Origin of the sequence: Thalassospira sp., from assembly GCF_048059015.1 — a bacterium.
GTDB lineage: Bacteria > Pseudomonadota > Alphaproteobacteria > Rhodospirillales > Thalassospiraceae > Thalassospira.
Map to the genome: position 1 here is coordinate 115,343 of NZ_JBLLNT010000003.1, position 115,343 is coordinate 230,685.

108 protein-coding genes (2 of these 108 running past the window's edge) are annotated in these 115,343 nt (G+C 53.9%); 46 read left to right on the top strand and 62 right to left on the bottom strand.

The features are described 5' to 3' along the window. From ACMZ66_RS04410 to ACMZ66_RS04435, 6 genes are all read right to left on the bottom strand, one after another. Positions 1-365: the start of a PfkB family carbohydrate kinase gene (locus tag ACMZ66_RS04410; RefSeq protein WP_416934805.1), read on the bottom strand. Its footprint begins 595 nt before the window's first position; only the first 365 of its 960 coding nucleotides appear in the window; its start codon is at positions 363-365; its stop codon lies beyond the left edge, outside the window. 136 nt (positions 366-501) lie between these two features. Continuing rightward, the gene (locus tag ACMZ66_RS04415; RefSeq protein ID WP_416934807.1) at positions 502-1,101 is read right to left on the bottom strand and encodes a tyrosine phosphatase family protein; all 600 of its coding nucleotides are present in this window, start codon (positions 1,099-1,101) and stop codon (positions 502-504) included. A gap of 156 nt (positions 1,102-1,257) precedes the next feature. Next, on the bottom strand, positions 1,258-2,229 hold the full coding sequence (gene speB / locus ACMZ66_RS04420) for an agmatinase (protein WP_416934809.1): 972 nt from the start codon (positions 2,227-2,229) through the stop codon (positions 1,258-1,260). Between the two features lie 66 nt (positions 2,230-2,295). Further along, a complete protein-coding gene (locus ACMZ66_RS04425; RefSeq protein WP_416934811.1) occupies positions 2,296-3,801 on the bottom strand; it encodes an aldehyde dehydrogenase in 1,506 nt (501 codons plus the stop codon). A 93-nt stretch (positions 3,802-3,894) separates the two neighbouring features. Next, positions 3,895-4,443 carry a cupin domain-containing protein gene (locus ACMZ66_RS04430; protein ID WP_416934813.1) on the bottom strand — a complete coding sequence of 183 codons (549 nt, stop codon included), beginning with the start codon at positions 4,441-4,443 and terminating at the stop codon, positions 3,895-3,897. 42 nt (positions 4,444-4,485) lie between these two features. Next, positions 4,486-5,868, bottom strand: a complete 1,383-nt coding sequence (locus ACMZ66_RS04435; RefSeq protein ID WP_416934815.1) for a glutamine synthetase family protein — start codon at positions 5,866-5,868, stop codon at positions 4,486-4,488. A gap of 335 nt (positions 5,869-6,203) precedes the next feature. Between ACMZ66_RS04435 and ACMZ66_RS04440 the strand changes: the two genes are divergently transcribed. The 5 genes from ACMZ66_RS04440 (at position 6,204) to ACMZ66_RS04460 (ending at position 10,981) form a co-directional block, all read left to right on the top strand. Continuing rightward, a complete protein-coding gene (locus tag ACMZ66_RS04440) occupies positions 6,204-7,574 on the top strand; it encodes an aspartate aminotransferase family protein (RefSeq protein WP_416934817.1) in 1,371 nt (456 codons plus the stop codon). A gap of 107 nt (positions 7,575-7,681) precedes the next feature. Further along, positions 7,682-9,031: an NAD(P)/FAD-dependent oxidoreductase gene (locus ACMZ66_RS04445; protein ID WP_416934819.1), complete on the top strand. Its 1,350-nt coding sequence runs from the start codon at positions 7,682-7,684 to the stop codon at positions 9,029-9,031. A gap of 131 nt (positions 9,032-9,162) precedes the next feature. Continuing rightward, entirely contained in the window at positions 9,163-9,648 is a 486-nt protein-coding gene (locus ACMZ66_RS04450) for a group III truncated hemoglobin (RefSeq protein WP_416934821.1), read from the top strand. Between the two features lie 126 nt (positions 9,649-9,774). Further along, a complete protein-coding gene (locus tag ACMZ66_RS04455) occupies positions 9,775-10,242 on the top strand; it encodes a MarR family winged helix-turn-helix transcriptional regulator (RefSeq protein ID WP_416934823.1) in 468 nt (155 codons plus the stop codon). Between the two features lie 37 nt (positions 10,243-10,279). Beyond that, entirely contained in the window at positions 10,280-10,981 is a 702-nt protein-coding gene (locus ACMZ66_RS04460; RefSeq protein ID WP_416935624.1) for a cysteine hydrolase, read from the top strand. Between the two features lie 11 nt (positions 10,982-10,992). Here the strand turns inward: ACMZ66_RS04460 and ACMZ66_RS04465 are convergent, their stop codons facing one another. From ACMZ66_RS04465 to betI, 5 genes are all read right to left on the bottom strand, one after another. Next, on the bottom strand, positions 10,993-12,309 hold the full coding sequence (locus ACMZ66_RS04465) for an NAD(P)/FAD-dependent oxidoreductase (RefSeq protein WP_416934825.1): 1,317 nt from the start codon (positions 12,307-12,309) through the stop codon (positions 10,993-10,995). A 226-nt stretch (positions 12,310-12,535) separates the two neighbouring features. Continuing rightward, positions 12,536-14,128, bottom strand: coding sequence for an L-serine ammonia-lyase, iron-sulfur-dependent, subunit alpha (locus ACMZ66_RS04470; protein ID WP_416934827.1), 1,593 nt, complete (start codon positions 14,126-14,128; stop codon positions 12,536-12,538). A gap of 162 nt (positions 14,129-14,290) precedes the next feature. Beyond that, positions 14,291-15,976, bottom strand: coding sequence for a choline dehydrogenase (betA, locus tag ACMZ66_RS04475; protein ID WP_416934829.1), 1,686 nt, complete (start codon positions 15,974-15,976; stop codon positions 14,291-14,293). Between the two features lie 59 nt (positions 15,977-16,035). After that, positions 16,036-17,430, bottom strand: a complete 1,395-nt coding sequence (gene betB, locus ACMZ66_RS04480; protein WP_416934830.1) for a betaine-aldehyde dehydrogenase — start codon at positions 17,428-17,430, stop codon at positions 16,036-16,038. Between the two features lie 129 nt (positions 17,431-17,559). Beyond that, on the bottom strand, positions 17,560-18,150 hold the full coding sequence (betI, locus tag ACMZ66_RS04485) for a choline-responsive transcriptional repressor BetI (RefSeq protein WP_416934832.1): 591 nt from the start codon (positions 18,148-18,150) through the stop codon (positions 17,560-17,562). A gap of 376 nt (positions 18,151-18,526) precedes the next feature. Between betI and ACMZ66_RS04490 the strand changes: the two genes are divergently transcribed. From ACMZ66_RS04490 to choV, 3 genes are all read left to right on the top strand, one after another. Continuing rightward, positions 18,527-19,486 carry a choline ABC transporter substrate-binding protein gene (locus ACMZ66_RS04490; RefSeq protein WP_416934834.1) on the top strand — a complete coding sequence of 320 codons (960 nt, stop codon included), beginning with the start codon at positions 18,527-18,529 and terminating at the stop codon, positions 19,484-19,486. A 122-nt stretch (positions 19,487-19,608) separates the two neighbouring features. Continuing rightward, positions 19,609-20,457, top strand: a complete 849-nt coding sequence (gene choW / locus ACMZ66_RS04495; RefSeq protein WP_416934836.1) for a choline ABC transporter permease subunit — start codon at positions 19,609-19,611, stop codon at positions 20,455-20,457. Positions 20,458-20,459: 2 nt separating this feature from the next. Next, positions 20,460-21,656: a choline ABC transporter ATP-binding protein gene (choV, locus tag ACMZ66_RS04500; protein ID WP_416934838.1), complete on the top strand. Its 1,197-nt coding sequence runs from the start codon at positions 20,460-20,462 to the stop codon at positions 21,654-21,656. A gap of 81 nt (positions 21,657-21,737) precedes the next feature. On the opposite strand, the gene moaD is transcribed toward choV, so the two are convergent. After that, positions 21,738-21,989, bottom strand: coding sequence for a molybdopterin converting factor subunit 1 (gene moaD, locus ACMZ66_RS04505; RefSeq protein ID WP_416934840.1), 252 nt, complete (start codon positions 21,987-21,989; stop codon positions 21,738-21,740). A gap of 87 nt (positions 21,990-22,076) precedes the next feature. Beyond that, complete coding sequence (locus ACMZ66_RS04510; RefSeq protein WP_416934842.1) at positions 22,077-23,021, bottom strand: LysR family transcriptional regulator; 945 nt, start codon at positions 23,019-23,021, stop codon at positions 22,077-22,079. A 174-nt stretch (positions 23,022-23,195) separates the two neighbouring features. Between ACMZ66_RS04510 and ACMZ66_RS04515 the strand changes: the two genes are divergently transcribed. From ACMZ66_RS04515 to ACMZ66_RS04560, 10 genes are all read left to right on the top strand, one after another. Beyond that, positions 23,196-24,068 (top strand): ABC transporter permease, encoded by an 873-nt coding sequence (locus tag ACMZ66_RS04515; RefSeq protein ID WP_416934844.1) that lies wholly within the window; start codon positions 23,196-23,198, stop codon positions 24,066-24,068. A 12-nt stretch (positions 24,069-24,080) separates the two neighbouring features. Further along, entirely contained in the window at positions 24,081-24,899 is an 819-nt protein-coding gene (locus ACMZ66_RS04520) for an ABC transporter permease (RefSeq protein WP_416934847.1), read from the top strand. 123 nt (positions 24,900-25,022) lie between these two features. Further along, positions 25,023-26,177: an ABC transporter substrate-binding protein gene (locus tag ACMZ66_RS04525; RefSeq protein ID WP_416934849.1), complete on the top strand. Its 1,155-nt coding sequence runs from the start codon at positions 25,023-25,025 to the stop codon at positions 26,175-26,177. 106 nt (positions 26,178-26,283) lie between these two features. Then, positions 26,284-27,381, top strand: coding sequence for an ABC transporter ATP-binding protein (locus ACMZ66_RS04530; protein WP_416934851.1), 1,098 nt, complete (start codon positions 26,284-26,286; stop codon positions 27,379-27,381). Positions 27,382-27,416: 35 nt separating this feature from the next. Further along, the gene (locus tag ACMZ66_RS04535) at positions 27,417-28,793 is read left to right on the top strand and encodes an aspartate aminotransferase family protein (RefSeq protein ID WP_416934853.1); all 1,377 of its coding nucleotides are present in this window, start codon (positions 27,417-27,419) and stop codon (positions 28,791-28,793) included. Further along, complete coding sequence (locus ACMZ66_RS04540; protein ID WP_416934855.1) at positions 28,790-29,719, top strand: 3-keto-5-aminohexanoate cleavage protein; 930 nt, start codon at positions 28,790-28,792, stop codon at positions 29,717-29,719. Before ACMZ66_RS04535 ends, ACMZ66_RS04540 begins: the two co-directional genes overlap by 4 nt. 64 nt (positions 29,720-29,783) lie before the next feature. Then, positions 29,784-30,824 (top strand): histone deacetylase family protein, encoded by a 1,041-nt coding sequence (locus ACMZ66_RS04545; protein WP_416934857.1) that lies wholly within the window; start codon positions 29,784-29,786, stop codon positions 30,822-30,824. Positions 30,825-30,848: 24 nt separating this feature from the next. Then, entirely contained in the window at positions 30,849-31,994 is a 1,146-nt protein-coding gene (locus ACMZ66_RS04550; RefSeq protein WP_416934859.1) for an NAD(P)/FAD-dependent oxidoreductase, read from the top strand. 27 nt (positions 31,995-32,021) lie between these two features. After that, the gene (locus tag ACMZ66_RS04555) at positions 32,022-33,308 is read left to right on the top strand and encodes a M20 family metallopeptidase (RefSeq protein WP_416934861.1); all 1,287 of its coding nucleotides are present in this window, start codon (positions 32,022-32,024) and stop codon (positions 33,306-33,308) included. Positions 33,309-33,355: 47 nt separating this feature from the next. Then, positions 33,356-33,703: a RidA family protein gene (locus ACMZ66_RS04560; protein ID WP_416934863.1), complete on the top strand. Its 348-nt coding sequence runs from the start codon at positions 33,356-33,358 to the stop codon at positions 33,701-33,703. Between the two features lie 66 nt (positions 33,704-33,769). Here ACMZ66_RS04560 and ACMZ66_RS04565 read toward each other — a convergent pair whose 3' ends face one another. Continuing rightward, positions 33,770-35,002 carry an alpha/beta fold hydrolase gene (locus ACMZ66_RS04565; protein ID WP_416934865.1) on the bottom strand — a complete coding sequence of 411 codons (1,233 nt, stop codon included), beginning with the start codon at positions 35,000-35,002 and terminating at the stop codon, positions 33,770-33,772. Between the two features lie 100 nt (positions 35,003-35,102). Between ACMZ66_RS04565 and ACMZ66_RS04570 the strand changes: the two genes are divergently transcribed. Next, the gene (locus ACMZ66_RS04570; RefSeq protein WP_416934867.1) at positions 35,103-35,615 is read left to right on the top strand and encodes a GNAT family N-acetyltransferase; all 513 of its coding nucleotides are present in this window, start codon (positions 35,103-35,105) and stop codon (positions 35,613-35,615) included. Between the two features lie 70 nt (positions 35,616-35,685). Here the strand turns inward: ACMZ66_RS04570 and ACMZ66_RS04575 are convergent, their stop codons facing one another. The 3 genes from ACMZ66_RS04575 to ACMZ66_RS04585 all read right to left on the bottom strand — a co-directional run bounded on the left by ACMZ66_RS04575 (position 35,686) and on the right by ACMZ66_RS04585 (position 38,100). Next, complete coding sequence (locus tag ACMZ66_RS04575; RefSeq protein WP_416934869.1) at positions 35,686-36,183, bottom strand: thioesterase family protein; 498 nt, start codon at positions 36,181-36,183, stop codon at positions 35,686-35,688. Next, a complete protein-coding gene (locus ACMZ66_RS04580) occupies positions 36,180-37,121 on the bottom strand; it encodes an ornithine cyclodeaminase family protein (RefSeq protein WP_416934871.1) in 942 nt (313 codons plus the stop codon). The genes ACMZ66_RS04575 and ACMZ66_RS04580 overlap by 4 nt, the downstream gene beginning before the upstream one ends. Before the next feature lie 127 nt (positions 37,122-37,248). Then, positions 37,249-38,100 carry an alpha/beta hydrolase gene (locus ACMZ66_RS04585; protein ID WP_416934873.1) on the bottom strand — a complete coding sequence of 284 codons (852 nt, stop codon included), beginning with the start codon at positions 38,098-38,100 and terminating at the stop codon, positions 37,249-37,251. A 197-nt stretch (positions 38,101-38,297) separates the two neighbouring features. On the opposite strand from ACMZ66_RS04585, the gene ACMZ66_RS04590 reads away from it, so the two are divergent. After that, the gene (locus ACMZ66_RS04590) at positions 38,298-38,789 is read left to right on the top strand and encodes a hypothetical protein (protein WP_416934875.1); all 492 of its coding nucleotides are present in this window, start codon (positions 38,298-38,300) and stop codon (positions 38,787-38,789) included. Positions 38,790-38,823: 34 nt separating this feature from the next. Here ACMZ66_RS04590 and ACMZ66_RS04595 read toward each other — a convergent pair whose 3' ends face one another. The 5 genes from ACMZ66_RS04595 to ACMZ66_RS04615 form a co-directional block, all read right to left on the bottom strand. After that, positions 38,824-39,894: a D-TA family PLP-dependent enzyme gene (locus tag ACMZ66_RS04595; RefSeq protein WP_416934877.1), complete on the bottom strand. Its 1,071-nt coding sequence runs from the start codon at positions 39,892-39,894 to the stop codon at positions 38,824-38,826. Positions 39,895-39,945: 51 nt separating this feature from the next. Beyond that, positions 39,946-41,418 carry a M81 family metallopeptidase gene (locus ACMZ66_RS04600; RefSeq protein ID WP_416934879.1) on the bottom strand — a complete coding sequence of 491 codons (1,473 nt, stop codon included), beginning with the start codon at positions 41,416-41,418 and terminating at the stop codon, positions 39,946-39,948. An 87-nt stretch (positions 41,419-41,505) separates the two neighbouring features. Beyond that, positions 41,506-42,561: a DctP family TRAP transporter solute-binding subunit gene (locus ACMZ66_RS04605; protein WP_416934881.1), complete on the bottom strand. Its 1,056-nt coding sequence runs from the start codon at positions 42,559-42,561 to the stop codon at positions 41,506-41,508. Between the two features lie 99 nt (positions 42,562-42,660). After that, complete coding sequence (locus tag ACMZ66_RS04610) at positions 42,661-43,941, bottom strand: TRAP transporter large permease (RefSeq protein ID WP_416934883.1); 1,281 nt, start codon at positions 43,939-43,941, stop codon at positions 42,661-42,663. Next, the gene (locus tag ACMZ66_RS04615; RefSeq protein ID WP_416934885.1) at positions 43,938-44,459 is read right to left on the bottom strand and encodes a TRAP transporter small permease; all 522 of its coding nucleotides are present in this window, start codon (positions 44,457-44,459) and stop codon (positions 43,938-43,940) included. The genes ACMZ66_RS04610 and ACMZ66_RS04615 overlap by 4 nt, the downstream gene beginning before the upstream one ends. 208 nt (positions 44,460-44,667) lie before the next feature. On the opposite strand from ACMZ66_RS04615, the gene ACMZ66_RS04620 reads away from it, so the two are divergent. From ACMZ66_RS04620 to ACMZ66_RS04630, 3 genes are all read left to right on the top strand, one after another. Beyond that, the gene (locus ACMZ66_RS04620; RefSeq protein ID WP_416934887.1) at positions 44,668-45,057 is read left to right on the top strand and encodes a RidA family protein; all 390 of its coding nucleotides are present in this window, start codon (positions 44,668-44,670) and stop codon (positions 45,055-45,057) included. Positions 45,058-45,124: 67 nt separating this feature from the next. Next, a complete protein-coding gene (locus ACMZ66_RS04625) occupies positions 45,125-46,009 on the top strand; it encodes a MurR/RpiR family transcriptional regulator (protein WP_416934889.1) in 885 nt (294 codons plus the stop codon). A gap of 38 nt (positions 46,010-46,047) precedes the next feature. Further along, positions 46,048-47,001 carry a sugar kinase gene (locus ACMZ66_RS04630; RefSeq protein WP_416934891.1) on the top strand — a complete coding sequence of 318 codons (954 nt, stop codon included), beginning with the start codon at positions 46,048-46,050 and terminating at the stop codon, positions 46,999-47,001. Here the strand turns inward: ACMZ66_RS04630 and ACMZ66_RS04635 are convergent. Both ACMZ66_RS04635 and ACMZ66_RS04640 read right to left on the bottom strand, forming a co-directional pair. After that, positions 46,995-51,431, bottom strand: coding sequence for a translocation/assembly module TamB domain-containing protein (locus ACMZ66_RS04635; protein ID WP_416934893.1), 4,437 nt, complete (start codon positions 51,429-51,431; stop codon positions 46,995-46,997). The genes ACMZ66_RS04630 and ACMZ66_RS04635 overlap by 7 nt on opposite strands. Then, entirely contained in the window at positions 51,428-53,371 is a 1,944-nt protein-coding gene (locus tag ACMZ66_RS04640; protein WP_416934895.1) for an autotransporter assembly complex protein TamA, read from the bottom strand. Before ACMZ66_RS04640 ends, ACMZ66_RS04635 begins: the two co-directional genes overlap by 4 nt. A 340-nt stretch (positions 53,372-53,711) precedes the next feature. Between ACMZ66_RS04640 and ACMZ66_RS04645 the strand changes: the two genes are divergently transcribed. After that, on the top strand, positions 53,712-55,682 hold the full coding sequence (locus ACMZ66_RS04645; protein WP_416934897.1) for a GNAT family N-acetyltransferase: 1,971 nt from the start codon (positions 53,712-53,714) through the stop codon (positions 55,680-55,682). A 40-nt stretch (positions 55,683-55,722) separates the two neighbouring features. Here ACMZ66_RS04645 and ACMZ66_RS04650 read toward each other — a convergent pair whose 3' ends face one another. The 3 genes from ACMZ66_RS04650 to ACMZ66_RS04660 all read right to left on the bottom strand — a co-directional run bounded on the left by ACMZ66_RS04650 (position 55,723) and on the right by ACMZ66_RS04660 (position 57,814). Beyond that, positions 55,723-56,856 (bottom strand): peptidase C39 family protein, encoded by a 1,134-nt coding sequence (locus ACMZ66_RS04650; RefSeq protein ID WP_416934899.1) that lies wholly within the window; start codon positions 56,854-56,856, stop codon positions 55,723-55,725. Positions 56,857-57,015: 159 nt separating this feature from the next. After that, positions 57,016-57,429: a TIGR01244 family sulfur transferase gene (locus ACMZ66_RS04655; protein WP_416934901.1), complete on the bottom strand. Its 414-nt coding sequence runs from the start codon at positions 57,427-57,429 to the stop codon at positions 57,016-57,018. Positions 57,430-57,589: 160 nt separating this feature from the next. Continuing rightward, positions 57,590-57,814, bottom strand: coding sequence for a DUF2892 domain-containing protein (locus tag ACMZ66_RS04660; protein ID WP_416934903.1), 225 nt, complete (start codon positions 57,812-57,814; stop codon positions 57,590-57,592). Positions 57,815-58,013: 199 nt separating this feature from the next. Between ACMZ66_RS04660 and ACMZ66_RS04665 the strand changes: the two genes are divergently transcribed. Both ACMZ66_RS04665 and ACMZ66_RS04670 read left to right on the top strand, forming a co-directional pair. Beyond that, positions 58,014-58,739, top strand: coding sequence for a TenA family protein (locus ACMZ66_RS04665; RefSeq protein WP_416934905.1), 726 nt, complete (start codon positions 58,014-58,016; stop codon positions 58,737-58,739). After that, positions 58,736-59,218 carry a GNAT family N-acetyltransferase gene (locus tag ACMZ66_RS04670; RefSeq protein ID WP_416934907.1) on the top strand — a complete coding sequence of 161 codons (483 nt, stop codon included), beginning with the start codon at positions 58,736-58,738 and terminating at the stop codon, positions 59,216-59,218. The genes ACMZ66_RS04665 and ACMZ66_RS04670 overlap by 4 nt, the downstream gene beginning before the upstream one ends. A gap of 51 nt (positions 59,219-59,269) precedes the next feature. Here ACMZ66_RS04670 and ACMZ66_RS04675 read toward each other — a convergent pair whose 3' ends face one another. The 8 genes from ACMZ66_RS04675 to pcaD all read right to left on the bottom strand — a co-directional run bounded on the left by ACMZ66_RS04675 (position 59,270) and on the right by pcaD (position 66,259). Next, entirely contained in the window at positions 59,270-60,607 is a 1,338-nt protein-coding gene (locus ACMZ66_RS04675) for a 3-carboxy-cis,cis-muconate cycloisomerase (RefSeq protein ID WP_416934909.1), read from the bottom strand. A gap of 147 nt (positions 60,608-60,754) precedes the next feature. Continuing rightward, positions 60,755-61,960 (bottom strand): 3-oxoadipyl-CoA thiolase, encoded by a 1,206-nt coding sequence (pcaF, locus tag ACMZ66_RS04680; protein ID WP_416934911.1) that lies wholly within the window; start codon positions 61,958-61,960, stop codon positions 60,755-60,757. Between the two features lie 23 nt (positions 61,961-61,983). Further along, positions 61,984-62,757, bottom strand: a complete 774-nt coding sequence (locus ACMZ66_RS04685) for a CoA-transferase subunit beta (RefSeq protein ID WP_416934913.1) — start codon at positions 62,755-62,757, stop codon at positions 61,984-61,986. Positions 62,758-62,771: 14 nt separating this feature from the next. Continuing rightward, complete coding sequence (locus tag ACMZ66_RS04690) at positions 62,772-63,626, bottom strand: CoA transferase subunit A (protein WP_416934915.1); 855 nt, start codon at positions 63,624-63,626, stop codon at positions 62,772-62,774. 137 nt (positions 63,627-63,763) lie between these two features. Further along, the gene (gene pcaG / locus ACMZ66_RS04695) at positions 63,764-64,351 is read right to left on the bottom strand and encodes a protocatechuate 3,4-dioxygenase subunit alpha (protein WP_416934917.1); all 588 of its coding nucleotides are present in this window, start codon (positions 64,349-64,351) and stop codon (positions 63,764-63,766) included. Positions 64,352-64,354: 3 nt separating this feature from the next. Then, the gene (pcaH, locus tag ACMZ66_RS04700; protein ID WP_416934919.1) at positions 64,355-65,056 is read right to left on the bottom strand and encodes a protocatechuate 3,4-dioxygenase subunit beta; all 702 of its coding nucleotides are present in this window, start codon (positions 65,054-65,056) and stop codon (positions 64,355-64,357) included. A 5-nt stretch (positions 65,057-65,061) separates the two neighbouring features. After that, positions 65,062-65,466, bottom strand: coding sequence for a 4-carboxymuconolactone decarboxylase (gene pcaC, locus ACMZ66_RS04705; protein WP_008891897.1), 405 nt, complete (start codon positions 65,464-65,466; stop codon positions 65,062-65,064). Then, positions 65,459-66,259, bottom strand: coding sequence for a 3-oxoadipate enol-lactonase (gene pcaD, locus ACMZ66_RS04710; RefSeq protein WP_416934922.1), 801 nt, complete (start codon positions 66,257-66,259; stop codon positions 65,459-65,461). The genes pcaC and pcaD overlap by 8 nt, the downstream gene beginning before the upstream one ends. A 143-nt stretch (positions 66,260-66,402) precedes the next feature. Between pcaD and pcaQ the strand changes: the two genes are divergently transcribed. The 5 genes from pcaQ to ACMZ66_RS04735 all read left to right on the top strand — a co-directional run bounded on the left by pcaQ (position 66,403) and on the right by ACMZ66_RS04735 (position 71,674). Further along, entirely contained in the window at positions 66,403-67,338 is a 936-nt protein-coding gene (gene pcaQ, locus ACMZ66_RS04715; RefSeq protein ID WP_416934924.1) for a pca operon transcription factor PcaQ, read from the top strand. Between the two features lie 235 nt (positions 67,339-67,573). Further along, positions 67,574-68,605 carry a TRAP transporter substrate-binding protein gene (locus ACMZ66_RS04720; RefSeq protein ID WP_416934926.1) on the top strand — a complete coding sequence of 344 codons (1,032 nt, stop codon included), beginning with the start codon at positions 67,574-67,576 and terminating at the stop codon, positions 68,603-68,605. 110 nt (positions 68,606-68,715) lie between these two features. Continuing rightward, positions 68,716-69,213 carry a TRAP transporter small permease gene (locus ACMZ66_RS04725; protein WP_416934928.1) on the top strand — a complete coding sequence of 166 codons (498 nt, stop codon included), beginning with the start codon at positions 68,716-68,718 and terminating at the stop codon, positions 69,211-69,213. Then, complete coding sequence (locus ACMZ66_RS04730; RefSeq protein WP_416934930.1) at positions 69,206-70,597, top strand: TRAP transporter large permease; 1,392 nt, start codon at positions 69,206-69,208, stop codon at positions 70,595-70,597. The genes ACMZ66_RS04725 and ACMZ66_RS04730 overlap by 8 nt, the downstream gene beginning before the upstream one ends. Before the next feature lie 120 nt (positions 70,598-70,717). Next, entirely contained in the window at positions 70,718-71,674 is a 957-nt protein-coding gene (locus tag ACMZ66_RS04735; RefSeq protein ID WP_416934932.1) for a helix-turn-helix domain-containing protein, read from the top strand. On the opposite strand, the gene ACMZ66_RS04740 is transcribed toward ACMZ66_RS04735, so the two are convergent. The 4 genes from ACMZ66_RS04740 to ACMZ66_RS04755 form a co-directional block, all read right to left on the bottom strand. Next, complete coding sequence (locus tag ACMZ66_RS04740; RefSeq protein ID WP_416934934.1) at positions 71,671-72,159, bottom strand: GNAT family N-acetyltransferase; 489 nt, start codon at positions 72,157-72,159, stop codon at positions 71,671-71,673. The two genes, ACMZ66_RS04735 and ACMZ66_RS04740, sit on opposite strands and share 4 nt — an antisense overlap. Positions 72,160-72,172: 13 nt before the next feature. Beyond that, entirely contained in the window at positions 72,173-72,982 is an 810-nt protein-coding gene (locus ACMZ66_RS04745) for an ABC transporter permease (RefSeq protein ID WP_416934936.1), read from the bottom strand. Continuing rightward, positions 72,972-73,745, bottom strand: a complete 774-nt coding sequence (locus ACMZ66_RS04750; protein ID WP_416934938.1) for an ABC transporter ATP-binding protein — start codon at positions 73,743-73,745, stop codon at positions 72,972-72,974. Before ACMZ66_RS04750 ends, ACMZ66_RS04745 begins: the two co-directional genes overlap by 11 nt. Positions 73,746-73,841: 96 nt before the next feature. Continuing rightward, positions 73,842-74,903 (bottom strand): ABC transporter substrate-binding protein, encoded by a 1,062-nt coding sequence (locus ACMZ66_RS04755; protein ID WP_416934940.1) that lies wholly within the window; start codon positions 74,901-74,903, stop codon positions 73,842-73,844. A 370-nt stretch (positions 74,904-75,273) separates the two neighbouring features. Between ACMZ66_RS04755 and ACMZ66_RS04760 the strand changes: the two genes are divergently transcribed. From ACMZ66_RS04760 to ACMZ66_RS04790, 7 genes are all read left to right on the top strand, one after another. After that, a complete protein-coding gene (locus ACMZ66_RS04760) occupies positions 75,274-76,518 on the top strand; it encodes a TIGR03862 family flavoprotein (RefSeq protein ID WP_416934942.1) in 1,245 nt (414 codons plus the stop codon). A gap of 50 nt (positions 76,519-76,568) precedes the next feature. Further along, positions 76,569-78,149 carry an AAA family ATPase gene (locus ACMZ66_RS04765; protein WP_416934944.1) on the top strand — a complete coding sequence of 527 codons (1,581 nt, stop codon included), beginning with the start codon at positions 76,569-76,571 and terminating at the stop codon, positions 78,147-78,149. After that, positions 78,136-78,981 carry an HNH endonuclease gene (locus ACMZ66_RS04770; protein ID WP_416934946.1) on the top strand — a complete coding sequence of 282 codons (846 nt, stop codon included), beginning with the start codon at positions 78,136-78,138 and terminating at the stop codon, positions 78,979-78,981. The genes ACMZ66_RS04765 and ACMZ66_RS04770 overlap by 14 nt, the downstream gene beginning before the upstream one ends. A gap of 71 nt (positions 78,982-79,052) precedes the next feature. Continuing rightward, on the top strand, positions 79,053-79,721 hold the full coding sequence (locus ACMZ66_RS04775) for a class I SAM-dependent DNA methyltransferase (RefSeq protein ID WP_416934948.1): 669 nt from the start codon (positions 79,053-79,055) through the stop codon (positions 79,719-79,721). Positions 79,722-80,082: 361 nt separating this feature from the next. Further along, on the top strand, positions 80,083-81,492 hold the full coding sequence (locus tag ACMZ66_RS04780; RefSeq protein WP_416934950.1) for an MFS transporter: 1,410 nt from the start codon (positions 80,083-80,085) through the stop codon (positions 81,490-81,492). Positions 81,493-81,506: 14 nt separating this feature from the next. Beyond that, complete coding sequence (locus tag ACMZ66_RS04785) at positions 81,507-82,004, top strand: MarR family winged helix-turn-helix transcriptional regulator (RefSeq protein WP_416934952.1); 498 nt, start codon at positions 81,507-81,509, stop codon at positions 82,002-82,004. Continuing rightward, positions 82,001-82,783 carry a siderophore-interacting protein gene (locus ACMZ66_RS04790; RefSeq protein ID WP_416934954.1) on the top strand — a complete coding sequence of 261 codons (783 nt, stop codon included), beginning with the start codon at positions 82,001-82,003 and terminating at the stop codon, positions 82,781-82,783. The genes ACMZ66_RS04785 and ACMZ66_RS04790 overlap by 4 nt, the downstream gene beginning before the upstream one ends. 105 nt (positions 82,784-82,888) lie before the next feature. Here ACMZ66_RS04790 and fdhA read toward each other — a convergent pair whose 3' ends face one another. Next, positions 82,889-84,085 carry a formaldehyde dehydrogenase, glutathione-independent gene (gene fdhA / locus ACMZ66_RS04795; RefSeq protein ID WP_416934956.1) on the bottom strand — a complete coding sequence of 399 codons (1,197 nt, stop codon included), beginning with the start codon at positions 84,083-84,085 and terminating at the stop codon, positions 82,889-82,891. A gap of 291 nt (positions 84,086-84,376) precedes the next feature. Then, complete coding sequence (locus tag ACMZ66_RS04800; protein ID WP_416934958.1) at positions 84,377-84,595, bottom strand: DUF3126 family protein; 219 nt, start codon at positions 84,593-84,595, stop codon at positions 84,377-84,379. Positions 84,596-84,951: 356 nt separating this feature from the next. On the opposite strand from ACMZ66_RS04800, the gene ACMZ66_RS04805 reads away from it, so the two are divergent. Both ACMZ66_RS04805 and hpt read left to right on the top strand, forming a co-directional pair. Continuing rightward, positions 84,952-85,695 carry a glutathione S-transferase gene (locus ACMZ66_RS04805; RefSeq protein WP_416934960.1) on the top strand — a complete coding sequence of 248 codons (744 nt, stop codon included), beginning with the start codon at positions 84,952-84,954 and terminating at the stop codon, positions 85,693-85,695. A gap of 225 nt (positions 85,696-85,920) precedes the next feature. Beyond that, positions 85,921-86,457, top strand: a complete 537-nt coding sequence (hpt, locus tag ACMZ66_RS04810; protein WP_068517343.1) for a hypoxanthine phosphoribosyltransferase — start codon at positions 85,921-85,923, stop codon at positions 86,455-86,457. A gap of 39 nt (positions 86,458-86,496) precedes the next feature. On the opposite strand, the gene ACMZ66_RS04815 is transcribed toward hpt, so the two are convergent. From ACMZ66_RS04815 to ACMZ66_RS04830, 4 genes are all read right to left on the bottom strand, one after another. Further along, positions 86,497-86,988: a phage holin family protein gene (locus ACMZ66_RS04815; protein WP_416934963.1), complete on the bottom strand. Its 492-nt coding sequence runs from the start codon at positions 86,986-86,988 to the stop codon at positions 86,497-86,499. After that, entirely contained in the window at positions 86,985-87,278 is a 294-nt protein-coding gene (locus ACMZ66_RS04820; protein WP_416934965.1) for a DUF883 family protein, read from the bottom strand. Before ACMZ66_RS04820 ends, ACMZ66_RS04815 begins: the two co-directional genes overlap by 4 nt. A gap of 223 nt (positions 87,279-87,501) precedes the next feature. Next, a complete protein-coding gene (gene pobA / locus ACMZ66_RS04825) occupies positions 87,502-88,668 on the bottom strand; it encodes a 4-hydroxybenzoate 3-monooxygenase (RefSeq protein WP_416934967.1) in 1,167 nt (388 codons plus the stop codon). Between the two features lie 224 nt (positions 88,669-88,892). Beyond that, on the bottom strand, positions 88,893-89,735 hold the full coding sequence (locus ACMZ66_RS04830; RefSeq protein ID WP_416934969.1) for a substrate-binding periplasmic protein: 843 nt from the start codon (positions 89,733-89,735) through the stop codon (positions 88,893-88,895). Positions 89,736-90,024: 289 nt separating this feature from the next. On the opposite strand from ACMZ66_RS04830, the gene ACMZ66_RS04835 reads away from it, so the two are divergent. Both ACMZ66_RS04835 and ACMZ66_RS04840 read left to right on the top strand, forming a co-directional pair. Continuing rightward, on the top strand, positions 90,025-90,864 hold the full coding sequence (locus tag ACMZ66_RS04835) for an HAD-IIB family hydrolase (RefSeq protein ID WP_416934971.1): 840 nt from the start codon (positions 90,025-90,027) through the stop codon (positions 90,862-90,864). Beyond that, positions 90,857-92,086 carry a glycosyl transferase gene (locus ACMZ66_RS04840; protein WP_416934973.1) on the top strand — a complete coding sequence of 410 codons (1,230 nt, stop codon included), beginning with the start codon at positions 90,857-90,859 and terminating at the stop codon, positions 92,084-92,086. The genes ACMZ66_RS04835 and ACMZ66_RS04840 overlap by 8 nt, the downstream gene beginning before the upstream one ends. Before the next feature lie 63 nt (positions 92,087-92,149). On the opposite strand, the gene ACMZ66_RS04845 is transcribed toward ACMZ66_RS04840, so the two are convergent. The 6 genes from ACMZ66_RS04845 to ACMZ66_RS04870 all read right to left on the bottom strand — a co-directional run bounded on the left by ACMZ66_RS04845 (position 92,150) and on the right by ACMZ66_RS04870 (position 98,048). Beyond that, entirely contained in the window at positions 92,150-92,644 is a 495-nt protein-coding gene (locus ACMZ66_RS04845) for a hypothetical protein (RefSeq protein WP_416934975.1), read from the bottom strand. Positions 92,645-92,654: 10 nt separating this feature from the next. After that, positions 92,655-93,167, bottom strand: a complete 513-nt coding sequence (locus tag ACMZ66_RS04850) for a hypothetical protein (protein WP_416934977.1) — start codon at positions 93,165-93,167, stop codon at positions 92,655-92,657. Positions 93,168-93,234: 67 nt separating this feature from the next. Beyond that, a complete protein-coding gene (locus ACMZ66_RS04855; RefSeq protein WP_416934979.1) occupies positions 93,235-93,705 on the bottom strand; it encodes a hypothetical protein in 471 nt (156 codons plus the stop codon). Positions 93,706-93,817: 112 nt separating this feature from the next. Beyond that, positions 93,818-95,632, bottom strand: coding sequence for an alpha-amylase family glycosyl hydrolase (locus ACMZ66_RS04860; protein ID WP_416934981.1), 1,815 nt, complete (start codon positions 95,630-95,632; stop codon positions 93,818-93,820). A gap of 141 nt (positions 95,633-95,773) precedes the next feature. Further along, a complete protein-coding gene (locus ACMZ66_RS04865; RefSeq protein ID WP_416934983.1) occupies positions 95,774-96,196 on the bottom strand; it encodes a cupin domain-containing protein in 423 nt (140 codons plus the stop codon). Between the two features lie 124 nt (positions 96,197-96,320). Next, a complete protein-coding gene (locus ACMZ66_RS04870; protein ID WP_416934984.1) occupies positions 96,321-98,048 on the bottom strand; it encodes a thiamine pyrophosphate-requiring protein in 1,728 nt (575 codons plus the stop codon). 160 nt (positions 98,049-98,208) lie between these two features. Between ACMZ66_RS04870 and ACMZ66_RS04875 the strand changes: the two genes are divergently transcribed. Further along, positions 98,209-98,970: an IclR family transcriptional regulator gene (locus tag ACMZ66_RS04875; RefSeq protein ID WP_416934986.1), complete on the top strand. Its 762-nt coding sequence runs from the start codon at positions 98,209-98,211 to the stop codon at positions 98,968-98,970. Here the strand turns inward: ACMZ66_RS04875 and ACMZ66_RS04880 are convergent. Beyond that, positions 98,955-99,971 (bottom strand): AraC family transcriptional regulator, encoded by a 1,017-nt coding sequence (locus ACMZ66_RS04880; protein WP_416934988.1) that lies wholly within the window; start codon positions 99,969-99,971, stop codon positions 98,955-98,957. The genes ACMZ66_RS04875 and ACMZ66_RS04880 overlap by 16 nt on opposite strands. A 191-nt stretch (positions 99,972-100,162) precedes the next feature. On the opposite strand from ACMZ66_RS04880, the gene ACMZ66_RS04885 reads away from it, so the two are divergent. Beyond that, a complete protein-coding gene (locus ACMZ66_RS04885; protein ID WP_416934990.1) occupies positions 100,163-101,296 on the top strand; it encodes an MFS transporter in 1,134 nt (377 codons plus the stop codon). Between the two features lie 205 nt (positions 101,297-101,501). Here the strand turns inward: ACMZ66_RS04885 and araD1 are convergent, their stop codons facing one another. Both araD1 and ACMZ66_RS04895 read right to left on the bottom strand, forming a co-directional pair. Then, positions 101,502-102,491, bottom strand: a complete 990-nt coding sequence (gene araD1 / locus ACMZ66_RS04890) for an AraD1 family protein (RefSeq protein WP_416934992.1) — start codon at positions 102,489-102,491, stop codon at positions 101,502-101,504. 64 nt (positions 102,492-102,555) lie between these two features. After that, positions 102,556-103,329, bottom strand: coding sequence for an SDR family NAD(P)-dependent oxidoreductase (locus ACMZ66_RS04895; RefSeq protein ID WP_416934994.1), 774 nt, complete (start codon positions 103,327-103,329; stop codon positions 102,556-102,558). A 544-nt stretch (positions 103,330-103,873) separates the two neighbouring features. Here ACMZ66_RS04895 and ACMZ66_RS04900 point away from each other — a divergent pair. Continuing rightward, complete coding sequence (locus ACMZ66_RS04900) at positions 103,874-104,620, top strand: FadR/GntR family transcriptional regulator (RefSeq protein ID WP_416934996.1); 747 nt, start codon at positions 103,874-103,876, stop codon at positions 104,618-104,620. A 102-nt stretch (positions 104,621-104,722) separates the two neighbouring features. Here ACMZ66_RS04900 and yjfF read toward each other — a convergent pair whose 3' ends face one another. The 4 genes from yjfF to ACMZ66_RS04920 form a co-directional block, all read right to left on the bottom strand. Beyond that, a complete protein-coding gene (gene yjfF, locus ACMZ66_RS04905) occupies positions 104,723-105,700 on the bottom strand; it encodes a galactofuranose ABC transporter, permease protein YjfF (RefSeq protein WP_416934998.1) in 978 nt (325 codons plus the stop codon). Further along, a complete protein-coding gene (locus ACMZ66_RS04910; protein ID WP_416934999.1) occupies positions 105,690-106,706 on the bottom strand; it encodes an ABC transporter permease in 1,017 nt (338 codons plus the stop codon). The genes yjfF and ACMZ66_RS04910 overlap by 11 nt, the downstream gene beginning before the upstream one ends. A gap of 41 nt (positions 106,707-106,747) precedes the next feature. After that, the gene (locus ACMZ66_RS04915; protein WP_416935001.1) at positions 106,748-108,280 is read right to left on the bottom strand and encodes a sugar ABC transporter ATP-binding protein; all 1,533 of its coding nucleotides are present in this window, start codon (positions 108,278-108,280) and stop codon (positions 106,748-106,750) included. A 147-nt stretch (positions 108,281-108,427) separates the two neighbouring features. After that, the gene (locus tag ACMZ66_RS04920; protein WP_416935003.1) at positions 108,428-109,378 is read right to left on the bottom strand and encodes an ABC transporter substrate-binding protein; all 951 of its coding nucleotides are present in this window, start codon (positions 109,376-109,378) and stop codon (positions 108,428-108,430) included. A 189-nt stretch (positions 109,379-109,567) separates the two neighbouring features. On the opposite strand from ACMZ66_RS04920, the gene ACMZ66_RS04925 reads away from it, so the two are divergent. Further along, on the top strand, positions 109,568-110,590 hold the full coding sequence (locus tag ACMZ66_RS04925) for an aldose epimerase family protein (RefSeq protein ID WP_416935005.1): 1,023 nt from the start codon (positions 109,568-109,570) through the stop codon (positions 110,588-110,590). 53 nt (positions 110,591-110,643) lie between these two features. Here the strand turns inward: ACMZ66_RS04925 and ACMZ66_RS04930 are convergent, their stop codons facing one another. The 4 genes from ACMZ66_RS04930 to ACMZ66_RS04945 form a co-directional block, all read right to left on the bottom strand. Continuing rightward, positions 110,644-112,647: a DUF2207 domain-containing protein gene (locus tag ACMZ66_RS04930; protein ID WP_416935007.1), complete on the bottom strand. Its 2,004-nt coding sequence runs from the start codon at positions 112,645-112,647 to the stop codon at positions 110,644-110,646. 20 nt (positions 112,648-112,667) lie between these two features. Further along, on the bottom strand, positions 112,668-113,237 hold the full coding sequence (locus ACMZ66_RS04935; protein WP_416935008.1) for a LemA family protein: 570 nt from the start codon (positions 113,235-113,237) through the stop codon (positions 112,668-112,670). A gap of 165 nt (positions 113,238-113,402) precedes the next feature. After that, a complete protein-coding gene (locus tag ACMZ66_RS04940; protein ID WP_416935010.1) occupies positions 113,403-114,992 on the bottom strand; it encodes a gamma-glutamyltransferase family protein in 1,590 nt (529 codons plus the stop codon). Between the two features lie 140 nt (positions 114,993-115,132). Next, positions 115,133-115,343, bottom strand: the 3' portion of a protein-coding gene (locus ACMZ66_RS04945; RefSeq protein WP_416935012.1) for a TRAP transporter large permease. 1,115 nt of this gene lie beyond the right edge of the window; the window shows 211 of its 1,326 coding nt (coding positions 1,116-1,326); the start codon falls outside the window, past its right edge; the stop codon is at positions 115,133-115,135.

The following is a 115,343-nucleotide window of genomic DNA, read 5'->3' on the forward strand; positions in this document are numbered from 1 at the left end:
TCAAGATCGGCCGGGCTCAAAAGCATGTCGGCAGAAGGGCTACGATAGAACGAAAACTCACGTTCGCCATCGGCGCGCAAAGACACAAATGCAAGACCAGTCAGCGCTTCTTTGGTCAGAACGATGCCCGATATATCAACATCAGCGTCTTTGAGTGTGTCGACCAGAAAATGGCCGAATGCATCATCGCCCAGTTTACCGATAAAACCGGTTTCAATGCCCAGACGCTGCAGTCCCACTGCCGCATTTCCCGGAGCGCCACCCGCAGCCTTGGCAAAGGCCGGTGCGTCCGCAAGGCCGGTACCAGTAACGGTCGGCACAAAATCGATCAAAAGTTCCCCAAGACATACAGCTTTGGCTGCCATGACGTTTCTCCGTTCGGATCGTCCACCATCAGGCGGACCCGTTTTCAGTATTAGCGATCTGTGGGACGCACGCTTTTAAATCGATTCAATTTGACACGCAAACCAAATAACCGATGGCTTGCGTGTCAGAACCAAATTAAGCGGTTTGCTTGGAGAGTGCACGGCCAAATTCAACTTCACGGCCACGTTCAAGGTTGTTCATCCAGCCATCAAAGCTGTCATCGCGTTCAAGCTGAATGGCGTAGTGACGATGAAGTGCTGCGCTCAGACGCCCTTCTCTGCCCAGTAGTTCATCGGCAATCGCAATCATGACCGAATTTGGCCAGGCAATCGGACGCATTTCGCGAATAGTGGTAAAGATGCTGTCTTCATCACGGTCCGGTTCGCACTGCGCCATCAAGGTGATCATGGCAGCAGTCGAGCGCGACACGCCCATATGACAATGGACAAGCAGATGCCCGTCACGGCGATCCTGATGGCCTTCGCGAAGGGTTTCACCAAAGGCCAGAATGGCTTCGACATCGGCCTTCACCGGCATCGGACGGCCTTCCTTGTCATCAATCACGTCATGGAAACGAAGGATGGTACGTTCATGCGGGGCGTAATCAGCAAAGATGGTCGGATCTTCGCGTTCAGGGTCAAGCACAGACAGGATATGGGAAACGCCCTGGCTGCGATGGGTTGGTAATTCATCAATCCCACAGATGGTCAGGCGTGTGATGGCGATCGGTTTCATTTCATTCTCCTGTCATACATCGTTTCTTTTTGCTTCGGGCAATAAGACCACAGGAAAATGAAAAAACAAGGGCCGACACTCGTAAAAAGTGCCAGCCCAGTATTTTTCGTCGAACTGACACATCATGCAGTGTCAGCGTATCCGACAAGTCAGCGATTACTTCGCGCGGTTTACCGCATGGATGTTCAGCATTTCCCAAGCCATGGTCGCCCCGGCCAGCGACGTGATGTCTGAAACATCAAATGGCGGAGAAACTTCGACCACGTCACTGCCAATCAGATTCACATGACCGGCAAGACCACGCAGGATCGACACCGCCTGATGGCTGGTCAAACCGCCCAGAACCGGCGTACCGGTACCAGGTGCATAGCACGGATCAAGACCATCAATGTCAAAGGTGATATAGGCCGGATTGTTGCCAACCGTTGCCTTGATCTGTTCGACAATGGCGTCAATCGACATGGACTGAACTTCCGGGCCATAGATGATGTTATAGCCGTGCGTCGATTCATTATGGGTACGAATACCGACCTGAATGGATTTCGACGGGTTCACGATGCCCTTCTTGGCGGCATGCCAGAACATGGTGCCGTGATCGATACGATCACCATCATCTTCCCAGGTATCGGAATGCGCATCGAACTGGATCAGGGAAATGCCATCACCATACTTTTCCGCATGCGCCTTTAAGATCGGATAGGTGATGAAGTGATCGCCACCGATTGTCAGCATTTTTGCGCCCGACTGAACGATGTCACGTGCGTGATCTTCGATCATCTCCGGCAGCTTTTCTGGATGGCCCGGATCAATGACCATGTCGCCATAATCAATCACAGCCATTTCGGCAAAGATATCACGGCCAGACGGGAAATGCGGCGCCCATGCAAGGTTGGTCGATGCACGACGCACACCCTGCGGGCCAAGACGCGTCCCCGGACGGCTTGACGTTGCAAGATCATAGGGAATACCGGTAACCGCGACATCAATACCATTGAGATCGCGGGAATATCTGCGGCGCATGAATGACAGCGCACCGGAATACATCGGCTCGCTGGTGTTCTGATGCACAGATTTTGCAGTAAAGGCGTTATCACCGCCCTTGGTGTCAATGACCCCGGTGCTGCTCATTTTAAAACCCTTCTCACTTCCCGTATCAAACCCGGACCGTCTGCCTGTCAGCGGTCGACGGGATCCTTACGCGTCGCCCAGTGCAATCCAGGTCGACTTGACTTCACAATATTTGTCGAGCGCATGCAACGAACGGTCGCGACCGGTACCGGACTGTTTGTAACCACCAAACGGCATGGTGATTGATCCACCGTCCCAGCAATTCACCCAGACAAGACCCGAACGCAGTTTCTTTGCGGTCATATGGGCCTTGTTGATATCGCGCGTCCACACAGCAGCCGCCAGACCATATGGCGTATCATTTGCGGTCTGAACAGCCTCTTTCCAATCCTTGACCGAAATTACCGACAGAACCGGGCCAAAGATTTCTTCCTTGGCGATTGTCATGTCGTTTTTGATGCCATCAAACACGGTCGGTTCGACATAATATCCACCAGACTCGGTACGTGCACGCTTGCCACCGGTGCGCAGAACGCCACCTTCGGCCGAGCCCTTTTCGATATAACCCAGAACACGGTTCATCTGGTTTTCATCGACAATTGCGCCCATCTGGCTTTTCGGATCAAGCGGATCGCCCGGCTGCATTTTCGAACCAGCGGCGATGACCTTTTCGATGAACTCGTCCTTGATGCTTTCTTCAACAATCAAACGCGAACCCGCAGTGCAAACTTCGCCCTGGTTATAGAAGATGCCACCGGCCGCAGCCGCCGCAGCCGCATCCATATCCGGGCAATCGGCCAGAACGATGTTCGGGCTTTTGCCACCACATTCAAGCCATACGCGTTTCATGTTCGACTGACCGGAATACTGCAAGAACAGCTTGCCGACTTCACCCGACCCGGTAAAGGTCACGCAATCCACATCTTCATGCAGGCCAAGCGCCTTGCCCGCCGTCGGACCAAAGCCCGGAACAACGTTCAAAACACCTTCCGGAATACCGGCTTCAACCGCGATTTCCGCAACACGAAGTGCTGTCAGCGGTGATTGTTCGGCTGGCTTAAGGATAATCGAGTTTCCCATCGCCAAGGCCGGTCCAAGCTTCCAGACCGCCATCATAAGCGGGAAGTTCCACGGAACCACTGCCGCAACCACGCCCAGCGGTTCACGGGTGATCATGCCGATTTCATTGGTTCCTGACGGGGAAATCTCGTCATAGATCTTGTCGATCGCCTCGGCGTACCAGCGAATGCATTTGTATGACAGCGGAATATCATCGCGTACGGCAAGCGTGATCGGCTTGCCCATATCAAGGCTTTCCAGAAGTGCTAGTTCCGCCGCGTTCTTTTCCAGAAGATCAGCAAAATGAAGCAGTATCGCCTTGCGCTTTGCCGGGGCTGCTTCCGACCAGCTTCCTTTTTCAAACACCGCACGTGCCGATGCCACAGCGCGATTGACGTCTTCAACGTCACATTCGGCAACTTGTGTCAGGACCGAGCCATCACGCGGGCTGATGCAATCAAATGTCTTGCCCGATGCGGCATCGACATAGGCACCGTTGATGAACGCCTTGTTGCGAATATCAAGGGCGGCGGCCTGGGCGGTCAGTTGTTCAAAATTCAACGGATTGGTCATCGGAAGTCTCCTGACGGATGGCGCGTTGGGGCCTTGTTCAGTTTTGAAATTTCGGTGCCGATATTTTTATCGGCGGATCTTTTGTGCAGGTGATCAGTAGGACGGCGGTGTCGCGGCACTAACGATTTCACATTCACCATCGCCGACATTGCGGAAACGGTGCGGAATTTCCGCATTGAAATAATAGGCATCACCGGGGCCAAGCACCTTGACCCTCTCACCGACCGTTACTTCAAGTTTCCCGCGAATGATGACGCCGGCCTCCTCGCCCTTCTGGACGATCAGATTGTCACCGGTGTCACCACCCGCTGGATAGGTTTCATGGAGCACGCGCAATTTACGATCCTTGCGCGATGCCCCGACAAGACGCATCGACATCGTCCCGTCAGAAAGTTCAACAAGCTCTTCTTTTTTAAAGAAGATTTCTTCACCGTTATCGAGATCGATGGTGAAGAAATCGATCAGGCTCATGGGAATGCCGGCCAAGACCTTGGCAAGGCTGTCAACAGACGGGCTGACCCGGTTCTGTTCAATCGTCGAGATCGTACTGTTTGTAACACCGGCGCGACGCGCCAGTTCACGCTGTGACAGCCCATACATGCTGCGCACCGCTTTCAAACGATCCCCTACCTTTTGCGACATTCCCGTTTATTCCCTATCGAACTTATTCTTGTTTATGTGCGACTAGACCGCATCAAGGTACCAGCGATATTCAAGCTGGGTGACCTCGGCGAAGAATTCGTCATATTCGGCACGGCGGCAGATATCGAAGACCTCGACAAAGCGTTCGCCCAGATATTCCTTGACGATTTCACCATCAACGAAGCGATCAAGTGCGGAAATCATGCTGCGCGGAACGATCCGGCCACCATGCTGCTCGTAACCGTTACCAACAGTGGGTTCACCCGGATCAAGTTTGTTCTTCATGCCGTGATGCATCCCGGCCAGAACGCATGCCAGAACCAGATACGGGTTGGCATCCGCACCAGATACACGATGCTCCACACGGGCGGCCTTCGGGCTGCCTGCCGGAATACGCAACGCAACTGTACGGTTATTCAGACCCCAGTTCGGCGACATCGGCGCATAGGCCTTGTTCTGGAACCGGCGGAACGAGTTCGGGTTGGGCGCAAACACCGCCATGCTTTCAAACATGGCTTCCTGCAATCCACCAATCGCGAAACGCAGATTGTCTGAAACTTCCTCATCCGCCACCGGCGAAAGCACGTTATTGCCATCCGCATCACGCAGCGACACGTGAACATGCAAGCCGTTACCGGCCTGATCGGAATATGGTTTTGCCATAAAGGTCGCGGTCACACCGTGATCCCAAGCAATACCTTTAACGGTACGCTTAAGCTGCATAGCGTGGTCTGCGGCCATCATCGGATCATTGACGTGACCCAGATTGATTTCAAACTGGCCGGGACCAGCTTCGGCAACGATGGTGTCAGCCGGAATGTCCTGACGGTTCAGTTCGGCAACCGCGTCATGCAGGACTTTTTCGAAATCTTCGATCTGCTGCAGACCATAAACCTGAACACCATCAGATGCGATCCCGCCGCCAAGTGGCTGAGGCGGAAGCGGTTCTGCGGTTTTTTCGTTCTGGTCTGCCAGATAGAATTCAAGCTCAAGTGCGACAGTCGGATAAAGACCGTCAGCAGCCATGCGATCAACTACGCCCTGCAGCACATTGCGCGGATCAGCAAAGAATTTTGTACCATCAAGGTTATGCAGGCTCATCATGACCTGCGCCAATGGCAGTTCGCCATACGGCACACGGCACAGCGTTCCCGGGATCGGTTTTGCCAGATTGTCCTGGTCACCGCTCGACCAAAGAAGGCCCGTACCTTCGGGGGTGTCCCCCGTGATATCCACCAGGCACATCGAACCCGGCAGCGTCACACCTTCGGTAAAACTTTTGAGAAACTTTTGTTTGCTGATTCGCTTGCCGCGAAACACGCCATTGACATCGGGAATGAGCAACTCGACAAGTTCAACATCCGGATTTTCTTCAAAGAATCGTTGGGCTTCTGCCCTACTGTCTTCGACGAACGACTTGTTCATCGTCTTATACTCCCAGAAAAGGCCTTTTATTACAGGGTTGATCCCCGACGAACGGGTTTTATCCCTGAAACTCATCGTGCCGTGCCGAAATGCCCCGGTCAAGCCCCTTCGTTCGATATATCGTGCAAATCATGCAGTGCAAAAGAAATCTCCACGCCGATCAACTCGTTACCAACAGGCATCCCACAGCAACCACCAGATAACAAAAAACGAGTTTTCAGGCCGAAAAATTTTGTCGAAAAATCCTCTTGCAAAGGTGTTCAAAAAAACGAACACTAAAAACAGATGTTCAACATATCGCACAAAACAGACAAGCATCGCTGTCAGGAGACGTTATGAATAATTTCGACAAAACCGCCTATTGGCAGGACATTGACCAGGCTCACCACATTCACCCGTTCACCGATACGGCGGATCTGAATAACCGTGGCACCCGGGTTATCACGCGCGCCGAAGGTGTCTTTATCGAAGATTCCAACGGCAAACGTTACCTTGATGGCATGGCCGGTCTGTGGTGTGTGAATGTCGGCTATGGCCGCAAGGAACTTGCAGAAGCTGCTTTAAAGCAGATGCAGGAACTGCCCTATTACAATAACTTCTTCCAGTGCGCGAATACGCCTGCGATCGAGCTTTCCAAAGTTCTCGCGGAAATCACGCCAGAAGGCCTGAACCACGTTTTCTATGCCAATTCCGGCTCAGAGGCGAACGACACAGTTGTTCGTATGGTTCACCAGTATTGGAACCTTAAAGGCAAGCCTGAGCGCACCACCATCATCAGCCGCAAGAACGCCTATCACGGCTCGACCGTTGCCGGTGCGTCGCTTGGCGGGATGTCTGGCATGCATGCACAGGGCGGCGCGCTGGTCCGCGACATCGTTCATATCGATCAGCCTTATTGGTACGGCGAAGGTGGCGATCACACCCCGGAAGAATTCGGCCTGATTGCAGCACGCAAGCTTGAAGAAAAGATCGAAGAACTTGGTGCTGACCGTGTTGGTGCCTTTATTGGTGAACCGATCCAGGGTGCTGGTGGCGTGATCATTCCGCCGTCAACCTACTGGCCGGAAGTCCAGCGTATCTGCAAAAAATACGACATCCTTCTGATTGCCGATGAAGTCATTTGTGGCTTTGGTCGTACCGGCGAATGGTTCGGTTCTGACACGTTTGGCATCAAGCCGGACCTGATGCCAATGGCAAAGGGCATGTCGTCGGGTTACCTTCCGATCTCGGCCGTTATGGTTGGTGATCGCGTAGCCGACGTTCTGATCAATGAGTGCGGTGAGTTTACCCACGGCTTTACCTATTCAGGTCACCCTGCATGTGCGGCTGTGGCGCTTGAAAACATTCGTATCCTGCGCGAAGAAAAAATGGTCGAACGCGTCAAGGATGATATCGGTCCCTATTTCGCCAAAGCGCTTAAAACCCTTGAAGACCACCCGCTGGTCGGTGCGGTTGAAACCGTTGGTCTGATTGCCGGCATGCCGCTGGTTGATGACAAGAAAACGCGCAAAATGTTTGATAAGCCGGGCACGGTTGGCACGATTTGCCGTGATGCCTGTGTTGCCAATGGCGTGATCATGCGCGCCTGTGGTGACCGTATGGTTCTGTCCCCGCCGCTTTGCATCACCAAAGAAGAAATCGACGAGCTGGTCAAACGCGCACGCGCTGCCTTTGACGAGACCGCGAAGAAAATCGGAAAAATGTAATCATCATCTGATTACAGTGCCTTAACGAAATACCCGGCGTGAGATATCATTGCCGGGTATTTTCTTATCCGCCCAATCACCCTGCCCCACGCGCCAGCGAGTTTCCCATGCTTAAACGCATCTACCAGCCTGCGGCCTATCAAACCGATACCATGCCCAAAAGCTTTTGGGTCGCCAGCGCATCGCCCCTGCCCGAGTGTCTGGAAATGCCTGCTGAAGGCACGATCAGGGCCGATGTTGCGATCATTGGCGGCGGTTATTGTGGTCTGTCGGCCGCATTGGAACTGGCCAGGAACGGCGCAGATGTCGCGGTTTTTGATGCCGGGCGCAGTGGCTGGGGCGCATCGGGGCGCAATGGTGGCTTTTGCTGCATGGGTGGCAGTGGCAAGGATTACGGATATCTTGCCAAACGATTTGGCGAAGATGCAGTTCGGCATTTTGCCCGCATTCAACGCGACGCCATTCATCTGGTTGAAAAACGCCTGACGGATTGGAACATCGATGCAGACCGCCATTCTGATGGCGAAGTCATCCTTGCGCATAAGCCAAACCGGATAGCAGAACTTAAACACGAAGCAGCCGAACTGGCCCATTTCACCAAGATCAAGACCGAGCTTTTAAGCCCGGAAGCCCTTGATGAACGCGGCCTTCACGCCAAGGACACCCATGGCGGATTGCATGTTAAAATGGGCTTTGGCCTAAACCCGATGAAATATCTGGTGGGTCTGCATCAACAGTGTGTGGCAGCAGGTGTTCGGATATTTGAACAGGCAAAGATTGATCGCTTGGTCGAAGACGGCGAAGGATACCGCCTTCATGCCGGAAACACGCAGATTTCGGCAGGAAAGATCATCATCGCCACCAACGGCTATAGCGCGGAAAACCTGCCCGATTGGGTTGGTGGCAGATTGATGCCGGTCTTTTCAGGCATCCTTGTCACCCGCCCTCTTAGCGAGGATGAGCTTGCCGAACAAGGCTGGACAAGCGATTTAATGGCCTTTGATAGCCGCATCCTTTTGCACTATTTCCGCAAGCTTCCCGATAACCGGTTCCTGTTTGGCGGGCGTGGCGGCATCACCGCGACCGAGGCCGCCTTTGCCGCGGGCAAACGCGACTTGCTAGATAACTTCAATCGCATGTTCCCGGCATGGCGGGATGTGGAATTCTCCCATCACTGGAATGGTTTGGCGTGCCTGTCACAAAGCTGGCGGCCTTATATCGGACGTGTGCCCGGCCATCATGATGCCTGGACAGCCCTTGCCTGGCATGGCAATGGGGTCGCATTGGCAAGTCAGGGCGGAAAGATGTTGGCCGAACGGATGTTGGGCACGATTGACGATGATGATATCGGATCCGTACTTGGCACCCCTATGGGCAAATTCCCGATGCCAAGCCTGCGTCGCTTGGCGCGATCGGTTGCCTATCGCTATTACGGGCTGCGCGATAATTACGCCTAAGCAGGCCATGTTCGCGCGCTTAAATTCAGCGATCCATTTGCGTCAGCATCAAAAGTGACTTATGTCATGTCGCGCAGTGGCCAGTTGCGCTACTGAACTGGCATTCTGAACGACCTATAGGCACCATCATCATGTCCGACCAACAGCCGACCCTTGCCGAAATCAAGGAACGCCGCGAAATCGCCACCCGCCGTATCAAGGAAGATACCGGGATCGATCAGGACATGATCAAAAACATCGTGCACGGCTTCTATGCAAAGGTCCGCGATGACGATCTGCTGGGACCGGCATTTGATGAAAAGGTCGAGAACTGGGATCATCATCTTGATCGTATGGTGATGTTCTGGTCATCGGTCGCCTTGGCCACCGGCAATTACGACGGCCGCCCGATGCAAAAGCATCTGCCTCTTAAGATAACCCGACATCATTTTGATCGCTGGCTGCAACTGTTTGCCCAGACGCTTTCGGAATATTGCCAAGAACCAGCTGCAAAGCACTTCATGGAACGCGCCCTTCGCATTGCTTCAAGCTTTGAGATCGGGATTGCCGCCCACAATGGCGTATTGCTTGGCAAGGGCGAACGTTATGATCCGGTTTCAAGCTGGGATCCGAAATAAGCTTCGGCTTTAACTCAACAACATTCATAACTCTTCCGGGACATCCCCCCCTGCCCGTCAGAACTGTCACATGAATATAATGTCAACCCAGTTGACATTATATTCATCATCGGGTTTCATGGCCCCATGGAAAACAAACCGAACTCACATACCGAAAAGCTTTACCGCGCCATTCAGCTTACCCGCCCCCTGCTGCGCCATATCTCCGCATATGTAGAGCAGGAACTGGGTGATAGCGGCGTTACAGTTGGGCAGCGTGCCGTCCTTGAAGTTCTTTACACTGACGGCGCGATGACCGCCCCGCAATTAACCCAAAAGCTGGAACTTAAACGTCAGTTTGTCGCCCGTATGTTGGCCGAGGCAACGGATGCGGGGCTGGTAACCCAACAAGCCAACCCTGAACATGCACGTGCCCATTTTCATGTTCTGACCGATGCCGGGCATGGCGCGATCGCACGCATCCGTGATCATGAAATGCAGAAGCTTTTGGAACTTGAAGCGCTGTTTACCGTTGAAGAAATTGAAACCCATTACCGAGTTCAGCAGGTCATGAACCGTTGGTTTGCCGACAGGTTAACCACGCCGAAACCGTGACATAGCACCAATTGCCCCACGAACGGAGAACGTGACGATGTGGTCAGCGATCCTGATTATTGCCGCCGTGATTGCAACCCTTATAGCCTATACAGCTTACGGCCACCATCGCCATTTGGCCGCGAGTACGGGCACATCCATTGATCCGGCATCACGGCCAAATACCGCGCTTCTGATCATTGATTTTCAGGAGGATTTTACTACTGCCTCCGCCAAGCAGGCCTATCCACCTGCCGCGATGGAAAGCACCCTTACGGCAATCAATGCACTGGTCGAAACCGCCAATGAAAATGGCACCCCTGTCATTTCGGTGCGCCAAAAGTTTGATGGCTGGTACATCAATCTTTTGGTCCGGCTTCTGAACGAAGGCCGTGGCGGAGCCTCGTCTGATGGACTTAATCTGGATGCACGGATTGATGGTGATATTGATCATGACATAGTCAAATCACGCGCCGATGCGTTTCACGAGGAAAAACTTGATCGCATTTTGGCCCAGCACGGTGTTGGCAATTTGATTGTCGTCGGGCTGGATGGGGAATATTGCGTGAATGCGACGATTACCGGCGCGCTTAATCGCGGTTATGACGTCTCGTTCAGTGACGCGACCACGCTTACACTGAACTCAGCCAACTGGCAGAAAGTAAAATCCCGCCTCATTGCCGCAGGTGCAAAAGACGGGATTTCGCTAAATCATAAGCCGACCAAGTCAGACAGAGCAAAGGAAAACGAGCCTGCCTGACCGTCGCTAGCCTAAATCTTGTCGCGGATCGAATACCAGAGCATGGCCGCGACCAGAAGCGGGAAGCGCAATGCCTTCCCGCCCGGGAAGACCGGGATCTTAAGGTTCGACATCACGTCAAACCGTTCCATCGTGCCGGCAACTGCGTCGGCCATGATCTGCCCGGCAAGGGTTGCCATGGCAACCCCGTGCCCGGAATAGCCTGACGCGGTAAAGGTATTGTCGTCGATCTTTCTAAAGAACGGCATGCGGTTCATCGTAATCGCCAAGGTCCCGCCCCAGCCATAATCGATCTTGACGTCTTTCAGCTGCGGATAGACTTCAAGCATATGCGGCGAGACAAACGCCTTGATGTCACTTGGGAAGGTGTAGCCATAGGTCTCCCCACCGCCAAACACCATGCGTTTATCTGCACTTAATCGGTAATAGTTGATCACGAATTTGGAATCTGCGACCGCAACATCATCACGGATCAATTCCCGCGCCAGATCATCGCCAAGCGGCTCGGTCGCGATGATGAAATTGTTGATCGGCATGACGCGGCGCGCAACCCGATCATCAAGCGCATCCAGATAACCGTTGCAGCCAAGGATCAGTTTGTTGGCCGTGATGGTTGCGCCATCCTTGGTCTTGACCGTGACCTTGCCCGCCTTGTTTTCATAGCCGGTGACAAACGCATTTTCAAAAATGCGCGCACCTGCCGCACGGGCAGAATTGGCAATCCCCAGGGCAAAGTTCAGCGGATGTATATGCCCCGCCCCCATATCAAGCGATCCGCCATGATAAAAATCAGTACCCAGCATCTCGCGAATTTCGGCACGGTCGACGGACCGGATATCGTTATAGCCATATTCTTCGCGCAGCTTGTCGCAATAGGCATGGGTATCATCGACAAAGCGCGCCCGGTGATCGGCATGTAGGATACCCGGTTTCCAGTCGCACTTGATGTCATGCTTGGCGATCAGGGATTTAACAATGTCCTTGGACTGTTCGGCAATATCCCAAAGCTTTTTGGCATCATCGCGCCCGACCATCTTTTCAAGATCGTCCTGTTCGCGGCGCTGACCCGAACCGACCTGACCGCCATTACGGCCCGATGCGCCCCAACCAACCCGATGCGCTTCAAGCAACACAACGTCAAATCCGCGCTCCGCCAAATGCAGAGCGGATGACAAACCGGTAAAGCCCCCACCGATGACGACAATGTCGCAGGTTTGGTCCCCTTCAAGCTTTGCAAATGGTTCCGTCGCATTGGCAGATGCCGCGTAATAGGACGCGGGATATGCGCCGGCCTTGTCATTGGCGGTCAGCAAATTCGGGGTAAACACGGAGTGCCTCTATTGGTTGTTAATTATGGGCTTATCCTGACCGATCAGGGGCATCTATCAAGGAAAAACCAACGATTTCGCACGGGTTTGACATCATTTCACCGATTATGCCAAAACAGGCAACCCACGGGAAAAAGGATTGCGCAAACCCACGCCCAAAACGCGATAAATGCAAGGCGCTCTGATGGTATTTCCAATCATCAGAACGCATTTTCTCACGGGATTCTTACACGCCCTGCGTCACGGCCTCGACCATACGAAGGGCTGTTTTGGTTGCCGCACAGCCACCACGTGCCGTACAGCGCAAATCAGGATGCATCATCGCACCAATTTTCACGGTCTGATCGACGAGTTCATCATATTGCAGAACCGCGTCAAAGCCCGCCAAAACCGCCATCGCCGATGAAAAGGCATGCGAAACGCCGGCCACATTACGCGCATGGCACGGGATTTCCACATCCCCGCCCACCGGATCACACACAAGACCCAAGGTGTTCATCAAACACATGCTGGCTGCGTCAAAGCATTGCTTGGCCGATCCACCATAAGCCTGGGTCACACCGGCTGCAGCCATGGCGGCCGAGGCGCCGGTCTCGACCGAACAGCCACCACATTCCGCAGCAAAGGTACCGCGCACCGCAAACACCGCCCCGATCAGCGCCATAACCTGAAGCGCATCGGTCGCCCCTTCAATATCAATGCCATGCCGGATCAAACCATATAGCGTTCCGGGCACAACACCGGCACTGCCAGCCGTTGGTGCGGCACACACAAGACCACGGTTGCTGTCGCGTTCCATCGCCGATAATGCACCGGCCATCGCATCTTGCAACACCGGGCCGCCAAGCCCTGCTGGCAGGTTGGCATCACGGACATTGCGCGCGCGCAGGGTCAGAAACCGCATAACATTGTCTTCTGGCTTGGCATCAAACCCTTCGGCCACCACGCGCAGCATCAGCTCGCAACGCTCCCGGAACAGTTCGCGGGTTGCCTCACGCGACAGGCCAAGTCGCTTGGCCTCCAACGCCAATGCCGCATCGGCAATCGATCCGCCTTCCTGCTTGTCAGCAACTTCAATCACCGCTGCCGTGGTTGAAAACAGATCATCGGTCGCACAGACCGGATATTGTGATGCATCGGCAAAACGCACATTATCAATGCCATCACGTGCGCGAAGATCGGATAGCTGCATTGAACTTGGTAACGCCTGCAGGGAAATTTCGATCCGCTCATGCGCCGGATCGACCGATACGCCAAGCAGACTATTGTCGCCTGCTGAAAGCTTGGCCGCAATTTCATCCGCGTTTGCAACAACAGTGGGTCCCCAAACAAACACGGTCGCCGTCTTACCGGTCAGAAACAGCGCTTCTCCATTCATACTGTCGATGTAATACATCCCGCCGCCAACAGAGGCCCCAGTATAAAGATCGGTACGCTTGGTCCCATCCGGTGCAACAACGCTGAGTTCCAGATCAACACGGTTAGGATGGTTGTTGTTTTCAAGCTCGGTCACTTCGACCGCAAATTTGAAGCCCTCACCGCGCTCAACCCGACCAAGGATTTCGCGGTAATCCGCATCGGTCAGCTTTGCGCCCGCCAGTCCAGCAGCAAAATTCTCGTCCGAGCTTTGTGCCTTATAAACCGGGGCAAAAGACCCGCGCGGGTCGAACCGGATCACAGCGTTTTCAAGCACTTCGCCGTTTGCACAGGACAGCTCACGCACAAGCTTTGCCATCATGTAGGGCGCGGCACAGTGCGAACTTGATGGCCCGCGCATAACCGGACCGATAACGGAATTAAGCAGACTGATTTCTTGCATGGCGGCTTTTCTTCTTTTGGCGTGTATGTCGCGGGGATTGCATACAATATTCTCCGATCATCACCTGCCCGTTTGCCAAATGCAATCACCCAAACGAAAAATCCCCGACCCACATAAACCGTGGATCGGGGATTTCTGATTTATTCCAAGCGGGCTGGATTATCAGCGCTGCTTGGTTTCCCATTCGGGATGCACGAAATATGGCGCATTCGATGGTGCCAGGGGCTGACGGCCACGAATGATATCAGCAGCCTTTTCACCGATCATGATCGTCGGTGCATTCAGGTTGCCCGTGGCAATCGACGGCATGATGGAACTATCCACCACGCGAAGGCCTTCGATGCCATGAACGCGGGTGTTTTCATCGACCACAGCCATATCATCACTGCCCATCTTACACGAGCATGACGGGTGATAAGCACTTTCGGCGTGATCAGCGACCCAGGCATTGATCTCATCATCGGTCATGATGTCCTTGCCCGGTGAAATCTCGCGACCACGAAGGTCTGCAAAGGCTTCCTGACCAAAAATCTCGCGGGTCAGGCGAACCGATGCGCGCATTTCTTCCCAGTCTTCCGGGTGGCTCATATAGTTCGGATCAATGATCGGGCGATCTTTCGGATTGGCAGATGCCAAACGTACCGTACCGCGCGATTTGGACCGCATCGGACCGACATGGGCCTGGAAACCATCACCTTCTGCAGCTTTGGAGCCGTTATAATTAATCGCGGCTGGCATGAAGTGATATTGCAGATCTGGGTGCTTGACCCCTGCCTTGGACCGGATGAAACCACCGGCTTCGAAATGGTTTGTCGCACCAAGACCGGTTTTGAACAGATACCATTCAACACCGATCTTAAGCTTGTTCCACCAATCAAGTTTGCTGTTCAAGCTGATCGGCTTGGTGCATTCCATCTGAACATAAAGCTCCAGATGGTCCTGAAGGTTTTCACCAACACCTGGCAGATCATGGACAAGATCAATACCATGTTCGCGAATATGGGCTGCCGGACCAACACCTGAAAGCATCAAAAGCTTTGGCGAGTTGATCGAACCGGCCGAGACAATTACTTCGCGATCCACCACGGCACGTTTGGTTTCGCCCTGATGGGTGAAATCAAGACCAATCGCACGTTTTCCTTCGAAAACAATGCTTTGCGCCAGTGCATTGTGATAGACGGTCAAGTTCGGACGCGTCATTGCCGGGCGCAAATAAGCGCGTGCCGTTGACCAGCGACGGCCCTTATAGACCGTCATATCCATGGTTCCCAAACCTTCCTGGCAATAGCCATTTTGGTCCGGGGTGAATTCGTACCCCGCCTGCTGACCGGCTTTGATCCAAGCTTTGTGCAGGTCGTTCTGGCATTTGCCGGTCGTTACATGCAGCGGCCCATCGCCGCCATGATATTCGTCACCGTCAGTGTCTTCGTTACGCGTATCGGCCTTACGGAAATATGGCAGGCAGCGCGCATAATCCCATTCCTTGAGTGCTTCGTCTTCTTCGGCCCAACGGTTGTAATCAAGTGCATGACCACGAACATAGGCCATGCCATTGATCGAGCTTGATCCGCCATAAACACGACCGCGCGGGGTTTCCATGCGGCGGTTATTCAGGTTGGGCTGCGGCGTCGTCCAATAGGCCCAGTTGTAGGTTTCCGACTGCATCGGATATGACAGCGCGGTTGGCATATGAATACGCCAATCCCACCAATGGTCTTTCGGGCCTGCTTCAACCACAAGCACCTTGACCTCGGCATCCTCGGTCAGGCGGTTGGCCAAAACAGCACCGGCCGAACCGGAACCAACAATCACGTAATCGTATTTTTCAGTCGTCGTTGGGGTCGTCATACATGATCCCTTTAATTTCAATGCTGTGTGGGCAGCCTGTTTCTGATCGGCACAACCAATCAGTAAGGTGCTGCGACATCGCCGGTTTCGACATAAACCGATTTGATGCGGGTGTAATGTTCGATCGCAGCGCGACCGTTTTCACGACCGACACCGGACTTCTTCACACCGCCAAACGGCATTTCAATCGGGGTAATGTTGTAGGTATTGATCCAGCAGGTCCCTGCTTCAAGCTTGGCAACCACGCGATGACCACGCGACAAGTCCTTGGTGAAGACACCTGCGGCCAGACCATATTGAGTATCGTTAGCGCGCTTGATGACGTCTTCTTCGTCACGGAATGTCAGAACCGACATCACCGGGCCAAAGATTTCTTCACGCACGATGGTCATGTCATCACGGCAATCGGCAAAGACGGTCGGCGCAACAAACAGGCCACCTTCCGGCATGCCTTCGGTCACCGCATGACCACCAAGAACGCATTTAGCCCCCTCTTTCTTACCGATTTCGATATAGGACATCACCTGATCGTACTGGGATTTGGTGACGATCGGGCCGACCTGGGTTTCCGGCTTCTCCGGATCGCCCAGAACAAGGTCCTTCGAACGGGCGATCAGTTTTTCGATGAAGGCATCAGCAACGTCTTCATGGACAAACACACGCGTTCCGTTCGAGCAAATCTGACCTGATGAATAGAAGTTCGCCATCTGCGCGCCCGAAACAGCGTTATCAAGATTGGCATCTTCAAACACGATCATCGGCGACTTGCCGCCCAGTTCCATGGTGACCGCCTTCATGCCGCCTGCAGCAGCTGCCGCAACCTTGGCACCCGTGGCAGCCGACCCGGTCAGGGAAACTTTATCAACGTCGTGATGATCAACCAGTGCGGCACCGCATTCGCGCGCGCCCTGCACCACGTTGTAAACACCATCAGGAAGACCTGCTTCCTGCAGCGCTTCGGCAACGGCAATGGCTGAAAGCGGGGTGACTTCGGATGGCTTGTAGACAACCGCATTGCCACATGCCAATGCCGGTGCTGCTTTCCAGCAGGCAATCTGGATTGGATAGTTCCAGGCACCAATAGCCGCACAAACGCCAACCGCTTCGCGGCGGGTATAGGCAAAGTTACCGGCAAGATCGATATGCTCGCCCGCAAGACTTCCTGCGACACCGGCGAAATATTCAAGGCACTCGACACCGGAAATCACATCAACGATTTCTGTTTCCTGAATGGCACGGCCGGTATCACGGGTTTCAACCATGGCCAGTTCATCATTGCGATCACGCAGGATTTGGGCAGCCTTGAACAACACACGCGCACGTTCAGCAGCCGGCGTGTTTTTCCAGATTTCAAAACCGGCACGTGCCGCCTTTACTGCTGCATCAACATCAGCTGCCGTGCTTTCCTTGCCCTTGGCAAGAACGGTGTTGGTCGCCGGGTTCAGCGTTACCATGTCCGCGCCAGAACCGCTGGTTTTCTTGCCGTTGATGAAATTCTGAAATCTGATAAAGGCTCATAGCAAAACTCCTGCAGGCCGCCTCGATACCGGGCGACCATGAACGTGAATATGTGGCGATTGCGTTCAGCGTTCCGGCGAGTTCGCCAGATATAACCGCAAGGTGCTAAGCACCATTTTGCGCGCTGCACTGACATCGGAACGGCCCAGCGAAAGACCGGTACGCACCCAGATGCCGTCAATCATGGCCGCAATTGCAGCCGAAATTTCTTCTGCCCGCTGATCGGTTGTCAGTTGGCGCAGCTCATGGCGCAAATTCGACGCCAGTCGCTGAAAATAGATATTGTTGATACGGCTCAGATCTTCTGAGAACGGCACCTGCGCCCAGAAAGACAGCCACGCCACGGTTACCTGCGGGGTGAACTGTTCTCTGTTAAAGTTCGTGTCGATGATTGCTTCAAGGCGATCCATCGGCGTCTTTGCCTTGGGCATACGGGCCAGATAATCACTGCGCAATTCCTGCATCAGGAAGCGCATGGTCGCTTCAAGCAACGCATTCTTGCCACCGAAATAATGCGAGATGATCCCAGACGACATCCCCGCCGCCTTGGAAATCCGCGCGATTGTTGTATCGGCAAATCCGTGGCGATGAATGGTTTCAATCGTCGCGTCGATTAACTGCCTGCGGCGTACAGGCTGCATACCAACCTTGGGCATCACTCATCCAATTCAGTTGCGTTCCGAGGGGTTTAACGCCACTGCAACAGCATAAGACGCAGTTTTTAACCCTTCGCAATTGACGTATCCCGAATATGCTGTAATTTAATTGAACAATCAATCAATAAAAACACGCCGTCATGAGCGGCGCGTTCCCAAGGGGCTTCTACCTTTGCTGCGCGGCTTTGCGGCTGTTTTTGTGGTTGTTCCGGTCCATGGATTTCGTTCGGGGGAACGGATCGCATGGCTCTGGGCGAGTGTTAGCGACATATTTTGTTGCGTTGATGTTCGTCTGGCCTCCGGAACCGAGACATCTTCCGACTTCCGCTTTGCGGTGGTTGGTAACGTTAGGTTTACACAAGGGAGAACCAGAAACATGACCAAACTTTCCACGTTCGGCCGACTTCTTGGCAGCACCATCATTGCCACCACCCTTCTGGGTGCGGCATCCGCCAAGGCAGCCGACAGCGATGCCTGCAAAACCGTGACTTTCTCTGATGTTGGCTGGACCGACATCACTGCAACCACGGCGACCGCATCGGTAATTCTTGAAGCACTGGGCTATTCTGCACAGACCGAACTTCTGTCGGTCCCGGTTACCTATACCAGCCTTGCCAATGGCGACGTTGACGTATTCCTGGGTAACTGGATGCCGACCATGGCAGCCGATATTCAGCCTTACCTCGACAAGGGTACGGTTGTGACCACCGGTGCCAACCTTGAGGGTGCGAAATACACGCTTGCGGTTTCCAAGAATGCCTTTGATGCAGGTCTGAAAGACTTCGCTGACATTGCCAAATTCAAAGACCAGCTTGATGGCGAAATTTACGGCATCGAGCCGGGCAACGATGGCAACCGTCTTATCCAGGACATGATCGATGGTGATCAGTTCGGCCTGAGCGGCTTTGAACTGGTTGAATTATCCGAACAGGGCATGCTTGCAGAAGTGAAACGCAAATCTGCGCGTGACCAGTTCATCGTGTTCCTTGGTTGGGAACCGCACCCGATGAATGCGAAATACGAAATGGCTTATCTTGATGGTGGCGACGACGTATTTGGCCCGAACTTCGGTGGTGCAACGGTTCACACCAACCTGCGTGCAGGTTACACCGACGATTGCCCGAATGCCGGTAAATTCGTAACCAACCTGAAATTCAGCCTCGCCATGGAAAACGAAATCATGGACGCTATCCTGAACGAAGGTACCGACCCGGCCAAAGCAGCAACCGCATGGCTCAAAGCCAACCCGGATGCAGCTTATGCATGGCTTGACGGCGTTACCACCTTTGACGGTGGCGATGCACAGGCAGCGCTTAAAGGCGCGCTTGGTCTCTAAGCCAACCATGTGATCGGGTATTAGTCCGCATATGTGATCAACCGATACGCCCCACAGTCCCACATCTATGCTGTGCGGGCGTATCGCGTAGTTTAATTCTTTAAACGAACGGAAATTTCCCCATGGAATGGCTCACGGAAACGAAGATTCCGCTGGGACAGTGGATATCGTCCCTTATGGATGCGCTTAACGAACATGCCGATTTCGTTTTCTATACCATTTCGGATGTTCTTGAATTTATTATCGAAAACACCATCGATTTTCTGGTGTGGCTGCCGGCCTTTGTCATTATTGCCGGTTTTGGCGTTCTTGCTGCTGTTCTGCACAAATCCTGGAAACTGACGGCCTTTACGGTTCTGTCCCTGCTGTTGATCGTTAATCTCGGCTATTGGGAAGAAACCATGGAGACGCTGGCCCTTGTGATCTATGCATCGCTATTTTGCATGATCATTGGTGTGCCGCTTGGCGTTGCGTCGGCTCATCGGCCCTGGCTTTATCAGGCGATGCGTCCGGTTCTTGATTTGATGCAGACGATCCCGACCTTTGTTTATCTGATCCCGACCCTGATCCTGTTTGGTCTGGGGGTTGTACCGGGTCTGATTTCAACCGTGATCTTTGCCATCGCCGCACCAATCCGCCTGACCCATCTGGGCATTTCAAGCACACCGAAATCACTGATCGAAGCGGGTAAAAGCTTTGGCTGCACCCCGCGTCAATTGCTGTTCAAGGTCGAACTGCCCTCTGCCATGCCATCCATCATGGCGGGCCTTACCCAGTGCATCATGCTGTCCCTATCGATGGTGGTGATCGCAGCCCTTGTCGGGGCGGATGGCCTTGGTAAACCGGTTGTTCGTGCGCTGAACACCGTGAATGTCGCCCAAGGGTTTGAAGCCGGTCTGGCAATCGTGATCCTGGCCATTGTACTTGATCGCATCTGCCGCCGTGACAACAACGAAACGTCGGGGCACTGATCATGACCAATGCTGTTGAATTCGATAATATTGACGTGATCTTTGGTGATCGTCAGGCAGAGTCACTGGCCCTTCTTGATCAGGGCAAAACCCGCGAAGAAATCGCTGCCATCACCAACAATGTTCTTGGTGTGGCCGATGTGACCTTCAATGTCCCACAGGGCGAGATTTGCGTTCTGATGGGCTTGTCGGGATCGGGTAAATCATCGCTGCTGCGCTGTGTGAACGGTCTGAATACCGTTTCACGCGGATCGCTTCGCGTACGTGATGGCGACTGGATGGCCGATGTCACCAAATGTGACGGCCCTACCCTTCGCAAATTGCGCCGTGAATGTGTGGCGATGGTGTTCCAGCAATTTGGTCTTCTGCCGTGGCGGACCGTTGCCGAGAATGTAGGCTTTGGTCTTGAGCTGCGTGGCATGGGACCAAAGGAACGCCGCGAAATCGTCGAGGAAAAGCTGGCGTTAGTTGGTCTGGATAAATGGGCAAACAAATATGCCCATGAACTTTCAGGCGGCATGCAGCAGCGCGTGGGCCTCGCCCGTGCCTTTGCGACCGATGCGCCGATCCTTCTGATGGATGAGCCATTCTCGGCCCTTGATCCGCTGATCCGTAACCGCCTGCAGGACGAGCTTCTTGATCTTCAGGAAAAGCTCAACAAAACCATCCTGTTTGTCAGCCATGACCTTGATGAAGCCATGAAACTTGGCAACTCCATCGCGATCATGGAAGGCGGTTACGTGGTGCAGCATGGCACACCAGAAGACATCGCCCTTCGCCCGGCGAATGAATATGTCGCAGACTTCGTGGCGCATATGAACCCGGTCAACATCCTGCGCGGTCGTGCGATCATGCATCGTGTTTCGCCCGATGACCGATCCACCACGGGTCAGATCGCGGTCGAGGACGAGAATATCCGCATCTCGCTTGAAGACGGTGTTGTAACGGGTGCGCATAACGGCGAACGCGGCGAGCTCAAGCTGATCAATTACGAAGGTGAGCTTCCCTCGGAACTGGATTCCACCAACAATTCAGTGATCTTCGTCGCACAGGATGATGTGCTGCTTAAAGACCTGATTGAAATGCGTTCCATCACGCAAAACCCGGTCATCCTGACCCGCGAGGGCAAGATTTCCGGAACGCTGGGCCGCAAGGAATTCTTTGACAGCCTTACCCAGACGGCATCGGTTCACGACTGATAATCGCAGACCGGAAATCTATCATCTGATGAATAAAGGGCGCCTTGATTTCAGGGCGCCCTTTTGTATGAAGAATGTGATTTAGCCGCCTGTCACGGGCGGGAACAAGGCAATCTCGCTTGCCTTGGTAACATCAACATCTGGGGTCGCATATTCCTGATCCACCGCCACACGAATGATGGCAGGTTCGGCCAGCGCATCAGCAAAATTTGCTCCACGACCGGGCAACCACGCCAGAAGATCGGCGACGGTTTTGACATGACCCGGCAAATCCACCGTTTCCTCGGCAACACCGATGCGATCCTTCACCCACGAAAAATAGACCAGCTTCATATTCAATCCTGATGGCTTGTGTGTTGTTTCCCGCATGCTTGCGCAAACACTTGATGCGCGCAAGTCCCGATGCCGTGAAGGGCAGTTTTATGGATAAACAAAATACCCGTCCGGGGCATTTTCCAGACGTGCAGTCAAATTATCGATAAAGAAGCGCTCCGCACGGCTAAGCGACATGCGCGGGTTGGTCACCAGATAGATATCAATGGCTGGCGGCGCAATATAGGGCGGCAAACGCCAAAGCTGCCCGCGTTCGGTTGCGTTTTGCACCACATGGATCGGCAACGGCCCGATACCAAGCCCGGCATTGATCAAACGCCGGACTTCTTCAAGATGCGGGCTAACCGCGACCACCTTGCCCTTCATGCCTTCTTGCGCACGAAGAACAGCAACCGGTGCCAATGCGTCAGAGAGCTGGTCGGTTGAAAACGACACGAATGCTTCTGACCGAAGATCTGCCAATGTCAGGTTGTCTTTGCCAAACAAGTGATGGGTCGGCCCGCAGAAAAAGCCGAAATGTTCGCGATACAGCCTGCGATATTCCAATCTCGGATGCTGTTCCTTGACCAGACAAATGCCGAAACTGGCCTGCTGCGATAGCACCTGATCAATCACATGCATCGAGGTCGCGACATTGATCTCATAGGTCACTTCGGGATGGGATCGATTGAAATCAAACAATGCATCATCAAGCGGCGGAAACACCACGTGACTGGCAAGCCACAAATGCAAATGCCCGGTCAATTGGCTTCCGCTATCTGACATCACATCGGACAATCGGCCGATGGCCCCGCAAATTTCGCGGCATTCGTGATACAGCGCCAATCCCTGTTCGGTGACCTCAAACCGGCCACGTTCGCGGTCAATCAGGCGTGCGCCAATCTGATCCTCAAGCCGTTTGAGCGCGTTACTCACACTGGGTTGGCGCAGCAGCAACCGGTTGGCGGCCCCGGTGATGGATCGTTCTTCGACGATGACGGTAAAGGTATGCAGAAGGTTCCAGTCAAACTGGCGCCGCATCAATTCATTCATCGCATCCCCCGGATTTCAACAGCTTGAGACATACCCATAGCCAATGACTATGAGATCTATTCTACTTATCTATTTGTGCTATGTGCAAGTCTGGGGTGGAATAGCGACAAGACAAATTTCAACGGCCAAATAACCGCGCTCGGCATCGCCGGAGCATAATAACGGGAGGCATAAATGGCCGCAGATATCGCAGGGCAACGCAGAGCCCCGTGGATGCTGTTATCGCCATCATTGGCGACAGTCGGATTGTTATTGATCATCCCGATGTTATTCATCGTGGTTTATTCATTCTGGCTGCGCACAGCGACCGGTGCCGATCAGGTTGGCTTCTACCTTGATAACTGGGTCGAAGTCCTTGGCGACCGTTTCTATCGCGATATCCTGTTTCAGACCTTTGCCATTGCCCTTTACACCACCGTGATCTGTGCGCTGGTGGGCTATATCCCGGCCTATTTCGTTGCCAATACACCTATGAAGTCCAAGGCATTTTTGCTGTTGATGTTGATGCTGCCGTTCTGGATCAGCTACATCATCCGCACCATGTCCTGGATCAACATCCTTGGTACATCAGGCGCACTTAACACCGTGTTGCTGTCGATTGGCATCATCGATGAACCGATCCAGATGCTGTATAACCAGACAACCGTGATCTTGGGTCTGGTGCATTATCTACTGCCCTTCATGATCCTCAATGTCTATGTCAGCCTTGATGGCATCGACAAGAACCTGACTGAGGCCGCCCAAAGCCTTGGCTGCACAGGTTGGCAGGCATTTCGCGAAGTCACGTTGCCATTATCACTGCCCGGTCTGGCCGCAGGTTCGCTGCTTTGCTTTGTGCTGGCGGCGGGCACCTATATCACCCCGATTGTTCTGGGCGGGCCGCGTGATGCGATGTTTGCCAATCTGGTGTTCGAAGCCATCGTCACACAGTTGAACTGGCCGCTTGGCTCAGCGCTTTCACTCGTCCTTCTCGCCCTTCTGGGTGCGCTGGTCGTCATCTACACCCGCTATCTCGGCATCGATCAGATCGCCAAGAGCTTCAAATAAGGGAGTGATCAGATGATGTCCGGTTGGTCGATGATCCGAATTGCCACGATCCTTGTTTATCTGTTCCTGTTTGCACCGGTCGCGGTTGTGATCCTGCTGGCATTCAATGCCAATCAGTTTGGCGGCTTCCCAATTGAAGGGTTTTCGCTGCGCTGGTTTGAAGCGCTTTGGAACAATGATGCGATTGTGCGTGCGTTTAAAACTTCACTGCTGCTAGGGCTGTTGACCAGTGCGATTTCAACAACCCTTGGCACGCTGGCCGCTCTTGCGATGGTCAGATACGACTTTCCGGGCAAACGGACCATTTCGACCCTGTTGATTGCCCCGATCCTGATCCCGGAAGTCGTTCTGGCTGTCGCACTCCTGCTGTTTTTGCAGTTCCTGTCTATGCCCAAAAGCTTTGGCCTGCTTTTGATGGGCCATGTTGTCTTTACCCTGCCCTTTGTGGTGCTGGTGGTTCAGGCACGCTTGGTATCGATCCGCCGCGATGTTGAAGAAGCCGCCATGAGCCTGGGCGCAACACCGGTGCAGACATTCTTTGAAGTAACCCTGCCCTTGATGCTGCCTGCGGTCATGGCCGGGATGCTGTTTTCGTTCACGATTTCCTTTGATGACATTACCGGAACCCTGTTCTGGAAACCGGGTGGTGTTGAAACCGTCCCGACCCAGATTTTTGCCATGCTGCGCAATTCCATCAGCCCGGAAATCAACGCCCTTGGGGCTGTGATGGTGATCTTCACCATTGCCCTACCCCTTGTTGCCGCATCCATCGCACGCGTCATGTCGATGCGCAAACTGCGCGCATCAAACAAAACGACCCGGACCGCCTGAAATCAGGCGCAAACCAAGTTTCGAATATCGCGGGCAACCGCCAAGACCAACAACAAGACCAACAGACCAACGACCAAGAACAAAACCGATCAACGGATAAATTGTTTTATCAGGAGGCCTTAAATGGACGATACGAAACGCTATGAACGCCTGCTTAACCGTTACCGCGATGGTGACATCAACCGCCGTACTTTCCTGACTGCATTGGGTGCAGCCGGTGTCGTTGCCGGTGTCACCGGTGGCCCGATGGGCATGCTTGCCAAAAGCGCGCGTGCTGCCACCCCGGAACAGGTTCGCTTTGATGGTTGGGGCGGTGTTGTTTCCGAAGCATTCGAAAAATATGCATTTGCGCCCTATACCAAGAAAACCGGCATCGAAGTCGTATCAGGCACCTTTGGCGGAGCGGACGAATATATTGCCCGCGTCAAAGCTGGTCAGCCCGGTGAGTTTAACCTCGCCCACCTGTCAGGCGTGTTTGACTATGCCCGCTATCATGGTCTGGAACTGACATCGGAACTGAACGAAGCCAACATTCCGAACCTTAAAAACGTCATCCCGACCCTGATTGATCCGCTGCGCAAAATCACTGGCGGGACACTTTCAGCTGTTCCGTATGACTATGGCACCACCGGTATTGCCTATAACCGCAAATATATCAGCGACGATGAAGCCAAGGCCAAAGGTGCCAAGCTGATGGTCGATGAGGCCTATAAAGGCAAGATCGGCGGTTGGGGTGAATGGAAAACCCGCATCTGGTATGGCGCCCTTCAGTCTGATCAGGACCCGAATGCGATTTCCGATATCGATGCGGTTTGGGACATGATCCGTTCGCACCGTGACCTTGCGCTTAAATATTGGAGTTCGGGCGCGGAACTGATGAGCCTTCTGGCAGAAGAAGAGATCTATGTCACCGAAGGTTGGTCTGGCCGCATCAAGGCGCTTCAGGATCAGGGCCATGACATTGGTTATCTTGATCCGACCGGCGGGCTTGGCTGGCAGGAATGTCTGTTTGTTCTGCGCGGCAGCCCGATGGCGGCCTGTGAAGAACTTCTGAACTTCATGCTCGAACCGGAAGTCGCGATTGCCGTTGCCGAAGGTCAGAGCTACCCGCCTGCCCTTGATCCGCAGAAAGTTGCCCTTGGCGACACCATCCCGACCCTGCCGGCGTTTGATCCGAAAGGCACCTTGGCGTCGCTCAGCTTCTTTGATCCGGCCTACTGGAACGAGAACGAAGCAGACTGGTCAAAGACCTTCTCACGTGTGCAGCGCGGCTACTAAGCCCGCCTTGCACACCTGATCCGGTGTCCTTGCCTTCGCACAACCGGCAAGGACACCCCTGCCCTTTATCGATGCAGGCATACTTATTCTGACAGGGTATTTAACAATGGCCGATGCCAACAACGCCGTTGAACTGAGAAATGTCGTTAAACGTTACGGTGAAATCACTGCGGTAAAACGCATGGACCTGACCGTGCCCGACAACAGCTTCGTCACCTTTTTGGGACCATCGGGCTGTGGCAAGACGACGACTTTGCGTATGATCGCGGGGCTTACCGACATTACCGAGGGCGATCTTTTGATCCGCGGCAAACGGGTCAACAGCCTGCCGATCCATAAGCGCAATCTTGGCCTTGTGTTTCAGAACTATGCCCTGTTCCCGCATAAAACGATTTTCGACAACATCGCCTTTGGCCTGAAATACCGCAAGGTGTCCAAGACCGACATTGCGCAAAAGGTCAATCAAGCGCTTGATCTGGTGCAACTGCCCCATGTTGCCGAACGTTATCCCAATCAGCTTTCAGGCGGCCAGCAGCAGCGTATTGCCCTTGCCCGCGCCATTGTGATCGAACCTGATGTGCTGTTGTTGGACGAACCGCTATCAGCCCTTGATGCAAACTTGCGCGAAGAAATGCGCGTTGAGCTTAAACGCATTCAGCGCGAACTGGGCATCGCCACGGTCTTTGTCACCCATGATCAGTCCGAAGCCTTGGCGATGTCTGACAAGCTTGTTGTGATGAACAATGGCATCGTTGAACAGGAAGGCGCACCGCAGGATGTTTATAACAATCCCGCTTCTGCCTTTGTTGCCGACTTCCTGGGCCATTCCAATATCATTCCAGCAAACCTTGGCAGTCCCGATGCCGCCTTTACCAGTGTGAACCTTAATAGTGGTGAGACGCTTCTAACCACGGGCGAACAAGCTGCGAAAGCCAATGGATCAAAGGATGTGCGCGCGGTTGTCCGTGCCGAAAAGATTGATCTGTCTGATCAGAACGGTGCCCAAGACGGCGTAATTGCCATTCCCGGCAAGATCAAAACAGTGGATTATCTGGGTCAGCAGGCCCGTTATTTCGTCGAGGCCAATGGTCGCGACTGGCAGGTAATCAATCCGATTGATGCCCGCCCCCATCAGGAAGGTGCCGATATCTATATGCATATCGCGGCACGTAATTGTGTGTTGTTGCCCGGACATCAGGACTAAGGATCACTGATGCCGGTTCAGGAGAGCCACCATAAATGACGCATGATGCTAAAAACCCGGTCGGTCATAACCGGGAATCCCGTTTATTCTATCAAAGTCGGTCACGCCGCCCGCTGATTGACCACGCCCTTGGCGTCTATATGTGGGACGTCGATGGCAAACGTTATATCGATGCATCCAGCGGCGCGATGGTCAGCAATATCGGCCATAGCGACCCGCGCGTGATTGCCGCGATGAATGCGCAGCTTGAAAAGGCAAGCTTTGCGTATCGCCTGCATTTTGAAAATGACGCGGCTGAAAACCTGGCCTGGCGATTGGCCGAACGCGCACCGGGTGATCTTGAACGGGTGTTCTTTGTTTCGGGCGGCTCTGAAGCGGTTGAAAGCTGCATCAAGCTTGCCCGGCAATATGCATTGGCCAAGGGCGAACCGCAGCGCACCAAGGTTATCTCACGTTTTCCAAGTTATCATGGCTCCACCCTCGGTGCGTTGGCGCTGACCGGCTATACGCCGATGCATGCGCCCTTTGCCCCGATGATGGTTGATCAGCCGAAAATTCCGGCGCCGACCTGTTATCTGGATCGTGATGACCTGACCGATCATGAGCGCGGCATCAAATATGCCAACGTGCTGGAAGCCGAAATCATCAAACAAGGTCCTGAAACCGTTCTTGGTTTCATCATGGAACCGGTTGGCGGGGCCGCAACCGGCGCCCTTGTCGCGCCTGACAGTTACTATGGCCGCATTCGCGAGATTTGCGATCAGTACGGCATCCTATTGATCTATGACGAGGTTATGACAGGCGCCGGTCGTACCGGCAAATATTTTGCCTGCGAACATTGGGGCATTACGCCCGATATCCTTGCCGTTTCCAAAGGCTTGGCTGCGGGGTATGCACCACTTGGTGCGATGATCGCACCTGATCGCATTGTTGGTCCGGTTTTGGACCATGGCGGGTTTATTCATGGCTATACCTATGCCGGGAACCCGTTGGCCTGTGCGGCAGGCAATGCGGTTCTTGATGTGATTGATGAAGACGGCCTGCTTGAAAATGCGGCCAGTGCCGGTGCGGCATTGAAGTCAGAGCTTGCCAAGCTTTCCGATGAATTCACCTTGATCGGTGATGTGCGCGGCAAGGGATTGTTACTCGCCATCGAGCTGGTCAAGGACCGCAAATCGATGGAGCCGCTCGATCCCAAACATATGGCAGCTGCCCGACTGGTTGATATCGCCTATGAGCTTGGCTTGATCATTTACTGGCGGCGTACACGCGGCGGATATCGCGGCGATCACGTGATGGTCTGCCCGCCCATGTCGATCAAGCCAGAACAGTTTGACGATATCCTTGTGCCGCTGCGCACAGCACTGACCGAACTTCAGGACGAACTTGTCATTGCCGGAGCATTCGCATGACCCGGAAAGTTATCATTACCTGCGCCATCACCGGATCGGTTCACACCCCGTCCATGAGCCCGCATTTGCCGATCACGCCCGATGAAATCGCCCGTCAGGCGATTGATGCGGCCAATGCCGGGGCATCGATCCTGCATCTGCATGCCCGCGATCCTAAAACCGGTTTCCCCGCACCTGATCCTGATCTGTTCATGGAATTCCTGTCACGGATCAATGATGCCACCGATGCCGTGATCAATATCTCCACCGGTGGTGGAATGAACATGAATGTCCGCGATCGCATCCGGGCTGCGGCCAATGCAGCACCGGAAATGGCGTCGCTTAACATGGGCACCATGAATTTCGGACTGTTCCCTGCACTCGCCAGCCGATCAGAATGGAAACATGGCTGGGAACCGGAATTCCTTGAAAGCAGCCGGGATTTTGTTTTCAAAAACACATTTTCCGACATCGAAACCATTCTGGCTGATCTCGGTGATGCCAACGGCACACGGTTCGAGTTTGAATGCTATGACGTCGGCCATCTTTACACGCTGTCGCATTTCGTTGAGCGCGGCCTGATCAAAGGACCGCTCTTTATTCAGTTTGTGTTGGGTGTATTGGGCGGTATAGGCGCTGATCCCGATAACCTGCGCCATCTCAAACTCACCGCAGACAAGCTGTTTGGCGATCAATATCAGTTTTCTGTCCTTGGTGCCGGACGCCATCAGATGCCGTTGGCAACGTTATCTGCTGAGCTTGGCGGCAATGTCCGGGTCGGGTTGGAAGATAACCTTTATCTCGCCAAGGGTGAGCTGGCCCCGGACAACGCATCACAGGTGCGCAAAATTCGTGAAATTCTGGATGGGATGGGTCTTGAGATAGCAACACCAGACGAGGCCCGCGTGGCCCTGGGCTTAAAGGGGGCAGATAAGGTCGCCTTCTAGCCCGCACGCAACGAAGACATAAGCCACCACCGTTAGACCACGCATAAAGTGAAAGGCGGCAGCGATGATGCATGCCTATTTCTCAGACGATCAGTTACGCCATCACGGCAAGACATTCATTGTCGCCGGCGAGAAAAAGCCGATCCCCGAAGTCCCCGAACGTGCCGAGATTTTATCAGGCGCGGTCGAACGCCTCGGGCTTGATCTCCATGCACCAATTGATGCCGGGATGGATCCGATCCTTGCCATTCACGATGCGCAATATCTGACATTCTTGCAGACGATCTATCCGGAATGGCAGGCCGCTGGTGGCTCCGAGCTTGTCATCCCCAACATCCATCCATTTGATCGCAATGGCCCCTACCCGCGCCATCATGCGGGCAAAGCCGGTTTTCATCTGGGTGATACATCCTGTCCGGTTTCACCCACCACATGGCATTCGGCCTATGCCAGCGCGCAAACCGCGATCTCGGCCACGCGTCATGTACGTGATGGCGGCGCCAATACCGCCTATGCGCTGTGCCGCCCACCGGGGCATCACGCCAGCAGCAATATCGCGGGCGGGTTTTGTTATCTGAATAACAGCGCGATTGCCGCACAGGAACTGCGTGCGAAATATGATCGCGTGGCAATTTTGGATGTCGATCTGCATCACGGGAATGGCACGCAGCATATTTTCTATGATCGTTCTGATGTCATGACCTTATCAGTCCATGCAGACCCCAGCGATTTTTATCCGTTCTTCTGGGGGCATGCCGAAGAAATTGGCGAGGCTGCCGGGATCGGCTTTAACAAAAACTATCCCATCGCCCTTGGCAGTGGCGATGACGTTTTCCTTGGCGCCCTTGATCGGGCGATGGCCGCCATTGATGAGTTTAATGCGGATGCGGTGGTGATCGCACTGGGCCTTGATGCATCGCGCGATGATCCGTTTGGCGGGCTTACGGTCAGTCCCGATGGATTTGCCCGGATCGGTGAAAAAATTGGCACCCTTTCCTGTCCAACCGTGTTAGTGCAGGAAGGTGGCTATGTCAGTGAAACTCTGGCAGAAAACCTGTATCAGTTTATCAGCGCATTTTGCGCCACCAGCATAAAACAACAATAACGTCCCGTTATCAGAAGGCCCCAAATGACCCATTCAGACATCCTGATTATTGGCGGTGGCATTGCCGGTATGTCGGCCGCATATTTTCTGGCCAAGGCGGGGAAATCCGTCACGGTACTCGAACGCGAAGATCAACCGGGCTATCACAGCACCGGTCGGTCCGCCGCCCTTTATAGCGAGACATATGGCCCGAAAATCATCCGCAAGATGTCGACCGCCAGCCGGGATTTCTTTATCACCCCGCCAGATGGGTTTACCGAAAACCCGATCCTCACACCGCGTGGCATCATTATGACCGCCGCCCCGGGTGAAGAAGCCGAACTTGACGCTATCCTGACCGAGGGGCGCGCCAATGGTGCGAACTTTGTCGCACTCACCCCCGATGAGCTTAAAGAAATCGTTCCGATCATTAACACTGATCTGATTGCCGCTGCCGCCCATGAGACCGATGCGATGGATATCGATGTCCATGCGCTGCATTGGGGCTTTATCCGTAGGTTCAAAGCCATGGGTGGCACGCTTGTCACCAAGGCCGATGTCAGTGCGATCAGCAAATCCGGTGATGGCTGGACCGTCACCCTTTCCAAGGGCGAAGAATATCGTGGCGATATCGTTGTCAATGCAGCGGGTGCCTGGGCCGATGACATTGCGATCAAGGCCGGTGTCAAACCACTTGGCATCACGCCAAAGCGCCGCACGGCGGTGATGATTGATCTGCCATCTGATGTGAAGGCACATGGCTGGCCACTTGTCGCAAGCCTTGATGAGACGCTTTATTTCAAGGAAGACGCCGGTCGTTTGCTGGTATCGCCTGCCGATACTACCCCAACCGAACCACATGACGTTCAGCCCGAAGAACTTGATATCGCGATCACGATTGATCGCCTGATGACAGCTACCAGTGTCGAGGTGCGCCGTCCCGGTGAATCATGGGCCGGTTTGCGCAGCTTCTTTAAGGATGGCGATCCGGTATCGGCCTTTGATCCGCAAGAAAGTAGCTTCTATTGGCTGGCTGGTCAGGGGGGCTATGGCATTCAAACCGCCCCCGCTATGGGTGAATATGCTGCCAGCATGATTTGCGGCAACGGCATCCCGGCACATATGACCAGGCTTGGCATTACCGAAGATGCGCTTTCGGCAACCCGTGCCAGCCTTGTCACCGGCAAGTAAGCCAATTGATCAAACGGAGATCTCAGCATGACCGGTTTTGATCGCGCAGCTCTAAGAAAAGCCGTCGCCAATCGCACATCAAAGGCGATTGATGATCTGTGCGCGCTGGTGCGTCATGACAGCCTTCTGGGCAACGAGGCATCGGCACAGGACTGGATTGCGGGTCAGTTTGCCGAAATGGGGCTGGATGTTGAACGGGTGGCGATTGATATCGATGCGCTGCGCGATCAGCCGGGTTTTTCCCCGCCGGTGATTGATGGTTATGACGGGCGTGAAAATGTGGTTGGTTTGCACCGTCCGAAAAACCCGACCGGGCGCAGCCTGATCCTCAATGGTCATATCGATGTCGTGCCGACCGGCCCGGTCGACAAATGGCGGCATGGTCCGTTTGAACCCCATGTCGAAGATGACTGGATTTATGGTCGTGGTGCCGGGGATATGAAGGCCGGTATCATTGCCTATTGCCATGCGCTTCAGGCCCTTCATGACATCGGGCTTGAACCCGCCGCCCCCGTCATCCTGCAATCGGTTGTCGAGGAAGAGTGCACGGGCAACGGTGCGCTGGCCTGCCTTCATGCAGGCTATACGGCCGATTGCGCGATCATTCCCGAACCGTTCAACCAGACGCTGATGACCGCCCAACTTGGCGTCATGTGGTTTCAAATCCATGTGTCGGGAAGCCCGGCACATGTGTTGGATACGTCAGCTGGCAGCAATGCGATTGAGGCGGCCTTTGGTTTTTTTGAGGTATTGAAGGAAGTCGAAGAAATCTGGAACCACCCCACCCATCGTCATTCTGCCTATGGGGCGCATGTTCACCCTGTGAACTTCAACCTTGGCAAGATTGATGGCGGTGAATGGGCATCGACCGTGCCGCCGGTTTGTACGGCCGATATCCGCGTTGGGTTCTATCCGGGCATGGAGCTTGAAAAGGTTCGCGAAACGATCGAGGCCGTCAAACAAAGCGCGCTTGACAATCACCCCGCTTGCAAAGGCGCGAAAATCGAGATCACCTATCGCGGTTTTCAGGCCGAAGGCTGCGAGATGGATGCAACCCATCCGATGATGACCATGATCGGTGATATTCATCAGGAAGTCACCGGCAAGGAAATCCGAAACTATGCATCGACCGCAACGACCGATGCACGGTTCTTCCAGATTTACGGCAATATTCCGGCCACCTGTTATGGACCAAAAGCCGAGCGAATTCACGGCATTGATGAACGTGTTTCCATCACATCCATGATGGAAGTCACCGAAGTCCTGGCCCTGTTCATTGCCGACTGGTGCGGCGTGCAAAAGCGTGCTAGCTAATCGGCATTATTAAATAAATTATCCAATTAAATCCGAAGGAGAGCTTCATGAGCATTCAGCGTCTTCACTCCGGCCCGCGTATGAGCCAGGCCGTTGTCCATGGCGACACCATCTATCTTGCTGGCCAGGTTGGCGAAGCAGGCAGCAGCATCACCGATCAGACCAAACAGGCACTGGCAAGCGTTGACGCGCTTCTGGCAGAATGTGGTTCGAGCAAGGAAAACATCCTGTCGACCACCGTCTGGCTGGCTGACATGAAAGACTTCGCTGCAATGAACGAAGCATGGGAAGCATGGGTTGCACCGGGTCACGCACCGGCACGCGCCACGGGCGAAGCAAAGCTTGCGACGCCGGATTACCTTGTTGAGTTCATCGTGGTTGCGGCAAAGCCGTAATTGCTGATCTCCTAGGTCACCGAATTTCAAACGCCCGGCGGGGAAACCTGCCGGGCGTTTTGTTTATCAGGTCGAAACTTCGCGCGTGACGATCAGTGAACTGGCTTCAAGGGTTCGATGCACCGGGCATTTATCGGCAATCTCAAGCAACCTTTTTCGTACATCGTCGGTGAAATCACCGTGCAATGTGATCAGTCGTTCAAACCGGTCAATTTTGCCAGATTTCTGGACTTTTTCTGTGGCACAACCTGCGCAATCCTCGGCATGGATTTTCTCGTGGCGGACTTCGGCCCGGATACCATCAAGCGGGATTTTCTTTTGATCGGCATACATGCGAAGCGTCATGACCGTGCAGGCACCAAGCCCGGCAGCCACATAATCATAGGGTGACGGGCCACTATCAAACCCGCCAACATTTTCAGGCTCGTCGGCCAACATGCGATGTTGCCCGGCAATGACCATGGACTGGAACTTGCCAAGCCCGGTTTCGCGCACAACCACACCTTGGGCGATTTCAGGAACCTCTTGCGCATCAGCAGGCAAATAGCGTTTCACCCAGGCGGCAATCACATTGGCTGCGTATTCTGCGTCATCGGGATTGCGCAGCAGATGGTCCGCATCATCAAGCGAGACAAAGCTTTTGGGATGTTTGGCCGCGTCATAAATCCGACCGGCATTTTCAATTCCCACCGTCTGATCCATCGGCGCATGCATCACAAGTAACGCCTTGTGCAGCTTCGCGACGGACTTTTCGATGCTGTGTTTTCCAAGGTCTTCGACAAACTGGCGTTTGATGACAAACGGCCGACCACCGAGTGATACTTCCGCCTGCCCGTCGCGTTCGATATCAGAAAGATATTCATCAAAGTTATGCGTCACATGCCCGACATCGGCCGGTGCGCCGATGGTTGCGATTGCGGTTGCCTCTGGCACGCTATCGGCCACTGCCAACACTGCCGCCCCGCCCAGCGAATGACCGATCAAAAGCTTGGGGGCGGCAAATTCATGACGCAGAAAATCTGCTGCGCGCCGAAGGTCTTCAAGATTGGAGGTAAAATTGGTTGATGAAAAATCACCGCCTGATCCACCAAGCCCGGTAAAATCAAACCGCAGCACGCCAATGCCTTGCAATGTCAGCGACTGGGCAATCTTGCGTGCGGCAGTCAGATCCTTGGTACAGGTAAAGCAATGGGCAAACAGGGCGTATGCCTTGACCGGCCCGGTTGGAAGATCAAGGCGAGCGGCAAGTTCCGCACCATGCGCGCCTTCGAATGTCAGCTTGATGGGTTTTACGGGCATCGACGCAATCCTGTTAATGGGGAAGAAAGCTTATATTCTTCCGGGATTTATCAGTTATGGTCAGATGGTAACGCCACCACGATACCAAGGGTATGACAAGATGACTATTCTTGAAACGCCGCGCACAATCTTGCGCGAAGCAACGCATGATGACGCCCCCTTTATCCTGAAACTGTTAAACGAGCCGGGCTGGATCCGCTTTATCGGTGATCGCAACATCCATGATCTGGATGGCGCGCGCGACTATATCGATCTGCGCTTTCGCGAGAATTACGACAAGCTTGGATTTGGCATGTGTCTGGCACTGGAGAAAGATACCCAAAGTCCGATTGGCCTGATCGGCTTTGTAAAGCGTGATACGCTGGATGCCCCCGATATCGGCTATGCCGTGACCGAGGAACATCAGGGTAAAGGGTATGCCTATGAAGTAAGTTCTGCCCTTCTTGCCCATGGCTGGAATGCATACGGGTTTGAGAAGGTTTATGGCTATTGCCTGCCGGATAACAAACCGTCGGTCGGTATGCTTGAAAAGCTTGGCCTGACTTATTTGCGTGACGAGGATGTCAATCGGTCCGGTGAAATGTGCAGGCTTTATATGGCAACCCGTCCCTAGCCCACAGTCTCACGCGCCCCACCGATATTTCAAACAAAACCCCGCAATCTGATGATGCGGGGTTTTGATTTTACTTGCGGCGAATGCCGATTTTGCGCCCGACCCCGGACGGTATGGGTAGATCGGCATGAGCCTCTTTGATGCGGTTAAGGGTCGTCATGATATCATCGGGAAACGGTGCAGATCGTCTGGTTTCCATATCGATATGCATGGTGATGATTTCGTTGGTCGATGCCAGCCAACCCTCGGTCCCATGGCGCATTTCATGATACATGTGAATACGTTTCTGATCGCAATCAAGCACACGGGTATGGATCACATATGGATCATCCTGATGGATTTCGCGGTCATAGGTGATGTGCATTTCCAGACCAAAAGTCGATCCGCCGCGTCGTTCGGGATAGGTGTAGCCCATCCCGACCGCATCGAGAAACGCCATCGATCCCAGATCAAACGCAACCACGTAATAGCCGACATTCATGTGGCCATTAAAATCAATCCATTCCGGTTTAATTTTACCGCGAAATCCTTCAAGCGGTTCGGGTGCGAACAGATCGGTACTGATCATTTATCAACCGCTTTCACCACGGCAACCGCGGCAAAGAAATCTTCAAGCGAATGACCAACAGATTTAAAGACCGTGCATTCATCGTCCGCCTCACGGCCTTTGACATCACCGCGGGTCAAACCGAACAGGTCACCCAAAATGTTGGATTTGGAAATGGCACCACTTTTGATCGCCTGAACCACATCACCACCTTCGGCGCTCGCCCCTTCGAAACTATCGACATAGATGCGGCACTTTACCATCACCGCGTCATCGGTTTCGCGCATGGTCGGCTTGAACGCACCGACAAGATCCACATGCGTTCCGTCGCGCAGCCAGTCACCCCGCACCAGCGGTTCGGTCGAAAGGGTCGCGCAGGAAATCAGATCAGCCGTCTTGCACGCGGCCTCAAGATCGTCCGTCCCCTTGGCGTTAAAGCCAAGTTCGGCGATTTCGGCGGCAAGGGCATTGGCTTTGTCGCCATTGCGGTTCCAGATCGTGACATTCTTGATCGGGCGAACCGATGCATGGGCCTTGATCAATTGCGGCGCCATCGCACCCGATCCGACCATGACCATGTCACTGGCATCCTTGCGCGCAAGATAATCTGCCGCCAAGGCCGATGCGGCGGCCGTGCGGCGCGTGGTCAATTTGGTGCCGTCAATCACGGCAGATGGTTGGCCCGTGGTGGCATCGAGTAAAACATAAGTCCCGGAAACCGCCGGAAGGTTTCGCGCAGAATTGCCCGGAACGACAGCCGCAATCTTAACGCCCGCAGCCCCGTCCTTTTGCCATGCCGGCATGATCAGGAAAGTCGCGTCATCTTCGTTGCTGCGTTCCATGTTGAAATGGCTGCGCAATGGGGCTTCGCAGCCTTGTGCAAAACCGTCACGAAGGGCTTCGACCAGATCACGGGGCGAAACAAACTTGTCGATATCTTCTGCCGTTACGAAACGCATGAGCCTTCCTGTAGAATTATTTGATTTTCAGTGTGGTAGCGGTCGTTTCTTATACCACGACACAACCATCCCGTCACAGGAAGACCGGCAGTTTTTTATGCTGTTTTTTCGCAGAAATGGCGCAGCTTTACGGCTGCAAGAACCGCTTGAGATGACCAAACAATGATCCGGTGCCCAAAAACAGTTCTTCAAGCACGGTAAAGTGGTTCGCACCCCATGCCTTATAGACCGAAACCTTAAGCCCGGCGCTGCCGCAATAGGCCCCATAGGCATCACTTTGGCGGACGAATTCCGGGCTTTCATTGCCGCCCACCACAACCATCATGCGGGGACCAATCGGCACGGCATCAAGCATCGGTGAATTGTCCGCAGCCGATGCTTCATCAAGCTTAACATCGTCATTAATCGATGTGTGGCGGATTGGTTCAAGGTCAAACACGCCGGAAATTGGAATGACTGCCTCAAACGGGGTTGGATCATCAAGGCTTTCAGCCCAGTCATGGGTCGCAAGGCGTGCGACAATCTGCCCACCGGCCGAATGGCCGGAAATCGAAATCCGGTCACGATCGCCATTAAACTGTTCGATATTGCGATAGATGTATTCGATGCAACGCACTGCCTCGTCCGTGATCTGGGCAACCGTTACATCCGGGCACAGATCATAATTCGGGCAAATCACGGTAAATCCGGCCTCAACCAGATCACGCGCGACAAAGGCGTAATCTTTTTTATCCTGGCTGCGCCAATATCCGCCGTGGAAAAACACATGCACCGGTGCGCCGGGATCAGACGCCATAAAGACATCCATGGTTTCCTTTGGCCCGTCGCCAAACCGGACATCCATGGTTCCACCCAGCTGGGTGCGCGTTTCGTCTGAGAGTTTTACGAACCGTTCGAAATGGGTCATGAAATCCAGCACGGTTTCGCGCGGATTATATTGCCATTCCAGTTCTGCAGAAGTGAAACCGCCCCAACTCATCGGCACCTCGGATTTTGTGGGTGTGATCTTTGTACGATCAAAACGTGTCTATCGATCTTTCTTCAATTTTTCCCTGTTTGCAATCACTTCACGCAAGCAACGCGTATTTTTACGCGTTTTCACCTTCAATGATTGAATGGGTGCCATCCAAGTGCGAAAATGACTGAAAGCAATTTTATATCAATTGGATAGATGTCATGCGCCCCACATATCAAAGCCCCTTCCCCGCATCTGACACAGATCGCACCCAAATCTGGGAAATGCTGGTTCCGCGTGATATCGCGGCCTTTGTCGCCGCCGACTGGTCAATGGTTGAGGATGACTTCAAGCAAGACGGATTTTACGCCATTGATGCGTGCAAAACCGATGATGTCGATGCCTGGAAAATGATGTTTCCCGACCTTGCTGCCTATCGCGATGAATGGCTGCGTCAGGCGGTTGCCGCCCAAGATATCGACTATGCCGAAGACCTGTTTGACGGCGTCTTTCGTGCGACGAAACTTGAAAAGGTCGACATCACCGGCAATCGGGCATTGGTGCGCAAACATTTCAACGGGCGCATTAAAAAAGCAGACGGTACTGAAGACCGTCTGCTTTGGAAGACCCATTATTACTGCGAAAAGCAGGGCGATGGGAAATGGCTGATCACCGGATTCACCGGCTATCTACCCAATCACGACCCGGCGTAACAGCCGGGTCTTCCCCGACATCAAAAATCTTTGATTACAAAACCTTACCGCGCGCAGTGACATCAACGGTTTTGATGTCATCGCCACGCACCAGATGCACCTGATCAAGCATATTGCTGACCACACAAACATGGTTTGGGATAATCTTAATCCGCTCGCCAATTTCAAACGGCGTGAGGTCGGGTTCGAAATGCAGGATGCCATGTTCCTCGGAAAGGCCAACCACATTGACCTCTGGATGACCAACGACATAGCCATATCCTTCAAGACCCAAAAGATCAGATGTCAGAACCTTTGACCCGGCATCAATGATCGCGCGGCCCGGTGCTGGCAATGATACGATTTCGGCCAAGACACGAAGCGCGCAATCATCTTCGCCACAGACTTCACGCGCCATCAATGATCGGTCGTTATAAATATACGTCCCAATGCGATGCTCGGTGGCATTGGGGACTTCATGGGACTTCCACATATCAGGTGTGCCACCCGAACTTCTGATCGGGCAAGCAATCCCGACCGCCTCAAGCCCCGCCATCGCATCACCAAAGAATCCATCAACGCGCGCACCACCGCCCGCCGCCGGATAGGTCATCAGACCGGCAAATGAAATGCCCGGAAGGCTTTCGATCTTTTGCGCCAAGGCCACGGCGGATTTCGGGGTTTGCACCCCGCAGCGCCCGCCACCTGTATCGCATTCAATCAGGATTTCGAGTGGCTTGGTACTATTGGCAAAGGCACGCGAAAGTCCCTCGATCACGGGTTCATTATCGGCAACCACGCGCAAGGTTGAAACGCGATCAAAAAGCGCGCGCAGACGGGCAAGCTTGCGTTCGCCAATGACGTTATAAGTCAGAAGAATGTCGTCAATGCCTGCATCGGCCATAATTTCGGCCTCGCCAATTTTTTGGCAGGTAATCCCCTTGGCCCCGGCGGCAAGTTGCTGCTGGGCAAAGGCCGGGATTTTGTGGGTTTTGATATGCGGGCGAAGCGCGATGCCATGTTTGTCGCAATAAGCCTGATAGGCTCTGATATTGCGATCAACCACATCAAGATTGATCACAGCACAGGGCGTATCAAGGTCGGGATATTGCGGTGATTTGGTCATGACAAACGTCCTTTGGCTTTCGGTGGTGACGCGAAGGATACAATCATCAGATCAGCTTGCCTTGCTTGCGGCAAACGGATCCTCGACAATTGGCCAAAGGGGGCGTTTGACATGACGATATCCGTTGGTTTTTGGATCCGACGGATAAGGACCATGCACATCGATATAGATGATCTCGCCCGCAATCTTGGCGAAGGCATCGTAGAAGTGATTGGTCGATTTGATAAACAGATATTTTTTTGACGCCGGATCGATGCCCATATTCGAGAACAGGCTGGGATCAAAGCTTTGCGACCGGTTGGTGTTCAAAATCACCTCTCCACCGCCCGGAAGCTCAATCACCGCACAATCGCCAAGCGGTACGATGCTTTCACCGAAATACTGCCAGGCATTGCGTTCAAGCTTTTTAACCCGAACTTCGGCATCAATCGGGCTTCCGGCGCGCGCACCGGTTTTCCCGCCAAAGCGCAGTGGCAAGACCGCCCCCTCGCCCGCAGAAAAACAAGTACGAACCGCCATCGGATCCCAAAGGGTGCCGACCGCATAATCGGTCAAACCGCGCTCCATCACCGCGCGCAGCAAAATGGTGCTGTCACCCGGCACACCGCCACCCGGATTATCCCAGACATCGGTCAGAACAATCGGTTTGGCATCAGATGCCAATGCCTGATCAAGCGCGTCTTCAGGCTTCAGGAATGTCGGGCGGGTGGCCCCACGGAAACCAAACAACTCAACCCCCAGGTTTCGTGCAATCTGCTTGGCTTCCGCAGGGTTATTGTTGGTGGTGACAATCACCTTGGCCCCAAGATCGGGAACGTCACCAGCCATAAATCCGTGAATGAAGGAGACCGACAGGATATCGCCCGTACCTTCCATGTCCTTTGCCCGATCGATAAAGGATCGCATCGGTTCGCGCGATGTCGGCAGGACTTCGATCATATGGCAATCGAACACCGCCTTGGTCGGTTTGATCTCACCACGCAGGGTGCGCAGGACAAGATCAACAACCGCCCGTCCGGTTTCGACAAAATCGGTATGGGGGAATTCTTTGAAGGCGACGATGATGTCGGAATTATCGACACGTAAGGCCGTCAGGTGGCTATGGGGATCAAAGCTTGTGCCGATCACGACATCAGGGCCAACCAACTCACGCACATGCGCTAAAAGATCACCTTCGCAATCAAGATAATCCTGGGCCACCATCGCACCATGCAGACCAAGGATCACCCCATCAACCGGCATGGCGGCACGGAGTTGCCCCAAAACCTCATCACGGAGCTGCTCATATGTCTCGCGGTTCACGAGCCCACCGGGCTCAGCCCAGGTGGCGGTGCCTTCGATCAGATCCCAGCCTTCTTTGGCGGCACGAAGGCGGCCTTCGGTAAAGACGGCGCTGCACAGCGTCGGGGTGACCGGATGCTGGCCCGGAGGTGCATAAAAGCTTTCCTGAAAATCGGAAAAATCAGTCCGCAAAGGTGAAAATGTATTGGTCTCGGTTGCAATCGAGGCGCAAAAAATCCGCATGGCCCGTGCCTTTGTTATTGGTCTTTTGATATCAGCTAAAGAATTCCGAAGGGGCGAGAACCCCGCCCCTTCGTCAATTGGAATGACTTATTCCATGTAGCGGTTGGCGTTGGCCTTCTCGACTTCTTCCTTGAACAGGTTCAGAAGCTTCACACCTTCATCGCCAAGGCTTTCCTGAACGTGTTTGACCACGACCGGCTGGGTTGCCTCTTTGAACTTTTCACGGTCTTCAGCCGACAGCGCGGTGATTTCCATTTTGTCCTTAAGACCGGCAAGACCGCGATCAGAAGCCTCGATCACGCGCGAAACACCGCGGCTGGCAACAACGCAAGACTGCGCAGCGTAACGGATGATTTTCTGCTGATCGGCAGTCAGGTCATCCCAGAATGCTTTGGACAGCATCATGGTGTATGGCGAGAACAGGTGGTTGGTCAGCGTCAGGTAACCCTGCACTTCGTTGAACTTGGCAAAGGTCACGGTCGGAACAGGGTTCATCTGACCATCGATCACACCGGTCTGAAGGCCGGCATAAACTTCGCCCCATGCCATCGGATATGCTTCGGCACCAAGTGCCTGCATGATTTTCTGATGGGACGGCAGCGACATGGTACGAATACGGATGCCTTTGAAGTCATCAAGATTTGCAATCGCATGCTGCGAGTTGGTGACAGCAAAGAACCCGCCGGTATCCGGGAAACCAAGAACCTTCACATCGCCAAGTTCGCCTTCGATGTCGGTTGCAAGTGCTTCGCCAAACGGACCATCAAACACATCATAGGTCGATGCGTTGCTGTCAAACGCGAAGGCAAGGTTCAGGACATCAATGCGCGGGTAGTAGGATGCCAGCGCACCGGTCGAGGTCAGCGTGCCCTGGATCAGGCCATCGCGAACCATCTGAACATGTTCAGCAGCCGAACCAAGCTGGTTGGACGGATAGACTTCGACCTTGATTTCACCATTTGTGTCAGCTTCGACGATGTTGGCGAAAACAGCCGTACAAGCATGTGCCGGGTTTTCAAACGGGTCGGTCTTGTTGTCATGTGCGAATTTGAGAACCTTTGGTTCGGCGAATGCCATGGACGTGCTGCCCATCAGCATCGCGGTTGCAAGGGCTGCTGCACCCAAACGCTTTACGGTTTTCATTTCTACCTCTCCTTGATTTAACGACTTTATGTTGTCCGGCATTATTGTGATGTGCGCCCCGGCCCGGACCTGACCGGGGCTGTCTTTCATCCCGCTGGCCTAGCGGAAACCAAGCAGTCGCGGTATCGCGAGTGCCAGGTCCGACCAGAAGGCAAACAGGAACAGCACGCCCAGCTCGGCCAGAAGGAACGGCCAAAGTTGTGCGGCAATCTTTTCAAGCTTTTCACCGGTGACGGATGACAGAACGAACAGACAAGCCCCGACAGGCGGCGTCATCAGCGATATGTTAAGTGCGAGGATAAAGATGATCCCGGCATGGATCGGGTCCATGCCGATCTGAACGGTCAGCGGCACCAGAACCGGGGCCAGAATGATCAGGATGGCATTGATATCCATCACCATGCCGATCATCAAAAGCAGACCGACGATCATGAAGATCACGATGTAGGGATTTTCAGAAACGCCCAGAACCATACTGGCGACTTCTTGCGGGATGCGGTTAAAGCTCAACCACCAGCCAAGGATCGAGGCAAAGGCAATGATGACAAAGATCACCCCGGTCACACGCGCGGTACGCACCAGCATAGAAAAGAAATCAGCAAAGCTAAGTGCGCGATACACAAACACGCCAATAAACAGTGCATAGGCCACCGCGACCGATGCGGCCTCGGTCGGGGTAACAATCCCGCCAAGGATCCCGCCCAGAATGATCAGCGGCATGATGAGTGCTGTGATCGACGATTTGAAAATCTTCCAGACTTCTAAAAGCGACGCGCGGCGTTCGTTTTTCGGCAGGTTCTTGGACCGTGCTGTCACCGCAATCACGGTCATGCAGATCAAACAGATCATAAGACCCGGCAAGATGCCCGCAGCAAACAGACCACCGATCGAAACACCCATCAGCGATCCATAAACAACCATCAAACCAGATGGCGGAATGGTCGGGCCGATGATGGATCCGGCAGCCGTAACCGCACAGGCATAATCGCGGCGATATCCGCGTTCGACCATGGCAGGGACAAGCGTTTTACCAAATGCTGCAGCATCGGCGGTTGCAGCCCCGGTCAGCCCCGCAAAGAAGACAGATGCCAGCATGTTGGTATGTGCCAACCCGCCGCGCATATGCCCGACAAGGGCCTGGGCAAACTTCACCAATCGGCTGGTGATGCCGATATGGTTCATGATTTCACCCGCCAGAATAAAGAACGGCATGGCAAGGAACGGGAAAACGTTCAGTCCGTTAAAGACCTTGCTTGGGCCCTGGGACAGGAACATCCCCCCGCCCATGTCAAACAGGCCAACAACGCCCGCCACACCAAGGGCAAAGCCGATCGGCATGCCCAAAACCATCAGAACGACAAAGATAATGGCGACGATCATTCTGCGCCCTCCGCAAGATCAACCGGGATGAAACGGCCCTGATCACGCAAGGCAACAAGAAGAAGCTGAATGGCGGCCAGCAATGCCGAAACCGGAACGGCCGCATATGGAAGTGCCAGCGACATGCCAAAGATCATGGCCTGACGGCGCATACCGCCCATCGCAAAATCAAAACCGTAAATCGCCAGATACAGGAAGGCCGCGAGTGCAATCAGATCGACCAGAAACAGGATCGTGCGCTGGATCGGCATTGGCAGGGTCAGAACAAACATGCCAATCCCGATATGCTCACGCCGGGCAATCCCGGCCGATATCGCCAAAAGCGCCGCCCAGATCATAAGATAGCGCGCAAGTTCTTCTGGCCAGGGCAGCTGCCAATGAAAGAGATATCGATCAACAACGCCCAGCCAAACGTCAAGAACAAGAACCAGCATCAATACTGCAATGATGCGTTCCACCACCCAATTCAGGGACCGGCTTAGGGTTGCTGCTGTGGTTTCAACACGGCGTAATGCCATCTTCGCCAAACTCTCCGCTGATGAATCTTTTATGTAATTTTTCTACATACTGAGATCACTTTTGTAGCTTGTCTACATATTTTTCTACTCTCATCGATGATTTTTCCGTACTTGACCGGAAATGAAAGCTGATTTAGGTAGTTAAACTACATTTTAAAACGGACAGACATTTGTCCGACATCCATCAGCCAAGACAGGGAGATTTTCCATGGCGATCAAACATTACGGCAATGAACGCAGCGGTGCCGGCGGACAGAAACTTCCATTCTCGCCAGCCGTACGCGCAGGCGACTACGTCTATATTTCCGGTCAGGTTGCCATGAAAGAAAATGGCGAGATTGCCTATGGCGGCATCGAAGACCAGACCCGTCTGACCATGGAAAACGTCAAGGCGGCCCTTGCTCTTGCCGATTGCACCCTTGATGATGTGTTCAAGATGAATGTCTGGCTGGCCGATACCCGCGACTTCTGGACGTTTAACCGCGTCTATGCCGAATTCTTCCCGGGCGAGCGTCCGGCACGTTCGACCGTGCAGTCGCAGATGATGGTCGATGCCAAGATCGAGATCGAAGCTATCGCCTATAAGCCGGAAAAGTGATAATTCCCAATGGGGTGCCTTTGTTGGCACCCCTGCCCGACTTTTAAAACAGAACCGGACACAGCCCATGCAACCGACCGCCGACATCATCAGCTTGCTGCGCAGCCAGTCGGGCAGTTTCCCGAACCGGGAACAATTGGTTGCCGATTATGTCAGCGACAATCTTGAAGCTGTGACGACGATTGCGCTATCTGATCTCGCCAATAATGTCGGAGTCAGCGAACCAACCGTGATCCGTTTTTGCCGCACACTTGGCTGTGACGGTTTTCGTGATTTCAAAATGCGTCTGGCGCAAAACCTTGCGGTCAGTATGCAGTATCTGACGTCCGAAGATATCTCGGATGACACAACTGCCGCAGACGTTCTTTCAAGTCACGTTTTGGGCGTCATCATCGATAACCTGCGTCTTTTGCGTGATCAGATATCCTCTGATCAGGTGGACCGTGCAGCCGACATTCTGGTCAAGGCGCGTCAGATTGCGTTCTTTGGTGTTGGGGGTGGTTCGACGACCGTTGCCTTTGATGCCGCCAACCGTTTTTTCCGCCTTGGCATTCCCGCACAGTCACAAAGCGATGGCTATTTGCAGCGCATGCTGTCTTCCACCCTTGGACCGGAAGACGTTGTTTTTGCCATATCGACCAGCGGTCGCCCGACCGAGCTTATTCATTCAGCTGCCATTGCCCGGCAATATGGGGCAAAGGTTATCTCGCTAACCAATCCCGACAGCCCTCTTGCGGCCGAAAGTGATCTGGTGATCGGGATCGAGATGCCCGAAAACCCCGATATCTATAAGCCGACCGCGACCCGCCATGCGTTTCTGGCAACGATTGACGTGATCGCAACTGCCGTTGCGCGTCGCATGCCTGATCAGGCCAAGGAAAAGCTGCGCCGTATCAGATCATCGCTTCTGACCGTCAATCCGCCGACCGGCCGCCAGCCGATTGGCGATTAATCGCGCCCAACCCGTTCCCCCAATTTACAGGTCCCCAAATGCCAAAGATCGCCTTTATCGGTGAATGCATGCTTGAGCTTTCCGGTGCGCAGCCGGATGCCGTTTTTGGTGCAGCAAAACTCGGCTTTGCCGGGGACACATTAAATGCCGCGACCTATATGGCACGCACCAGCCGACTGATTGATCGGGCTGCACAGAATGTTGCGTCCTATATCACTGCCCTTGGTACCGATGCCTATAGCGATGCAATGATTTCAAGTTGGCAGAATGACGGTATTGCGACCGATCTGGTGCGCCGGATCGATGGTGCACTGCCCGGACTTTACACCATTCAAACCGATGCTACGGGCGAACGAAGCTTTTCCTATTGGCGCGATCAGGCGGCAGCAAAACAGATGTTGGGGGGCGGTCATGACGGCAAAATTCGCGCAGAATTTTCCGGTTTTGACGGGCTTTATCTATCAGGCATCAGCCTTGCGATCCTGGCACCTGAGGACCGGGCAAAACTGATCGATCTGGTGGCGGATTATGCGCGCACCGGGGGCAAGGTTTATTTCGATACCAACCACCGCCCGCGCCTGTGGTCGGATAATCAGACTGCAATTGCGGCCTATCAGGCGGTTGCGGCCCATTGCGATACCATGCTGCCGACCTTTGATGACGACGCGGCCCTTTTTGGCGATACGTCACCTACGCAAACAGCAACGCGCTGGCTTGACGCGGGCGTACGCGAGGTGATTGTCAAATCCGGTGGTGATCCGACCTTTTGGGCCAATCGCGACGGTGAGAACGGCACCGTCACCCCGCCCGCCATCAGTGACATCGTTGATACGACATCGGCGGGCGATTCCTTTAACGGGGCGTTTTTGGCCGCGCGCACGTTGGGCCATGATGTTGAACAATCAATCGCCGTTGCGCAAAAGGTCGCAGGCCGCGTGATTTGTCGTCACGGTGCCTTGGTCGATATCAGCGATCTGATACTGGATCAGTAATCAAGGCGGTACTGAACGCCTGCCTTGCTATCGATCTCGGTCGTCTCGCTCGTCACACTGATATTTGGCGTGATTTCAATTTCGACCTCGACCCCGCTTGATCCCGGCGTTGCGCCCGCCTTGGTGCCGACATAGACCCCCTCGGTCAGGTATTTTCCCACCTTGACCTCCGGCCCGCTTTCGCCACCACCGACCTGCAAAACGTCCGCGCCGATAAAGCGGCGAATACTGCCAACCACATCAAGCCCGGTGCCACCGCCTGATAGCTCATTAAGCGCGCTTGCAAGCTGAACGGCTTCAACCGCACTCAGGCTGCCTTGGGATTTACCAAACAGGACCTGCGACAGAATTTCATCTTCTGGCAGGGAAGGATTGGATGTCAGAACCAGTTCCGGATCACTTGCTGCCCCCTGAAAACCAGCAGTCACGACAAGATCATCGGTGGTGTAAACACCTGCGATATCAAGCATCGGATCGGGTGGCGATCCCCCGGCAAAGGTGATCTTGGAATCCTTTATCACGAATGTCTTGCCGATGATATCAAGCTGCCCACGAAGGGCCGCGAGTTGACCCGTTATGATCGGCTCATCCGTGGTGCCGGAAATTTCAAGCCGCCCACCCCATTCGGAATCAAGGCCCTTGCCGCGCACAAACAACCGACCGGGAATGTCGACAACGACATCAAGATTACCCTTGAAACCGTTCTCGTTTTCTTTGGCCTTTTTGGCGGCTTCCTCTTCCTTGGCGGTCGGAAGATTGGCGACTTCAATCGTTGGAACAGATTCCGGCAATGCCAGTGTCAAATCCACCTCGCCGCGCTGAACGGCGACCGTGCTTTGAATGTCGGCACCTTCAAGGTTGCCTGTCACCTTGCTATCGACATTGGCCCAAAATTGCAGCTCGTCCTTACGTGAAAGCGCAACATTCACAAGTTTGGCTGCGACGTCATAATCAACAGCACCACCATCCCCCATCGTTACATCAACAGATGCGTTTACAGTCCCATTGCCGCCATCGGTTGCGGTAAAGGACGGGATCGAAAGACCGCTTTGATCAAATGTGCCCGCAAGCGTCATCTCATCCAGAATGGTGCCATAGACAAGGTTCTCGTACTTGCCATCCGCCAGCGCCATATTGCCGTTCCAGCGGATGTCATCGAGCGTCCCGCCCACATCAAGGGCAAGATCGATATCGCCTGACATCACATGATCAGGTGCCGGAACATAAGGCCAGAATTCGGCAATCTCGCCATCAATGCGGACCGATGCGGACATAGGCGCCGTCATATCCGGGCTAAAGTTCTGCTCCAGAACCGAAATAGCCAGTGGCACATTGCCCTTGGCTGACAGGATTTGCACATCGGAATTACCAAGTGACGCCTGCCCGGCAAGCACCCCCTTCGCCAGGTCCACATCAAGCGCCATTTCAAATGGCTGCATGTCCTGAACCGCTTTGGCACGAATACCCGTGATTCGGCCTGTGACATTCGCGGCTGGCAGCACCCCACGCGTTTCACGCAAGGACGCACTTAAATTCGCCGTACCACTAAGCCCGTCAAAGCCGACAATACGACCCCATGGACCCAGCTCGACCGCGCTTAGAACCACATCACCGGCGATCGATTTCTGTGCTGCTTCCTGATCGAGATTTGCCGTAAGCGTGCCCGATCCCACTTTCAAACTGGCGTCAAGTTGCTGACGCCCCGTCTTGGTCAGAACAAACTGCAAGGGTCGATCAAGGGCGATTTTCTGATCGCCAATATCGGCGTTAAGTTTGCTTGCCGTCACACTGGTATCATCACCAAGCGACAGGTCCGCCGCCAGATCGGTCTTAATCGGCACATTGCCCTGGAACGTGCCGTTGCTTTGAAGTGCAACAGCCAAGGCATCCAACCCACCGGTCACGCGCAAAACAACATCGCTGATCGCCATCGGACCTGCAGCAATATCTGATCCATTGATCTCGGCATTGATTTCAGGCGCATCAAACGTGTTGCCAACCGACGCATCAAGAACGATATCCTCTATCATGGTCGGGTTGGCATCGTCCTCGCCCGCCATTCGAAGGCCCTTCGCCACAGCAGCAAGACTGACAGTTTGCCTTGTTCCATCGGGCTCAAACCCGACATCGGCGGTTATCGCGCCATTGGCAAACGGTACACCGAAATCACCCAGCATCTGCGCATCCAGTCGCGACAGCGAAATCGCCCCGCGCATCGGCACGCTATAGTCCGGAAGGCCTATCGCACCGGTCAGTTCAATATGATCGCCACGCAGGGAAATAGCTTCGACCCGCAAGCCATCACTTGGCAGGATAACATTTGCGCCAAGATCATAGTCCCGACCCGCCAGCGCAAACTGCGCACGATTGATCAGCGACAGGACAGCCTGATCCGACCAGGTCATGTTTGTCGCAAGCCGGACATTCTCAAACTTCTGGCCACCAGCCTCGATACTTGGGACCCGCAAGTTAATGTTTCCCGGGGGCGCTGCAATATCACCATTCAACGCAACATTCAGCTTTGCTGGCGCAATAGCCACACCAATGCCGGGTGGCACAACACCCGGTGCCAGATCAAGCTCACTGGTCACAGCAAGTTTTGCGAAGTCCTGGCTTATATCGACCTTGACCGGACCCGTGATCATCGCGGTTTCAAGGTTCGGGATATCAACGGCAAGATCAAGATCGGGGCTGAGCAACACCGCCCCTTTGATCACCGGGTTTAGCCCTACGATGCGATCAAGATCGGCAATGCCAAATCCGGTTTGCGTTGTTGCAATCGCGATATCGGTATTAAGCCCCTGCTCGGTCGACCAGATCAGGTTATCAAGGCGAACATTACCCTGCCCGCTCAGATCCAGACCGGAAATCGGCGCAAAGATCGCAAGATCCGAAACATCAGCAGCCAAATTGGCGTTCGAAACCGCAAAGTTTTCATCAAGATCAGCCTGTCCGCGCAGCGTCATTTGTGGTGCCGCAATCAAAAGATTGCGCAGCATGAACTGATCGAAGCTTGGTGCGATTTGCGCATCAACCGATATGTCCTGCTTTGCACCCAGAAACGCGCCAAGCCCTGGATCATTCCACACGCTGCCATCCGTTGATACCGACAGTTTCGGCATCAATGCATCACCCTCGTCAGGTGCTGGCATACTGGCCTGAACCGCAACATTCGAAATCATTGAGACCGGGGTTTGAACGTCACGTCCATTTACCGCAATCTCAACGCCGGGCATGGCCAGGTTACCATTGGCCTTAATCGACAGACCAAGCTGCCCCCACGATACCGCATCCTCAATCAGCGCTGACAGGCTTGGATCAATATCGGCCGTGACGTTTGCCGCAATCTGGCTCTCATCCAGATCAAGATCGGCTGCACCGCCAAGCGACACCGCATCGGGGATCGCGACATTGATACGATCAAAGCCAAGGGTTTGTTCGGCCTGATTAAACGCCCCGCCAATGCCCAACGAAATGTTTTTTTGCAACGGTTCGGGGACTTGTTCGGTAATGCGCTCAAGCGGGGTTAAGCCACCATCAAGTGAAAATGCCAACACATCGGATGACAGTCGCACACCGATATCAGATGACAATACGGCATAGCCATTTGCAGTCAGATCAAGCTTGCCCTTCCAGTCATTGGCAGGGCCATCACCATTGAGCGCAATCTTGATGTCACTCGCAACTTCGGGATCAACACCGGCAAGCGTCATGACAAGCCCGTCACGCCCCAATGCACCATCAATTTCGGCGGCCAATTGCTGTTTGGGCCCATCAAACGACAGGTCAAGTTTAAGCCGGTCCGTACCGCTATCACGCGGCACCAAATCAATCGCAGCATCCGCCGAAAGGTTCGTGCCCACGCGTGCCTTTCCGCGCAGGCTATAAAGGAAACTATTGCCGCTGATCTGATCGACAATCGCGATTTCGCCAAGCTCCAACGCATCCAGTGACGCGGCAAGCGGCAAGGCAAAACCACCGCTGTTTTCAGTGTCTTCTTCGGGCGCATTATCGGGCAGCGATCCGTCAGGCAAAAACACATTGGCACTGGCCAGGCCGACGCGGTTGATTTGAAGGCGCCCGCCCAAAAGTGCGATGGGCGACCAATCAAAATCAACGTCGCTTAGCTCAAGATGAAATCCATCTGCCGCGCGATCCATCAACAGGCGATCAAGATGCAATCCAGTCCAAAGACTGCCTTCGATCCGGCCAATTTCAAACTGGCTGTCGGTGGCGGCTGCGACCGTTTCATTGATCATGGGCGTTACAAGACGCAACACCGGCCCTGTCCCGGCAAGGGCCGTAAGCCCGATCACGGAAAGCGCAACACCACCCACACCATAGGCACCATATTTCAGCCACTTATGGGCAGAAACGGAACGTTTGGCGGGTTTCACATCCTTGGAAGTCGGCATGTCAGATTGGGTCAAAATGCCTGCCCCAGACTGATATAGAATTGATAGTCGTCATCGACATTGTCACGCTTATCAAGCGGTACAGCGACGTCAAACCGAAGCGGACCAACAGCAGTGTAATAACGGAACCCAAGCCCCGCCGCCCAAAGCAAGCTGATGTCTTCGGGCTCGCTGCGTTCATAGACATTGCCGCCTTCAACAAACGGCACGATGCCAAAGCTTTCGGTTACACGGGCGCGGAATTCAAAGCCAAGCTCCAGCACAGATCGTCCGCCGAGCGGATCATGATCATCATCAAGCGGCCCGACCTTTTGATACTCATAGCCCCGGATTGATCCACCGCCACCGGAATAATAGCGCTTGTTTGATGGCAGGCTGCCGCGTTCTTCGCCAATGATCGTGCCGGTGCGCGCACGTGCTGCCATCACATAATCACCGTCATCATCAATCGACAGATACTGCGATCCCGCAATCGAGACAGTGGTGAAATTGGTATCCGTTTCCGTCAGGCCCATATAGGGCGTAACATTGATTTCAAAGCGCGTACCACCGATCGGGTCAAGCGGGTTGGCGGTATTGTCATAACGCAGAATACCGCGCACACCACCCAGATAGAATTGATCATCGGGTGACTCGTCAGATCCCGTCAGATCGGAATATTCCGCCAACGCGCCAAGCGTCGCCGACCAGTTTTCACCAAGCGGGCGTTCAACCCCGACAAAGCTTTCGACCGTTTCCCCCTTATAGGCGTCGGTATCGTTGCTTTTGGCTTCGGCATTGGCCACCAGTGACTGACGACGCTGCAGGAACTGCGGCTTTTTAAACTCTGCCGAGATGCCCTGCTCATAGCTTGAGGCATCAGCCCCCAAACGCAGTCTTTCGCCCGCGCCAAACAGATTGCGATGTTCCCAAAATGCATTGGCACCCGGGCCATCGGCAGTCGAGAAATCAACCCCGCCGCCAACAGATCGCATTTTGCGTTCAACCACATTGATCTCGACCGGGATTTCACCGCTTTCGCCAACCGGGCCGACCGGCTTGACGATCACGCTGTCAAACAGGTTGCTTTGGGCCAGATCGCGGCGCGTGACCTTCACCTGTTCGGGGCTATATTGTTCACCGGCCCGCCAGCTGCGGTAACCGGCGATGAATTCCGGATCGACTTCATTGGCACCATTGACCGTCACTGCACCAAAATTGGCTTTCTTGCCGGTGTCATAGGCATATGTGATCGAAATGGTTTTCTCGGCAGTATTGGCCATTACGGTGCGCTTGGTCGATTTCGCCAGCGGATAACCCTGATCGCGTAAAAGATCCACACCATATTGCTCGGCCAGAATGATCGGTTCTGCCGTGGCACGCTGACCGATCAGCAGTTTGGTTTTTTCAAGTTCCGCATCTGTTGCCGGACGCTCGATCACCTGATCAGGATAGGTCATCACCAGATCGACCGAACCGATCAGATACGGCGTTCCAACATCAATGCTATAGGTCAGCAAAAGCGGCTTTGGCGCATCTGCCGCAGCAACGGCGTCGCCTTCCGAGCCGGCATCCTCAGCATCGCTGGGTGCAACATCTTCGGTGCCCTCTTCATCAGCAGGCATCGGCTTTTCGCGGATATCGAAAGTGATCTGACCGTCATAGAAACCGTTGGATCGCAGCACCGCCTGAAAACGTTCGATGTCATCCTCGGCGCGGCGCTGCAGACCGGCACGCGATGCGGTCGGACGAGATTGCAAACGGCGTGCGGTGCTGACCGAATTTAATGCCGCGATCATGGTTTCTTCGTGCGGGTCAATGCCCGTGATTTCGACCGAGTACGGGATCACAGATTGCAGATCATTTTGCGCGACCTGCGCATCTGATCCGGCCCCAAAGCCAAGAACACCAAGCCCCTCGTCACTTGAACAGGCCGCAAGCGTAGTACCCGCCATCAAAAGCGGAACCAAAGCCAAGCGCCGTCCATATGACCGGAAGTTGCGAGGGAAGCTATCTTTCAAAAACATCGTGTCCTTGTACGTGGTGCCGGATCAGTTGGTTTTGGCTCTGATCACCTTTGATTTTGCCCCAATATCATATATGGGGAATAACGCTCTGCAATGGTGACAAGTTTCATAGCAGTTATTTGAAACAGCATATTTTTATTCCCCCCGCAGGTCGAGGGCCAGCTATGTCATGTCCCATGAAAAAATGGCATAGCTATGAACGATAAACGCACTTGTGAGATTTTTGCTTTGAGCGTACCGGAAGTTGAGCGCAAAGTGTGTGCACATCCCACCGAAGGAGGTCCATCCAGTGGCTTCGACCCTGACCAATACCGTCATTATCCGCAGTGCTGTTCGTTCTGATCTTGATGGGCTTTGCAGCCTTGAGACAGACAACTTTCAAAGTGATCTGATCTCACGCGCATCCTTTTCGCGCTTTTTGCGTCAGGCAAGCGCGCGCCTTTTGGTCGCCGATGCGGGGGATGCCGACACGCCGATGATTGTTGGTTATGGCTTGCTGCTTTTGCGCGCCAATACCGTCACGGCACGGATCTATTCACTGGCAATTGCACAAGACTGGCGGGGCAAAGGTCTGGGCACGCAGCTTTTGGCAGGGCTTGAGACCCTTGCGATGGAAGCGGGATGCACACGCATGCGTCTTGAAGTGCGCGTAACCAATGAGACCGCACGCAATCTGTATGAGCGTCACGGCTATCAAAAAATCGCCGACCTTCCGGGCTATTACGAAGACGGCAGTGATGGCATTCGCCTTGAACATGCCCTTTATGTCGGGCAGACCGATGTCACGCCGGCGGTTGCCACCGGTGCACCGCTGATCCTGGTTGATCGTCTCTCTGACAAACGTTTTAACGTGTCGGGCGCACGTGTGATGCGGGTGCGCGATTATCTCGCACTTGATCATGGTGTGCGCAATCGGCGCGTGATCAACCTGTGCCAATCCTATGAATATCTCTCGCGCGGATATTATTGCAGCCTTCTGGCCGCCGCACGTGCCGAACGCGTCATCCCCGAAGCAGACGTTTTGTTGGATCTGAACTGGAAGCGTTTGCAGAAAACCGCGCGTTCGGAACTTAGCCCGCAAATCATGGACGCGCTGGCGAAATCCGGTCATGGCCCGGAACAGGCACCTGATCATATCGATGTCTATTTTGGCCGTACCACGGATAAGCGGTTCCGCCAGATTGCCGAACGCGCCTTTGATCAGTTCCGCTGCCCGATCCTGCGCCTGCATCTGAACAAGCAGGATCGCAAGATATTGCGCGAAATCGAAGCGCCGTCGCTGAGCCAGTTGGATGACAGCAACCTTGCAGAATTCGAGGCGGCCCTTCGCGCTTATTTGCGTGGTCGCGTGCGCAAACAGGGTAACGTCACCCCGCCGACGGCCCTTGTCGCGATCCTGCATGACCCGGATGAAGTTCTGCCACCGTCAGACAAGGAAGCACTGGCCAATTTCGTGCAGGCCGCATCCGATCTTGGGGCAAAGGCCGAACTGATTACCGCAAAGGATTTCCATCACCTTTCGGAATTTGACGCACTTCTGATCCGCGAAACCACTGCCCTTGATCACCACACATATCGCTTTGCCAAGCGCGCGGTGAAGGAAGGCATTCCGGTGATCGATGATCCGGACTCGATGCTGCGTTGTACCAACAAGGTGTATCTTGCCGAATTGCTGCGCACCCATCGTATTCCAGCCCCGAAAAGCGCAATCTTTGATAAGCGCCGAATTGCCGAGATTGGCCAACAATTTAGCTTCCCGTCAGTTTTGAAGGTGCCAGATGGCTGCTTCTCGCGCGGGGTGCGCAAGGTGAAATCACCCGATCACCTCAATGAAGTTGCGACCGAGATGTTCAAGAACTCCGAACTTCTTGTCATTCAGGAATATGTCGAAACCACCTTTGACTGGCGCATTGGTGTTCTGGGCGGCGAAGCGATCTTTGCCAGCCGCTATTTCATGGCGCCCGGTCACTGGCAAATCGTCAAACATGAAGATGACGGCAAAAGCTTTGAAGAAGGTGGCTTTGAAACCCTGCCGGTCGAAGATGCCTCGGCTGATATCGTGTCCACCGCCCTTGCCGCAGCGCGCCTGATGGGCGATGGCCTTTATGGTGTCGATGTAAAGGAAACGCCGCACGGCCCGATGGTGATTGAGGTCAATGACAACCCGAACGTTGATGCGGGTGTTGAGGACGTGGTTCTGGGAATGGACCTTTATCGTCGCATCATTGCCCACTTACTTGGCAAGATCGCGCGCCCGTAAACCGGGAACGACAGGTACACCAAAATGCAAAAGGCCGGGTTTACCCGGCCTTTTTGTTTACGAACACTGCTGCCTGAAGTTTATCACGCCCATAACGCGCCATCAGATCAAACTCATGACGCAAGATCGGCACGGACAAACAATCACTGCCATTAAATGGTTCATGGTCTTCACCGATATCGGGATCGCTGACATAGACAAACCGGTCATCAAAACCCGACACCACCACCCAATGCGGGATTTTATCGCCATAGATACGATACTGGCTGATCAGAACCAGCGCCATTTGCCCCTGCTTGGTGCGTTGTTCGATCTCGGCAACGCCAAACGGCCCGGTGGTGACAGGAATACCGGCATCCTGTGCCTGAAGGGCGAAATCATAATGGACCAGTTCCACGACTTCGCGGTTTTTGGGTTTGCGCACCGTATCAACAAATAACGGGCCATCGCGGCTGCTGAGCACTTCTGCGTCAAAACCACGTTTATGTGCGGCCAAGGCCAAACCAAGCGGCCCGCAGCCACCATGCCCGGACGTCATGAAAATCGTGGTGGCTTCGCGCCACAGGGCAATCTCAAGATTGCGATCCATCGCGACATCCGCATCAAGCGCGTTCATCGCCATCATCAATGCTGCTGGTCCACAGGTGAATGGCAGCGTCTGGTGATAAAAATGAATGGGCGACGGCAGAACCATTGCGTTTGGCACAAGTTCACGTTCCATGCGAAGCGCATCGGAATGGTCCGGATAATAATCGGGATAAAGGGCGAATTCCCGGTAACCGGCCGACGCAAACAGATCAATTGCCGTCTGATTCTTCTGACTGACTTCAAGGCGCAGGATCGGCGCACCGAAATCAAGACTGAGTTCCTCGGCACGCGCGATCAGGGCACGACCAATCCCCTGCCCGCGCATTTCCGGTGCAACCGCCAACGAATACAATCTGGCCAATGCGACGTTGCGACGGAAAATCACCAATGCGTAACCGACAATCGTATCGCCATTCGCGGCTACCGACAGGCGCGCGGTTTCGCTGCCGACAAAGCGCTTGAAGGCGCGTCGGTTCAGTCGATCGATATCGAAGGACTGGTTTTCGATTTCACACAGCGCGTCAATGTCGCTGGCTTGTGCCAATCGAAAGTTAATTTCGGGAAGTTCACGCGTTTTAAGAGTCATACCTGCATCACACGACAAAACGATGCCAGAAGGTCAAAATTGATCTGGCATCCTGCGGATATATCGTCACGAAACGCGAAAAAGGAATAGTGCAATTTATGCGATGCAGTCTGACATTTTTGCACAGATCCGCATCGCATCACACTGATGTCAAACGCGTTATCCGCGTGCGGCCAGCCTTGGCAAAAGCGGCGACATGTCATAACCGGCATCCGAGGCCGATTTCAAAATATCCTGAACCGGAACTGCACCAGCACTAGCCAAAGACCAAAGGATGGTGCAACGCGTGCCACTGCGGCAATAAGCAAAGATCGGCTTTGGCGCATCGGCAAGTGTGGCAGCGAACGTATCGGCATCCGCATCGGAAACATTGCCACTGGCAACCGGCTGGAAGATCGCCTTCAAGCCAAATTCCTCTGCCTTGGCAGATACTTCGGCAAAGGACGGCTGACCGGGATCTTCATTATCCGGACGGTTACAAATGATGGTTTTGTATCCGGCATTGGCGATCTCTTCGATCGCTTCAAGCGGCAATTGCGGAGATACGGTAATGTCGTCGCTCAGGCGTTTCATTCGTTTTGTTCCGTTATTCGTTGCCGGTTACATCGCCCGTCTTGAGCGTTGCGTACTTTACACAGCATGCATGTAACGGATGCCACTATATCGCGGGCTTGGCAACAGCTCGAACAGAAAATTATACCTGTTCTGACAATATGATCCCCACCAAAGCGCCCTATTTGGACAGCGGACAGGTCCGCAAGCCAAACAGCATATAAAGCGGGCAAAAACGCAAGGCGGCAGTAGTGATCATGATCGCACCCGCAGCCAGCATGACCCAGCCGTATGCGCCAAATGCCATGCCGCCATCTTCGGGCGTAGCCAGAACGAATGGCAGTGCAAGCAACACCACACCGGCACAGGCCCGCAAAAGGCGATCAACGGTTCCAACATTCACCATGGTTTTCTCCTTGTGAAAGAGCAGCAAACAGAATTATTTTATAACATTATAATTTACCGCTTCACATTGATCCGCATCAATCAGATGGTGGATTTTTGACAATCTTCGACCGCCCCTACTTCCTGACTTGCCCGATTTTGGCGGTCATGTAACAAGATGAAAAAACGGCAAAATCATAAAGACGAACTGGAAACGTGCAGTGACGATCGATACGAACAAATCCGTACCGGACTTCCCGGCTTGGCAACAAGGCACCGCATCCGGCGGCTTTTCTGATTGGCTTCGCGCGTGCTGTGCGGATGAATGGCATGGCGTTACCCATCATCCCTTTACCGATGCATGGGGGAATGCTGCCCTGCCAAAGGCAAATCTTGAAAATTACCTTATTCAGGATCACCGGTTTATCGATCGCTTCGTGGCCCTTCTGGCTGCTGCTGTTTCACGCGCGCCAAGCTTGAAGGATCGCATTCCGGGTTGTCAGTTTCTCGCCCTCGTCACAGGTGAAGAAAACACCTATTTCGAACGGTCCTTTGCCGCCCTTGGCGTAACAGATGATGCACGCGAAAATCAGCCCGATTGGCAGGCGACCACTGACTTCAAAAAATTGATGAAGGATGCAACCAACACCAACAGCTATGCCAACATGCTTGCGGTTCTGGCGGTTGCCGAGGGCACCTATCTTGGTTGGGCAGATCGGGTGAATAAGGCAACTGCCAAACGTCCGGATGATTTCTGGTATGCCGAATGGATTGATCTTCATGTCGGCGACTATTTCGAAAGCGTCGTTGGATATCTCAATACCCAGCTTGATAAAATCGGGCCGGGCTTGTCTGATGCCGAACGCGCCGAATGCCTGTCTTATTTCAAGCACGCGACTGATCTGGAACGTCAGTTCTTTGACACCGCTTGGGGTCCACAGGAATGATCACTATCCGCCCATTTCAGGACAGCGACGCTGACGCGCTGGTCGAGATTTACAAACACGCGGTCGCGGAACTTGGCCCAAAGGCCTATAGCCCCGAACAGATCGCCGTCTGGGCCAATTTGCTGCCCAGTGCAAAACGCTTTGCCGAGATCATGAATGATGGCCGCGTCGCCCTTGTCGCGGTTGATGCCAATGACCGCGTTGTTGCCTTTACCGATGTCGAGGCCGACGGTCATATCGGTTTTCTGTATGCCCTGCCCGATGTTGCGGGCAAAGGGGTCGCCAAAACGCTTTACGAAGCCCTTGAAGCCAAGGCGCGTGAAAAAGATATCGGCAAGCTTTATTCCGAAGCCAGCGAGCTTGCGAAATCCTTCTTGCTCAAGCACGGATTTAGCGTCGTTGAACGCCGTGATTTCGAAGTCGCCGGTGTGCCGATCCACAATTATGCGGTTGAAAAACGATTGCGCACACCGCGCTGACCAGATCATTACCCAAAAACAAAAAAGGCTGCCATCTGGCAGCCTTTTGTCTTAATCGCGCAAACCGCGTTTGGCCGTTGCCAGCACGCGGTCGATATAAACATCCGCCTGCCCGACATAATTGGCCGGATTGCGCACATGCGCCCAATCAACGGGTGTATCGGTCAATTTTGGCAATTCATCAAATAGGTTCGACGCATTTGCCGCCGAAGCCGCAATCGCCTCTTTGACAAGCTTGTCAGCCGCGTCACGCCCCAGATGATCCGCCAGTGCGAATGTCGCAGCCTCGGCCAACATCGCGCCACGCGACAGATCAAGGTTCGCCGCCATCCGATCGGTATTGATCTTAAGATCGGGGATCATATCCACCGCTTGGGCCAATGCGGTGCCCGCCGCCATAATGATCTGCGGCAGGGTCAACCATTCCAGAAGCCAGCTTGATCCGCAGCGTTCATGATCATGGAGTTGTGACTGGCTAAATACGCCCAATTGGCCCGCATTGAAGCGTGCCAGTGTCACCAGCATTTCGGCCTGAACCGGGTTGGATTTATGCGGCATGGTCGATGATCCACCGCCCTTGCCCGGCTGAACTTCTGCGATTTCTGACTGCGCCAAAAGCACCAAATCCTGCCCCATCTTGCCAAGTGCACCGGTGAGTGCGGTCAGTTGGCTGGCAAAATCGACCAGAACGTCGCGCTGCGCATGCCACGGCATATCCGATAGCGGCAGTTCAAGTTCTTCGGCCAGGTTGCTTTCAACCTCACCCGCCTTGGCCCCGATGGAGGCAAGCGTTCCTGCCGCCCCCCCAAAGGAAACGCGCAGCAATTCTGATGACAGGCTATCAATCCGGCGATCAATCCGAACAAGTGGTGCAAGCCATCCCGCAGCTTTCAGACCAAAGGTGGTCGGCACGGCTTGCTGGGATCGGGTGCGTCCGATCATCACCGTATTGCGATGGGTATCTGCATGTTTTGACAATGCCTTGGCAAGCTTGCGAATGCGACGACGAATGATGCCAATCGCGTCACGCAGCCGCAGAACAAGGCCGGTATCAACCACGTCCTGACTGGTTGCACCAAAATGCGCAAACCGGGCATCATCGCCGCCAATTTCGGCCTTAAGCGACTTGACCAATGCCGGTACCGGCACACCGGAACTGGCAGTGCCCGCCGCAAGTGTCGCGGGATCAGGGCGAAAATCGCGGCAGACTTCGGCAATACGGGTGGCACTTTGTTCGGGGATCACGCCTGCGCGCGCCTCGGCCGCGGCAAGGGCGGATTTAAACAGCAGCATGGAGGCAATCTGCGCGCTGTCATCAAACAGGGCGGCAATTTCCGCATCGGAAAACAGATCACCCAACAGGGCCGAGTCAAAAGGCGAAATCGTCATCAGGCTTAATCCACCATGCCAAACAGGTGTGAAATCAGATTATGAGTGTCGCGCTGGTATGTTGATTGGTCAACAGCGCAAAAAGAAGCCCCTGTCCGTTAACACGCTACAGGGGCTTGCTTTTAAAGATCAAACAGTCTGACGGGATCAGACAGCTTCAAGCGCAATCGCGATGCCCTGGCCAACACCAATACACATGGTTGCCAGTGCACGCTTGCCGCCGGCGCGTTTCAGCTGAAGAGCTGCCGTACCGGTGATACGTGCACCCGACATACCCAGCGGATGGCCAAGTGCAATCGCACCACCATTCGGGTTCACACGTGCGTCGTCATCAGCAATGCCAAGATCACGAAGTGTTGCCAGCCCCTGGGATGCAAAGGCTTCGTTCAGCTCAATCACGTCAAGCTGCTCGGTCGACCAACCCAGACGTGCCAGAAGCTTTTTCGATGCCGGTGCCGGACCAAAGCCCATGATGCGCGGTGCAACACCTGCGGTCGCACCACCAACAACGCGTGCAATCGGGTTCAGGCCATATTTCTTGACCGCTGCTTCGGACGCGATGATCAGTGCGGCGGCACCATCATTCACACCCGATGCGTTACCTGCCGTGACCGAACCGCCTTCGCGGAACGGGGTCGGCAGCTTGGCAAGGGTTTCAGCCGTCGTACCCGCCCGCGGATGTTCGTCCTTGGACACAACAATCGGATCGCCTTTGCGCTGGGGAATGGTCACCGGGGTGATTTCCTGTGCAAGGGTTCCGTTTTCCTGTGCCGCAACAGCCTTGTCCTGCGAACGGGCCGCAAAGATGTCCTGGTCTGCACGGGAAATGTTGAAGTCTTCGGCAACGTTTTCGCCGGTTTCCGGCATGGAATCCACGCCGTACTGTTTCTTCATGATCGGATTGATGAAGCGCCAGCCAATGGTGGTGTCATAGATTTCCGCATTGCGCGAAAATGCCGAAGATGCCTTTGGCATCACGAACGGCGCACGTGACATGCTTTCAACACCGCCTGCAATCATCAGTTCCGCCTCGCCCGATTTGATCGCGCGGGCCGCCATAATGATCGCATCCATACCAGAACCGCAAAGACGGTTTACCGTGGTGCCAGTGACAGCTTCTGGAAGTCCTGCCAGCAAAGATGCCATACGGGCCACGTTACGGTTATCTTCGCCTGCCTGGTTGGCACAGCCAAAGATGATGTCGTCGACAGCTTCAAAATCCAGATCCGGATTACGATCGACGAGTGCCTTGAGCGGGACAGCACCAAGATCGTCGGCACGTACCTGCGACAGGCTGCCACCAAAGCGGCCAATCGGGGTACGGATGTAATCGCAAATATATGCGTCAGCCATTTCTAAGATCCTTTTATATGCTCTTACTGCTGGTCCCCATGGGCCTTGGCGGTACGAGCATGCAGTTCACGAAGAACCTGCAATTCTTTCTCGGACGGGATCGCAGTTTCCGCGACTTCGTCGGCAAACTCAACAACCCAACCGGTATTTTCGATGATTTCTTCGCGGGTTACGCCCGGATGGATCGAGGTCACGATGAAATGCTTGTTAACCGGATGCGGTTCCATGATGCAAAGATCAGTGATCAGACGCGACGGGCCTTTGGTATCCACACCATAGGATGCGCGGTCATCACCGCCCTTGCCGTGACCAAGGGACGTCACGAAATCGATCTTTTCAACAAAGCCACGTTTGCTTTGCTTCATCACCAGGAACACTTCGCCACAGCTGGTTGCGATTTCCGGCGCACCACCGCCGCCCGGAAGACGGACTTTGGGGTTGTCGTAATCACCAATCACGGTGGTGTTGATATTGCCAAACTTATCAAGCTGGGCCGCACCAAGGAAACCGACCGAGATTTTGCCACCCTGAAGCCAGTAGCGGAACATTTCCGGGACAGCCACAGTGTTCACTGCCGTTTCGCAAAGCTCGCCATCACCGATCGACAGCGGAAGGACATCGGGCTTGGTGCCAATGGTGCCGCTTTCATAAATCAAGGTGATGTCAGGTGCATGGGTCAGACGTGCAAGGTTGCACGCAGCCGAAGGCATACCGATACCAACAAAGCACACATCGTCATTTTTAAGCGCGCGTGCGGCGGATACCGTCATCATTTCAGTCGGGGTATATTCAACCATGATCTTTTCTCCGCTTAGCCTTTGTTTGCTTCACGCTTGGCCGCGAAATCTTCGGGACCGCCATTCATGACATGTTCTTCGATCCAAGCCTGGAACGCTTCGCGATCACGCGCAATCGGATCCCATGCCTTATAAAACGCGTTGTCGCGCTTATAATATCCTTGGGCGTAGGACGGATGCGCCCCACCCGGCACTTCAACAATCGCGGTCACCGCCCAGTTCGGCAGCATCACGGCATTGGGCGAAATATCACCGAAGTCATCAACGATCTCTTCGACCGTGATAATGGATTTCTTCGCGGCAAGAACGGCTTCTTTCTGGACACCGACAATGCCTTCAAACAGGACGTCGCCCTTTTTGTTGGCTTTCTGAGCATGCACCACGGTGACATCTGGGCGGATCGCCGGAACAGCCGCCAGGCTTTCACCAGTGAACGGGCATTCGATGAACTTGATGTTCGGGTTCACACGCGGCAGTTCCGCCCCGCGATAGCCCTTAAACACCGCACATGGCAGGCCAGCCGCACCCGCGTCATAGGCATTGGCCATGGCGGCATGGCTGTGTTCTTCGATCTCAAGCTTGTGCGGCCAGTGTTCCTGAACCGCTTCGCGCAGACGGTGTAACGAGCCAACACCGGGGTTCCCGCCCCAGGAAAAGATCAGCTTCTTGGCACAACCGGCCCCGATCAACTGATCATAGATCATATCCGGGGTCATGCGGACCAATGTCAGGTTCTTGATGCCCTGACGGATAATCTCGTGCCCTGCGGCGTGCGGAATCAGATGGGTAAAACCTTCCATCGAAATGGTGTCGCCATCCTTAACGCAGGATGCGACTGCTTCTTTAAGCGACATGAAACGTGCAACCACGGCAAAACTCCTGTGGCATCAATCCAAAACATTAGAAACGCGGGGCAATTGCCCCGGTAGTGCAGGAAATTCAGGTCGATGGCTGCGACCGCCGGCTTTCCCCAAAGCAGCGGACGCAGCCATCGGGCCAGATCGACTTACACGTCGAAGAACACGGTTTCCGCGTCCCCCTGCATGTGAATATCGATCCGGTATTCAATCCCCGTCGGGGTTTCGACACGCTTGGCAATCAGGGTGTCGCGACGATCCGCTGGCACCGACTGCAAAACAGGATCCTTGGCATTCAGATCCGCCTCATCGTCGAAATAAAAACGGGTAAAGGCGTGAACCAGCATGCCGCGCATAAAGACGATGACATTGACAAACGGCGCACCGGCGTCGGCAACAACACCCGGCTTTATCGTATCAAACCAGAAGCGGTTCTTTGCATCCGTGCCCGTACCGCAACGGCCAAGGCCCCGGAAACCGGTGCTGGCAACATCAACCGGATTTTCGGTGTAATTGCCATCTGCGTCGGCCTGCCAGATTTCGATCATGGCGTCATTGACCGGATTGCCGTCGCCATCAAAGACAGTGCCGGTGATGCGAATATGCTCACCCTTGGCATCCGGGCCGGCAACGGTCGGATCGGCGATGTCGGTAAAGTCGTATGCATACTGGCCTGCGGTCAAGCCATAGGCGAAATACGGACCAACCGTCTGTGAGGGGGTTTCACCATAAGCCATGACTTAATTCTCCATCGGGGTGCCGTTGCGTCCACGCAGGACAATGTCGAACTGATAACCAAGGGCGAAGCCTTCCTCGGTCTTATCGATCGAGAATTTGGCAATCAGGCGTTCACGGGCCACTGCGTCCTCAGTCCCAAGGAAAATCGGATCGAGATCAAGCAGCGGATCACCCGGGAAATACATCTGGGTCACAAGACGGGTGGCAAAGCCCGGCCCAAACAACGAAATGTGGATATGGTTCGGACGCCACGCATTGAAGTGGTTGCCCCACGGATAAGCACCCGGCTTGATGGTATAGAATTTGTAATTACCCTGATCATCGGTAAAGCAACGACCCGACCCGCGGAAGTTCGGGTCCAGCGGCGCATCATGCTGATCAACCTTGTGCACATAACGGCCTGCTGCGTTCGCCTGCCAGATTTCAACAAGGATGTTTGGCTGCGGGCGGCCATCGGTATCCATCACTCGACCATGCACCACAATGCGTTCGCCAAGCGGCTCGCCATTCACAACACCGTTTTTGGTCAGATCGAAATCCATTTCACGCACGCTTGCCGGGGCAAAGCGCGGACCGGTGCCCTCGGTCAGGCCGGACTTGATGGCAAGCGGCGCCTGGGTTGGGCCGCGCAGGATGGTCGATTTATATCCGGGTGCGATATAGGGGGCGTGGGAGCCCCAGTCACGCGGTTTGAAGGTGGACATGAGGCTTACTCTCCCTTGGGTGACGCGTCTGATGCCGCGTCGATCTCGGCATAGGTTTGTTTGGCAATGCGAAAGGCCGTATTGGCGGCGGGAACGCCTGCATAAACCGCAACATGCATCAGGGTTTCACGGATATCGTCGCGCGTTGCCCCGGTGTTCAAGGTCGCCCGGATGTGCATGGCGAGTTCTTCTTCGTGACCAAGCCCCGCAAGCAGCGCGATGGTCACGATGGAGCGTTCACGCTTGGTGAACGCGTCGCTTGTCCAGACACCGTTCCAGACATTCTCGGTGATATAGCGCTGAAAACCTTCGTCGATTTCCGTAATTTTTTGGGTGGCGCGATCCACATGTGCATCACCCAGAACGGAACGGCGGGTTTTCATGCCAACGTCATACCGGCTCTCAGACAAGGTTCTTCTCCTTGGTAAATCGGTCGATCAACCGGGTCAGCAATTCCGGGGTTTCAATGCATGGCAGATGCCCGACCCCGTCAATCAATTCGAATTCGGCATTGGGGATCATTGATGCCATGGCGCGCACCACATCGGGTGGCGTGGCGAGGTCTTCCGATCCACAGATACATAATGTCGGCACAGCAATCTTTCCCGCCGCATCGCGCAGATCACCATCGCGCAGCGCAATGCAGGTGCCGATATAACCAGCCGCGGTGGTCCGAACGAGCATGTCGCGATACATCGCGGTTTCTACAGCACGTTCCTTGCGGAAGGTCGGCGACAACCAGCGTTCCATGATCGCATCACCGAGAACTTCGATACCATCGGCCTTGATCGCCTCAATCCGGCTGTTCCAGCCGTCATAATCGCCAAGTTTCGGTGCGGTATCACACAGGATCAGACCGCGAACGCGTGCCGGCATCAGTTCGGTAACCTTCTGTGCAATCAGACCACCTACCGACAGACCACAAATGATCACGTCATTCAGGCCAAGGTAATCAAGAAGACCAATCAGATCATTGGCATGCAGCGCCACGTCATAGGGCGCATCACCAATACCCGAAAGTCCATGACCGCGTTTGTCATAGGTAACAATGTTAAAGCGTTCAGACAGAACACCAACCACGTCATCCCAGATACGCAGATCGGTTCCCAAGGAATTTGCAAAGACCAGTACCGGGCCGTTTTTCGGGCCGGATTGGCGATAATGAATATGTGTCCCGTTGATCGGGGCGACTTGCAGACTCATGTCATTTCCACCCTGCTTATTTGCGCACACATTCGCAGATGGTTTTGGTTATGTAAAATGAGGAATTGCGTAATTTGCATAACTATATAATTATGCATTGAGCAATTATAACTTTATTCTTCAACGTCGCGACGTAGGGAAGCATGCTTGATCAACGCATTAAATTCCGCCACCTGACCTGTTTTCTTGAGGTCGCGCGTCAGCGAAGTGTGGTCAAGGCGGCCGATACCTTATCTATTACCCAGCCCGCCGTTTCCAAAACCATCCGCGAACTTGAAGAACATCTTGATGCCCGTTTGTTTGATCGATCCAAACGCGGTGTCACCCTGACCGATTTTGGCAAAGTGTTCCTGCGCTATGCCGGGGCCAGTGTTACCGCCCTTCGCCAAGGGGTCGACAGCATCAGCCAGGTCCGCATGCAAGGCGGGCTTTCAATCAATCTTGGTGTCTTGCCGACTGTCGCCGCAAGCGTGATGCCCAATGCCATCCGCCATTTCAAAACGCTGAGCCCCGATACGACCGTAAAGGTCGTTGCAGGCCCAAACGTTATGTTGATGGGGCAATTGCGCGTTGGCGAGCTTGATCTGGTGGTTGGCAGGCTTGCCGAGCCCGATCAGATGTCGGGTCTTTCCTTCATCCATTTATATTCAGAGCATATCTCGCTCGTGGCGCGACCGGGGCATCCGCTGTTGGCCGACAAGAACCCGGACATTTCGCGTATTCGCGAATTCACTGTTCTGGTACCGCCCAAACACGCGATCATTCACCCGACTGTCGACAAAATGCTGATTGCACATGGCATTGGCGCCCTGCCCGACCGGATTGAAACCGTTTCGACATCGTTTGGCCGCGCCTTCACGCGCGAAACCGATGCGATCTGGATTATCTCGAACGGGGCTGTTGCATCCGACATTGCCGAGGGCCATCTGGTCGAATTACCAATTGATACAAGCGACACCTTTGGCCCAGTGGGTTTGACCACACGAATTGATTCCCCCATCTCCCCGCCGGTCGAAATGCTGATCAATGCAGTACGCGAAGAAGCATCGCGTCATCATGCCACCCATTCGGAGGGCTAATACATAATCGTTTGGTTATGCAAATGTGCTTACATATCATTATACATAACCATCACGTGCCTATTAGATTGGTTCCAATTCGGTATGGCAGAATTGCGCTAAACGCAGGCCATTCCAAAAAATAACAACAAAAACAATAACCAAGACTATTGGAAAACTTCGCACGCTAGATGCGCATCATGGCTGAAACGTTTGTCAGCGCAAAGATCGCGGCAAGACGTTCAAAGGAGGAAGAATGAAAACCATCACCAAATTGCTTGCTGGTGCTGCTGTCGCGACCATGGTGTCGTTCGGCGCACACGCGCAGGAAGTTACCCTGACCGTTCACCACTTCCTAGGCCCGAAAGCACCGGCTCAGTCGAAAATGATTGAACCGTGGGCAAAGAAAATCGAAGAAGAGTCAAACGGTCGTATCAAGTTTGAGATCTTCCCGTCCATGTCGCTCGGTGGTAACCCGCCTGAGCTGTATCGTCAGGTACGCGATGGCGTTGCCGATATCGTATGGACCCTTCCGGGTTACACCCCGGGCGTCTTCCCGCGCATCGAAGTCTTCGAACTTCCGGGTGTTCACCTTGGTGACGCACGCGCAACCAACCTTGCGATGTGGGACCTTAAGGACGAATTCGCCGAAGACCTTAAAGACATTCACCCGCTTGCCGTTCACGTGCATGCCGGTCAGGCAATCCACCTGACCGAAAAAGAAGTACGTACCGTGGATGACGTCAAAGGCCTTAAGCTCCGTACCCCGACCCGTACCGGTTCCTGGGTAATCGAAGCTTGGGGTGCAGAGCCGGTTGGCATGCCGGTTCCGGCACTGCCGCAGGCAATGTCGCTTGGCGTGGTTGATGGTGGTCTGGTACCGTTCGAAGTTGTTCCGCCGCTGAAACTGGCTGAACTGATTTCCTATTCTGTTGAAGGCGAAGGCGTAAATTCGCGCTTTGGCACCTCGACCTTCCTGTTCGCAATGAACAAGGACCGTTACGAGAGCCTGCCAGACGACCTTAAAGAAATCATCGACCGCAACTCCGGTCAGGATTTTGCTGCTGAAATCGGCGATGTCTTCAATGGCGTTGAAGAAGTCGGCAAGAAAATGGTCAACGAAGGCAAAGGCCAGGTTGTAACCCTGACCGCTGCTGAAAAAGCAACCTTCGACGATGCGGCTGCATCGGTTGTTGATCGCTGGATCGAAGAATCCAAATCTGCTGGCATCGACGGCGCGAAACTCGTTGAAGACGCCAAAGCCGCAGTAATGTCTCATACCAAGTAACTTCTCCAAGTTACTGGAAAATCTTGAAGGGTCACGTATCATGCCGGTGCGTGACCCTGTTTTTCCCGCAAGATTGCCCAGCTAGATTGCCCAGCTAGATTGATAGACATATGAAAAACGCGCTGTACAAGGCCGCATCATGGTTTGCCGTTATCGGTGGCCTGCTTGCCCTGCTGATTGCCGTTGTAACGATTGTCAACGTTACCGCCTTTGGTCTGGACAAACTTGCCCGACTGTTTGACGCCAACGTCCCTGCCATCATTGGCTATGAGGACTTTGTGAGCATGATCGTCAGTTCGGCCGCCTTGATGTTCTTCCCCTACTGCCAGGCACAACGCGGTCACGTGGCCGTCGATGTGTTCATCAAAATGTTTCCGGCCGGATTTGCCCGCGCGATTGACGTGATTTCAGGCATCTGCATGACCGGATTGGCGCTGTTCCTTGGTTATATGATGGTCAATGGCCTGATCGAGGTTCGTGGCGACAACACCCTTTCCGCAATTCTCGGATGGCAGATTTGGCCATTCTACGTGCCGGGCATCATTTCGATGTTCCTGTGGGCCGCGATTGCCGGAACTCAGATTTTCGAAAGAGAGGCCGATGTCTGAACGCGAATTGATCGGCCTTGGTGGCCTTGCTCTTCTCTTTGTCGTGCTTGCCCTGCGTGTTCCGGTTGGTCTGGCCATGGTCGGTGTGGGGATTGGCGGCAACTATGTGCTTAGCCTGTTCTTCCCGTTCCTGCGCTTTGACCCGTATCTGCAGCAGTTCAAATCCCTGTTTTACGGGATTGTGTCGAACTATGAACTCTCGGTCGTGCCGCTGTTTGTTTTGATGGGCTATCTTGCCAGCCAAGCAAATCTGTCACGCGATCTGTTTCAGGGTGTGAACGCGCTTCTGGGTCGTTTCCGTGGCGGTGTCGCCATGGCAGCCATTGGTGCATGCGCCGGTTTTGGCGCGGTCTGTGGATCGTCACTGGCGACCGCATCGACCATGGGTAAAGTTGCCCTTCCGGAACTCGATCGCCTGAAATATTCCCCGCGTCTGGCAACCGGCACGCTTGCCGCTGGTGGTACGCTTGGCATTCTGATCCCGCCATCTGTGGCACTGGTGATTTACGCCGTGACTGTTGAAGCATCGATCATTCAGATGTTCCAGGCAGCGATCATTCCGGGCCTGATTGCGGTTGCGTTCTTTATGGCCGTGATTGCCATTCAGGTCCGTCTGAACCCGTCATTGGCCCCAAAACCCGAACCGATGCCCGCTGCAGAACGCAAAGAAGCATTGCTGCGTCTGATCCCGGTGATGGTGATCTTTGGATCAATCATTCTCGGTCTTGGTGCGGGTCTGTTTACCCCGACCCCGGCGGCCGGTGTGGGTGTGTTTGCCATTCTGGTTTACGGCGCATATATGCGTTGGCGCGGCAAGGGTGGCCTGACCTGGGCTGGTCTTCGTCAGTCGCTTAAGGATACTGCGGTAACATCGTCGATGATCTTCTTCATCCTTTTGGGTGCGGAAATCCTCAAGGGCTTCTTTAGCCGCGCGAACCTTCCGGCCTATATGGCAGAAGCCGCAGCAGGCAGTGGTCTTGATCCGTGGCTGATCATGGTTCTGATGTTGCTTGCCCTGATCCTTCTGGGCTGCTTCATGGAAAGCCTTTCCATGATCGTGGTTGTGATCCCGTTCTTCTGGCCGGCCCTTGTTGATATCAATGGTGGCGACTGGGCGACAGCAGCAACCGCTGCCTATGGCATGGGGACCGAGGATCTTAAAATCTGGTTTGGTATCCTGGCACTCATTGTCGTGGAGTTAGGATTAATCACGCCGCCGGTTGGTTTGAACGTCTTTATCATCAACGCACTCGCCAAGGGTGTGCCGATGAGCCAGACCTTCCGCGGTGTCATGCCGTTCTTTGGCGCCGAGATCATCCGCATCCTGCTTCTGATCTTTGTGCCGATCCTGACATTGTTCGTGCCATCGGTGCTAGGCGGATAGCCGCCCGATCATAAAACATCAAAGCCCGCCATTCCCGATGGCGGGCTTTTCTTTTGATCGCATGGAAAACACGCTAAACTGCACTTATCAACAGCGTTACAAGAAACTGACAAAGCCCTGATGCGCAACAGCATTCCGATATACAAGCTTTACGGCGAACGCGATCCCAATCAGCGATCGGGCGCGAGCAATGGCTTTGATATCGACGGCATCGCATCAGATGGCAGCAGCGACCCACAGCCGATTACCGAACCGGAATTTTTCCATCTTGAAAGCATCCCGGAACGATCGCGCTTACATGACTTGCACATCAAACCGCACCGCCATACCAACCTGTTTCAGTTGCTGTATATCACCCATGGACAGGCGGAAATCAGCTTTGATGATCAGAATCTGACGATGCATACCGGACAACTGATCACGGTCCCGCCCGGTACCGTTCATGGTTTCAAATTCAGCGATGATATTGATGGCTGGGTGATTTCACTGACCGATTATCACCTTCAGGAAATCCTGAGCCCCGCCCCCAAACTGCTCGCGCGCCTTGATCACGCGATTTGCGTTGATAGCCGTACACAGGACGATGACAGCAGCACCAATCCGGTCGCATTCCTGATATCGCAACTGGCATCGGAATATTACGGCCATAGCACCGGTCGGCTGTTTGCCCTTCGCCATCTTTTGGGATTGCTTCTTTTGGATGTCGGGCGAAGTGCTCCGCAGGGCGATCCGGCACATCTATCGCGTCAGGAACAGAAAACCGCGAAATTCCGCAAATTCCAGATGATGGTTGAGACGTTTTATAAGCAGCATAAATCGCTTGAATTCTATGCCCGCGAAATCGGCGTCACCACCACACAGCTCAATCGCATCGCCAAGGATATCTATGGCATGACCGCAAGCGAGGTCTTGCAAAACCGCCTGATGCTAGAAGCCAAGCGCACCCTGATCTATACCGACATCGCCGTCCAACAAATCGCTGACGAGCTGGGCTTTCGCGATGCCGGGTATTTTTCACGCTTCTTTGCAAAAAGGGCGGGCCTTCCGCCCGCCCAATTCCGATCTGATCACCGCTAGGCTGTTTGCCCGCGCGATTGATCAAGCGTCAACCACATGCGGACCTGATCAACCACCCTACCCGATCTGGTTTTCCAGCCTTTGGCGATGAAAAGTTCCTCGCCAAAGCCAAGGCTGCGATAAAGGCCCATGGCGGTCTCATTACCATCAACGACGTTTAGCCAAAGTTTCTCATAGCTTGGCGTTTGTGCGCATTTCTCCGCCAGGGCCGCAAGCGACGCCTTGCCATATCCACGGCCGCGTTCAAACACGCCAAACTCGTCAAGTTTCGGGAATGTCGTTGCCATATCAAGCATATAGGCATAGGCAACCGCACGCCCATCCACCCGATAGACCCAAAGGGCCGCGTTTTCCGATCCGTTCAGGGCCGCTGCCAAATCCGCATCGGGCACGCGAGCGATCTGATCATAGAATGCTTCGTCTTCCATCATCGCAACAATGCGCGGAAGCTCATCCTCGCTCGGGATTTCCCAACTATTCGTCATCTTCAATTCCATCCTAACGCCAGCCCAGAAGCCAGCGATCCAACCGACCCAAAAGCCACGAAACACAAAGGCCCAACAGCGACAAAACCACCACACCGGCGATCAACTGATCGGTCTGATAAAGGTTACCAGCCGCCAGAATAAGCGCACCAATGCCGTACTGCGCACCAATCATTTCCGCTGCGATCAAAAGGATAATCGCGATCGAGGATGAAATGCGAAACCCTGACAGGATGGTCGGAAGTGCACCGGGCAGGATGATTTTGCGGATGACCGATGTCATTGGCATATCAAAGCTTTGGCCCATGCGGATCAGATTGCGCTGAACGTTATCGACCCCGCCAAAGGTATTGATAACCGTCGGGAAGAACACGCCAAAGGCAATGGTGGCAAATTTCGATGGTTCGCCAATGCCAAACCAGATGATGAAAAGCGGTAAAAGCGCAATTTTCGGGATCGGAAACAGGGCCGATACCAACGCCACACCGGGCGAGCGCGCCCATGTGAACATACCAACCAAAAATCCAACAATCAGGCCCGCCACGGTTCCCATGATCCAGCCACCGACAAGGCGCTGCAAAGATGCGCCAAGATGACGCCAAAGATCACCAGATACAATCAATTGCCAAAGCGCCTTGGCCACCGCAATCGGGCTTGGCATGGCAAGTTCGGAAATAAAGCCCGTACTTGATCCCAATTGCCAAAGGGCAATCACGACAACAAAGCTTGCCCATGCGGCAACCGGATTGGCCTTGGGGTTAAAGCCAGTCGCACGGAACCGGACCTTGTTCTCTGCCGCGTCATTTGAAACATCATGCGACATTTTCAAGCTCCTTATCCGCTGCAATCGCCTCATCCCGGATCAGGTTCCAAAGCGCTTGTTCGTGCGCAACAAGCTCTGCCATGCCCTCCTTGCGGTCCTTGATCGGGATATCGATGCTATGGATTTCCTTGATCGTGCCCGGACGTCGGCGCAATGCCACCACCCGATGGGCCAAACGCACCGCTTCATTCAGGTTATGGGTAACATAAACCGCCGTCATGCCAGTTCGGGCAAACAGATCGGCAAACTCGTCCAAAAGCAAAATACGCGTCTGCGCATCAAGGGCCGATAGCGGCTCATCCATCAACAACACGGCCGGTCGCACCGCAAGGGCACGCGCAATGCCAACGCGCTGTTTCATCCCGCCTGAGAGTTGTTTGGGGTAAGCATCGCGGAAATCGGACAGATTGGTTTGTTCCAGCACCTCGGCAATGCGGGCATCGCGTTCGGCTTTGCCAAGCGGATGATCTTCAAGCACAAGGCTGATATTGCCCGCAACCGTGCGCCATGGCAGCAATGCGAAATCCTGAAACACATATGTCAGCGGGTTCAGGCACCCTTCGGGCTTTGCCTGATCATCAATCAGGACCGCGCCCGAGCTTGGCTGCAACATACCGCCAATGATCGACAGCAACGTCGATTTCCCGCAGCCCGAAGGCCCGATCAGGGCAACGACCTCGCCCGGTTCAATCGCAAGATCAATGTCGCGCAATGCTTCGACCTGATCATAACGATGGCTGACATTTTGAATGGTAAGCCGCATGGCTCAACCCTTTGATAATTGGTAAGACTGGTGGCGAATTTTAAAAAGAAAACCGGGCCGAAGGTCTTCTCCGGCCCGGTCTGAAATCACGTGACCTTATTGACCCAGCGGGGCGATGAAGCTGGTATCAATAAAGCTGTCCGGGTTGGCATCACCCGATACATAACCGCGATCCTGATACCATTTGACCTGCGCCTTGACGTCTTCGACATCAAGCTTGCCTTCCTCGGTAATGAACATCGCGCCATTACGGATTTTCGGATAGGCCTTCTCGGCCGGGTCTTCGGCATAAACATATTTATGCACGATCTCGAGGATCTCGTTGGTGGTGTCGCTTTCAATCAGCTTGCCATTGGCATCGGTCGCCAAAAGCCCTGCGCGGTAATCCGCAACACCCTTCTGGTACGCGCGCACAAACTTCTCAACCACGTCGCGGCGCTCTTCAACATTACGGGTTGAGGTAAACAGACCGCCAACCTGATAAGGCACATAATCCTTTACCCAGCCGATAATATGCGCCGCACCGGCATTGGCCAGCGGCTTTGCAATATGGGGCACGATGATCATGCTATCGACCTGCCCGCTTTTAAGCGCGCCAATCATGTTGGGAACGGATTGAAGCGGTTTAAGCTCCATGGTTTCGATATCAACACCGGCCTTCTCGGCCACATTGCCAATCATGTAATGGAAGCTCGAACCCACCTGCGACAATGCAAAGCTGTGCCCGCCAAGCTTATCAACCGACGTCAAACCGGCTTCATATGCCTGGTTGGATGCCAGGATCGCCGACCCGTGATAGGCTTCGTCTTCATGAAGCTGCGCGCCAATCACTTTAAGCGCGCCCTTGCCCGCAAGGTTAAAGAACCCGCCGGTGAATGCCGTGACGCCAAAATCCGCATCGCCTGCTGCAATTGCAACCGCAACCGGCTGTGCCGCGCGGAAGAAGGTGATTTCTGCATCTAGCCCTTCGTCAGCGAAATAGCCCTTTTCCTTGGCAATAAACAGTGGCGAGCTTGAAACGAATGTCAGCGCAGCAATATTGATTTTCTCGGCCGCTTCGGCAACACCGACGCTCAAGACACTCGCGCCAAGGGCCAATCCCAAAACCGAACGACGGGCAGCATTACCAACCCCGCCCAGCCAATTACGTGAACGCATGTTTTCCTCCTAAGGTCTTCTTTTGCTTTGGTTATCCTTCCCCAAAGTGGTAGCCGAATTGCCGACAAATTGCCAATGTTTAGCGCCAAACACAGCAAAATTGGCGGGTTTTGCCCCAAGGACGCAACCAACGTGAAATGATCTTTCGCCTGATGGTGGAGCGATTGGCGTGAGGCTCCCGCTTTCGCGGGAATGACGGTGCGACCGTTTGCCGTTTGGTTCCGTCATCCCCGCGCAGAGCCTGTGCCCGCGAAGGCGGGTACGGGGATCTCATGCAACAAGCTCACCTACAAACCACCGCACAAATTGCCAAATCCCCCGGAACTGGCTAGAACCAAGAATATCATTTATCGCAATATTTCAGGCCCCAATGACCAAAACCACGCCGCAAACCTCCGCCGTTTCAAAACCCGCGCCGAATGGCAAAACCGCCATGGTGATCGGCGCTGGCCCGGCGGGTTTGATGGCGGCCGAACGGCTGGCCGTTGATGATTATGCGGTGACGATTTATGAAGGCATGCCAAGTGCCGGACGTAAATTCCTGATGGCCGGGAAATCGGGGCTGAACATTACCCATAGCGAAGATCTTGAAACCTTCCTGACCCGCTATGGCACATCGCGCGCCCGGCTTGAACCGCATCTGCGCAAATTCGGCCCTGATCAAATCCGGGAATGGTGTGCCGGGCTCGGCGTTGAAACCTTTGTCGGCTCCTCTGGCCGCGTTTTCCCGACCGCGATGAAGGCAAGCCCGCTTTTGCGCGCCTGGCTCAAACGCCTTGATGGCTTGGGCTGCACAATCCATTACCGCCATTACTGGACCGGCTGGAACGATGCGGATCACGCCATCTTCAAAACCCCGGATGGCGAAATCACGGCCAAGGCCGACATCACCATTCTCGCACTTGGCGGCGGCAGTTGGAAACGGCTGGGATCAGATGGCAAATGGATGGATATCCTTGTTGCCGCTGGCATCAAATGCAATCCGTTCCGCCCGGCCAATTGCGGGTTTGAGATGAACTGGACGGATCATCTGATCGATAAATGCGCCGGACAACCGGTCAAGGCCGTGACGCTTGCCTGCGGCACCCAAACCGTGCGCGGCGAATTCGTCATCTCCAAAACCGGGATCGAAGGAAGCGCAGTCTATGCCATCTCCGCAAAACTGCGTGATCAGTGGCTTGAAACCGGGGTTGGCATGCTGACCCTTGACCTCTGCCCCGACCGCACACTTGATGACGTCACCAATCGCCTCGCCAAACCGCGCGGCAAAAACTCGCTTGGCAATCACCTGCGCAAAACGCTTGGCCTTGATGCCACCAAGACAGCACTCATTTTTGAGGTAACCCCGCGCGAAACCCTGAACGATCCAGAAGCCCTCGCCACCGCAATCAAAACCCTGAAACTCCAAATCAAAAAGCCCCGCCCATTGGACGAGGCCATCAGCACCGCAGGCGGTGTCGCTTGGGAAGAACTGGATGAGAATTTCCAACTCATCAACCGCCCTGGCACCTATTGCCTTGGGGAGATGGTCGATTGGGAGGCGCCTACGGGTGGGTATTTGTTGACGGGAACACTGACTGTGAATACTATTTTAAGACACATGATGCCTAACTAAATCTACCCGATGAGATCAGTTTATCGAGCTTATTGCTCTAAAGGAATCCCATGCGCTTCAAAGTCGTGGATGACATCGCAAAGTTAGAAGAAAAAACTCAAGACACCTTCTACTTAGAAAAAGATTACTTCAATGACTGGTTTGTATTTGCGACGATGTACAGTCTGTTCTACTGCAGTAGTGATAACGAACTACATCACATAGGCAGCGTACGAATTGGAGAAAAAGGACTAGAAGAATCTCGAGATTATGAGGTTGGGAAGAGAAGCCCCACAATTGACAGTGAGTTCGATGAATTAGGGGATATTCACTTTTCCCTTGGCGTCGGCGAAGATTATTATGCCAGTATATCCGAAATAATTCCAGACATTCGTGAAGATTTACTGCGGAAGATCAACGATATTGCATTCAATACAGAACTATTAGAACAAAACAAAGACGAACCTTGCCTTAAGACATCTCTATTACGTAGCACTCCGTATAAAACCGTCCTTACTCGCCTACATAGATTAGCTCATGGCAATGCTGAACTAACCGACTTCGTATTTAGCTATGAATACCCAGAGATTGACGGGATACCGGTACCAACCCTGCAATTCGAAGTTCACCCAAACGCCCTCCCACCGACTAACGTCCAAGTTTTAATTGGGAGGAATGGTGTCGGTAAAACCACATTAATGAAACATTTTGTTGAAGCCTTACTTGGGCGAACAGCGCCAAACGGAGCCACTTCTGGCAAATTAAACTTTATCTCAGACGGCGGAAATTGGGGTTTTTCGGGGCTCACACTAATATCTTTCAGTGCATTCGACGATTTCCTACTTCGGCCAATGCCCGGAGATAAAATGCTAGCTGAACAAGTTAGTTTACATGGGGCAGACAGCGATGATCGCCCAATAATCAAGAACCTTGAACTACTCGCAGAGGATTTCGTGAGCAGCTTGCAAAAGTGCAAGTCTGACGTCCGAAAGAAAAGGTGGGAAAATTCTATAAAATTACTTGAAGACGACGATTTATTTGAAGAATCTAATATATCGTCTTTACTTCAAGACTTAGGCGACCAAGAAGATGACGGATGGCGAGAAAACTGCAAGAATGTGTTTAAGCGCCTAAGTTCTGGACATGCAATAACTCTTCTAACAATTACACGAATAGTGGAACTAGTAGACGAAAAAACGATTGTCTTAATTGACGAACCAGAGGCGCACTTACACCCCCCATTACTTTCTATATTTGTTCGATGCTTATCATCCCTGCTCAGCTCGAGAAATGGTGTGGCGATCATTGCTACACATTCGCCTGTAGTCCTCCAGGAGACTCCCCGCTCATGCGTTTGGAAATTGAGGCGAAACGGAAGGCTGACCGTGGCAGAAAGGCCCGAAATTGAGACATTCGGCGAAAACGTTGGGATATTAACCAGGGAAGTTTTTGCGCTACATGCAACCAACTCGGGCTTTATTCAAATACTTAGGAGTCTCGTTGATCAAAACCTGACTTATGACGAACTCATAGAAAAACTGGACGGCCAAATAGGCTATGAGGCACGTGCAATTTCGAGAAATTTGATCACAAAACGAGACACTGAGCAAAGCACCGAGCAAAGCACCGAGCAAAGCAATGAGACCGATTAACAAAGCTAGTATTGCACATTCAGATGTTTACTCCGCATGCTCAAAAAGTATCCGAGATCAGACAACATCAAGAAAACTGATTAACAATATTCCACTTACAGAGAAAACCCAAGTAGACTATGATAAGTTGGCGAAAAAATCCAATTTCTTAACCCACGTTAAGACCAACCAATACGGCAATCTGTCGAACGTAGAGTTGACAAAAATCTATCGGAATACTTTTATTAAGTCAGCAAAAACAAAGGATATTATCAGCACAATAAAAACCAGATCCCCTCACGGCATTTGTCCAATTTGCGGTGCAAATGCTGCAAAGACATTGGACCACTATCTTCCAGAGTCGATTTATACTCACCTAATTTTATTACCTGAAAATCTGATCCCTTGCTGTGGGGATTGCAACAAATACAAGTCCAGTCACACTCCGAAGTCATACGAACAACAAACATTGAATCCATACTACGACCATCACTATAATATTCGATGGCTACATGCTTCAATTCTTCCAACAAAACCTATAGTGTTTTCATTTAAGGCATTACCCCCACTCTCACTTGAAGAAAAACGAATTATTCGTATTGAACACCATTTTAAAAAATTTAAACTGGACGATACTCTTTCGATATTTGCATCCAATGAGCTAGGCACACGCAAATACGAACTTAAAAATACAAAAATCACATCTGGCGCAGATGGATTACGGAAAAGCTTATATGAATCTGCAGAAAGTGCAGCCCACCATCAAATAAATTCATGGCAAACTGCAGCATACGAAGCTATGGCGATGAGCGATTGGTTTATCCATCACGGAATAGATCAAGAAGAACCATAAGGCGAATACTTCGTATCATTCTGAACACACAAAGGACAATTGAACAATACTTGCGAAAGATGCTCCCCTAAATGGATACCATTGAGAACTCAGTCAATTCTGAGAATATTTCTGATAGCGCATCTGATCTGACCAAGATGACGGATGCCGATCCCAAGACGCTTGCGGCCTATTACGATCAGTGGGCGGAAAGCTATGATCGGGATTTGCCCAAGATGGGTTATGACGCGCCGGTCCGGGCAGCCGCGATCATGGTTGAGCAGGATGTAGCAGTTGATGCGCCTATTCTGGATGCCGGATGCGGCACGGGTTTGACCGGGCTTGAGCTTTCCAAAGCAGGCTATCGCGACATTACGGGCATTGATCTATCACTGGAATCCCTGCAGGCGGCAGAGGCCAAGGGCGTTTATCGCCATCTTAAGGTGCGTGATATGAACAAGCCGCTGGCCTTTGGTGATAATGGCTTTGGCGCGGTTCAGTGCATTGGCACCCTGACCTATGTGCGTGAGATCAAAAAGCTGTTTGCCGAGTTCTGCCGTGTGGTCAAACCGGGCGGGATCATCAGTTTCACCCAGCGGTGCGATTTATATGTCGGCGATTTTATTCGCGCACTGGATGCCACGACGCGGGCGCGTAAATGGGATCTGGTTTCGCATTCCGATCCGATGCCCTATCTGCCCAATCACGAAGATTTCGGTGCAGAAAAACGCATTTTCTATGACGTCTATCGCGTAAGATAGTCTGCGTATTTTCAATATCTTACCCGCCATCTCCATCGACAGACTTTAACCAGCTGCTTTCTCTTTGCGATCCATTCGCAAAAATATAGTTGACATGATCAACCAACTTGATGTAGTTGATATAGTCAACCAAATAAGACTAACCGCCGCATAGGCCAGACGCCCCAATTTCTGACCGTTGCGGCACCACCGGCCCCATCCAATTTGGATGTCGGCCCATCGCCCCAACCACAACTTCGTTTTTACGTCGTGCATTCGCCCCATTGTTCTTTGGCCTGTATGCCCCTGCGCGCCACCAATGCGCTTTGTGCCTTTGATCTTGCGTCCCTTGCGCCACCACCGTTTGAAAGCCTGTTGCCCCATGCCACGAGTTTTACGCGTTTCCCCAAAAATTTATCCTGACGGCCTGCCCGCCCCGCGCAGTTTCTTTGCCGCCGCCGCCGTTTTATTGACCATCATGATGGCTGTGCTGGATGGCACGATCATGAATGTCGCCCTTCCTATCATTGCCCAGGATCAGGGCGTTTCACCAGCCCATGCGATTTGGGTCGTGACGGCCTATCAGTTGGCGATTGTTGTCGCCCTTCTCCCGCTTTCAGCGCTTGGCGAAGCTATTGGCTTTCGCAAGGTTTACCTGAGCGGGATTGTGATCTTTGGCGTCGCATCGGCCCTTTGTGCCGTAGCCCCCAATATCGAGTTTTTGACGGCTGCGCGCGTTTTGCAGGGTCTGGGCGGTGCGGCATTGATGAGCATTAATGGTGCCGTCATGCGCCATATCTTCCCGCAGGCAAAGCTCGGCCGTGCGATTGGCTGGATCGCGATGACGGTATCGGTTTCTGCTGCTGGCGGTCCGACCATTGCATCGGCGATTTTGGCGGTATCAAGCTGGCACTGGCTGTTTTTGATCAATGTGCCGATTTCGGTTCTGGCCGTGATTGTTGGCTACTTTGCCCTGCCATTTAATGCACCAACCCGTACGCGGTTTGATTTCATCAGTGCGTTCCTCAATGTTTTGACATTCGGCGGGCTGATCGCGGCCCTTGGCAATGTCGGGACCGAGAGCAATCCGGTTCTGATCGCAAGCCAGTTTGGTGTGGCGATTGTTGCCGGTATTGCGCTGGTGCGTCGTCAGTTGTCCAAGGATCGGCCGATGTTGCCGCTTGATCTTTTGAAGTTACCGATCTTTTCCTGCTCCATCGGGTCATCGATCTTTGGTTTTTGTGGCCAGATGATTGCGTTCGTCACCCTGCCGTTCTATTTCCATGACGTGTTGGGTTATAGCGCAACGACGACCGGATTGCTGATGACGCCATGGCCCTTGGCAACTGCGATTGCCGCTCCGGTGGCCGGACGGTTGGCTGATAAATATTCGCCAATCCGCCTGACGGGCCTTGGCATGGCGGTGTTTGCCATCGGGCTCTATGGCGCAACCTTTGTCCCGGCAGAGGGAAGTTATATTGGCATTATCGCCGCCCTTGCCGTCTGCGGGATTGGTTTTGGCCTGTTTCAGGCGCCCAATAACCGCCTGCTTCTGACATCCGCCCCGCGTGATCGTTCGGGTGGTGCCAGCGGGCTTTTATCGACCGCACGCCTGACGGGTCAGTCAATTGGTGCGGCACTTGCCGCCATCATGATTGGCACGGGAAGCGGGTTTGAACTTGATACCATCATGATTGTCGCCAGTGGTGCCGCGATCATATCGGCCCTGATTTGCGAAGGCCGTCGCCATGCCCTTCGCAGCGGATTGATTGCCAGCCCGGCTGGCGTGTAAGGAAATAAACGACCATGACCGAAGAAGATCAGGTCCACGTTCCGGGTGAAACCCTGCATCGGCTTGTCCATGCCTATAAACGCAGACTGATGCATGCGATGCAGGCAGCCGACATGCCGATGCCGATCTCGCACAAGCGGGTGATGAAATGGATCATCCGCATTCCTGGCATCACCGCCCAGCAAATGGCCGAAAAATCCGGTCAGGACAAAGGCCGGATCACACGGCTTTTAAAAGAACTTGAAAATGACGGGCTGATTGAACGCCGCCCGCACCCCGAAGATCGACGTAGCCAAACCCTGCATTTGACGGCCGCAGGAAGTGCGAAAATGGAAGATTTCCGCGCTGTTGAAAAAGAAGTCAGATCACGCATGACCAGCGGCCTTACGCCACAGCAGATCCATGATTTTGTCGAGATCGCCAATCTGATGTCGGACAATCTGGAAACCCACAAATGCAAGAAACTGGACTTCGCGGACAATGATCCCGAGGACCAAGGAGTGAATAGATGAACAGACCTGCCCCACGCGATCTTGTCGTGATCAAAAAGGGTTACGTCACCCCGAATATGCTGCGCGTCACCCTTGGCGGTGACGGGATGAAGGACTTCCCCGAAGATCAGGCAAGTGCCTATGTCAAACTGATCTTCCCGATCGAAGGCGATGACAAGGACCGGGTTTTGCGCCGGACCTATACCGTGCGCCATGACCGCATCACCGCTCAGGGCCGCGAGATCGATATTGATTTCGTCATGCATGGCGATGGATCAGACGCCAATGATCATGGCGGTCCGGCATCAAACTGGGCAGTCAATTGTGCGCCGGGTGATGTCATCACCATTGGTGGTCCCGGCCCGAAAAAGCTTGTTGATCCAACTGCTGACTGGTTCCTGATTGCCGGCGACATGACGGCCCTTCCGGCTGTTTCGGTTAATCTCGAAATCCTGCCCAAACATGCGCGCGGCTATGCGGTGATTGAAGTGCAATCCGAAGCCGACATGCAAGCACTTGAAAAGCCTGAAAACATCACAATCGAATGGGTGATCAACCCGCATCCGGGCGAGACGAACACCGCCCTTTCTGATGTTGTTAAAAAGCTCCCCTGGGGCGATGGGCGCGCGTCCGTGTGGGCCGCGTGTGAATTCACATCAATGAAGGAACTTCGCACCTATTTCCGCGAGGAACGCGGGCTTGGTCGTGATGATTTCTATATCTCAAGCTATTGGAAGCTTGGCATGAATGAGGACAATCACAAGGTGATCAAGTCCGAGGATGCCAAGACGGCGGCCTAAGCCGCCCATATTCCATCGCACACATAAAAGTCGGGCCCCGAAATCGGGGCCCGAGCAGTTTAGACCCCGGGGAAGCTCACACGGGATCGGGCGAGATCGTGGAAGTCAGGCAGCAACCGTGCCATGCGGGTCGATAACGAATTTCTTCGCCGCCCCACCGTCAAAGTCGGCATAGCCCTGCGGGGCCTGATCGAGATTGATCATCTGAACATTGACCGCCTTGGCGATGTCGATCTTTTCAAACAAGATCGCCTGCATCAGGTTGCGGTGATATTTCATCACCGGGCACTGACCGGTATGGAAGGAATGCGATTTCGCCCAGCCAAGGCCAAAGCGCATGCTAAGCGCGCCGACTTTGGCAGCATCATCAACCGCACCCGGATCTTCGGTTACATAGAGGCCCGGAATACCGATCGAACCACCCGCACGGGTGACCTGCATGGCAGAGTTCAGAACCGTTGCCGGGGCTTCGTGATTGTGGTTGCAACCACAGCCATGTGCTTCAAAGCCGACGCAATCGACAAAGCAATCAACTTCGCGTTCGCCAAGGATCGCCTCAAGCTGGTCTTCCATCGGTGCATCTTTTTTAAGATCGATGGTTTCGCAGCCAAAGCTGCGTGCCTGTGCCAGACGATCATCGATCATGTCGCCGACAATCACGCAGGCCGCACCCAGAAGGTGCGCGGACGCCGCAGCGGCCAAACCAACCGGACCGGCACCGGCGATGTAAACCGTGCTGCCCGGGCCAACGCCCGCAGTGACACAGCCATGGAAGCCGGTCGGGAAGATGTCGGAAAGCAATGTCAGGTCGCGGATTTTTTCCATCGCCTGATCTGAATCCGGGAATTTCAGAAGGTTGAAGTCGGCATAGGGAACCATGACATATTCGGCCTGTCCACCGACCCAGCCGCCCATATCGACATAGCCATAAGCCGCACCCGGACGCGCCGGGTTCACATTCAGGCAAATGCCCGTCAGGCCGGATTTGCAGTTACGGCAACGGCCGCACGCAATGTTAAACGGCACGGAACACACATCGCCGACATTCAGGAATTCGACATCACGGCCCTTTTCAACGATCACGCCGGTGATCTCATGGCCAAGAACCAGCCCTTCGGGGGCGGTTGTGCGGCCACGGACCATGTGCTGGTCACTGCCGCAAATATTGGTGGTCACAACTTTCAGAATGACGCCATGGTCGCATTTGCGCTGACCCAGTGCGAGTTCCGGAAAGGCGATATTCTCGATTGCGACTTTTCCCGGACCTTTGAATACAACGCCACGATTAGCTGAGCTGCTCATATTCTGTTTCCTCTTCCCTGATAGGTGCCTGTCAGGATTGTTGTTGATGTCCGGGCTTATTGGGTTCTTGTGCCGATGGATGCCCGAACTGAAATCACTGCGCGTGTAGGCGCGAATGCAGTGCAATCAAAACGGTAGGTTATCGGGATTTTCGCTGTCAAACGAACTGAACCGAGATCACCAAACCTCCTCTTGGGCCAAGAATATTTGCGACAAAATGCCAATTTCAGACAAAAAAACGCCCCGGACAATTTCTGGCACGGGGCGTTTTTGATCTCGCGTCGCGGGCGATTATGGTGCCGGCGGCAGGTCCTCTTCGAGGATGACGATGTTCAGCGAGTAGCTGACTTCGCCTTCATCTTCGTCACGATGCACGACACCGACGAATTCATCGCCAACACGCATTTCGATCGGATGGCCTTTTCTTTTAGGCGCATCAATGGCGATCTGGTTGTTGTCAAAGGTGCGGCGCAGGTAATCGGTAACGCGCGCGATTTCGGTCGGTGTCATAGGACTTGCCCCTCGTTCTTTTCAATCTGCTTTGGTCCGTCAGATCACAGGATATCGCATGCACGCCGATGCGTCTGCCCTCTTTCCCGTGATCTTGTGAATTCAGTGCCCCTGTCCTTCCATATAACGGCCCCGGAAATCAAGCCCGCATGGATAAAAAACGCGCTAATGATCGAATTTTTCGAGCCCAACACATTCTCACACGTGATCGACAAACACACAGATGGGAACCAGCGCGCGCGATGTCCAACCAAAGATACAAGCACGCCAAAACAGTTTCGTGACATCACAGGGAATTGCGCGCACTCCCCCGATAAGAAGTTGCAATGCACGGCACCAGCGTTTAATCCGAATATATGTCCGAGATTGATGTAACGACCCAAACCAAACCATCTGATGCACCCGATGCCGACATCTCACCGGCACCCGGTAACACGGCATCAAATTACCAATCCCGCCCGGTTCTCTACAGCTTCCGTCGTTGCCCCTATGCCATGCGTGCCCGCATTGCCCTTCTGGCGGCCGACATTGATGTGGAACTGCGCGAAGTGGTTTTGCGTGACAAGCCGCAAAGCATGATCGACGCATCGCCCAAGGCAACTGTGCCGGTGCTGATCCTGCAAGATGGCACCGTGATTGACGAAAGTCTTGAGATCATGGTTTGGGCCCTGGCCGAAAATGACCCACTTGAATGGCTGAGCCCGGAAAGCGGGACGCTTGACGATATGCTGGCCCTGATTGCGCAAAATGATGGTCCATTCAAACATCATCTTGATCGCTATAAATATTTCAATCGCTACGAAGACGCCGATCCGGCCGAACATCGCCGGGATGCGGAAAAGATCCTCAACCGGCTTGATGGTCGTTTGGCGGTTGGCAAATATCTGTTTGGATCGCGCCCGGCCCTGGCCGATTTCGCCATTGCGCCCTTCATTCGCCAATTCGCCAATACGGACAAGGAGGCATTTGACGCCATGCCGTTTGTCCATCTGCAGCGTTGGCTGGATGATTTCCTGAGTTCATCGTTCTTTGAACGCGCCATGACCAAATATGATCAATGGCACGAAGGCGACGCACCAGTGATTTTCAAGGCGGCCTGACATTTGGCGCGCGCGGGGTTTAAACACGCCCAACCACATTCCATCTGATGAAAAGATGCGCTGCAGCCTTGTGGCGAAAAGCGTTCAATTGCCTCGCCATTGGCGCGATAAACGTGGGGCTGACCTACGGGATTATACTTCTGTTACCATTCACGGGCTGGTCAAGAATGATTGCCTGTGTTAGCAAGCTGCAAATCACACCATAACGCTTCAGGACCGGATTTTATGGCCGATTATGATGTCAAGCCGCTGATAACGGCGGACGAAATTGCCACCCAGATCGACGCGCTTGCCGCCAAGATCAATGAAAGCTTCAAAGACACCGAAAAGCTGATTGTCGTTGGGTTGCTCCGCGGCTCTTTCGTCTTCATTGCCGATCTGGCCCGCAAACTGACCGTTCCGGTCGAAGTCGATTTCATGGTCGCATCGTCATATGGCGATTCCACGGAAAGCTCGCGCAATGTGCGCATCGTCAAGGATCTTGATGGTCAGATCCGCGGCAAGGATGTGCTGCTGGTCGAAGACATCATTGATACCGGCTATACGCTTTCGGAAGTGGTTCGTTTGCTCAAAACCCGCGATCCGAACCGTCTGGAAATCTGCACGCTGCTGAACAAGCCGTCGCGTCGCGAAGTCGAAATCCCGATTGATTTCTGTGGCTTTGATATTCCCGATGAATTCGTGGTTGGCTATGGCATCGATTATGCCCAGAACAACCGCAACCTGCCCTATATCGGCACGGTTCATTTCCACGGCGAATAAGCCGGGGTGATAAAGAATTAAAAATGGCGGGAAGCTTTGCTATCCCGCCATTTTTCTATCTGTGTCTTGTGACGTAGCAGCCGTTGGCTTGGTCGATCCTGTAGGATCAAACACACCCAACGTGCCAAGATCACCGATCATTTGATCAAAGCCCGTTTGCATCTTCGCGCGGTTTCCCTGCCCGGTCGCATAACCGGTCATAGCCGAATGCACCAAAAGATCAAACAGCACGTCATCTTCGGACTTCTTGCCCGAATTTTCTGCATTACCTTGACCTGCATGATCAACCGCCTTGCCCGGATCACGCTGCATCATGATCGCAAGGGTAATCAGCCCCAGCGTCACAAGCGTACCGCCAACCGTGAATGCCGCGATCACCGCCCCATAGGATGCCGCAAGCGCCATATAGACGGCAGCCAGCAAAAAGCCGATCCCGGTCAGAAGGACTGCGCCAACCGCGGCAAAGACCGCGCCCTTGATGGCAGCGGCCTTTGCCAGATCGGTCAGGCGATCTGTAAGCTGATCAATCATTTCTGCAGCAGACGGCCAACCAGAAGGCCGACACCAAAGGTCACGGCAACGGATGCCAGCGGGTTTTCGCGGACCTGATCCACGGCCACGCCACGCGCTTGATCAAACTGATCGCGCGCCTGACCGGATACTTCCCGAATGCGTTCCGCTGCGGCTTGGGTTCTGGTCTGTGCCGCCTCACCGCCCATGGTTTTCAGGGTCTTGGTGATTTCCGCCAGATCGTTGCGAAGCGCATCGACATCGGCCTGAAGTTTTGCGGTATCAGCAGTCGTTTCGGTCTTGGTCGCCATGGTTTTCTCCTGTGGCTTTTGAAAACAGCTACACACAGGTAACGTGCTGACATCACAATTGGTTCCGCGATCAAATGTGATCATTTCGGGGCAGCACAACCAAAGCCCCCAAAACAGAAACGGCCCGCGTGGGCTGCGGGCCGTTTCAAACCTGTCGGAATTTCTGGGCGGATGTGGAGAGCGGGAATTCTCCTTTCGGGGGTGGGTATCCCCGTTACGCCGGTCAGTAAGGCAAACCGACGTAATTTTCCGACAGGGTCGTCAATCCCGCCTTGGAAGACAGGATATATTGCAATTCCGCATCCCGAATGCGGCCATCAAACTCTTTCTGGTCACCAAAGGTGTGCAGCATCGAGGTCATCCACCAAGAGAACCGCTCGGCCTTCCAGACGCGCGCTAGGGCCGTATCGGAATAGGTCGCCAGTTTTTCTTCCTGATTGGATTTGTATTTTGCGATCAGGGCTTCGGACAGGTAATGCACATCACTTGCCGCAAGGTTAAGGCCCTTCGCCCCGGTTGGCGGCACAATATGGGCAGCATCCCCTGCCAGGAACAGGCGACCATGCTGCATCGGCTGCGCGACAAAGCTGCGAAGCGGTGCAATGCTTTTTTCAAACACTTCGCCTTCATTGACCAGTTCGGCATCTTCTTCGCCAAGGCGAGTGCGAAGCTCGTTCCAGAAACGATCATCAGACCAGTCTTCGATTTTGTCCGTGCTTGGCACCTGAACATAATGACGCACTACGGAATCAGACCGCATCGAGCACAGCGCAAAGCCGCGATCATGCTTGGCATAGATCAGCTCGTCTGCGACCGGTTTTGCATGGGCCAAAATGCCCAGCCAACCAAACGGATAAACCTTTTCAAACTCCTGCACGCCCGGAAGCGATTTGCGCCCGACACCGTGGAAGCCATCGCAAGCAGCAATATAATCGCAGCTCAGCTCGACCTCGTTGCCATCTTTGAGATATCGAACACGTGGCTTGTCACCATCAATGTCATGCAAACTGACATCATCTGCTTCCCAGACGATTTCACCACCGTGATCAAGACGCGCCTGAATAAGGTCTTTGGTAACCTCGGTCTGGCCATACACCATCACAGTCGAACCACCGGTCAATTCTTCGATATTGACGTGGGTGCGCTTGCCATTAACGCTGATATAGATGCCACCATGAATGATGCCTTCCTTATTCATGCGCGCATCAACACCAACGCGCTTCATAAGGTCGACGGTCCCCATTTCCAGAACACCTGCACGAATGCGGCCTTCGACATAGTCGCGGCTTTTGCGTTCAAGAATGACGGACTCAATACCCTGCACATGCAACAGATGGGACAGCAACAGGCCAGCGGGGCCAGAACCAATGATGACGACAGGGACATGCATGACGACTTCCTCACAAGATCACGGTTGTTGTTTGTTCTTTTGAATTGGAACAAGAACCATTCCATTGCGGAAAGAATACGCCTGTCACGGCTTGGACAGAATGGACAAACCGGGATAATGATTGGACAAATCGAACATGTATCTGGATTTGGTTATGGGTAAATATCTACGTGGTTCTGGATGACGGTACACGGTTGCCGTCGATCCAACCGCATCAGATATTTCTATTGGTCGTTGCGCGTTGCAGGGGATTGGGCATGACTGGTTTCACAAATCGACCATCGACCACACATTTCCTGACCTTCTTCGGATTCCATAAAATCGTCATAGGCCTGCTGCAGGCGTGCTCCGTCGACATGATTGCGTGAAAACAGAATATACATGTTTTCCGTCGTGACCGGGGCAGTCGTCGCAAAAGTCCGGGCAACTTCAGCACCGAGTATATTGGTCAAATCCAGCCAGCCGACTTCTTCTTCCTCAAACAGGATATCCGCCCTGCCCGCATCAAGAAACCGCCACGCGGATTCCGTATTGGCTACGATCTCAGCCTCGATACCAAGGTTATTGAAAGCTTCTTCATGCCAATAGCTGGCAACACCGACCGGGCGAAGCCCAAAGTCCCTGATATCTTCAAGTTCATCAACATCAAGCCCATCGGGGAAACGGGGTTTCTTATAAAACCCCACCTGTCTTGCCTCGGCGATCGGATATCTCGGGATCAGAAACGCGCCTTCGCGATCTTCTGTTCTGACCCATGAAAATGTACCGACATAATAGCCCCGTCGGGTCAGTTCAAAAGCGCGCGGCCATGACAAGAAAACGAATTCGACGCGATAGCCCATTCTGGCGAATATTTCCGTAACACGATGGGAATGCTTGCCAAAGTTGGCCATGGTTTCCGTGACCATCGGTGGCCACTCCGCCACCGCGAAACGGATTTCGGTCCGAGTGTCTTCGTCGGTTGGCTTTCGGGTTTGTGCGTGGGTATTTTCAAACGTGAAACCAATGCCAACAAACACCGCAAAAGCGAGCAATGGTAAGACCTTGCAAACTCGCTTAAGGCCCATGAGCATCTCCGATACGATTGGCTTCACACAGTCGATATGTTTCCGCGTGGCGATCTGTCGCCCACGGCATATATTTCAACTTCTATAATATGGTCGATACGCCAAATTGTTTAAAGTCAGAATGATGAAACAATCAGATGGTTTATCGCCCTAATTTTGATCATTTTCCCTTTGTGATCAAAATTTAACCGCAGCAATGGTCGATCCATCCCAATCGCTGTGCTAAGCTGATGCTTCGACCAGCACTCAAAGGTCGCAAAATCTTTTAAAACCGCGACAGAACGGGAATATGCCACAAAGCCGCGCCATCGCCATCTTCACCGACCTTGACGGCACTTTGCTTGATCATGACACCTATAGCTGGGCTCCTGCGCGCCCGGCACTGGATCGCTTGAACCAGATGTCGATCCCCTTGATCGCCGTGTCGTCCAAAACCCTTGCCGAACTTGAACATATCAATCATGCCTCTGGCCTTTTTGACGGTCTGATTGGCGAAAATGGTGGCGTGATCGCCCTTGGCGACGATGTGGAACAATATGGCCCGTCCACTGAGCAGATTGATGGGGCACGCGAACAAATCAAGTCGGCCATCACCGTTCCGGTCGACAGTTTCCGCACTGTTGAACCCGAAGTCATCGCGGCTGAGACCGGCTTGCCACTTGACGATGCCATTCGCGCCGGGCAACGGCGTTGCTCGGATCCACTGATTTGGCAACCAAGTTCGAAGGATATCGGTATTGCGCGGGCCATTGCCGAAAAATGGTCGCTTAATCTGGTTAAGGGGGGTCGTTTTCACACACTTTGCGGCCCATCGAGCAAGGGGCAGGCAATGAAACGCATGTTACAGCGCCTGGCTGTCCAGCGCTTTGACCAGGATGACACCCGCGCGCGCAAGCGGTTTACCACCATCGCCCTTGGGGATTCCCCAAACGACATCCCGATGCTGGCCGAGGCAGATTACGCCGTCCAAATCCCTTCAAAACACGGCGTGCGTACAGCACCACTTCTTGAACATTCCAATCTTACGATCGCGCCAAAACCCGGGCCGGAGGGATGGAATATCGCACTGAACGACATTTTGGATCAGATCATAAATAGCAATAAAAACAGCGAGGTACTTCATGGCTGACTTCCATCAGGGTGGACCGATCACGACCCTTCACCGCATTCTTGACCGCAATCCGGAAGAACTCGCCTATGAAATGAGCGCCTTTGCCCGACAACGCCGTCAAACCTTGATCCTGCCGTGCCTGTATTCCGAACTTGAAACCCCGGCGATGACCACCATCCTCAATGGGTTAAAACAGGCGACCTATATTGATCAGATTGTTGTTGGCCTCGACCGTGCGGATGCGCAGCAATATCTCCATGCCCGCGAGTTTTTCAAAGACCTGCCCCAGCATGTCCGTATTCTTTGGAATGATGGTCCGCGCTTGCGCGGTGTTCATGACCGTCTCGAAGAATTTGATCTGGCACGCTATGAACCGGGCAAAGGCCGAAATGTCTGGTATTGCATGGGCTATACGCTAGCATCCGGGCGAAGCTCGGTCATTGGTATCCATGATTGCGATATCGCGACTTATACGCCCGATCTTCCGGCGAAGCTGATGTATCCGATTGCCAATCCGGCGTTTAATTTTGCCTTTGCCAAGGGTTATTACGCGCGCGTTGCAAATGGCACGCTGAAGGGCCGCGTTTGCCGCCTGTTTGTGACCCCGCTTATCCGTGCACTCAAACAAGTCGTCGGCAAGACAGACTTCCTGAACTATCTGGATTGCTTCCGCTATTCCCTGTCGGGTGAAATGGCGATCCGCACCGATGTTGCCTATGGCCTGCGTGTTGCGTCCGACTGGGGGCTTGAGATTTCGATGCTGTCCGAGATGTATCGTAACCACACGGTCCATCGTCTGGCACAGGTCGATATCGCTGACATTTATGATCACAAGCACCGCGAATTTGATCCGGCACAAAAGGATGACGGCCTGTCACGCATGGCAAGTGACATTGCCAAATCCCTGTTCCGCAAGCTCGCGACCCAAGGCACCATCTTCTCGCATGAGACATTCAGAACACTGAAAGCGACCTATTACCGCATGGCGCTTGATCTGATTGAGCAATACCGCGCCGATGCGCTGTTTAACGGCCTTAAGATCAATCGCGACGAAGAAGAAAAATGCGTCGAGGTGCTGTCAGAAGTCATCATCAGCGCTGGACAGCATTATCTTGAAAACCCGCTTGAAAGCCCGTTCATCCCAAGCTGGCAACGCGTTGAAAGCGCAATCACCGATATTTTCGAGCATCTTTCAAGTGCGGTTGAAGACGACCTTAACGACATGGATATCGGCAAGTAAAATGCATAAAGGCGCGCAAGTGATGCGCGCCTTTTCTCATTCAAGCGACCAGCAACCAGCGTCTTAAGACATCAGATCATTCATCGGAAAGATTGCCAAAAACACCTGCAACAAATCCTCATGCCCGTCGCGATTTAGGGTCACGGGCAGCAAAAGCCTAATCCCATTGCGCCATTCCTTTTGGAATATCTGGATCTGATGAATTTGCGGCAAACCCGTTGTGCGGGCCAGCGACATGGCAGCATGTAGTGCCGTTGAATAATGGCAGTCAATTTCACGGGCAAAGGCACCACGCCAATCCTCGCCTGTCAGGGCGATGATGTTTTCACCTTCCAACAGGATCTGAAAATCATCTTTGTCCGGGTGGTATTCATAGATGCTGATATCATCAAGCCAAACCGTCAGGTTCTCGGCGGAAAATTCATCGCGGGTTGGCATTTGTCCGGATTGCGCGAACGTGTGCCAGAGTGCGAGTAGATCATGCGCAGCACGCGGCGCCGCATCCGGCAGATTATCCTGCGGCAGCTCTTTTTCCGTCGAACCAGACTGTGTCGTCATCCCTCACCCGTCAGATATAATGCATCGGGTCGTAGCGAAACCGCACGCCAAGCACCTGATAGACCGGATCATTAAACTGATCCACGGTTTGGGCCGGCAGCAGAATCCGAAGCCACTGCCGTCTTTTGCCCTGCAGATCGGCCAAGCTGATAAAGTAAAATGTCGGCTGTTTTATCCGCAGCGTGCGAAACAATGCAGCTGTCAGACAGGTTCCGTATTTCAGATCAATCTCGCGCGGTGTACTGCCCTGAAAGCTTTCACCATTAAGTGCCACGATTGACGGCGCATCAATCCGGACAAGGAAGTCATCCTTGATCGGCTGATATTCATAAAGGGTGATCTCATCACGCCAACGGCTGAGCCGTTCGGCATTCAAGACGGACCGTAATGGCATATCCTTGTCAGGTGATTGCTCAAGTGCCGTGTACCAAGCATCGACAAGGGCGACGACGTTAAAATCAACATCGTCTGGCAGGCCATCCAGCTGGGTTTCCGATGACTCTAAGCTCTTTATTACCGCCATTTTTGATCTCCCATTCTTACACGTGGGAAAACCGCCATTTAAAACAAGTATCGCGCTGCAATATTCGTTAACCGCGATAGAAAAAGTGACTTACAAACACCTGTAAAATCGGGTTTTCATCCCGATCCGTTGTCCTGACGGGCAACATGATCCGCAACCATTCTTCCCAAATTTTGCGCTCCAACCCGACACGGTGAAAGGCTGGCCTGCGATCATCGATCACGCCAAGCAAAGTCGCATGCATGGTGGTTCCGAAATCCAGATCAATCTGGCGCGGAGAGCAGCCCAAATAGCTTTCGCCACTGGCCTCAACAATGTTGGGCGCATCAATACGCACGACGAAATCGCGTTTGCGGGGGATGTATTCATAGATGCTGATATCATCGAGCCACGGCGCAAGACGATCGACGCTCAAAACCTTCCGATCAGGCACACCACCGCCTGTCGCTGCTTCACACCATGTTTCATAATACGCCCTGACGCGATGCTCAGTATCATCGGGCAATTCTGGAATGAAAATTTCCTGCGCATAAGCCATTGCGCGTCTTGCCCCTATATCCTCGTCTCTGACATCAGCTTTACAAAGCCGATGATCAGAGGCAACGATAAATTCGCATAAAGTGATGTATTATTTCTTTTAATAGAAGAACCTAAACCGGCATCGCGTCACGATAGCGCTGCAAAAGTCTGCTTTCGGTGCGGTTGCGCCCATCTAGATTGGATATCCAGACAATCTGATAAGGTGCCAGTTTCATGATGCCGTCATAATCCTCGATCACTTGTTGCGTGATCAAATCCTGCCAGCCTTCCGTCATGATCAGGTTGATTTTTGAAAGATCCAGTTCCTTTGGCTTTTCGGTCAGGTTAAAGACACAGAAGATGCTTTGTTCATTCAGATGCGACTGGCGCCAAACGCCTAACAAATCCGATCCCAGATTAAGGGTATATTGCGTCGCATTGGGATGAAACGCCGGTTGGCCCATGCGGATCGACATCAAGGCGCGCAATTGATCAAAGGCCGACTTGGCCGGGCCTTCTTCAGATAATGCGCGCTCCGCCTCCTCCAGCGGCCAGATTTTTCGGTTCAGGCGACGCGGTATGCCGGTTTCCTCAAACGCCTTTTGATCGTTTTCGGTCGCCAGGATCGTCTGTACATAGATCGCCGGAACACCTTCAAGTGACATGGCAATTGCCTGGCTCATGACGAAACGTTCAAGCCCCATTTCGGCTTCACCGGCGAAGTTTTCGGCCAGCATGCTAAACAGGGTGACATTTAGCTCATAGGGCTTCTGTCCACCGCCCTTAAGCGCGCGATAGCTTACCTGCCCACCCATCTTGATCGCATGTTCGCGCAGGCCATCGATATCATCATCGGGAATAAGGTTCTCGGCCGGGCGCAGGCCAATGCCATCATGGCTGGCAGTAAAGTTAAAGAAGGTACAGCCCGCCGGCGCCGGGGGCATTGCCATGATGCATTTGCGGATATAGTCGCTTCGCCCGCTGAGCAGCGCATGAATGATCACGGGCGGCAGCGAGAAGTTATAGATCAGATGCGCTTCATCCTGATTGCCGAAATAGGACAGATTTTCCAAAAGCGGCAGGTTGGTTTCGGTAATAAACAACACATCAGGATGAATGGCATTACACGCCAGTCGCATTGCCTTGATCAGTTTATGCGTCTGATCAAGATTGATCGAGGTTGTCCCGACCTCTTTCCAGATAAAGCCAATCGCATCAAGGCGTACAACACGCACGCCATGCTTCAGGTAATTCAAAACGACCTTGAGAATCTCAAAGAAAACCTCCGGATTGTCGTAATCCAGATCGACCTGATCGTAGCTGAATGTGCACCAGACATGCTTTTCACCAACCTTGGTGACCACATCGTTCAAAAGCGCATGGCTGCGCGGGCGCACAACATCGGAAAGATCATCATCCGGGCTTGCCGTTTTGATGTAATCAATGCCGGGTTTTTGACCGGCCAGAAACTGCTGATACCAGGGATGAGATGCCGAAATATGGTTGGCCACCAGATCGGCCATCACCGTGCCGTGCTGTGCCAGTTCCTCGACATCACTCCAATCGCCAAGATCTTCGCGCAGCATATCAAAGTCACTGACCGAAAAACCGTCATCGGACGTAAATGGATGAAATGGCAGGATATGGATGCCAATCAGCCAGTCTTTGAGCCACTTGCGATGAAATTCGCCAAGGCTTTGAAGCCCCTTGCGCCCGGATTGATGGATGCTGTCGCCATAGGTGATCAGAAACGCATCGCGCTGATCCCATTTGCGAAGGTTTTCTTCCTGCGGCTCTGGCCCGTCGCCTTCGATCGGAAGATCAAGAACCTCAAACACCCGGCGCACAAGTTCGGCATGATCGTGTTCGGGATAAACATCCGCAAGGAGGTTGCGCATCGCGCTTGCAAACGCAATACGTCCCGAGGTTCCAACGACACGATCCATAATGGCTCCTTCCGGGCAGGCAATTCAAATGGTTAACCCAATGAAATAATGAAACTGCCTGCGATGCAAGCAGGCATTTCGCATTGCCGAAAAACCAAGCAGGAATAGGCACCAAACACCCCGAACACAGCCGCAACTGCCCTACTCGGCACCGTCCTCGGGTTTATAAATCACGTTCTCGGCCCCTTCTGCCCCCATAAAGACAACAACCACACGCGCCGGGATATCGCCATCATTGATGCCTTCATGCCAGTGATCCATGGCTTCCAGCACGCCCTCGCCCGCGACATAGGTTGTTTTGCCGGCATCGCCGTAATCAACCGTGATCTGACCTTCAAGGATATAGCCATAAGTCGGCACACCATGTTTGTGCCAGCCGGTTTTCTGCCCCGGCTCCATGGTGGCCAGCATCGATTTGATCTTTGCCTTGCCCTTGGGGTAGCTGACCTGCTCGCCAATGAAATTCACACCGGTATCAAGTAACGGCACGCCGTTATGCACATCAACAAACGGTTTGCCGTTCTTTGTCTGATCCGATTTCGTCGCAACTTCTGGCTTTGCCATGCCCTGCTCATATCCCTGTTTGTAATTCTGCCGCCGATCATAGTCAGGACACCCAACAAAACCATAAAAAACGGGCATCAAATGTTCGATGCCCGTTTTAATTTTCCGTTACGGCATTCAAACCTTACGGAGCAATCGTTACCTCGACCAAGGCATGGGTGCGTTTTGTATCGATATGTTTGATCGCGTCACGCAAGATACCCGGAAGGTCTTCCGGGCGCGTTGCCTTGGCAACCCAGGCACGGCTGGCTTCGGCGACCTTGGTGAAGTCCGGGCTGGGCTTAAGGGCTGTTAGCGGCATTTCGTTGGTTTTCGCCGCATAGCCGTTCGGATACATCCCCGCGACCGACTGACGTACTGCCCCCCATTCGTTATTGTTCAGAACAAGGATCAGGATCGGGAGTTCCAGCGCCTCGGCAATCTGATGGCAGGCTGTCGGGTTGGCGAACATGTAGGATCCATCACCCATGGTCGCGACCACCAGCTTATCCTTATCGGCCAGCTGATAGCCCATTGATGCCGGGAAGGACCAGCCAAGGCCACCTGAATGCGGCTCCTGATACCAGCTGCTATGTTCAGACAGCGACAATGGCTCCAGCGGGCAGCCAAGTTCGGAAAATACCGTGGCTGCACGACCGGCAATCGCATCGGAAAGACAGCGCGAAACATAGGCCTTGGTCATCGGATCAACTGCACCCGCATTGGCAATTGCCAGTGCCTGCTTGCGGGTTTCGGTATTGATCGCGGCAATCTTGCCCCGACGATCCGAACAGCTTGCACCATGATCGGCGTGACGACGATCCATCGCCTCCGCCAGCATCATGATCACATCACCGGTTTCACCAACCAGTGAAATGTCTGCCGCAAAGTTACGGCCCGGGAAGCGGGAATAAAGCGGGTTCTGGCCGATCTGAACAACCTTGCAATCCGGGCGCAGGCTATGGATATCGGGCGACCATGGGGCCAGGCAATCAATCACCACCACCGCATCGGCATCCTTTAACCAGGGTGCTGGATCCATCCCGGCAAACATCGGATGTTCGGTACTAATCGCAAGCTGGATCGCCCAATATTGCACGACCGGGATGCCCCACTGATCAACAAGATCACCGAAACGTTTAAACGCCTCGGCCGTTCCTGTACCACGCTGGGCAATGATCACCGGGTTCTTGGCATTGGCCAGAATGTCTGCAGCCTGCTCGACCGATGCCTGCGGGGGCGCTACCGGAACCGGCTGCATGCGAAGCGGCCCATCAATCTCATCCCCCGGACAGGGTTCGCACAGAACTTCACGCGGCAAACTGACATAGGTTGGGCCTTTGGGCACCGATGATGCAATCGCATAGGCACGATCGACGACTTCGGGAACCTGTTCAGGGAATTTAAGCTCGTACTCCCATTTGGAACTTTCCCGCACGAGAGCTGCCTGATCACGCATTTCCTGCCCCCAGCCGATTGGCACGGTGCGCGCGCCCAGTCGCCCCTTTTCCATCACCGGGGTTCGGCCAGACATCAAAACAACCGGCACATGTTCTGTCGCGGCATTGATCGCGCCAATCGCACAATTGGCAAGACCAACATTGGTATGCGCCATCACCGCCTGGGTTTTTCCGGTCGCAAGGTAATAGCCATGCGCCATGCCCATCGCCGCATTTTCGTGCGGCATGATCAAGGCATGCGGAAGATCGATATCCTTTGCCGCGGCCTCGGCCAGGCCTTCGATGATCGGCGGAAAGTCAGTCCCCGAATTGGCAAAGATATAATCAATCCCGATGGCCTTCATCCGGGCCAGAACCGCCCCACCGGCGGTCAGCGTGATTTGGCCGGATTTTTCCTGCGTGTCGTTTTTCATCAGACGCCTCTTGATTTATACGCTCTATATTTCTATATTTGAAATATGATTTATAATATAGTTTATTATTGAAATCCGGTCGCCGTCAAGCACAGCGTCCGGCAGCACCGCTTTGCGCAATTGGCGCACCCTGCCATCGCCCTCCAACGAATGGAAAACCATGACCAGTCAGCTCAACGGCTCTGTCCTTAAGGCGTTTAAAATTCTTGATCTGTTTGCGGCCGGGAAGTCGGAGCTGACCGCCAAGGAAACGGCAGATGCCCTTGGCATCAATATGATCACAGCCCACCGTTTCCTGCACACACTGGTCCATGCCGGTGCATTGCGCGCAACATCACGCGGTGTATTTCGCTTGGGCTATATGTTTGCTGATCTGGGTGACCGGGTGTTGCAGGGCGATAATCTGCCGATGATGCTGCAACCCGTTTTAGATCAGTTGGCACGTGACACCGGGGAGGCCTGCATGGCGACCGAATTTGATCGCGATATGGCGGTCTGCATCGCCAAGGCCCTGCCCGACCGCGCACTTTATGTCGATATCCGGATTGGCTCGAAACTCGATGCCTTCTGCACCGCGCATGGAAAATTGTGGCTGGCGCATATGAGTGCGGCGGATCAGGACCGCTATTTCACGAATGCCGATCTGACCAACAAGACCGATCACACGATTACGGATATCGATACCCTGAAATCAGAACTCGCCACCATCCGCGCACAAGGATTTTCGACCAATAATGGCGAACGCGAACATGACATCTATGCCATCGCCGTTCCGATCACGACGCAACATGGCAAGATGATTTCGGCCTTTTCGGTATTTGGTGCGTCCCCGGCAACGCTCGTGCAAAACCGCGACATCCTTCTGACCAAGCTTCAAGCTGCGGCACGAAGTGCACAGCACGCCATTTACGGCGACGCGTAATCAATATGCCGGATGGCACCGGGCGATTTACCAGTGGTGCGCTTGAACGCGCGACTGAATGCCGCGACCGAGGCATAGCCAAGACGATCTGCAACTTCATCAAGCGACAAGTTTTCGCGGCTGATCCACTGGCTGGCCAGACGCATACGCAGATTGGTCAGATATTGCTGCGGGGTGGATTTGGTCAGCTCGACAAACCGTTCGGCAAAGACCGAACGCGACATACCCATTTCCGTTGCCATATCCGCCACTGACCAGTTGCGTCCCGGCTCCTTATGAAGGGCCGCCAAAACGCGCGCCAGTTTCGGGTCCCGCACCGCTTCGACCCAGCCACACACATCACATCCCGCCTCAACCCAGCGCCGCAGGATCGCGGCCGCCACAACATCGGCAAGCCTTGTCAGGATCACGCCATAGCCCGGACGCTTGGCACGAAGCTCGGCCGTCATGACATCCAGAATTGCCGGGATTTGCGGATCATGATCAGGCACCGTTTCGATATGCATGACTTCGGGCTTTAAATGCGCCAATGGGTGCAACCAGCCCAGATCAAACTCCATCGCACAGCTGAAAATCAGATTGTCCTTGGATCGGCAAACATCAGCCTCACAGGCCCGGATTTCCGATGCCGCATCACAGAGCCGCGCCTTTTGAAAATCATCCACACTGCGCAGTGCCACGCCATCTTCGCTGTAAAGATCGTGAATGGCCGCACAGGGCAACAGCACCGCATCCCCGCACCCCAAAACATGCGTCGCCCCGCTTTTGGTCCGCAAATGCACCGTGCCCTGGCCGATGAAATGAAACCACGCGCGTGTTTCATCCTGATCCTCGCCAAAGCGCAGGCCATAGGGCGCGGAAATTTCAATCCGGCGATAATCCAGACCGCGCAGGCGAACACCAGAAAGAAGCTCATTAACCATGTCATGACCAGACGTGTTGAACTGGCCTTCGATATGGTCTGACGGGCTATTGAAGTCTGTATTGGGGATTGGTGACATGACATTTCGGACGATTGATCAACAACTACGGACAAACTGTCATAGATCGTCCGACGGGTCCAGACTATTTTAGGTGCAATGCAAAACACCAACTCAAAGGACTTTCCATGAGTGAACTGCAATCTCGCCCCCAACAAGCGTCAAGCCAATCATCTGCGCCCGCCCCAGCTGCGTGGGCTGCCGTGATTTCGATGACGCTTGGGGTTTTTGGACTGGTGACGGCAGAATTCCTGCCGGTCAGTCTGCTGACCCCCATCGCAAATGATCTAAACGTATCCGAAGGCCTCGCAGGTCAGGCCATTTCGGCCACCGCCATCCTTGCCATGATCACAAGCCTTCTGATCGCCACCCTCACCCGCAAGTTTGATCGTCGCCATGTGTTGCTCAGCTTTTCAGTCCTTCTGATCATCTCAAGCATCATGGTGGCAATTGCCGAAAACTTCGCCTTCCTGCTGTTTGGCCGCGTATTGCTTGGTATAGCCCTTGGTGGTTTCTGGACCATGTCGGCCGCCACCATCATGCGCCTTGTGCCGGAAAAAAGCGTTCCTCGCGCGCTTGCCATCATGTTTAGCGGCGTTTCGGCGGCCACCGTCTTTGCCGCCCCGGTGGGCAGTTTCCTGGGTGACATTATCAGTTGGCGGGCAGTCTTCATGCTGGCGGCTGGCATTGGTGCGATTACCTTTATCGTGCAATTCATGACCTTGCCGTCCCTGCCGCCGCGTGGTCGTGCGTCGCTTCGCACCCTGATTGACTTGATCAATCGTCCGGGCATGAAGTTTGGCCTGTTTTCACTGGTCATCATCATCACCGGTCACTTTGCCCTGTTCACCTATGTCCGCCCGTTCCTTGAAAATGTGACGGGTGTAGCAACCGTGGGCGTATCGGGTGTGCTTCTGGGCTTCGGGATTGCCAACTTTATCGGCACCCATCTGGCCGGATCGCTGATCGCAAAATCGCTTCGCATGACCATCGCCCTGATGCCACTTATCATGGGTCTTGCAACCCTTGGCATGGTCATGATCAATGGCGCGCTCAACCCGACCATCGTTCTTGTTGCGATCTGGGGTGCAGCATTTGGCGGCGTTCCGGTTGCATGGTCAACCTGGATCACGCGTACGGTTCCCGATGAAGCCGAAAGCGGCGGCGGACTTGTTGTCGCAGGCTTCCAGACCGCAATTGCCAGCGGTGCGGTTCTTGGCGGACTTCTGGTCGATTTCACCGGTGCCATGGGTGTGTTCGCCGTCGGCGGCACCGTCCTGATCGTTGCCTCCATCGTCGTAACGATGGTGCTCCGCCCGGCCCCGGCCGTAAGCGAACAGGCATAGTCCCCCTTCGCGTCACCACCGCAGGATATCAATGCAAAGGGCAGCGCTTCATTCGCTGCCCTTTGTCATTTCAAACGACCTACCATGCTTCCCCCAACATGACGCAAAAGAAAACCCCGGCACATTGCTGCGCCGGGGGAGGTCGTGTCGTTCGGAGGGAGACGGGGCTTTTACGCCCCTTGGAATTACAAGAATTCCCGAAAAATCAGATGGTTTTCACAACAACCGGACGTTCGGCCTGAACCTTGAGCCGGTTGCGGATCGCGCGGCCAAACGGGGCTGCTTCGATTTCAAACTCATCGCCATCCTGGGTCGTGATGCCATCGGCAAAGCTGAGCGTTGCGGTGCCAAAGAAATGCGCATGCACATCGCCCGGGCGGCAGAACAGGTCATATTTAAAATGGTGATATTCGAGATTGGCAAGCGTATGGGACATATTGTCTTCGCCGCTCAGGAACGGTTTTTCCCAGATGACCTTGCCATCGCGATAAAGGCGGGATGTACCCTCAACGTGGCTTGGCAGGTCACCCAGCAAAAGTTCCGGCCCCATCGAGCATGCGCGCAGCTTTGAATGCGCCAGATACAGGTAGTTCTGGCGTTCCATCACGTGATCGGAAAACTCGTTGCCAATCGCAAAGCCGATGCGCACCGGATTGCCGTCGGGATCGATCACATATATCGCGGCAATTTCGGGTTCCTCGCTGCCATCAAGGGCGAAGGACGGGCTTGGGATATCCGCACCCGGGTTTGAAACGATGGAGCCGTCGCCCTTATAGAACCACTCAGGCTGAACACCCTTTTCGCCTGCCGTGGGCTTGCCGCCTTCAACACCCATGCGAAACATCTTCATGGAATCTGTTTCATCAGCCGCCTTGTTATCGGCCTTGTGCATGTTTGCACGTGCAGATGCCGACCCCAGATGGGTCAAGCCCGTTCCGGTGACAAGGAAATGCGCCGGATCAGCATGGGTAATCGGCGGCAGAAGACGGCCTTCCTTGGCAATCGCATTGTAATCAAGGCGCTCCTCGCCAAGGTGGGCCTTGGCGGCCTCGACCATGGTGGTGCCTTGCGCAATCGCGATGCTTGCCAGTTCGCGGGTGGTTGAAACACCACTCAGCGCAATCAGGGTGTCGCTATCTTCAACAACGGCGACATGTTGCGCGCCTGCGGTATCCTTGTATTGAACCAGTCTCATGAATTCTGTCCTGATCATTCTTTGTTGGTCGTGGGTTGCTGACAAATCGGGTCTTGCGTGGTGATCAGACCCAACCGCCATCAACGATAAAGTTCTGGGCGGTTACCATCCGGCTTTCATCGGAAATCAGGAACAGCGCCATGCGCGCGATATCCTGTGGCATCACCTTGTTCTTAAGGCACTGACGCTCATCAATTTCGCGTTCTGCGGCTTCATCGACCCAAAGATCAAGTTGGCGCTGGGTCATGACCCAACCGGGTACAAGGGTATTCACCCGGATATGATCCTTGCCAAGGTCGCGTGCCATGCCGCGTGTCAGGCCATGGGTTGCCGCCTTTGCCGTGGTGTAACCCGGCATGCCGCCCTGCCCCATCATCCAACTGACCGAACCGAAATTAATGATCGCACCGCCACCGGCCTTTTGCATCATCGGTGCGACCGCCTGAATGGCAAAGAAGGACGGGCGAATGTTGATTGCCTGGCGTTCATCCCAGTATTCCGGTGTGACATCCTGCCATTTGTGGCGGGTATCATTGGCTGCATTGTTCATCAGCCCCGTGATCGGACCATTGATCTCTGCCGCCTTGGCCACGGCTGCCTGAAGGGCTGCGACATCGGTCAGATCACATTTGATAAAGAGCGGCGCATTGCGCGCATCCTTGGACAGCTTTTCAACAAGCGCGTTGCCGCAATCTTCCATGATGTCGACAAAGGCGACTTTTGCGCCCTGCTCGACAAAGGCGGTGACAATGGCTTCGCCAATGCCCGATGCACCACCGGTGATGAATACCGATTTGTCTTCAAGGCTGGTGTAGTGTGTCGGCATGCGATCAGACATGATCGTGTCATCTCCCGTCGTCTGGTTATGTGTGCCACGGCGCATCGGGACTCGCCCGCGCGACCAATGGTGATTTCGATCTAAAATTGACAGAATTTGCATCAAACCGGAAATGTGCAGCGCAGCAGAAATTTCTTTCCCTTTGGCATCAAAAGCCCTGCTGCATCATCCGATGATCAATCCGGGTTAGCGATCCGGATCATATGCCCTTTGCGATACCATGATGCTTCCTCCTGAAAATTTTGCCTTTTAATTCTTCATACAATAACATTAATGATCAGGATATCCGGACCTGTCAAGCGTCAAACAGGTACAGAGTTATCTTTCGATCTGTCGCGCAGTGGTTTATAACAGAGCCACCTTCGTGATCGCCTACGTGTGACCATCTGGACCGTGCTGAAATAATTATATGCTTTGCAGCACAAGGCATTGACGGTGCCAGATAAGTTGCCCCGAAAATTAATTCATATTATATGAATAATATCAAAGCGGGCCTTTGCCTTTTCGCACGCATTTCAACTAAGGCCGCGCCGGAGGGAATTTAATGTCGTCTATGTCGAGAACCTATGCCAAACGCAGCCTGCACAGCATCGTCGCCCACGATTTGGGGGCACGGATTGTTTCGGGCCAATTGGCACCGGGTGATGTTCTTCCGACCGAGGCGGCGTTAAGTGAATCGCTTGATGTATCGCGCACCGCTTTGCGCGAGGCGATCAAAATCCTATCAGCCAAGGGTCTGATTGAAAGCCGTCCGAAAACCGGCACGCGCGTCAAACCGCGTTCAAGCTGGAACCTCCTTGATCCCGATGTCCTGTCCTGGCACTTCCCGGACCCGGACCCGGCATTCCTTTATGCGCTGTTTGAAACGCGCCTGATCATTGAACCCAATACCGCTGCCATGGCGGCCGTTCGCGCAACGGCAGAAGAAATCAAGGCGATCTCGAATGCCTATGACGCCATGGAAAATGCCGAACAAGGCACCGAGGCGGTCTATATCACTGACCTTGAATTCCATCAGGCGATTTTGAATGCATCGGCCAACGATTTCATGAAGTCTTTTGGCATGTTGATTGAAACAGCCCTGATCGGATCGTTCCGCCTGTCATCAGGTGGTCCGGCGGCCCATGTGCAGTCCCTGCCCGATCACCATGCGGTTTATGCCGCCATCAGCCACCGTGATCCGGAAGAAGCCCGTGCCGCCATGCACAAACTGCTTCGCCGCACCATGCGCCAGCTTCGTCAGCAGCTTGGCATGTCGGTTGATCACGATTGGGATCAGATCGGGCTTTAGGATTTATGCTGCGGTCTGACTGCAGCATTTTAAAGAACGCGTCATAAGAAAACGGGCACCAACTGGCGCCCGTTTTTGTTTGTCTGCGATTTGCGAAAGGCCTTATGTCGCCCCGGCCCGCATGCCCGAAAAGGACCTGGTGATCAGACGTTGCAGGACGATAAAGCCAAACAGCAATGCGCCAATCATGATCTTGGTCCACCAGCTGTTGAGCGATCCGTCAAAGGCGATCAGGGTCTGGATCACACCCATGATGATCCCACCAAAGAACGTCCCCAAGACAAAGCCCATCCCGCCGGTCAAAAGCGTGCCACCAATCACGACAGCGGCAATCGCATCAAGCTCCACCCCGACTGCCGCCAGCGGATAGGCAGATGCGGTGTAAAAGGCAAACACCACACCCGAAAGCGCACTGAAGAAGCCCGACAGGGTATAGACGCGAATGATGGTGCTATGGACCGGGATGCCCAGAAGCTCTGCCGAATGACGATCCCCGCCAATGGCATAAACATTGCGGCCAAAGCGCGTGTAATGGGCAATCACCACCCCGCCGATTACGGTCGCCAGCATCAAGACAGCTGACGCGGTCAGCCAGCCCCGCCCCGGCAGCGGAATTTTAAATCCGCTAAAGGCTGCAACGAACGGATGGTCAATCGGAACAGAGTCCAGATTGATCAGGAAACACACGCCGCGCAAAAAGAACATGCCGGCAAGCGTGATGATAAAGGGCTGAATATCGAACTTTGCAATGATCACGCCCATGAAGGCACCAAATGCCGATCCGACAATCAGTGATATAAATGCCGCCATTACCGGATGCATGCCAAAGCCGGTGACAAGCTCGGCCATCAAAACGCCGATAAAGGCAATCATCGAGCCAACCGACAAATCAATCCCGCCCGACAGGATGACGAACGTCATGCCGATTGCGGTGATGATCAAAAACGCATTGTCGGTCAGAAGCGCGCCCAAAACATAGGTATCGGAAAAGGCGCGATGTTCAAAAATCCCGTATCCATATAGCAGGGCGAGAACCGCCAACGTCGCAAGGATCGGATAGAAACGTTCATTAATTTTCATCTGATTTCCCCTGCTTGAAGCGTTCCATCGCCTGACTGACCATCTCGCGGGATTTTGGTGCCTGCACCAGCAACACCACCATCACCACCGCGGCTTTCACAATCAGGGTGTATTGCGATGGCAAACCCGACAGAAGGATACCCGTCGTTAGCGCCTGAATGATCAAAACGCCAATCACGGTCATGGCGATAAAGAACCGCCCGCCCATAAGCGACGCCCCACCAATCACAACCGCCAGGATGGCGTCCAGTTCAAGCCACAGCCCGGCATTGTTGGCATCCGCCCCGCGAATGTCCGCCGCAATAATGATCCCGGCAAAGGCGGAACAAAGCCCGGATGCGGCATAAGCCATCAGTTTGATACCGCGTGCGTCAATGCCGGCTACCCGGCTTGCACGCGCGTTGCCGCCAACTGATTCGACAAACAGGCCAAGGGCGGTTTTGCGCATCACAAAGAAGATCGCAGCAATCACGGCCGCCGCAATAATCACCCGCCACGGAATACCGAAAAGATACCCGCTGCCGATTGCCTCAAAGAATTCGCCATGGAAAGTCACGATCTGACCACCGGTGATCATTTGCGCGATGCCGCGCCCGGCCACCATCAGGATCAGGGTGGCAATGATCGGCTGGATATCAAGGAACGCCACCAGAATGCCATTCCAAAGCCCGCACAATATCCCGGCCCCAAGGGCGGCGAGAATAATCACGGCGGGATGCAAATCGGTATCGCGGATCAGAACCGCCATGACCGCACCCGATATGGCAATGATCGAGCCAACCGAAAGATCAATACCGCGCGTGCCGATCACAATCGCCATTCCGACCGCAACAAGGGCCGTGGACGCACCGCGATGAACCACATCGACCAGCGATCCATAAAGATGCCCGTCAACGATGCGGATATTGAAAAAGTCCGGCGAGATAACGCCAATCCCGACAATGATCAAAACCAGTGCCGCGACCGGGCCAAACCATTGCCGGCTTAGCAAAGAAGATGCAGACATGGTGCTGCTTTCCCGTAATTTCTTTTTGTCTTGCAAACTGGTCATCGTGCAATCGCCTCGATGATGTTGGTCTGGGTAATGTCGGCCCCGACCAGCTCGGTGACCTTTTCACGATCGCGCATCACTGCAACCCGGTCGGCAAAGGCAACGATTTCCTCAAGCTCGGATGACGCCACCAGCAATGCCAGCCCTTCGTCACAGAGTTCCTTGATCAGTTTGATGATGTCGGCATGCGCACCGACATCGATGCCGCGCGTTGGCTCATCCAAAATCAGAAGGATCGGCTTGGACACCAGCCAACGGGCCAGAATGACCTTTTGCTGATTGCCACCGCTCAGCTGGCCGACGGGCTTTTCACTATCGGGTGTGGCGATGCCAAGCGCCCTGATCATGTCATCGGCAAATTGCTGCTGTTCGGCACGCGGGATCGGACGCAACCAACCCCGCCGCCCCTGCAAAGCCAGCACGATGTTTTCACGCACGCTTAGTTCGGCAACGATGCCGTCCTGTTTGCGGTCTTCAGGGCACAGGCCAAATCCTGAACGGATCGCATGGCGCGGGGATCGCAGCATGACCGGCTCCCCATCCATGAAGACCAGACCGCTATCAGCTTTTTGCGCACCAAAGACAAGCTCGGAAAGCTCTGTACGGCCTGATCCCAAAAGCCCGGCAAGACCAACAATCTCGCCTGCGTGCAGATCAAGCGACACCGGTTCAAGCACGCGTTTCTTGCCCAAATTCTTGATCTGGATTTGCCGTTTTCGCCCGGCATAGTTTCCTTCGTCCTGATGACGATGTGCGCTGACCTCGGCCAGTTCACGGCCCAGCATATGATTGATCAGATCAATCTGCGGGAGTTCCTTGGTGACAAAGGTGCCAACCAACCGACCGTTACGCAGCACCGTAATTCGGTCGGTGATGGCATAAACCTGATCCAGGAAATGGGTGACAAAAACAATGCCCAATCCCTTGTCGCGCAATTCGCGCATGATGCGAAACAGCGTCTGGATTTCTTCGCCGTCAAGGGATGCGGTCGGTTCATCCAAAATCAGCATCTTGGCATCAAGGGCCACGGCGCGTGCAATCGCCACCAATTGCTGGATCGCCACCGAATAGGATCCAAGCGGCCGATTGACATCAATATCAAGACCCAGTGTCTCAAGTGCCTGTTTGGCGTCGGCCCCGGTCTTTTTCCAGGATATCAGTCCGAATTTCCGGGTTTGGCGTTCCAGCATCAGGTTTTCGGCAACCGATAATGTCGGCACCAGATTGACTTCCTGATAGACCGTGGAAATCCCCAATGCTTGCGCATCGCCCGGATGTTGCGGATGGATTTCCGTGCCCTCCAAAAGGACCGCGCCCGCGTCACGCGGATGCACCCCGGTAATGACCTTGATCAGGGTCGATTTACCTGCCCCGTTTTCACCCAAAAGCGCGTGAATTTCACCCCGCGCAAGGTCAAAATCAACATCCTGTAATGCCTTCACACCCGGAAAGAACTTTCCCGCACCGCGCACCGAAAGCACAGTGTCATCGGCCTGTTCCGCCCTGGCAGAAAGTGCGCCCACTGACATGTTTCTGCCCCTCTCCCACAATTTCTGATTTTTATGCCTGATACGGTCGGACGCACCGCCACGCGTAAGGCATGGGGTACGTCCGATGCAAATGGTCAGCAACAAGCGCTCGCCATGGCCCGAAGGCCACGACGACCGGCTCGTATGTTATTTGCTGCGCATTTTGTATTCTTCTGCTGCGGTATCAGGCAGGAAAAGCGGACCATTGGCCTTGATCCATTTCGGCACTTCTTCGCCATTCATCGATGCCTTGATCGCGTCGAAGGACGGACCACCCAGATGCGGGTTCAGCTCGATGGTGGCGTTGGTATCGCCATCGGCCATTGCCTTGAAGATATCAGGCACCGCATCAATCGAGACGATCAGCATATCGTCGCCCGGGTTCAGGCCGGCTTCCTTGATCGCCTGAACGGCACCAAGTGCCATGTCATCATTATGTGCATAAACCGCACAGATGTTAGCACCACCGTTTTCAGCCTTCAGGAAGCTTTCCATAACTTCCTTGCCGCCCGAACGGGTGAAGTCACCAGACTGCGAACGGATGATATTGATGCCCGGGAAGTTCGAAACAACGGACTCAAAACCTTCTTTGCGGTCATTGGCCGCAGACGAGCCAACTGTTCCCTGCAGTTCGACAACGTCGCAAACGCCATTGGTTTCAGCAGCCAGCCATGCGGCGGCCAGTGCACCTTCGACCACGAAGTCCGATGCCACTTTGGTCAGATACAGGTCTTCACTTGCATCAACACCACGGTCAACGAGGACGACCGGAATGCCGGCGTCTTTTGCTTCTTTAAGAACCTGGTCCCAGCCGGTTTCAACAACCGGTGCCAGAAGAATGCCATCCACGCCCTGCGCGATGAAAGAACGGACTGCCTTGATCTGGTTTTCCTGTTTCTGCTGTGCATCGGAGAATTTCAGATCAATTCCACGACGTTCAGCTTCGGCCTTGATCGACGCCGTTTCAGACGTACGCCAGCCACTTTCCGAACCGATCTGCGAGAAACCGATCATCATTTCAGCATGGGCCGAGACTGAAAGACCAAGTGCAACACCCATTGCGGCAGTAGAAACTGCCATCTTCTTAAAACTTACCACGATTTCCTCCCTAAGAGTGGCTTATTGCTTAAAAGCCATATAGTATTACAATATGATTTCTGAGCCCTCAACCATATAGTGCATCATCCTTCAGAGTGATCGCGCCAAGCGACATTAAAACTTGGCTAAACCAATAAAAATCAATATCTTGGCAAGAATCGAATGTCACAAACCATCGCGATACCATACATGGCAAAACCCCACACCAACACACTTCAAAAGGGCGAAAATGCCCCCCGCGCTGCATTAGAGAGCTCTCAGATTCGCGTATTGGTTTCTGCGCTTGGCGCGCGCCTTTGCGGGGTATATTTGCGTGATCTGAAGGACGGATCGGAAACCAATATCGCGGTCAACCTCATCGATGATGCCGCCTATCTTGATCAGGATAGCTATATCGGGGCGGTGTGCGGGCGTTATGCCAATCGCATCGAAAAGTCGCGCTATCCGGATGAAAACGGGGATATTGCTCAGCTTGCCGCCAACGAAGGCGAACACCACCTGCACGGCGGACCGGATGGTTTTGACAGGCGGCTCTGGACCATTGCCGATCAAACAGAACGCAGCGTTACGTTTAAACTGACCTCGCCCGCGGGGGATCAGGGATATCCGGGCACTCTGAGCGCATCTGCGACCTATTCACTGGTTGCGGACAATCGCCTGCGTCTTGAAATCACCGCCACCTGCGATCAGCCCTGCCCGGTCAACATGACAAGCCACGCCTACTGGAACCTGACGGGCACGTTTGATAAAACCGCCAGCGATCACGTCTTGCAAATCAACGCCAATCAATGGCTTCCGGTTGATGACAAACTGATCCCGACGGGCGAAATCCGCGAGGTGATGGGGACCGGTTATGACTTCCGAAGTCCGGCGCGGATTTCCGATATGCTGCCCCATACTTCGCAGGGCTTTGATCACAACTTCTGCCTGACCGGACCCCGCGGTGAGCTGCGCCAGATCGCAACCCTTTCAGACCCCGTCAGCAAACGGTCGATCAAACTGTTTTCCACCGAGGCCGGTTTGCAATTCTACCTCGCACAGCATTTCAATGATGCGATGAAAACCGAAAACGATGTGCCGCTTCACACATCAGGCGGCATTGCGCTTGAACCGCAAACCTACCCCAACAGCCCCAACAACCCGGACTTTCCAAGCCCGTGGCTCAAACCCGGCGAGACATATCGGCATGTGATTGATTGGGAGTTTTCCTGAAGCAGCAAGGCAGCATCAGTGCGATGACATTTGGATACGGCGCGCGTTTGTTATTACCAACCGCCCCCACCGCCACCGCCACGACCGCCCCCGGAAAAACCGCCACCGCGCGATGCAAAGCCAGTCGAAGGTATTGATGGCGCCCCGTGCGATACTGCCACCGCACCAAGCCGCCCTGCACTGCGCGATCCGAAATCACCAAGACCGTGCCAACCGCGTCGGCTGTCGCGATACCATGCCGGATCATAGGATTGCACCGCATTTGGATCGGTCGAGGCGCATGATTTCAAAAAGGCTTCGAACCGTTCGGTCCAGACCTGTTCGGCATCAAGGGCCATGGCAAAGGGCAAATGCTTTTCAAAAAAGGCAATGGCATCGCCCATTTCGCGGCTGGCAAAATTAAGTCGGTCTTCCTCGGCCATGGTCAGATAGCGGCGATAACCTTCGATTTCGGCGCGAACCGTGAGAAACGCCGTATTGGGAACTTCAAGCCAGATGCCAAACAGCGCACAGGTTAGAACCGGCAATGCCGCAACCCCGATGGCAACCGGTGACATTACCCCGGCCAAGATCACCGCAACCCCGAAAAACGGCACCATGAAACCAGCACCTATTAACAGCACGCGGATCAGCCGGACATACCAGCCGTCCCCGGCTGACATACCCGACCAGAAACGACGCAGGACATTGAACACCATCATGAAGCCGACTGAAAAGATCACACAACCAACCAACGCCCCGACATAGCTTTCTGCGTCGTGCGCAGCAATCGACGGATCAAGCAACACCACAGCCAGCAATGACAACGTGCCGATCACCCATCCGATCCGCCAGGCGCGGTCATTGCGGATGAAATGAGTGTCGCGATTGGTTGGTGCATAGATTTTGGCCAACCAGTTATGGGCACTTTGCACTTCCTGGCGATATTCGTCGCCAATGATGATTTCAGAAAAACCTGCTTCTCGGAACAGAGAATTGAAAACGGTTTGCTCATCATCGCAAAGGTCATCAATCTTGCCCGACAATTTGCCCAGAACATATTCCTCATGCCCGGTGACACTGATCGACAGACGCTTTTTCACGGCAAGACTGGTCAGGACAACGGCAAAGGCCCGACTAGCATAGGTTCGCCCGGCCGATGCATTGCGCCACAAGAACCCCACCTTGGCTGCAGACATGCCTTCTGGCGGCTCAAACCGCGGTATAACAGCTGGGCCAGCAGGATCTTTGCCAAACCTGGACCATGCCCAAATGAGATAACCTACCAGCAAAAACCAAATCCCAAAGCCGATGACAATGCCAATATTGTCGCGTATCAACTGGTCCAGATTGATCGGGCCTTCTGGCCGCACAACATGACCAGCCGGCCATGACACCGCAAATGTCAGCCCTTTGCCAGGCACCAGTTTTTCGGTGGTTTCGACTGTAAAGACATTGCCGTTATCGGGTTTGGGCACACGAAACTGCGCGCCGCGTTCACGTTCATATCCGGTATAGGCCGCAAAACTGGTCCGAACCGCATCATCCGGCAAATGAATGGTGGCGCGGGCTTTATCAATGGTGAATTGCCAGCGATTGCCCGTGACGTTCCAATATAACTCGTCGATGCCATCACCAAACGACACTTGATCCTTCATCCGATAGATCAGGGTAAATGTATGATCTCCAAACGAAAGCAACTGATCAGGCTCGCCGATATAGATGCGAATATCCCTGCCGATGTTTTCGGTGCGATAGGCAACGTCACGGCCATCCAGAAACACGCGGCTGATCTCGATTTGGCTAACCTGATAGAAACCAGACGGCAACGCAACGACCAATGGAATATCACGAAAGATGCCGCGCTTGATCTGGGTGCCGTTGGCATAGACCGAAATGTCTTCACGCACCGAAATCGATCCGCTGCGATCAATCACTATGTTGACAGTGAAATCAGTAATGCGTTCTGAAAAGCTTTGGGCGGCAGCCGGACCAACCGGGAAGATAGCAACCAACCCAAAAGCAAGAATGCACCAAGCGCCCTGGATCAAAAGGCGCATGAAGCTGCGTATCGCCATACCTTTTGCATCGGAAAACATTAATCGAATTTCACACTGGGCGTCTGGCGATCGATCACATGTTCGACCTCGTAGTAGCTGCACTCGGCAAAGCCGAAACTGCCTGCGACAATGTTGTCAGGAAAGGATTGCACGGCAATATTCAACTCGCGAACAGTGCCGTTATAATATCGCCGCGCCATCTGAATCTGATTTTCCAACTCTGTAAGTGCAGTCTGCAATTCGATAAAGGTCTTATCGGCCTGCAATTCCGGATAGGCTTCGGAAACCGCAATGATGCGCATCAACGCCGTCGAAAGCTGCCCTTCAAGTTCCTGTCTCTGTGGCGCATTTTCCGGACCGGCTGCTGACGTTTTAGCCCGGAGTTCAGTCACTTCCTCGAACAGTTTCTTTTCGTGCGCAGCGTAACCTTTGACCGTCTCCACAAGGTTGGGCACCAGATTACTTCGACGTTTCAGTTGAACATCGATCCCGCTCCAGCCTTCTTGAACGGCCTGTCGCAGGGATACCAGCCGGTTATACAAACTGACCCCATAGCCAAACAAGACGGCCAGAAATACAAGGACACCGATCAGAACTAAAACTGTCATACTCAAGGCATCACTTCCTTTGCTAAACTGCTCCGTTGCTTAAAGCGAACAGGCCCACAACACAAAGGTAGCAAAACCAACCGGCGAATCAACCAATTAGCTCATTCGGGGCTTCAACAGAAACGATTGCCGTTTTTTTTTGAAACCAATGGCTTCCACGCGGCTTCACAGCGCCGCAACCGAACCATCCGCCCTCGGATCAGCCGCCCCTTCCATCACGCCATTGGGCTTCAATCGAATGCCACCGGCATGACCCATCATGTCCTCATAGGGCCCAACGACTTCGACCGTATGACCGGCTGTTTTGAGTTGTTCGATCAGGGCCGGGTCAAAGCGGTTTTCGAGTTTAAGCGTTGTCGTGTCTTCGCCCCATGTCTTGCCCAGCAACCAGCGCGGGGCGCTGACTGCTTCTTGCAGGTCCTGGCCGAACATCACATTGCGGGTGAAGATCGCCGACTGGGTTTGTGGCTGTCCCTCGCCTCCCATGGTGCCATAGGTCAGGACCGATCCGTCATTGAGCTTGGCCAGTGCCGGGTTCAGGGTATGGAATGGCAAACGGCCCGGGCCCAACTGATTGGGGCCATCATGCAGCGTGAAGCTGGCACCGCGGTTTTGCCACAACACACCGGTTTCTGGCACGACAATGCCAGATCCGAATTCCCAGAAGATGCTTTGGATATAACTGACTGCAACGCCATTGGCATCCACCGCCCCCATCCAGATCGTATCGCCCGGCTTAGCGACATGCGGCCAAGGAAGGGCTTTGTTCATATCGATTTTCGCGGCCTCGGCGTCAAGCAAATCACTTGAAAGCAGCGACATCGGATCAATCGTCATCCGGCCGGGATCGCCAACATGTGCATCCCGCTTTAGGAACGCGCGTTTGGTTGCTTCAATCAATCCATGGATATGATCAAATCCATCCAACGGCGCGCCGGAAAGCCCCAGACGGTCAAACAGACCAAGGATCATCAGGGACGCCACACCTTGCGTAGGCGGGACCATGTTAAACACGGTGCCGGTTGAAAGTTTGACCGAAAGTGGCGTCATGATTTTGGCGTGATAGGCCTCAAGGTCCGAAAGCCGGATCGGGCTTCCGACCGCCTCAAGCCCGCGCGCATTGCTCCGCGCGATATCGCCGCGATAGAAATCATCAAACCCAACCCGGCCAAGATGCTCAAGCGTCGCACCAAGGGCTGGTTGCTTCAGCACATCGCCAAGGGCGGGAATACCGTTGGCGGCATAAGTCTCCACAAAACCCGGCGAGCCTTTAAGCTCGGCCATTTTGGTTGTGGTCAGTTCGACCTGCGATTTGGTTACGGGCACACCGGCTTTGCCATGATGAACCGCATCGGCCATCAGGCGTGCCATCGGGATATTGCCGCCAAGTGATCCTGCGACCTCGGCCGCCTTGATCCAGCCGCCGATTGCCCCCGCCACTGTTAGGGCCGCCAATGGGCCACGGGCCGGGATCGCGGCCTTACCCTGTTCGCGATAGAATTCCGGGGTCGCAAGACCTGCTGCACCGCCACAGGCGCGAATGGCAACCGGGTCTTTGCCAGGCTCGGAAATCAGCCAGAAACCATCGCCGCCAATCGCGTTCATATGTGGATAGACCACCGCGATGGTGGCCGCCGCGGCAATCATGGCCTCGACCGCATTTCCGCCTTCACGCAGGATGTCACGCCCGGATTCTGCGGCCAGATGATGGGGTGCGGTGACCATGCCACCCAGTGCAGTTCTTGAACGTAGCATCGCCTTCTGGCCTCCCTGCCGTAACGGTTCGGACATGGGCGCGAAACACGCCACATGTCCGTTTGATTTGTTCATAGCGCCGTTTTTCTTTTCCGTTCAGCGCCTTTTCACATCGTAGAATACCGGTATCGAAATCCTGTTTACCACCCGATCAGATTTGGCAGCCAACTGGTCAATTCCGGGAAGACAAACAACAAGATCAGGGCAAGCGCCTGAATGCCGATAAACGGTATCACGCCGCGATAGATATCAACCGTTGAAACCGATGGCGGTGCGACACCTTTAAGGAAGAATAGCGCCCAGCCAAAAGGTGGCGTCAGGAAGCTTGTTTGCAGGTTCATCGCAACCAGG

Excerpts from the sequence above, each read along its gene's own strand:
- ACMZ66_RS04415 (WP_416934807.1), bottom strand. The coding sequence starts at position 1,101 with ATGAAACCGATCGCCATCACACGCCTGACCATCTGTGGGATTGATGAA.
- speB (WP_416934809.1), bottom strand. The coding sequence starts at position 2,229 with ATGAGCAGCACCGGGGTCATTGACACCAAGGGCGGTGATAACGCCTTT.
- ACMZ66_RS04425 (WP_416934811.1), bottom strand. The coding sequence starts at position 3,801 with ATGACCAATCCGTTGAATTTTGAACAACTGACCGCCCAGGCCGCCGCC.
- ACMZ66_RS04430 (WP_416934813.1), bottom strand. The coding sequence starts at position 4,443 with ATGTCGCAAAAGGTAGGGGATCGTTTGAAAGCGGTGCGCAGCATGTAT.
- ACMZ66_RS04435 (WP_416934815.1), bottom strand. The coding sequence starts at position 5,868 with ATGAACAAGTCGTTCGTCGAAGACAGTAGGGCAGAAGCCCAACGATTC.
- ACMZ66_RS04440 (WP_416934817.1), top strand. The coding sequence starts at position 6,204 with ATGAATAATTTCGACAAAACCGCCTATTGGCAGGACATTGACCAGGCT.
- ACMZ66_RS04445 (WP_416934819.1), top strand. The coding sequence starts at position 7,682 with ATGCTTAAACGCATCTACCAGCCTGCGGCCTATCAAACCGATACCATG.
- ACMZ66_RS04450 (WP_416934821.1), top strand. The coding sequence starts at position 9,163 with ATGTCCGACCAACAGCCGACCCTTGCCGAAATCAAGGAACGCCGCGAA.
- ACMZ66_RS04455 (WP_416934823.1), top strand. The coding sequence starts at position 9,775 with ATGGAAAACAAACCGAACTCACATACCGAAAAGCTTTACCGCGCCATT.
- ACMZ66_RS04460 (WP_416935624.1), top strand. The coding sequence starts at position 10,280 with ATGTGGTCAGCGATCCTGATTATTGCCGCCGTGATTGCAACCCTTATA.
- ACMZ66_RS04470 (WP_416934827.1), bottom strand. The coding sequence starts at position 14,128 with ATGCAAGAAATCAGTCTGCTTAATTCCGTTATCGGTCCGGTTATGCGC.
- betA (WP_416934829.1), bottom strand. The coding sequence starts at position 15,976 with ATGACGACCCCAACGACGACTGAAAAATACGATTACGTGATTGTTGGT.
- betB (WP_416934830.1), bottom strand. The coding sequence starts at position 17,430 with ATGGTAACGCTGAACCCGGCGACCAACACCGTTCTTGCCAAGGGCAAG.
- betI (WP_416934832.1), bottom strand. The coding sequence starts at position 18,150 with ATGCCCAAGGTTGGTATGCAGCCTGTACGCCGCAGGCAGTTAATCGAC.
- ACMZ66_RS04490 (WP_416934834.1), top strand. The coding sequence starts at position 18,527 with ATGACCAAACTTTCCACGTTCGGCCGACTTCTTGGCAGCACCATCATT.
- choW (WP_416934836.1), top strand. The coding sequence starts at position 19,609 with ATGGAATGGCTCACGGAAACGAAGATTCCGCTGGGACAGTGGATATCG.
- choV (WP_416934838.1), top strand. The coding sequence starts at position 20,460 with ATGACCAATGCTGTTGAATTCGATAATATTGACGTGATCTTTGGTGAT.
- moaD (WP_416934840.1), bottom strand. The coding sequence starts at position 21,989 with ATGAAGCTGGTCTATTTTTCGTGGGTGAAGGATCGCATCGGTGTTGCC.
- ACMZ66_RS04510 (WP_416934842.1), bottom strand. The coding sequence starts at position 23,021 with ATGAATGAATTGATGCGGCGCCAGTTTGACTGGAACCTTCTGCATACC.
- ACMZ66_RS04515 (WP_416934844.1), top strand. The coding sequence starts at position 23,196 with ATGGCCGCAGATATCGCAGGGCAACGCAGAGCCCCGTGGATGCTGTTA.
- ACMZ66_RS04520 (WP_416934847.1), top strand. The coding sequence starts at position 24,081 with ATGATGTCCGGTTGGTCGATGATCCGAATTGCCACGATCCTTGTTTAT.
- ACMZ66_RS04525 (WP_416934849.1), top strand. The coding sequence starts at position 25,023 with ATGGACGATACGAAACGCTATGAACGCCTGCTTAACCGTTACCGCGAT.
- ACMZ66_RS04530 (WP_416934851.1), top strand. The coding sequence starts at position 26,284 with ATGGCCGATGCCAACAACGCCGTTGAACTGAGAAATGTCGTTAAACGT.
- ACMZ66_RS04535 (WP_416934853.1), top strand. The coding sequence starts at position 27,417 with ATGACGCATGATGCTAAAAACCCGGTCGGTCATAACCGGGAATCCCGT.
- ACMZ66_RS04540 (WP_416934855.1), top strand. The coding sequence starts at position 28,790 with ATGACCCGGAAAGTTATCATTACCTGCGCCATCACCGGATCGGTTCAC.
- ACMZ66_RS04545 (WP_416934857.1), top strand. The coding sequence starts at position 29,784 with ATGATGCATGCCTATTTCTCAGACGATCAGTTACGCCATCACGGCAAG.
- ACMZ66_RS04550 (WP_416934859.1), top strand. The coding sequence starts at position 30,849 with ATGACCCATTCAGACATCCTGATTATTGGCGGTGGCATTGCCGGTATG.
- ACMZ66_RS04555 (WP_416934861.1), top strand. The coding sequence starts at position 32,022 with ATGACCGGTTTTGATCGCGCAGCTCTAAGAAAAGCCGTCGCCAATCGC.
- ACMZ66_RS04560 (WP_416934863.1), top strand. The coding sequence starts at position 33,356 with ATGAGCATTCAGCGTCTTCACTCCGGCCCGCGTATGAGCCAGGCCGTT.
- ACMZ66_RS04565 (WP_416934865.1), bottom strand. The coding sequence starts at position 35,002 with ATGCCCGTAAAACCCATCAAGCTGACATTCGAAGGCGCGCATGGTGCG.
- ACMZ66_RS04570 (WP_416934867.1), top strand. The coding sequence starts at position 35,103 with ATGACTATTCTTGAAACGCCGCGCACAATCTTGCGCGAAGCAACGCAT.
- ACMZ66_RS04575 (WP_416934869.1), bottom strand. The coding sequence starts at position 36,183 with ATGATCAGTACCGATCTGTTCGCACCCGAACCGCTTGAAGGATTTCGC.
- ACMZ66_RS04580 (WP_416934871.1), bottom strand. The coding sequence starts at position 37,121 with ATGCGTTTCGTAACGGCAGAAGATATCGACAAGTTTGTTTCGCCCCGT.
- ACMZ66_RS04585 (WP_416934873.1), bottom strand. The coding sequence starts at position 38,100 with ATGAGTTGGGGCGGTTTCACTTCTGCAGAACTGGAATGGCAATATAAT.
- ACMZ66_RS04590 (WP_416934875.1), top strand. The coding sequence starts at position 38,298 with ATGCGCCCCACATATCAAAGCCCCTTCCCCGCATCTGACACAGATCGC.
- ACMZ66_RS04595 (WP_416934877.1), bottom strand. The coding sequence starts at position 39,894 with ATGACCAAATCACCGCAATATCCCGACCTTGATACGCCCTGTGCTGTG.
- ACMZ66_RS04600 (WP_416934879.1), bottom strand. The coding sequence starts at position 41,418 with ATGCGGATTTTTTGCGCCTCGATTGCAACCGAGACCAATACATTTTCA.
- ACMZ66_RS04605 (WP_416934881.1), bottom strand. The coding sequence starts at position 42,561 with ATGAAAACCGTAAAGCGTTTGGGTGCAGCAGCCCTTGCAACCGCGATG.
- ACMZ66_RS04610 (WP_416934883.1), bottom strand. The coding sequence starts at position 43,941 with ATGATCGTCGCCATTATCTTTGTCGTTCTGATGGTTTTGGGCATGCCG.
- ACMZ66_RS04615 (WP_416934885.1), bottom strand. The coding sequence starts at position 44,459 with ATGGCATTACGCCGTGTTGAAACCACAGCAGCAACCCTAAGCCGGTCC.
- ACMZ66_RS04620 (WP_416934887.1), top strand. The coding sequence starts at position 44,668 with ATGGCGATCAAACATTACGGCAATGAACGCAGCGGTGCCGGCGGACAG.
- ACMZ66_RS04625 (WP_416934889.1), top strand. The coding sequence starts at position 45,125 with ATGCAACCGACCGCCGACATCATCAGCTTGCTGCGCAGCCAGTCGGGC.
- ACMZ66_RS04630 (WP_416934891.1), top strand. The coding sequence starts at position 46,048 with ATGCCAAAGATCGCCTTTATCGGTGAATGCATGCTTGAGCTTTCCGGT.
- ACMZ66_RS04650 (WP_416934899.1), bottom strand. The coding sequence starts at position 56,856 with ATGACTCTTAAAACGCGTGAACTTCCCGAAATTAACTTTCGATTGGCA.
- ACMZ66_RS04655 (WP_416934901.1), bottom strand. The coding sequence starts at position 57,429 with ATGAAACGCCTGAGCGACGACATTACCGTATCTCCGCAATTGCCGCTT.
- ACMZ66_RS04660 (WP_416934903.1), bottom strand. The coding sequence starts at position 57,814 with ATGGTGAATGTTGGAACCGTTGATCGCCTTTTGCGGGCCTGTGCCGGT.
- ACMZ66_RS04670 (WP_416934907.1), top strand. The coding sequence starts at position 58,736 with ATGATCACTATCCGCCCATTTCAGGACAGCGACGCTGACGCGCTGGTC.
- ACMZ66_RS04675 (WP_416934909.1), bottom strand. The coding sequence starts at position 60,607 with ATGACGATTTCGCCTTTTGACTCGGCCCTGTTGGGTGATCTGTTTTCC.
- pcaF (WP_416934911.1), bottom strand. The coding sequence starts at position 61,960 with ATGGCTGACGCATATATTTGCGATTACATCCGTACCCCGATTGGCCGC.
- ACMZ66_RS04685 (WP_416934913.1), bottom strand. The coding sequence starts at position 62,757 with ATGGTTGAATATACCCCGACTGAAATGATGACGGTATCCGCCGCACGC.
- pcaG (WP_416934917.1), bottom strand. The coding sequence starts at position 64,351 with ATGGCTTATGGTGAAACCCCCTCACAGACGGTTGGTCCGTATTTCGCC.
- pcaH (WP_416934919.1), bottom strand. The coding sequence starts at position 65,056 with ATGTCCACCTTCAAACCGCGTGACTGGGGCTCCCACGCCCCCTATATC.
- pcaD (WP_416934922.1), bottom strand. The coding sequence starts at position 66,259 with ATGAGTCTGCAAGTCGCCCCGATCAACGGGACACATATTCATTATCGC.
- pcaQ (WP_416934924.1), top strand. The coding sequence starts at position 66,403 with ATGCTTGATCAACGCATTAAATTCCGCCACCTGACCTGTTTTCTTGAG.
- ACMZ66_RS04720 (WP_416934926.1), top strand. The coding sequence starts at position 67,574 with ATGAAAACCATCACCAAATTGCTTGCTGGTGCTGCTGTCGCGACCATG.
- ACMZ66_RS04725 (WP_416934928.1), top strand. The coding sequence starts at position 68,716 with ATGAAAAACGCGCTGTACAAGGCCGCATCATGGTTTGCCGTTATCGGT.
- ACMZ66_RS04730 (WP_416934930.1), top strand. The coding sequence starts at position 69,206 with ATGTCTGAACGCGAATTGATCGGCCTTGGTGGCCTTGCTCTTCTCTTT.
- ACMZ66_RS04735 (WP_416934932.1), top strand. The coding sequence starts at position 70,718 with ATGCGCAACAGCATTCCGATATACAAGCTTTACGGCGAACGCGATCCC.
- ACMZ66_RS04740 (WP_416934934.1), bottom strand. The coding sequence starts at position 72,159 with ATGACGAATAGTTGGGAAATCCCGAGCGAGGATGAGCTTCCGCGCATT.
- ACMZ66_RS04745 (WP_416934936.1), bottom strand. The coding sequence starts at position 72,982 with ATGTCGCATGATGTTTCAAATGACGCGGCAGAGAACAAGGTCCGGTTC.
- ACMZ66_RS04750 (WP_416934938.1), bottom strand. The coding sequence starts at position 73,745 with ATGCGGCTTACCATTCAAAATGTCAGCCATCGTTATGATCAGGTCGAA.
- ACMZ66_RS04755 (WP_416934940.1), bottom strand. The coding sequence starts at position 74,903 with ATGCGTTCACGTAATTGGCTGGGCGGGGTTGGTAATGCTGCCCGTCGT.
- ACMZ66_RS04760 (WP_416934942.1), top strand. The coding sequence starts at position 75,274 with ATGACCAAAACCACGCCGCAAACCTCCGCCGTTTCAAAACCCGCGCCG.
- ACMZ66_RS04765 (WP_416934944.1), top strand. The coding sequence starts at position 76,569 with ATGCGCTTCAAAGTCGTGGATGACATCGCAAAGTTAGAAGAAAAAACT.
- ACMZ66_RS04770 (WP_416934946.1), top strand. The coding sequence starts at position 78,136 with ATGAGACCGATTAACAAAGCTAGTATTGCACATTCAGATGTTTACTCC.
- ACMZ66_RS04775 (WP_416934948.1), top strand. The coding sequence starts at position 79,053 with ATGGATACCATTGAGAACTCAGTCAATTCTGAGAATATTTCTGATAGC.
- ACMZ66_RS04780 (WP_416934950.1), top strand. The coding sequence starts at position 80,083 with ATGCCACGAGTTTTACGCGTTTCCCCAAAAATTTATCCTGACGGCCTG.
- ACMZ66_RS04785 (WP_416934952.1), top strand. The coding sequence starts at position 81,507 with ATGACCGAAGAAGATCAGGTCCACGTTCCGGGTGAAACCCTGCATCGG.
- ACMZ66_RS04790 (WP_416934954.1), top strand. The coding sequence starts at position 82,001 with ATGAACAGACCTGCCCCACGCGATCTTGTCGTGATCAAAAAGGGTTAC.
- fdhA (WP_416934956.1), bottom strand. The coding sequence starts at position 84,085 with ATGAGCAGCTCAGCTAATCGTGGCGTTGTATTCAAAGGTCCGGGAAAA.
- ACMZ66_RS04800 (WP_416934958.1), bottom strand. The coding sequence starts at position 84,595 with ATGACACCGACCGAAATCGCGCGCGTTACCGATTACCTGCGCCGCACC.
- ACMZ66_RS04805 (WP_416934960.1), top strand. The coding sequence starts at position 84,952 with ATGTCCGAGATTGATGTAACGACCCAAACCAAACCATCTGATGCACCC.
- hpt (WP_068517343.1), top strand. The coding sequence starts at position 85,921 with ATGGCCGATTATGATGTCAAGCCGCTGATAACGGCGGACGAAATTGCC.
- ACMZ66_RS04815 (WP_416934963.1), bottom strand. The coding sequence starts at position 86,988 with ATGATTGATCAGCTTACAGATCGCCTGACCGATCTGGCAAAGGCCGCT.
- ACMZ66_RS04820 (WP_416934965.1), bottom strand. The coding sequence starts at position 87,278 with ATGGCGACCAAGACCGAAACGACTGCTGATACCGCAAAACTTCAGGCC.
- pobA (WP_416934967.1), bottom strand. The coding sequence starts at position 88,668 with ATGCATGTCCCTGTCGTCATCATTGGTTCTGGCCCCGCTGGCCTGTTG.
- ACMZ66_RS04830 (WP_416934969.1), bottom strand. The coding sequence starts at position 89,735 with ATGGGCCTTAAGCGAGTTTGCAAGGTCTTACCATTGCTCGCTTTTGCG.
- ACMZ66_RS04835 (WP_416934971.1), top strand. The coding sequence starts at position 90,025 with ATGCCACAAAGCCGCGCCATCGCCATCTTCACCGACCTTGACGGCACT.
- ACMZ66_RS04840 (WP_416934973.1), top strand. The coding sequence starts at position 90,857 with ATGGCTGACTTCCATCAGGGTGGACCGATCACGACCCTTCACCGCATT.
- ACMZ66_RS04845 (WP_416934975.1), bottom strand. The coding sequence starts at position 92,644 with ATGACGACACAGTCTGGTTCGACGGAAAAAGAGCTGCCGCAGGATAAT.
- ACMZ66_RS04850 (WP_416934977.1), bottom strand. The coding sequence starts at position 93,167 with ATGGCGGTAATAAAGAGCTTAGAGTCATCGGAAACCCAGCTGGATGGC.
- ACMZ66_RS04855 (WP_416934979.1), bottom strand. The coding sequence starts at position 93,705 with ATGGCTTATGCGCAGGAAATTTTCATTCCAGAATTGCCCGATGATACT.
- ACMZ66_RS04860 (WP_416934981.1), bottom strand. The coding sequence starts at position 95,632 with ATGGATCGTGTCGTTGGAACCTCGGGACGTATTGCGTTTGCAAGCGCG.
- ACMZ66_RS04865 (WP_416934983.1), bottom strand. The coding sequence starts at position 96,196 with ATGGCAAAGCCAGAAGTTGCGACGAAATCGGATCAGACAAAGAACGGC.
- ACMZ66_RS04870 (WP_416934984.1), bottom strand. The coding sequence starts at position 98,048 with ATGAAAAACGACACGCAGGAAAAATCCGGCCAAATCACGCTGACCGCC.
- ACMZ66_RS04875 (WP_416934986.1), top strand. The coding sequence starts at position 98,209 with ATGACCAGTCAGCTCAACGGCTCTGTCCTTAAGGCGTTTAAAATTCTT.
- ACMZ66_RS04880 (WP_416934988.1), bottom strand. The coding sequence starts at position 99,971 with ATGTCACCAATCCCCAATACAGACTTCAATAGCCCGTCAGACCATATC.
- ACMZ66_RS04885 (WP_416934990.1), top strand. The coding sequence starts at position 100,163 with ATGACGCTTGGGGTTTTTGGACTGGTGACGGCAGAATTCCTGCCGGTC.
- araD1 (WP_416934992.1), bottom strand. The coding sequence starts at position 102,491 with ATGAGACTGGTTCAATACAAGGATACCGCAGGCGCGCAACATGTCGCC.
- ACMZ66_RS04895 (WP_416934994.1), bottom strand. The coding sequence starts at position 103,329 with ATGTCTGATCGCATGCCGACACACTACACCAGCCTTGAAGACAAATCG.
- ACMZ66_RS04900 (WP_416934996.1), top strand. The coding sequence starts at position 103,874 with ATGTCGTCTATGTCGAGAACCTATGCCAAACGCAGCCTGCACAGCATC.
- yjfF (WP_416934998.1), bottom strand. The coding sequence starts at position 105,700 with ATGAAAATTAATGAACGTTTCTATCCGATCCTTGCGACGTTGGCGGTT.
- ACMZ66_RS04910 (WP_416934999.1), bottom strand. The coding sequence starts at position 106,706 with ATGTCTGCATCTTCTTTGCTAAGCCGGCAATGGTTTGGCCCGGTCGCG.
- ACMZ66_RS04915 (WP_416935001.1), bottom strand. The coding sequence starts at position 108,280 with ATGTCAGTGGGCGCACTTTCTGCCAGGGCGGAACAGGCCGATGACACT.
- ACMZ66_RS04925 (WP_416935005.1), top strand. The coding sequence starts at position 109,568 with ATGGCAAAACCCCACACCAACACACTTCAAAAGGGCGAAAATGCCCCC.
- ACMZ66_RS04930 (WP_416935007.1), bottom strand. The coding sequence starts at position 112,647 with ATGGCGATACGCAGCTTCATGCGCCTTTTGATCCAGGGCGCTTGGTGC.
- ACMZ66_RS04935 (WP_416935008.1), bottom strand. The coding sequence starts at position 113,237 with ATGACAGTTTTAGTTCTGATCGGTGTCCTTGTATTTCTGGCCGTCTTG.
- ACMZ66_RS04940 (WP_416935010.1), bottom strand. The coding sequence starts at position 114,992 with ATGCTACGTTCAAGAACTGCACTGGGTGGCATGGTCACCGCACCCCAT.